Below are 102,404 nucleotides of genomic sequence, written 5' to 3' on the forward strand. Positions count from 1 at the left end.
GAAGGGTTGACGGCGAGGCCCGTGGCCGGTGTGGATTGCGTCGAGAAGCAGGAGCGTTGCGGTCTGGCTGCGAGGTGTGCGGGGGGGGTGGGGGAAGTCGGGGGTCGGTATCTTGATACCGCCTACCCCTTGTATTCCTTCAATGATAACAGCGCATGTGTTTCCTTTAGACAATTCCTGCTTCATCGCTTCAATATCGTTGAGCGGGAGATAGGTGACATGACCGTTATTGTTGATAGGGGCGATAATGGAAGGATTGTGAGTCGCTTCTACCGCAAGAGATGTCCGTCCGTGAAACGCCTTATTGAAAGATACGATTTTGGTACGTCCGTTATAGAAGGAAGCCAGCTTCAAAGCGTTTTCGTTCGCTTCGGCTCCACTGTTAATCAGGAACAGGCTGTAGTCTTCGTAACCGGAAATCTTGCCCAGTCGTTCGGCTACCTCTTGTTGGAGCTTGTTGATGACGGAGTTTGAGTAGAAACCAAGTTTAGCCACCTGGTTACTTATCATTGCTGTATAGTGAGGGTGTGCATGTCCGATAGAGATAACGGCATGACCTCCGTAGAGATCCAGATATTCCGTTCCGTTCTCATCCCATACCTTGCAACCGTCGCCCTTGACAATGTTGATGTTATATAAAGGATATACGTCGAATAATTTCATAATAATTAAATGAAGAATTAAGAATGAAGAATGAAGAATTAGGTTACTTCATGGTTCATTTGATTATTTTTGGCAGTTTTGATTGAAGAAACAAGCAGAGCTATGAGTTCTCCACAATCAATCTCCATACTATTAAAAGCATTAGAATCGATATAATCTGAATCTTTTAAAAGATTCAACCAATAGTCGGTTTCATTAGCTTCCTTTAATGATATACTTAGTTTATTAATGAAGTCAGCATTGCTTTGGGCAAATTCGGATTCTCGAATTGAAGCTCCAATAGAAGTGCCGGAACGAAGAATTTGTTTGCTGAGGATGAACTCTTGTTTCATTTCTCGAAGATATTTAGTCATTTGTACAATTCGAAGTGCAAATGAATAGCTTTTTGTATTCAATAATGAATTTGTTCTATTGTGGCAATTCTTCATTCTTCGTTCTTCATTCTTCATTAAAACGCTGAAGGCTTCAAACGTAGTCCTACGGTTTCTTCCAGATTGAACATCAGGTTCATGTTATGAACCGCTTGTCCGCTGGCGCCTTTCAGCAAATTGTCGATACAAGAGATAATCAATAGCTTGTCACCGTGTTTCTCCAGATGTATCAGGCACTTATTAGTATTAACGACTTGTTTCAAGTCAATATTCTTATCTACGATGTGTACAAAGGAGTCTTTTGCATAATATTCCTCATACATACGAACGATTTCTTCCAGCGCTACTTTGGTTTTGACTACCAGCGTTGCAAAGATACCACGGGCGAAATCTCCACGGTATGGAATGAAGTCGATCTCCGCATCGAAACTATTTTGCAGCTGTTTCAGTGATTGCTTGATTTCCGGAACATGCTGGTGCTCGAATGCTTTGTACACACTCATATTGTTGTTTCTCCAACTGAAATGACTGGTAGCACCCGGTTTCACTCCGGCTCCCGTACTTCCTGTAATGGCATTTACCATTACATCATCCGTCAGCATCAGATTCTTGGCAAGCGGAAGCAAACCGAGCTGGATGCAGGTTGCAAAACAGCCGGGATTGGCTACGTGCTTTGCCGTACAAGTGGCACGGCGGTTCAGTTCCGGCAGACCGTAGATAAAGTCGTGGTCGTCGCTCATAATACGGTAGTCCATCGAGAGGTCGATAATCTTCAGGTCTTCCGGTATGTTGTGACTTTCCATGAATTTCTTTGTATCGCCGTGGGCAGTGCAGAAAAAGAGAACGTCGATTTCGTCCAAAGGTAACTGGTCGGTGAATCTTAGATCTGTTTCTCCATACAAGCCTTCGTGTACGTCGGTAATTCTGTTTCCGGCATTACTGCTGCTGTTGATAAATACGATTTCAGTTTCCGGATGGTTGAGCAGCAGACGGATTAATTCGCCTGCTGTATATCCTGCGCCACCAATGATTCCTGCTTTAATCATATCTCTTCGTCTTTGTGGTTATTATAGTAAACACGTAGCGGAGTAGAAGTGACTTTGATAAAGCCTTTGGCGTCTTCGGCTGTCCAGCCTTTCTGCATTTCACCGTATTCTCCGAATTTAGTCTTCACCAGATCGTCTTCCGATTCTACACCTACGGTAGAGAAGGAGAGAGGGCGAAGCTCGAGGATAGCCGTACCGTTTACGTTACGCTGGCTTTCCTGCAACATCGCTTCGATGTCACGCATCACCGGTTCGAGGTATTGGCTTTCGTGGAGGAACATACCGTACCAGTTGGCTACCTGGTCTTTCCAGTATTGTTGCCATTTGCTCAATGTATATTTCTCAAGGAAGCGATGGGCGCCGATAATCAACATCGGGGCGGCTGCTTCGAATCCTACACGGCCTTTGATACCGATAATTGTATCACCCACGTGCATATCACGGCCGATACCGTATGCTGCACCAATCTCTTCCACTTTCTGGATGGCTTTGATCGGGTCGTCAAACTTCTCGTCGTTGACAGCTTTCAGTTCCCCTTTTTTGAAAGTCAGGCGGAGCTGTTCGCTGCCTTCTTTTTCAACATGTTTGAGGTAGGCTGTTTCCGGGAGTCCTTGCGCGGAGTCGAGGATTTCACCACCACAGATAGAAGTACCCCACAAACCTACATTGTAAGAATATTTCAGTTTGGTGAAGTCCGCGCTGAAACCATGTTTGTTCAGATAATCAATTTCTTCCTGACGGCTCAATGCCATGTCACGGGTCAATGTGATGATTTCCACATTGGGAGCCAGTACGAGGAAAGTCATATCGAAACGGATTTGGTCATTGCCTGCTCCGGTAGAACCGTGTGCGATGGCATCCGCACCGATTTCGTTGGCATAACGTGCGATGGCCAATGCCTGGAAAATACGTTCGGAACTAACAGAAATAGGATAAGTACCGTTACGCAGCACATTTCCGAAAACCATGTATTTCAGGCTCTTTTCGTAGTATTCCTGGGTTACGTCCAGCGTCACGTATTTCACTGCTCCCAGTTTATAAGCATTTTCTTCGTTTGTTTTCAGTTGTTCTTCGCTGAAACCACCCGTATTGGCACAAGCTGCATATACTTCGTAACCTTTTTCTTTGGCGAGGTACATGACGGTGAACGATGTGTCCAGTCCGCCGCTGAATGCCACCACTACTTTTTTCTTCTTTTCTTCCATAGTGCTGTATCTTTTAAATGTTATTTCTTTCTTGTTCTTTTTTGATGTTCCGCGGCTCTGTCGGATCGTACAGCATGGCTGTGCAGATGCAGAACTTGCGGTTTTTCGCTACCAGAATATCATGGTTGATACATCCTTCGCATCCTTTCCAGAAAGCTTCGTCGTCTGTCAGTTCGTTGAAGGTGACAGGCACATAACCCAGTTCGGTGTTCATTTTCATGACAGCGGCTCCGGAGGTCAGACTGAATATTTTTGCTTTCGGCCATCGGAGACGTGCCAGTTGGAAAGAAGCTTGTTTGATGCGTTTTGCCAGTCCTAATCCACGGAAATCGGGATGAACGATCAGACCGGAAGTAGCCACATACTGCTTGTTTCCCCATGATTCGATGTAGGTGAATCCGGCAAAAGTATCGCCACAAAGAGCAATAATCGCCTTGCCTTCTTTCATCTTTGTCGCTACGTATTCGTGTGTACGTTCCGCAATTCCTGTTCCTCGTACGGCGGCAGCATTTCTGATAGTTTCCAAAATAGTGTCAACGTAAACCTCATGTGAGGCGTCGGCTACCATAACATCTATTTGTTGAGTGTCCATTTCTTTATTATATAATAATAGGTATAATTATTCGATATTGGGAATGATGAGTGACAGAAGCTGACGTATTTTGCTGATGGCAACTCCTTCACGCAACACCAACATGATTGTATCGTCACCGGCAATGGTTCCCAGAATTTCACTGAATTCATTGTTGTCGATGTCATACGCCATGCTACTCGCATAACCGGGACGGGTGCGGATAACGGCAATGTTACCGGAAAACTGTAAAGAGATAAATCCGTTGTTACGTAACATTTCACCGGCACTCTGGTCGGTAGAACGTTTATACATAATGTTGTTCGGCAGTACATATACGTACTTTCCGTTCATACTGGCAGCCTTGGCTACTTTCAATTGTTTCAAGTCGCGGGAGAGGGTGGCCTGTGTCAGTTCGAAGCCTTCGCGGTTCAGCTCTTGCAGCAGTTCTTCCTGCGAACCGACCTCCTTGCTTGAGATTATCATTTTGATGGCGTCTAACCGATTTGCTTTCTTCTTCATTGTATAATTATTCTAAGAACGGTGCAAAAGTATGCATTATTTCGGAGAAAAGATGCATAAAACCAAAGTTTTTTTGCATAAAAGTGAAAAATATGCTAAACGGTGAGAGCCTGCTTTTTTGTTTTGTGTCAAAATGTATACCCTTTCAATCAAAATACATAAGGAAAGGGAGGAGGGAATCGCCTATCTTTGCCATGTAGGTAAATGGATACCTTAAATATATAGACAGAATACCATGAAACAAAACTTTTTTGCAGTCGACCTGGGCGCAACGAGCGGCCGTACAATCTTAGGAACTTTCATTGAAGGCGGATTAAATCTGGAAGAGATTAATCGTTTTCCTAACCACCTGATTGAAGTGGGTGGACATTTCTATTGGGATATTTATGCATTATATCGTCATATTATTGACGGATTGAAGTTGGTGGCTCATCGTGGCGAATCCATTGCTTCTATCGGTATTGATACCTGGGGAGTGGATTTTGTATGCGTCGGAAAAGACGGTAACTTGCTTCGTCAGCCATACGCGTACCGTGATCCTCATACGGTAGGAGCCCCGGAAGCTCTTTTCTCCCGTATTTCGCGTAGTGAAGTCTATGGCAAAACGGGTATTCAGATTATGAATTTTAATTCACTTTTTCAATTAGATACTTTACGTCGCAATCACGACAGCGCATTGGAGGCGGCAGATAAAATTCTGTTTATGCCGGATGCATTAAGTTATATGCTGACCGGAGAGATGGTGACGGAATATACAATTGCTTCGACAGCGCAGCTGGTAAATGCTCAAACACGTCGTCTGGAACCGGAGCTGTTGAAAGCGGTAGGATTGAGTGAAAAGAATTTCGGACGTTTTGTATTCCCCGGCGAAAAGGTGGGAGTATTGACGGAAGAAGTGCAAAAAATAACCGGACTGGGGGCAATTCCTGTAATTGCAGTAGCCGGCCATGATACCGGTTCTGCTGTTGCTGCCGTTCCGGCATTGGATCGCAACTTTGCTTATTTGAGTAGCGGAACCTGGTCACTGATGGGAGTTGAAACGGATGCTCCGGTGATTAATGCTGAAACGGAAGCGTTGAACTTTACCAATGAAGGCGGGGTGGAAGGAACCATCCGTCTGTTGAAGAATATCTGTGGAATGTGGTTGTTGGAACGTTGTCGTCTGAATTGGGGAGATACAAGCTATCCTGAATTAATCAGTGAGGCGGATGCTTGCGAGCCGTTCCGTAGTCTGATTAATCCGGATGATGATTGTTTCGCGAATCCTGCGGATATGGAAAAAGCCATTGCTGAATATTGCCGGGCTACCGGACAAGCAGTTCCCGAGAAACGTGGACAAGTGGTGCGTTGTATTTTTGAAAGTCTGGCTTTGCGTTATCGTCAGGTATTGGAGAATTTACGTTCGCTTTCTCCTCGTCCGATTGATACATTGCACGTAATTGGCGGCGGTAGCCGGAATGATTTGCTGAACCAGTTTACTGCCAATGCGATAGGAATCCCTGTGGTAGCCGGTCCGTCTGAAGCGACAGCTATCGGTAATGTGATGATTCAGGCAATGGCAGCAGGCGAAGCGACGGATGTTGCCGGTATGCGCCAGTTAATCAATCGCTCTATCCCGTTGAAAACTTATCAGCCGCAAGATACGGAAGCTTGGGATGCGGCTTATATTCATTTTAAGAATTGCGTTCGATAATATATTGAACAACCGACAGAATAATCATTTTTTAAACTAATAGAATATCATGAAAAAAGAAGAACTGATTCAGAAAGCGTATGAGATTGCTGTGGAACGTTATGCAGCAGTAGGTGTAGACACCGAAAAAGTATTGAAAACGATGCAGGATTTTCATCTGTCACTTCACTGCTGGCAGGCTGATGACGTTGCAGGATTTGAAGTACAGGCCGGTTCATTGACCGGAGGCATTCAGGCAACTGGTAATTATCCGGGCAAAGCTCGTAATATTGACGAACTGCGTGCTGACATCTTGAAAGCTGCTTCTTATATTCCGGGTACTCATCGTCTGAACTTACACGAGATCTATGGAGATTTTCAGGGGAAGGTGGTAGACCGTGATGAGGTAGAACCGGAACATTTCAAGAGCTGGATCGAATGGGGTAAAGAACACAACATGAAGCTTGACTTTAACTCTACCTCTTTCTCTCATCCAAAATCAGGTGATTTGTCACTTTCTAATCCCGATGAAGGCATCCGTCAGTTCTGGATTGAACATACAAAACGTTGCCGTGCAGTTGCAGAAGCAATGGGTGAAGCACAGGGTGATCCGTGTATCATGAATCTATGGGTACATGACGGAAGCAAGGATATTACGGTAAACCGTATGAAATATCGTGCATTGCTGAAAGATTCTTTGGATCAGATCTTCGCTACCGAATATAAGAATATGAAGGATTGTATCGAATCTAAAGTGTTCGGTATCGGTCTGGAAAGCTATACAGTAGGTTCTAATGACTTCTATATTGGTTATGGTGCTTCTCGTAACAAGATGATTACGTTGGATACCGGTCACTTCCATCCGACAGAAAGTGTAGCCGATAAAGTTTCTTCACTGTTGCTTTATGTGCCTGAATTGATGTTGCACGTAAGCCGTCCGGTTCGTTGGGATTCAGACCACGTTACTATTATGGATGACCCGACTATGGATCTGTTCAGCGAAATCGTCCGTTGCGGTGCTCTGGATCGTGTACATTATGGTCTTGACTATTTCGATGCATCTATCAACCGTATCGGTGCTTATGTAATTGGTAGCCGTGCTGCACAGAAATGTATGACTCGTGCTCTGCTCGAACCGATTGCCAAATTGCGCGAATACGAAGCAAACGGACAGGGATTCCAGCGTCTGGCTCTGCTCGAAGAAGAAAAAGCGCTGCCTTGGAATGCTGTTTGGGATATGTTCTGCTTGAAGAACAATGTTCCTGTAGGTGAAGATTTCATTGCAGAAATTGAAAAGTACGAAGCCGAAGTAACTTCTAAACGATAAGTTATGGAAATTTTAATCGGCTTATTGATTATAGCCATCGGTAGCTTTTGCCAGTCCAGTTCTTATGTGCCTATTAAGAAGGTAAAGGAATGGAGCTGGGAAAGCTTCTGGTTAATACAAGGTGTATTTGCCTGGTTAGTGTTCCCGTTTCTGGGTTCACTACTGGGTGTACCCCAAGAGAGCAGTTTGTTCGACTTGTGGGGAGCGGGAGGTGCTGGAATGAGCATCTTTTATGGTATATTGTGGGGAGTAGGAGGTTTGACTTTCGGACTTTCCATGCGCTATTTGGGGGTTGCACTGGGACAGAGTATCTCATTAGGGACTTGTGCCGGTTTCGGAACCCTTCTTCCGGCTCTTTTTGCAGGTACAAACTTGTTTGAAGGTAACGGGCTGATTCTTTTGTTGGGTGTTTGCATCACGTTGGCAGGTATTGCTATTATCGGGTATGCTGGTAGTTTGCGTGCGCAAAACATGAGCGAAGAAGAAAAACGTGCTGCTGTAAAAGACTTTGCATTGACAAAAGGGTTACTGGTTGCACTCCTGGCCGGTGTCATGAGTGCTTGCTTCGCTTTGGGACTGGATGCAGGAACACCTATCAAGGAAGCTGCCTTAGCCGGTGGAGTGGAAGGACTTTACGCCGGTCTCCCGGTGATTTTCCTGGTTACATTTGGCGGGTTCCTGACAAATGCAGTTTACTGCCTGCAACAGAATGTGGCTAATAAATCAATGGGTGACTATGCTAAAGGAAAAGTCTGGGGCAATAATTTAGTTTTTTGTGCGTTGGCTGGCGTATTATGGTACATGCAGTTCTTCGGACTGGAAATGGGTAAGAGTTTCCTTACGGAAAGTCCGGTATTGCTGGCTTTCTCCTGGTGTATTTTGATGGCATTGAATGTCACATTTAGTAATGTTTGGGGAATTATTCTGAAAGAATGGAAAGGTGTGTCAAACAAGACCATAACTGTGCTGATAGCTGGTCTGATCGTGCTTATCTTCTCATTAGTGTTCCCGAATTTGTTTTAAAAAATTTAGGTATGGATTACATGGATTACGCGGTTTTTTTATAACTTGCGGCAAAATCAGTGTAATCCATGCCTAATTAAAATTATATATAGAATGAAATCAATTTTAGAGAATCGTCCGGGACTTGCTAAAGAAGTAAATAAGGTAGCAGAAGTTGCCGGATACTTGTGGCAGAAAGGATGGGCTGAACGTAACGGTGGTAATATCACTGTTAATATCACAGAGTTTGTAGACGATGAAATTCGTCAGATGAAACCGATCAGTGAAGTTAAATCTATCGGTGTGACTCTTCCTTATCTGAAAGGATGCTATTTCTACTGCAAGGGAACTAATAAACGCATGCGTGATTTAGCTCGTTGGCCGATGGAGAATGGTTCGGTGATCCGCATTATGGATGACTGTGCCAGCTACGTAATTATTGCGGACGAGGCTGTGGCTCCGACATCGGAATTGCCTTCTCACTTGAGCGTACATAATGACCTGTTGAGTAAAAACTCTCCTTATAAAGCATCTGTACATACACACCCGATCGAACTGATTGCCATGACACATTGTCCGAAGTTCCTGGAAAAAGATGTGGCTACTAATTTGTTATGGAGTATGATTCCCGAAACAAAGGCATTCTGCCCGCGTGGTTTGGGTATCATTCCTTATAAATTGCCTAGTTCTGTAGAATTGGCGGAAGCTACCATCAAGGAATTGCAGGATTATGATGTTGTGATGTGGGAGAAACATGGTGTATTTGCAGTTGATTGCGATGCGATGCAGGCGTTCGATCAGATCGATGTACTTAATAAATCGGCTCTCATCTATATCGCAGCGAAAAATATGGGCTTCGAGCCGGATGGTATGAGTCAGGAACAGATGAAAGAAATGACTGTTGCTTTCAATCTGCCTAAATAAAACAACAAATAGCACAACCATGAATCGAATTATTTTAAACGAAACTTCTTACTTCGGTGCCGGATGCCGAAGTGTGATTGCTGTGGAAGCAGCTAGACGTGGCTTTAAGAAAGCCTTTTTTGTAACGGATAAAGACCTTATCAAGTTTGGTGTGGCTGCTGAAATTATTAAAGTATTTGATGAGAACCAGATTCCTTACGAACTTTATAGCGATGTAAAGGCTAACCCTACTATTGCAAATGTGCAAAACGGTGTGGCAGCTTACAAAGCTTCCGGAGCCGATTTTATCGTTGCTTTGGGTGGTGGCTCTTCTATCGATACTGCCAAAGGAATCGGTATTGTTGTGAATAACCCGGATTTTGCGGATGTGAAGTCTCTGGAGGGGGTAGCTGATACCAAACACAAAGCGGTGCCTACTTTCGCGCTGCCTACTACTGCCGGAACAGCTGCCGAGGTAACGATCAATTATGTGATTATTGATGAAGATGCCCGCAAGAAAATGGTTTGCGTAGACCCGAACGACATTCCTGCCGTGGCTATCGTAGACCCTGAACTGATGTACTCAATGCCCAAAGGATTGACTGCAGCTACCGGTATGGATGCTTTGACTCATGCCATCGAAAGTTATATCACTCCGGGTGCCTGGGTAATGAGCGATATGTTCGAATTGAAAGCCATTGAAATGATTGCTCAAAACTTGAAAGCAGCTGTGGATAATGGTAAAGATGTGGCAGCCCGCGAAGCTATGTCACAGGCACAATATATTGCCGGTATGGGATTCTCGAATGTCGGTTTAGGAATTGTTCATTCGATGGCGCATCCGTTAGGTGCGTTCTATGATACTCCTCATGGGGTAGCCAATGCCTTATTGTTGCCGTATGTGATGGAATACAATGCTGAATCTCCGGCAGCTCCGAAATATATCCATATTGCGAAAGCAATGGGAGTGGACACTACCGGGATGAGTGAAGCCGAGGGAGTAAAAGCGGCTGTTGAGGCGGTGAAAGCACTTTCTGCCAGTATCAATATACCGCAAAAATTACATGAAATCAATGTGAAGGAAGAAGATATTCCTGCACTGGCTGTAGCTGCTTTCAATGATGTTTGTACAGGCGGTAATCCTCGTCCTACTTCGGTAGCAGATATCGAAGCTCTATATCGCAAAGCTTTCTAAAGTTAGTTTTTGCGGAAGTTCTTTTCACCACAGATTACACAGATTTACACAGATTATTTTCTAATCGGAAGCCGATATTTAAGAATTAAATCTGTGTAAATCTGTGTAATCTGTGGTGTTTTTCTGAAAATAATTCCTATTTTTGTCCAACTCAATTACATGAAAACACATCGGTATGATCGAGGATAATAGTTTGGGATTGGAATTTAAATATCTGATTGTAAATGACATGGACCGTAAATTCGGTCTGTGGGTGAATACCGTCGGCTATCAGTCTATCCCTCCTGATTCACCTTATCCATTGAAAGAGCATCCCTCCGGTTACTTTTTTAATGCGGAAAAAGGAAGGGTGCTTCGCGAATATCAGTTGGTCTATATCACAAAAGGGCGTGGTTTGTTTTCATCCGATTCCACTTCTGAAAAGCAGGTTTGTAAAGGCCGGCTGATGGTATTGTTTCCCGGGCAATGGCATACTTACCGCCCGTTACGGCAGACTGGTTGGACGGAATATTACATCGGCTTTGAGGGGCCAATGATAGATGCCATCGTTAATGATGCTTTTTTGTCGCAGGAGCAGCAAATATTGGAAATCGGTATTAATGAAGAGTTGGTTTCCTTGTTCTCCCGTGCTCTTGCTGTAGCTGAAGCGGATAAGATTTCTGCGCAACAATATCTTTCCGGGATTGTGCTCCACATGATAGGTATGATTCTTTCTGTCTCCAAGAATAAAGTTTTCGAGATGAGTGATGTGGATCAGAAGATAGAACAGGCGAAAATCATCATGAATGAAAATGTTTCCGGTAATGTAGATCCGGAAGAGTTAGCAATGCGGCTTAACATCAGTTATTCATGGTTTCGACGTGTTTTCAAGGAGTATACTGGTTATGCTCCCGCCAAATATTTCCAGGAATTGAAACTCCGTAAAGCCAAACAAATGTTAGTAGGAACTTCCCAATCCGTGAAAGAGATTTCTTTTTTTCTGGGTTTCCAGTCTACCGAATATTTTTTCTCTTTTTTCAAGAAACGTACAGGGCTTACCCCGTTGGAATATCGTTCGTTCGGACGGGAAGAATAAAATAGGGTGAAGTCTATATCTATCAGTTATTTTGCTCTGATTTTGGGAATATCATAAAAACTGTTACTTTTGTGACGAGATTAATGTGTGCTATAAACCATCATTCTTGATATGCGCGAACAAAGACTATCTAAGATCCATTTTTTTATTCTGCTATCTCTTTTTGGATTTGTATTTCCACTCCGGTCACAGGAATACAAGTTCAGAACATTGGGTGTGGAAGATGGATTGTCGCAAATAACGGTGAGCGATATTTGCCAGGATGAGAAATCGCGTATATGGATTGCCACTCTGGACGGGCTGAATTGTTTCGATGGCAATCACATCAAAGTCTTCAACCACTTTCATAACGACTCTATCAGTTATGGTAATTTATATGTGACTCAAATGGTGGAAGACGGTCAGGGAAGTCTTTTCCTGTTGACCTCTACCGGACTTTTCCAGTTCGACCTTGAAACAGAAAAATATTATATTCTTCCGGTGACTTCTCCCTCCACTCTTGCCAAAGGAAAGACGGGAGTGTGGATTGCAGAAGGAGGGAAACTGTTCTTATACGATAAGAATACCCGCCTCTTGAAACCGATGTATGCCGATTTGCAGCTGCCGGATAGTGGCCCGACGATGGTGGAAGGTTCCGAAGGAAGTCTCTGGATTGCTTTGAAAGAGGGTGGGGTGATGCGTGTAGATACTTGCGGATCGATGTCACTTCACTTGCCCGGAATTAAAGTGATGAAACTGATAAAAAGTAACGACCAGAATATCTGGATTGGTTCGCAGGATCAGGGCGTTTTCTGTTTTTCACCTCAAGGTACGATCATACATCACTATGAATATAATGATAAGAGTGTTTACACGGTTCGGGACGATATGGCGAGAGCGTTATGTCAGGATTTGGAAGGGAATATATGGGTAGGCTACAGAAGTGGATTGAGTAAGATTGAAGTGGCTACCGGGAAAATATTCCATTATCAGGCTGATCCTAACCGGGTGGGTGCTATGTCCAATCGTTCGGTGACGTCTCTTTATACCGACAAACAAGGAACTGTTTGGGTGGGGACTTATTGGGGAGGGGTAAACTTCTTCTCTCCGGAATATCAGCATTTTGTGCATTATCATGCTTCGGACACCGGATTGTCTTTTCCGGTGGTCGGTGCTATGGCAGAAGATAAAGTCGGAAATATCTGGATTTGTACGGAAGGAGGGGGATTAGATTTATATCAACCGGAACAGGGAAAGTTCAAGCATTTTAATGCGCATACGGGATATCATTTCAGTACGGACTACCTGAAAGATGTTGTTTTTGATGAGGCTAATAATTGCTTATGGATTGCAGCCGACTTTACCAATAAGGTGAATTGTTTTCATCTTAATAACTATCGGAATGATATCTATAATCTCGAACCGCTTGGAGAAGAAAGTGTAGGAGAAGCCCTGTTTGCCTTGGCGGATACTCCTCGTAAATTGTATGTCGGGACAACATCCGCTATTGTGAGTTTGGATAAACAGACCTTGAAATCCGAGGTGTTGTTTCATCAGAAGGAACTGTTTACACATAATTATAACACCCTATTGCTTGATTCGAAAAACAGATTATGGTTTGCTGCCGACGACGGTTGTGTAGCCTATGTGATTGATGAAAAGCGGTTTGAAACCTATAGGATAAGTCTGAAGAAACGGGTCAGATCTCAAAAAGAGTTGGTCAATGTTATCTATGAAGATCGAAAGGGAAATATTTGGGTAGGGACACATGGCAACGGACTTTTCTTGCTGGATAAGAAAGAACGTTTGTTTCGTTTACATACTTCTGAAAGTGTGTTGTCGGGAGAAAATATCAGGGTACTGGGGGAAACCCCTTCCGGGAATTTATTGATTGGTACCGGGCATGGATTGTCAATGCTGGAACAGAAAGAGAGGAAAGTGGTAAACTTCAATTCTAAAACCGGATTCCCGCTGACTCTTGTGAACCGGAAATCCATGCATGTATCCCGCAACCATGATATTTATATGGGAGGAGCTACCGGATTGGTAACCATTCGTGAAAGTAGTCTGTATTATCCTCCGAAAATATACGATCTGGAGTTGGCTCATTTGTATGTCAACAACAAAGAGATAACAACAGGCGATCAAACCGGTATTTTAAATAAATCCTTTGCCTATACCGGACGGATCAAATTGAATTACTTGCAAAATGTGTTTTCTATCGGTTTCTCAACAGATAATTTTCTGCATATAGGCGGTGGTGAGGTAGAATATCGGTTGATGGGGTATAATGATGAATGGAGCGAGAACCGTCTGGGAAATGACATTACTTATACAAATATCTCTCCGGGTGATTATGTCTTTGAGATCAGGCTGAAGAACTTCCCGGAAGTAATCAGATCGCTGGATATAACGATTACGCCACCTTTCTATGCTACTTGGTGGGCCTATACTATTTATGTATGCGTGATTCTGACTATTCTATTCTTCATCGTGAGAGAATATAGAATCCGTCTGTTCCTGAAAACTTCATTGGATTTTGAACTTCGCGAGAAACAATACATTGAAGAGATGAATCAATCCAAACTTCGTTTCTTCACGAATATCTCGCATGAAATCAGAACTCCGATCACTCTTATCCTAGGGCAGGTTGATCTGTTGCTGAATTCCGGCAAATTGTCTACCTATGCTTATTCGAAACTGTTGAATATACATAAAAATGCAGGTAACCTGAAATCATTGATTACGGAGTTGCTTGATTTCCGGAAACAGGAGCAGGGACTTTTGAAACTGAAAGTTTCTCAATTTGACTTATATTCTTTGCTCAAAGAGCATTATGTATTGTTTAAGGAGTTGGCTGCTAACAGGAATATTTCGTTTGTTTTGCATGCCGACTGCGAGCAATGCCTCGTGTGGGGAGACCGGATGCAAATACAGAAGGTGGTTAATAACTTGCTGTCTAATGCTTTTAAATATACTTCAGACGGTGGAACTATCCGTATGGAATTGGCTGATGGAACGGAGGAATGTATGTTTTCCGTTTCCGATAATGGTGCGGGAATATCCGAGGAAGACTATGTTAAGATATTCGAGCGGTTCTATCAGGTTGAGAATATAGGACAGTATGGAGGAACTGGTATCGGGCTGGCTTTGAGTCAGGGTATTGTGAAAGCCCACCAGGGAGATATAACAGTAGAAAGTCAGCTGGGAAAAGGTTCTTGTTTTAAGGTCACTCTGAAAAAAGGGGATGCTCACTTTGATTCTTCTGTCGCCCGGGTTGAACCGGAGCAGGATAAGGAATATATTTATTATTCGGAAGACAAAGAACTGCTGGTTAAAGAGGTGCAGTCAGCCCAAAGTGAAAGCGGGACTACTGACTGTAAATTACTGGTGATTGATGATAATGAAGAAATCAGAAATATCCTTGTAGATATCTTCTCTCCGTTGTATACGGTTGAAACAGCAAGTGATGGCAAGGAAGGGTACGAGAAAGTAAAGGTAATGCAACCCGACCTGGTTATTTCGGATATCATGATGCCCGGAATGCCCGGAACAGAGTTATGTGCCAAGATCAAGAACAATATAGAAACCTGCCATATCCCTGTCGTTCTTCTGACTGCCCTTAGTGCGCCGGAACGTGAATTGGAAGGATTGAGAATTGGAGCGGATATTTATGTGGTGAAGCCGTTTAATATGCGGCGGCTGGTGATGCAATGCAATAATCTGATTAATACCCGCAGACTTTTACAGAATAAATATGCCCATCAGCTGGATAGCAAAGCGGAGAAGATTGCAACGAATGAACTCGATCAGAGGTTTATCGAACAAGCGACGCAGGTAGTGGAAGATAATATGGAAAATCCCGAATTCAGTGTAGATGTCTTCTCACGTGAGATGGGGGTGGGACGTACTGTCTTATTCCAGAAGATAAAAGGTATCACGGGAAGTACGCCAAATAATTTTATCATGAATCTGCGTCTGAAAAAAGCGGCATATTTTCTGCAGAATTCTCCGGAAATGAATATATCGGATATTGCTTACCGGTTAGGATTTGGAAATCCTCAATACTTCAATAAATGCTTTAAAGAACTTTTTGATATTGCTCCTACGCAATACCGAAAAGCTCATAATACCTCCTCCGAACCCTCTGTGAAGTGATTAAAATAAGTCATCTGAATTTTTAGACTAGATAAAACGAACAATTCGATAGGGTGCAATATATTCAAATGCGATACTTTTGTGGCGTTGGATAATGCCAGCTTGTACTTGAGTTTTCTTTGGTTAGGTGTGTCCGCACACACTTTCATTTGGTAGACCGGGTGCTGTGTAATCTTTATTCTAATATAATAATTATTGTGTAGTATTATGAAAGACAAATATCCATATAATAAATAAAAGACAACATCTTATTGGAGAGAATCAATATATTTTCCCCAATTAATTAAGTAGTGAGTAAAACCTTGATAATTAACCAATTTAATTTTATTCTAGTTATGAAAAATTTGCAGAGTAGGACAAAAGTGCGGTTGCTTCAGTCGTTCCTTTTGATTTCCTTGAGTCTCTTTTTCCTTGTCAATCCGGCTTATGCTCAAGGCGGGTTTGCAGTGAAGGGAGTTATTGTGGATAAAACAGGATTTCCTTTGCCTGGCGCCAATGTGATGGAAAAGGGAACATCTAATGGAACAATTACAGATTTAGATGGTAATTTCTCATTGAATGTTTCGAAGAAGGGAGTTACTTTGACTGTATCATTCATGGGATATACCCCTAAAGATGTGGTAGTGAAAGATAAAACAATGAATATTACGCTTGAAGAGAACTCTAAGCTATTGGACGAAGTAGTGGTAGTGGGTTACGGTACGATGAAAAAGCGTGATGTAACAGGAGCTATTACTTCCATCTCAAGCGAGGCCATTGAGCAAAAAATGGCTACTAATGTTTTTGAAGCATTGCAGGGTACTACTGCCGGTGTACAGGTGGTGTCCGGTTCCGGACAGCCCGGTGAATCTTCTTCTATCAAAATTCGTGGTACTTCCACTTTCTCTGCCGAAGGGGTTACTCCTCTTTATATCGTAGACGGTGTGCCTTTGGAAAGTATCGATGGTATCAATACCAATGATATTACTTCTATGGAGATTTTGAAGGATGCCGCTTCTGCAGCTATCTACGGTTCCCGTTCGGCGAACGGTGTGATTATTATCACTACTAAAAGTGGGCAGGAAGGTAAAGCCCGTATTGATATCAAGTATAATCACTCATGGGGTACATTGTCTCACAAGGTGCCACAGGCAAACCGTAAAGAACGTTTGTTGTACGACCAATATCGTAAAGAGTATTTTGAAACATACGGCGGAGGTAATCCGGATGAAAGTAGTGATATACTGAATGATCCGTTGAACTCTTTCTTTAATGTGGATAACGATTATCTGGACATGATTACAAGCACTGCACAAAAAGATCAGGTGGATATCAGTGTAGGTGGTGGTACAAAGAAACTGAAATATTTCATCAATACCGGTTATTATAATGAGAAAGGTATTATTTCCAATACAGGTTTCCAGAGATTAAATACTCGTATCAACTCCGATTATTCACCGACAGACTGGATGAATATGGGTAGCCGTATTTCTTTGACTTATTCTAAAAAGAAAGGTCTGAATGAAGGTACTTTATTGAGCGCAGTGTTGACTCGTCGTCCTTATTTCAATACTTATTATCCGGATGGCTCTTTGGTCGGAGTGTTTAACGGTCAGAAGAACCCTATTGCGCAGGTCAATTATACCACCGACTTTACTGATTCTTATAAGGCTAACTTCTTCCAGTTCTTTGAAATCAAATTCAACAAGTATTTGAAGTTTAGAGCCAATATTAATGCCAACTTCTATCTGGATAAACGCAAAAAACTCGAACCGAGTCTTATCACCGACGAATGGCAGAAACAGAATAAAGGTTATTCTTATAATTACCTGAACTGGAACTGGATGAATGAAGACATCCTTACTTATGCACGCAAAATAAAAGATCATAATTTTACGGCCATGGTAGGTGTTAGTGCACAGCAGTGGCGTTATGAAAACGAAACATTTGTGGGGATAAACTCGTCTACAGATTTTATCTATACAATGAATGCTTTTGCCGCAAACCTGGATTTGTCATCTACAGGCTCCACATTAAGCAATCACTCTATGGCTTCCATTTTTGCCCGTGTGACTTATGATTATAAAGGAAGATATTTGCTCAATGCCATTATGCGTCGTGACGGTTCTTCTCGTTTTGCCAAAGAGAACAAATGGGGTAATTTCCCTTCCGTATCTGTGGGATGGCGCTTCTCGGATGAGAAATTCATGAAATTCTCGAAAAAGTTTCTCGAAGATGGTAAGATCCGTGCAAGTTTCGGTATCACGGGTAACGAAGCAATCGGCAACTACGACTATATCTACTCTTATTCTCCGAATTCTATTTATGACGGAGTGGGTGGCGTTATTCCGACTCGTATCGGTAAAGACAATCTGAAATGGGAGGAAACTAAACAATTCAACCTTGGTCTGGACTTGAATTTCTGGAATAGCCGTTTGACAATCACTGCCGATTATTACGATAAATATACAGACGGTTTGCTGGCAAACTACCAATTGCCTAAAGAATCCGGTTTTGCATATATGAAAACCAATGTCGGTGAAATGAGTAACCGAGGCTTTGAAATAGCTGTTACCGGTGATATTATCCGCACGAAGGACTGGAAGTGGAATGCTTCTTTCAATATCTCCAGAAACGTCAACCGTATTGAGAAGCTGTCTGAAGGTAAGGCATATATGGAAGGTGATATCTGGTGGATGCAGGAAGGTGGCCGTGTGGGTGACTTCTACGGATTTAAAAGCGCCGGTGTCTTTGCATACGACGAATCGAATGCTTTTACTGATAAATGGGAACAACTGACTCCGGTGTTTGAGAATGGTGTATTCCAGTACAAATATTTGTTGGATGGAAAGGAATATGCAGGTAATATCCGTCAGAAAACGTTGCCGAACGGCAAACCGTTCCGTGGGGGAGATTACAACTGGGAGGAACCGGAAGGAACCCGTGACGGTGTGATTGATGATAATGACCGTATGGTGATCGGTAATGCCATGCCTGATGTAACCGGTGGTTTGAATACAACGGTGACTTGGAAGAATTTGAGTTTATACTTAGGATTCTATTATTCATTGGGAGGACAGATTTATAATGCAGCCGAACATAATCGTAATATGTTCAAATACACCGGAACTACTCCTTCACCGGAAGTCATCCATAATATGTGGTTGCATCCGGGTGACCAGGCAATCTATCCGCGTCCGTATAATGATGATTACAACAATGCCCGTATGGGTAACTCGTTCTATCTGGAAGATGCTTCATTTATTCGTTTGCAGAACATACGTGTAGCATACGATCTTCCTGAAAACTGGATAAAGAAGCTGATGTTGAAGAATATAAATATCTACGCTTTTGTAAACAACGCCTTGACATGGACCAACTATTCGGGATTCGATCCTGAATTCTCTACCAACAATCCTCTGCAGGTAGGTAAAGACTCTTACCGTTATCCGAGAAAGAGAGAATATGGTATTGGTTTTTCTGCAAACTTTTAATTGAAGATATCGTATGAAGAATATAAAATATTTTGTTGGAGCTGTATGCCTGGCTCTATCGTTGAATAGCTGTTCAGACTTTCTGAATGAGGAACCGGTAAGTGAAATTCCGGCAGGTGACATGTGGCAGACTGCCCGTGACGCTAAGGCAGGTATAAATGAAATCTATGGATTGTTACGTTCCACTTTACGGGAGAACTATTTCTATTGGGGGGAGTTCCGTTCGGATAATGTAGCTCCCGGAGCACCGGTAATGGCCGATCAGGCACGTGTTATCAACAACCTAATGTCTACGGATGAGAAATGTGCAAAGTGGACGACTCTGTATCAGATGATTAACCAGGCAAATCTGGCTATTAAATATGTTCCTAATATCAGTATGCCTGATGTGGCAGACCGAAATGACTATCTCGGACAAGCTTATGCATTGCGTGCTTTGGCCTACTTCTATGCTATCCGTGTTTGGGGAGACGTACCTTTGTTTACAGAACCTACTGAAAAGTATTCGGAAGCCATCTACAAAGAGCGTACGGATAAAAACTACATTTTGGAACATGTCATTCTTCCGGACCTGAAGAAAGCGGAAAGCCTGATTAACCGTAACAAGAATTACGAACGCAAACGCATTTCTATCTGTGGCGTATGGGCCATCATGGCGGATGCTTATATGTGGGCTAAAGAATATAATCTGGCCGACCAGACCATCGATAAGATGGCGACTATCGCTTCTAAAAAGGGCGGTCGTTTTGTAGACTTCGAACCTAACATTGCTACTTGGCATACCATGTTTACGGAAGAGCTGACTAATAAACCTTCTGATGATACACCGGAAAATGATGAATATAACTCCAGAGAGTTTATTTTCCTTGTTCATTTCAACATGGATGAAGTCGGCACGAATGGTTACAGTTACATGTATCAATGGTTTTCCGGTTCAGGGAATCGTGCGGCAGTCATGTCTGATAAGTTTATGAGTATCTTTGATGAAAAGGATATGAAAGGTGATTTACGCAAAGATTATACGGTGAAGAATTACCAAAATGGAAATGAATTGCGTAAATATATGGCAGGTGACATCAGTAACTCTTTGAATAAGACATGCGAAGTAGCCTATCCAATCTATCGTTACACAGATATGATGTTGTTGCAAGCTGAAGCTCGTGCTCATCAGGGAAAATGGGGGGAAGCTTTGGATTTAGTAAAAACTGTACGTGACCGTGCCGGATTGAATACACTGACTGAAAATGATTTTGCTTCAGAAGAAGAGGTAGTCAATTATATCTTGCGTGAACGTCAGGTGGAGTTAGCTGGCGAAGGACGCCGTTGGTTTGATTTACTGCGTACCGAAAAGTGGAAGGAAGTGATGAAACCTATTAACGGAATGGAGCAGGATGGCAATGAACTTTTCCCGATCCACTATTCACATATCTTGGAAAATCCGAAGATTGTGCAGAATACGTATTATGGTAATACTAACAACTAAAAAAGGTAGAAGCAATGAAAAAGACAATATTATATAAGACTCTTTTCTTTTGTTGGACAATTTTGGCATTGACCGGTTGTGATCTGGACTTGCAAAAGAACTATGATTATGAGCCTTCGGTGGATGATCCGTATGTAAAAGTGACAGCGTGGGAATATTTTCAGGATCACAAAGATATGTTCTCGGAGTTGATAGCAGCTATTGAATATACAGGCTTAAAGGACTATTATACCCAGACTGATAATAAATATACTTTTCTGGCTTTGAATAATGCCGGTATGCAGCTTTATCGGGAGAATGAATTTGCAGGCGTAGCTTCCATTACAGATTGTGATAAAGAAAAGGTGAAGAATATGTTGCTTTATCATATTGTAGATGGAGAATATAGTTCTTATGGGCAATTGCAGGTAGAACCGATGTTCGTCTTAACTATGCTGAAAGGTGAGACTGGATTGATGACAATGTCTGTTTGGAAAAATCCATGGCAGGCTGCAGTAGGTAAGATTCTGGTGAATCAGACCGGAAGCAACGGAAAATCTCCGCAACGACAAGCTAAGACTAGCAATATTCTGCCGACAAACGGTGTGATTCATATATTTGAGAACTATTGCAAATATTCCAAATAACCACAGTTAATTAAAAAGAGAACTAATTATGATTCGTAAAATATATACCTTATTAATATTAGGACTTTGCTTGGGCTTTGCTGCCTGTGGCGACGATAATGATGGATTGGATCCTAATGCAGCGGCTCCTGTGATTAATTTTCCTATGGAGCAGCTGGACGTTGATTTGAATAAAGTAGACAATCTGCCGGTAGTGGCTGTTATTAAATCACAGGCAGGGCTTCAGAGCGTGACAATGAAATTGCAGACGGTGGAGGGAGTGACAGAATATAAAACTGTAACCGACTTTTTCAATCCCAACTCGTATAGCTTGTCTGAAAACTTGGAGTACAATGCAAATTATGAAGCTTTTATCATTGAAGCTACAGATAAACTGAATCATGTTACGAGTGGGACTTTACCAATTGCTGTTACCGATGTAATGGCACGTCCTGTCATTACATTCGATCCGGAAGAGATTGTATATGATGAGATGGATGAAAATCCGGTAATTCCCCGTACTACTTTCGAAGTTGTTTCGGAAGCCGGCTTGAAGGTTGTGGAAGTGTATTTGGTATCTGCCACCGGACAGGAATCAAAAGGAAGTGTGGAACTGAATGGCAAAAAGGATTTCTCGTATGACGAGATGATTAATTACAAAGAAGGCGATAAAGGTTTCAAAGTAAAAGCAGTGGATATATATGATAATGTGACCATTTCAACTTTACCTGTGGAATATAGAACAGTGCCAATACCTGTATTGACTTTGCCTGAATTGCCTATTTTTGCTACAACAGATGCAAAACAGGGAGTGCCGGTGAAGGTCGAATCTGTACGAGGAGTTCACGAAGTAATTATTTACCGTATTGAAAACGGACAGGAAATCGAAGTCTTACGGGAACAGAAGAATGGTGAGAAACAATTGGATTACACTCCGGAAATTGATTTTACTGAAACTACGTCTCAAATTAAAGTGGTGGTTTCTGATGGGAGAGTGGGAAAAGAAGCTGTCGGAACTGTGAAAGCATATGTAAATATGGATGTTGCCACAGTGAATATATCTAGTAAGACTTTTGCTAATAGTGCGCACGAAAAATATCCGGATGCTTATGGTTTGTTATCTTTCAAAGATTTAAAAACGTATTCTGTTGATTATGCATTAGCTAGTGCGGATAATGCGAAGAATGTTGATTTGAAATTCTATTGTATGGGAAAAGGTAAGGACGTTCCTTCAGAGCCTCGTCTGTATTCTATAAATGCTACAAAAACAAATGAATATACAGGCTCCGGTGGGGTATCTTTGAACACCGCGGCTGTGAAGAATAAGACTATGATAGCTAAACTTTCCGGCTTTGATTATGATAATGCAACAGTTACTTCTATAGCTTCTGAAATATCAGCTAGTTTGATTGTGAAAGAAGAACTGATTCCTATAGCGGAGGGAGATATTATTGCCTTTAAAACAGCATCGACTTCTGCAGCAGGTGGAAACAGAATCGGAGTGATGAAAATCATTAGTATGACACCATCTATTGGTGAAGGTGTACTGAAGCCCGGAGATACAACAGCTCGTGTATTAACTGTTGAAATCAAATTCCCTAAGAAGAAGTAAGCAGGGTAGTATTACCTACCGCCTGAAGTCTTAATAGAAAACTTCTTTTCTATTAAGACTAAACTTCCCTTTCATTAGGAGTAAAGTTGCTCTCTGTCCGATACAAACTATAAATGAAGCTTCCGTTTTTATAAATGCAAGTTGCGTTTATAAAAACAAAACTTGCAATTATAAAAACAAAGCTTGCGTTTATAGTTTATAATAAGGATAAAAGAAGTTTGCAACAAGGGGGAAGGAAGTTCTCTCCTTGTAGAGAATAACTTTTCTATTAATAGCCAACGCGAGAGTTAGTAACAGCTATCCCGGTGAACCGTAGATAGAGTATACGAAAGATGCGACTGATAACAAATACGATGGTTAAGTAATAATGTGCAGTAGCTGAAAGTAATATGAGAAAACATATAATATATAGGTATTTCCTCTTTTTATCTTTGGTCGGACTGATGCAGTTGACGTTTAGCTGTTCCTCCTCTTCCAACGAAATAGAACCTTTGAAACCGGAAGGAGAAGATACTCCTTTGGAAAAAGATGAATATACTTTTATGAATGTAGAATACCGGAAGTGGCAGAACGGAACTTTCCAGGCATGGACAACGGCAGATTCAAGGGAAACACGTACCATTGATAATATGAATTGGTATACTCCCTCTTCGGGTTATAGCCGGACTGCATGGGGAGGACGAATCGGTTTGCAACCTTCATCTGTGGTTGGAAAAGAAGGCTTTTTCCGAGTGGCTTATTGTGGAGGCCGTTCTTATTTGCTCGATCCGGATAATGGAGCTGTTATCATTCATGGAATTCAGCATGTTCGTCCGGGAGAATCTACTGCTCATAAGAAGGCTTTCGGTACTCGATACGGTAGTGAGGCGCAATGGAGTGAAGAGACTGGCAAACTGTTAGCAGGCAATCATATAAACTATATTTCGTATGGCTCGAACCGTATTGAAGTATTTCCTGCTGCAGTACGTGGTAACTTGTTGACCCCTAAGACGCAAAAGATTGCTTATGCAGAGAATCTGTATCTGCTTCGTACCTTTATGTGGGATATGAGTAAGAATTTGGGCTACGCGTTTGATGATGACAAATATAATCGCTTAGTTCTTCTTTTTGAACCCACATTTGCTACGTACATAGATCGTCTTGTACAAGAGAAGTCAGCTTTATTTGCCGGTGACCGGCATTTTATAGGTTTCTATCTTGACAATGAGTTGCCATTTGCCAGTTATCAGAATGCTGACCCTTTGCGAGGAATTGATCTGAAACATTTCTTGTCTTTGCCCGAACGCTATAAAGCTGCTCGTGAGTATGCAGAAAAGTTTATGCGGGATAACGGTATAGCTTCTACCGGAGTGATAACCAAGAAAAATCAGGAAGACTTCCGGGGGATGGTTGCTGATTATTATTATCAGTTGACCACCGCTACCGTCAGGCGATATGATAAAGAGCATTTGATATTGGGAACACGTCTGCATGATTGGAGTAAATATAATCAGAAAGTGGTGGAAGCGTGTGCTCGTTATTGCGATCTTGTTTCCGTCAACTATTATGCACGTTGGCAACCGGAGGCAGATTTCTTGGCAAACCTGAAAATCTGGTGTGGAGCGAAACCTTTTTTAGTTTCAGAATTCTATATAAAAGCGGAAGATGCCAGTTATCAGGGAACTGGATATGCTAATACTGAAGGAGGTGGCTGGCTGGTGCATACACAAAAAAATAGAGGTGAGTTTTATCAGAACTTCTGTCTTCGTTTGCTTGAAACTCGTAACTGTGTGGGCTGGGTACATTTTGAGTATAATGATGGTTACGATTCTAACGGAAAAGCTTCTAATAAAGGAGTGGTTTCCATCGAATACGAACCTTATGAATCTTTTCTGTCGCAGATGCGGCAGTTGAATCTTTCAGTTCATTCATTGATCGATTATTACGATACAAAATCGGTTCAATAGATTGACGGAAACTTTAAATAGACAAATTGAATATTTAGAATTAAAATAGTTATGACCATGAAGAAGTTTAGTTTATTTGCAATCCTTTTAGGATTTAATATAGCTTTGGGAGCATGTTCCGATGATGATGCCGCTCCTGTAGTAAAAAATGAAATCTTTCAACTTCCGGAAAAGGCTTATGTACTGGCGGAACAATCCAGACGGGCTATTGTCATCAGAGATGCGGAGACGCACCGCAATATTTGGAGTTGGGATCCTTATACTGCCTGTGTTCCTGCTGCACAGCAGGGTTGGTTTGTTAATCCGAGTGAAGTAAAACCGGTTTTCAATAGACGCTATATCTTGATGACTGCCTCCGGCGGAGCTGTGGCTTTAATCCGTTTGTCCGATCATAAATTAATGTTCTACGCAAATTGCGGACAGAATCCCCACTCTGCGGAGGTATTGCCCGATGGAAATATCGTGACGGCAGAATCTAAATCCGGTGAAATCAATACCTTTGTGGTTGACACGGTTAAGGTATTGGGAGCAAAAGCTAATACGGTGAAGTTGGGTAATGCGCATAATGTTGTTTGGGATAAGAAAAGATCGTATCTTTATGCTACAGCTACCAAAAAAGAGGGAGTGACTGCATTATTCCGTTTTAAGTACGATGGCAACCGGAGTAATCCCAAGTTAATAAATCAGACTACCCTTTATACATTCAGCAATGAATCGGGTGGGCATGATTTGTTCCCGGTATATGGTGAAGAAGATAAATTATGGCTTACTGCTGCTTCGGCTGTCTATAAGTTTGATTTGACTGGAGTTACCGACGCTACGACTAATGACTCTACTGAACCTACTTGCGAGAAAGTTTACAGCATAGCCGATATAAAAAGCATCTGCAACGGACCGGACGGAATCCTGATGCTGAAACCGACTGAAGAATGGTGGGCAGAAGGACTTGTAAATGAGAAGGGAGAAGAACTTTTCAAGATGGATGGAGCTAAGATTTATAAAGGTCGTTGGATGATAGACAATACTTTCAGTTATCCGGAAAAGCATGATTTCGTATTGGGCGAAGATTAAATTAAGTATAGCCGAAGATTGATAAAATATATAAGTTGAATAATTAAGTTTGGAACAATGAGGAAACTTCTTCTTTTTTTATTGGTATCTATCGCATTACCGGCTTTGGCGCAAAACGGAAAGAAAGTGTATGCCGACTTCCACGGTGTACGTTACACCCGGCAGCATGACGGAAAGTTGGGCCGTTGGGAAATGTATGCCAATACGGAAAAATCAAGTACCGGAAGGAAGTCGCTGTGTTATAATGCCGATCTGATAGATAGTGAAGGGCGGCATGAGATAGCGGCAGTGGCTTATCCCCAAGTCGGAATGCAGTCCAATCTCGATCCCGATTATATCGAATATCAGATATTGTCGGCAAAAGCGGCTAAGATAGATGGATTCTTTATCGAATGGGGGTTCAAGCCTCACGAAAATGACATCTTGCTGCGTGAGATGCAGAAAGTGGCAGCAAAGTATGACTTTGAAATCGGCGTAAACTGGTGCGACGGTTGGTTATATTATGACTGGATTACGAAGATTTATCCGGAAGTTAACACCCGTGAGGCAAAGACCGAATACATGGCTAAATGTTATCAATATCTGGTAGATAGTGTCTTCACAGGTCCGACTGCTCCTATGGTGAAAGGAATGCCTGTTTTTTATCATTTCGGTCCCGGAGCGAAAGTCGATGAATACAAGAAAGTGTTATCACAAGTGAAGTTTCCGCAAGGAATGAGGCAGCCCGTTGCCTTACGCCGTTGGGCGGATTGGGGAAAACTGGAAAATGATAAATACATTCCCGTCACCCGCAGTGATGATATGGATGCTTGGGAAAAAGTGGGAGAAATACCGACTGCATGGCTTCCTGCCCGTGTTCGCACAAGAGATCAGGCACATGCTGAATGGGATAATTATGCCACACAGGATGATGTTATTGAGTTTATGAAACCTTTCCGTGATTCAATTTGGCATAGTAACAATCCTGCTTATACCATTAAGTCGGGATTTGCCATGCCGGGAATGGATAACCGGGGCTGTGCAGGCTGGGGACGTGGACACTTCTATTATATCCCACGTAACAATGGAGAAACTTATCAAAGTATGTGGAAGTTCTGTATGGCAGAGAAGGACAGTCTGGACATGATGTTTATCGCTTCGTGGAGTGACTATACCGAAGGACACGAAATAGAGCCGACCATTGAAAACGGTGACCGTGAACTACGTACGACTTTAAAGTATGCGGCGGAATTCAAAGACGAACAGGCGGACGAGCGTGGATTAACCTTACCTTTAATGCTTTTCCGGCTGCGAAAAGAAGCCCGTTTCCTGGAAAAGACGAAGATGGACGTATCCGCTTGTCAACGTTCGCTCGATAAGGCGGCATTGTTGATTAGCCAGGGACGTTATCCGGTGGCAATAGGCTTGTTGTCACAAATAGAAAATGATGTCAAGACGGCAAAATCCGCTTTGGCGGTTGAGATGATGCGTTTGCGTGAGTCGGACATGAAGATTCAGGGAAAGCGAAAATCCGGTGGTTACAGTGCCGAAGAAACTCTCTCTATCTCTTTGCCCAAAGAGCTGGTTTCCAAATTACAAATGAATAACTATGTAGGGTATCTCTATTTTGAATACCTGGACAAGGGAAATGAATCTCTTTTTATACGTTCATCTACACAGCGCGAACCGAAAGAGCCGTTTAAAATTGTATCCCGGATACGTACCGACAATACAGGTGAATGGAAAAGCGCAAAAGTAGAATTGTATAAGGATAATATCGTGAATGGATTCAATATGCCTACTTTCTATTTAAAAGGAAATGTCGTAGTTCGTAATTTGTCATTGGGTTATACGATCTACACAGTCAAATAAATGCATGGATGAAGAGTTTTAATTGGTTATTAGTTTTATCTGTACTATCCTGCATCGGATGTTCCTCTCCGGTTCATGAAGACGGTAGGGGATGTGCTTTCGTATCTGACAGTATTCAATATCGGGTTGAGTTTATGTCGGCGGGATGCGTGCGGATTCTGTCTTTTCCTGAAGGTGATACACTGGTAACAAGAAGATTGGTGGTCGATTCGGAAAAGCCGGCTTTTAAAGATTATAAATGGGAAGATACAGGACAGAAGCTGGTCTTTCGCACCCGTGAACTTTCCGTAGCTTTTGATAAGGCAGATGCGGCTTTCACTTTTCAGGAAACATCCACAGGTAAGTTATTACTAAAAGAGAAAGGCGATAGGAAGGCACGGAACTTCAAACGTTCGGTTGCCGGAGGTGAACAATGTCTCGAAGTCACTCAACGCTTTGTTCCTACCGAGGATGAGGCCATTTACGGACTGGGACAGTATCAGAATGGAATCATGAACTACCGGGGGAAATCCGCACTTCTGTTACAGGCCAATATGGATATTGTCAATCCGTTCCTTATTTCGACCAACGGATATGGTGTCTTATGGGATAATTATTCTTCTACGAAGTTTGAAGATACGAAGGAGGGCTACTCATTTACTTCCGAAGTAGGTGATGCCTCCGACTATTATTTTGTCTATGGCAAGAATATGGATGAAGTCGTTGCCGGTTATCGGGAATTGACGGGGGACGTGCCGATGTTTGGAAAATGGGTGTATGGCTTCTGGCAGTCCAAAGAACGTTATAAGTCGTTCGATGAATTGAAGGCAGTCGTTAAAGAATACCGTAAACGGGGAATTCCGTTGGATAACATTGTGCAGGACTGGGAATATTGGGGAGACAAACCTCATTGGAACAGCCTGACCTTCCATCCGGCAAACTTTAATCATCCCCGTCAAGTTATTGATGAACTGCATCAACAGGACCATGTTCATTTTATGCTTTCCGTATGGCCCGGATTCGGACCGGAAACGGCTGTCTATCAGTCTTTGGATTCTATCGGTGCATTGTTTAGTGAACCTACATGGGCAGGTTATAAGGTTTTTGATGCCTACAATCCTGCCGCGAGGGATATTTTCTGGCAATACCTCAAGAAAGGACTCTATGATATGGGTGTGGATGCTTGGTGGATGGATGCAACGGAACCATCTTTCCGGGATGGATTCACACAGTTGAAGCAGGAAGAAAAGACCAAATCAGCTGGTAATACTTATCTGGGTAGCTTCCACCGTTATCTGAACACTTATTCTTTAGAAATGCTAAAGGACTTCTATCAACGCCTGCGCGCCGAGAGCGATCAGAAGCGTATATTTATCCTAACTCGTTCCGCCTTTGCCTCGCAACAGCATTATGGTACAGCCGTATGGTCGGGTGACGTTTCGGCTTCATGGGAGAATATGCACAAACAACTGGTTGCCGGCTTAAACTTGTCTATGTCCGGTATTCCGTATTGGACTTCCGATACGGGAGGATTCTTTGTTACAGAACGGGATGCAAAATATCCCGACGGACTGAAAAGTAATGATTATAAAGAGTTATATTCCCGTTGGTTCCAGTTTAGCGCATTTACTCCTATCTTCCGTGCTCACGGTACGAATGTGCCGCGTGAAATTTGGCAATTCGGTGAAGAGGGGACATTATCTTATGATAATCAAGTGAAGTATATCCATCTGCGCTACCGTCTGTTGCCATACATTTACTCAATGTCCCATCAGGTAACCGCCAATAATTATACCATGTTGAGAGGTTTGGCAATGGATTTCACAACAGATACCCGGACATTTGATATTGATAATGCCTATATGTTCGGTACTTCCTTATTGGTGCGTCCGGTATTTCATCCGCAATCGGAAGAAAAGAACATCTGTATTTATCTGCCGGAACACAGCGGTAAATATTGGTATGACTTCTGGACCGGAGAAGCTTTTGAAGGAGGAAGAGAACAAATGCAGACAAATATCTTCGACATACTTCCGCTCTATGTGAAGGCTGGTTCTATCTTGCCTTTGGCAGAAGTGAAACAATATGCGATGGAATATCCCGATCGTGAACTGGAATTGCGTATCTATGGAGGAGCGGATGCTGCTTTTTTATGGTATGAGGATGAAGGTGATTCCTACCGCTATGAAGAGGGCGTATGTTCGAAAGTGCCGATGCAATGGAAAGATTCGGAACGGACATTGACTATTGGACTGCGTGAGGGAACTTATCCCGGTATGCCGGAACAAATAAAAATGCATGTGAAATTATATCTGCCTGAAGGTGCAGCTCTTGATAGCAAAGAGTGCGTCTACACAGGTAGAGAAGTAAAAATAAAGTTTTAATTATAAGTATATATCGATTATGAAGAAGTTTCTCTATATTTTTATTCTATTGTTTATTGTGGGATGGGCACAGGCGCAACAGCGTGTGGTATACACAATCAACGACGGATGGAAATTTACAAAAGGATCTCCGTTTGAAGCGCAGCTGGCCGGCTGTGACGACTCTTCTTGGGAGACGGTCAATATACCTCATACATGGAATAATAAAGATGCAGACGACGAAACTCCGGGATTTTATCGGGGACCGGCTTGGTACCGGAAACAATTGTTTGTAGATAAAAGCCAGGAGGGACGTCAGGCAGTGATCTATTTTGAAGGAGCCAATCAGGAAGTGCGATTTTATCTGAACGGTCAGTTCGTGGGAGAACACAAAGGAGGGTATACCCGTTTCTGTTTTGACATCACTTCCCATTTGCGTTATGGACAGGAAAACCTGTTTGCCATTTATGTGAACAATGTCTATAATCCGAATATTCCTCCCTTATCTGCCGATTTTACTTTCTTTGGCGGTATCTACCGGGATGTCTATCTGCAGTTTATGAATCCGGTACACATTGCAACGAATGATTATGCTTCGTCAGGAGTTTATATCCGTACACCCGAAGTGAACAACTCCGCAGCCTCGGTAGAAATTACTACATTACTGACGAATAATACACTCCAACCTGCAGAAATCAGGGTGGAAAATATAATCTGCGATGCGGATGGTAAGGAAGTGAAAAAGACTCATGCGGAAATAAAGCTGGCATCCGGTGAAACAAAGACAGACATCTCTAAAAAGATAAAAATAGATTCGCCCCGTTTGTGGGATATAGACGATCCTTATCGGTATATGGTATATACGCGTATTCTCGATAAGAAAAAGGGTACTTTGCTGGATGAAGTGGTGAATCCGTTAGGCTTGCGCTGGTTTAAATTTGATTCGGAAAAGGGCTTTTTCCTGAATGGCAAAGGACGTAAACTAATCGGAACTGCCCGGCATCAGGATTATTTTCAGAAAGGAAATGCCTTGCGCGATGAGTTGCATGTACAAGATGTACTGTTGTTGAAAGAGATGGGAGGGAACTTCCTGCGTGTGTCACATTATCCCCAAGATCCTGTAATCATGGAAATGTGTGATAAACTGGGTATTGTGACTTCGGTTGAAATCCCCGTTGTCAATGCTGTTACGGAAACTGAAGAGTTTTTGCAGAACTCCGTTGAGATGGCTAAAGAAATGGTACGTCAGGATTTCAACCGCCCTTCTGTTATGATTTGGGGGTATATGAATGAGATTTTTCTGCGTCGCCCTTATACCGAAGGCAAGCAATTGGAAGATTACTACCGCTTTACTGAAAAAGTAGCCCGTGCCTTGGAAGCGACCATTCGCGAGGAAGATCCTTCAAGATATACCATGATGGCTTATCATAATATGCCTCAATATTACGAAGACGCCCATTTGACCGAAATTCCGATGATTCAGGGGTGGAACCTGTATCAAGGCTGGTATGAGCCGGATATCAATGAGTTTCAACGTTTGCTCGACCGTGCCCATAAGGTATACAGGGGAAAAGTGTTGATGGTTACGGAATATGGACCGGGAGTAGATCCGGGACTTCATTCCTACCAGCCGGAACGTTTCGACTTCTCACAGGAATATGGTTTGGTGTATCATAAACATTATCTCCGTGAAATGATGAAACGTCCGTTTATTGCCGGTTCCAGTCTGTGGAATCTGAATGATTTTTATTCCGAATCCCGTGTCGATGCTGTTCCTCATGTAAACAATAAAGGAGTTGTCGGATTATACAGGGAGAAGAAAGATGTCTATTGGTTTTATAAGACAGCTTTGTCACGTCGTCCGATACTTGTTATAGGTAATCGGGAGTGGAAAAGCCGTGGGGGAGTGGTGAATACTGCACAGAAAGAATGTATTCAGTCTGTCCCTGTATTCTCTAATGCGGAAGAAGTAGAGCTGTTTGTGAACAATAAAAGTCTGGGAAAGAAAAAGGTAGAAGATAATTATGCCTTGTTCGACGTACCGTTCGTTGGTGGAGAGAATCTCTTGGAAGCAGTTGCCGTGGCTGGTGATAGCAAATTGCGGGATATGCTCCGGATTCAGTTCCAGTTGGTAGGCTCACAGTTGAAAGACGAAGCAATTCCATTTACGGAAATAAATGTAATGTTGGGTTCTCCGAGATATTTTGAAGACCGTACAGCAAATGTAGCATGGATTCCCGAGCAGGAGTATAAGCCCGGTAGCTGGGGATTTGTAGGCGGAACGTCTTATCGTCGTAAAACAGGATTCGGCAGTATGCTTGGTTCGGATATTGACATTCTGGGAACGGATATGAATCCAATCTTCCAGACTCAACGTGTTGGAATAAAATCTTTTAAAGCTGATGTACCGAATGGAGAATATTCCGTATATTTGTACTGGGCAGAATTGGAGTCGGACAAAGAGAGGGAAGCGTTGGTTTATAATCTGGGAGCTGACTCGGAACAGACGTTTGCCGGAAACCGTAGCTTCGGAATTTCAATGAATGGAACGACTGTTTTGGATGATTTCAACATAGCTCGTGATTACGGATATGCCCGTGCTGTTATCAAGAAATTTGTAGTAACGGTGAAGGATGGAAAAGGATTGAGTGTTGACTTCCATAAAAAAGAAGGAGAACCTATTCTGAACGCTATCCGTATTTATAGAAACTATTAATCATAAACACTGTCAATATGCTTAGGTCTATTTATTTACTGTCTTTTCTCCTCCTGCAATCTTTATTTGCTTTTGCCGGGAATGTAAAGGAGAATGTTCCGTCCTCTTTTGATTTGTATGTATGCATCGGACAATCCAACATGGCGGGGCGTGCAACATTAACTCCGGAAGTCATGGATACCCTCCAAAATGTGTATCTATTGAATGATAAGGGGAATTTTGAACCGGCAGTAAATCCTCTCAATCGTTATTCTACAGTTCGGAAAGATTTGTCAATGCAGCGTTTGGGACCGGCTTACGGCTTTGCTAAAGAGATGGCCCGACAAACGAAACGTCCTGTCGGACTGGTAGTAAATGCGCGTGGAGGCTCATCCATCAACTCCTGGCTAAAAGGGAGTAAAGACGGATATTATGAAGAAGCTCTTTCCCGGGTTCGGATTGCAATGAAGCAGGGAGGTGTTTTGAAAGCAATCCTTTGGCATCAGGGAGAAGCCGATTGTTCGAATCCGGAAGCGTATAAACAGAAACTGATTTCTTTGGTGAAAGACTTGCGGGAAGATCTGGGCATGCCGAATCTACCGGTTGTTGTAGGACAGATTTCTCAATGGAACTGGACAAAAAGAGAAGCAGGTACAGTCCCCTTTAATCAGATGATTAAAAAAGTTTCTTCATTTATTCCCCATTCTGATTGGGTATCATCGAAAGGATTGGGATGGTATAAAGATGAGAAGGACCCTCATTTTAATACGGAAGCACAACTGTTATTAGGAAAACGTTATGCGAAAAAGGTACTGAAGTTCTATAAACATCAATAGAATACCCTTTTTCGAGGAACATAAAAGCCGGCTGATTCATGAGGGATCAGCCGGCTTTTGTATGGTGAATAACTAAATACTGCCTTGTTGATAGAAAAGGAATCTATATAGTTAATTGTTTTATTATAAGTAAATTAACCTGTTGATAACTTTGTTGATATCCTTGTTGATAACTGAAATTAGGTTGTGAATAAAACCAGTAAAGAAGAGTCGTCATAAAAAAGAAGAACCGCATTTCTGCGATTCTTCTTATCTTTAGTTGCGGAGATCCGACTCGAACGAATGACCTTTGGGTTATGAGCCCAACGAGCTACCAACTGCTCCACTCCGCGATGTTTAACGGGTGCAAAGGTACGGCTTTTTTTGAAACAAACAAATAATTTGCTGAATATTTTTCGAGTAAATCATCATTTTTTTCTTATTTGGTTGAGAATGAATGAAATAATGATGAAACTTTTTCTTAGCACCTATTAATATACAAATGTTAATATTCTCTCTATTTTCTTGTATGGTCTAAAGAAAAGAATTACTTTTGCTCAAAATATTCAGCAATGTGCAATTTGTAACCTATGACCGTATCCAAGACAAAAGCCAAATTAGTAGATGTAGCCCGTCAGCTTTTTGCGAAGATGGGAGTAGAAAACACAACTATGAATGATATCGCTCTTGCTTCTAAAAAAGGTAGACGAACGCTCTATACTTATTTTAAAAGTAAGGATGAAATTTATTTGGCTGTTGTGGAATCGGAATTGGATATTCTGTCGGATATGATGAAGCGGGTGGCCGAGAAAAATATCTCACCGGACGAGAAATTGTTGGAGATGATATATACCCGGTTGGACGCGGTAAAAGAGGTGGTCTATCGAAACGGAACATTGCGTGCTTATTTCTTCCGTGATATATGGCGGGTGGAAAAAGTTCGCAAGAAGTTTGATGCAAAGGAAGTCCAGCTCTTTAAAGCCGTTCTTCTGGAAGGACAGGCAAAAGGAGTTTTCCATATTGACGATGTGGAGATGACTGCCGACTTGATACATTATTGTGTGAAAGGAATTGAAGTTCCTTATATTCGAGGCCATATAGGTGCACATCTGGATGAAGATACAAGAAATAGATATGTGTCCAACATTGTGTTTGGCGCACTGCATAGAACAGAAATTTAATTAAATAACTTTTAGTATGGGATTATTAGACGGAAAAACAGCCATTGTAACCGGTGCTGCTCGCGGTATTGGTAAGGCTATCGCTCTTAAGTTTGCTGCCGAAGGCGCAAACATCGCATTTACTGACCTTGTCATTGACGAAAATGCAGAAAATACAGCTAAAGAATTGGAAGCAATGGGCGTGAAAGCCAAAGGTTACGCTTCTAACGCGGCTAACTTTGAAGATACTGCAAAGGTCGTTGAAGAAATCCACAAGGACTTCGGACGGATCGATATATTGGTAAACAATGCCGGTATCACTCGTGACGGTTTGATGATGCGCATGAGCGAACAGCAATGGGATATGGTAATCAACGTGAACCTGAAGTCTGCATTTAACTTCATCCATGCTTGTACACCTATCATGATGCGTCAAAAAGCTGGTAGCATTATCAATATGGCCTCTGTTGTAGGTGTTCACGGAAATGCAGGACAGGCTAACTATGCTGCTTCCAAAGCAGGTATGATTGCATTGGCTAAGTCTATCGCACAAGAGTTGGGCTCTCGCGGCATCCGTGCCAACGCTATCGCTCCGGGATTCATCCTGACAGACATGACAGCTGCTCTTTCTGACGAAGTAAGAGCTGAATGGGCAAAGAAAATTCCTTTGCGTCGTGGTGGTACTCCTGAAGATGTGGCAAACATCGCTACCTTCCTGGCTTCTGATATGTCTTCTTATGTATCAGGTCAGGTGATTCAGGTAGATGGTGGTATGAATATGTAATCGAACAGAATGACTGTTGTATACGAAGACAACCATATCATTGTAGTCAACAAGACCGCTTCCGAGATTGTCCAGGCAGACAAGACGGGGGATACGCCGCTTTCGGAGACTGTAAAACAGTATCTGAAAGAGAAGTATCAGAAACCCGGAAATGTTTTCCTCGGTGTGACACACCGGCTGGACCGCCCCGTAAGCGGTCTTGTTATTTTTGCCAAAACGAGTAAGGCATTAACAAGGCTCAACGAAATGTTTCGCACCAGTGAGGTGAAAAAGACTTATTGGGCGGTTGTGAAAAATGCTCCGCAAGAACCGGAAGGTGAACTGGTACATTTTCTTGTACGTAATGAAAAGCAGAACAAAAGTTATGCATACGACAAAGAAGTGCCGAACAGCAAGAAAGCGATCTTGCATTACCGGTTGATCGGTCATTCGGAGAATTACTATTTGCTCGAAGTCGATTTAAAAACCGGACGTCATCATCAGATTCGTTGCCAGCTGGCAAAAATGGGATGCCCTATCAAGGGAGATTTGAAATATGGCTCTCCACGCTCCAATCCGGATGGGAGCATTTGTCTGCATGCCCGGAGAGTACGGTTCGTACATCCTGTCTCAAAAGAACTGATAGAGCTTGAAGCTCCTCTTCCCGAAGGGAATTTATGGAAAGGATTCGCCATAGATTAACACGGATTTCCACAGATTCATTTATTATGTTATTTAGTAGACGGTACGCAGTTTTTCTGTGGAAAACCGTGTAAATCTGTGGTTGGAACTTGCCAAAAGAGTAAACCTGCCTGCCATTTTTCTTGTAAACTCTAGCGACAGTTAGTTAATTCCTAAATAGGTAGTATATTTGCATCATTCGCTAACTATAATTTTCAATCATACCAAAGAAAAATACGAATGAAGGCATTTAAACTACTTGCACTTACTTCTTGTGTCTTGCTTGCAGCGGGAAATGGAGTAGCGCAACAGAACTATTCAAAAAGTGAAGGATTATTGCAGTACGTCGATCCGTATATCGGATCCGGTTATCATGGACACGTCTTTGTTGGGACGAGTGTTCCGTATGGAATGGTACAGCTGGGTCCTACCAATATCCATAAAGGTTGGGACTGGTGCTCGGGTTATCATTATTCCGATAGTATTTTAATTGGCTTTTCACATACCCATTTGAGCGGTACGGGCTGTACTGACTTATGTGATATTCTCATCATGCCATTGAATGAGATCCGTACTCCCAGAGGCAATCAGGATGATATACGTGATGGGTATGCTTCCAGATATTCTCATGCGAATGAAATCGCCCGTCCCGAATATTACTCTTTGCTTCTCGACCGTTACAATATCAAAGCCGAGCTGACAGCTACAGATCGTGTAGGCTTCCATCGTTATACTTATCCTGAAGGAAAACCGGCTTCCATATTAATCGACTTACGTGAAGGAAACGGATCGAATGCTTACGACAGCTATATCCGTAAGGTAGATGATTATACAGTAGAGGGTTATCGTTATGTGAGAGGCTGGAGTCCTTCCCGCAAAGTTTATTTTGTGTTGAAAAGTGATAAGAAGATAGAGCAGTTTACTACCTATGATGATAATACCCCGCAACCTTGGGACCAACTGAAAGTGGCATCGGTGAAGAGTGTCCTCACTTTTGGTAACGTGAAGGAAGTGAAGATAAAAGTCGCCCTTTCTTCTGTCAGCTGTGACAACGCAGCGATGAACCTGCAATCCGAACTTACTCACTGGGATTTTGATAAGGTGGTGGATATGAGTGCCGACCGATGGAATAAGCAACTGGAGAAGATGACAGTAGAGACTGATGATGAGGCTTCCAAACGTGTATTCTATACCGCCCATTATCATACTATGATTGCCCCTACGCTTTTTTGCGATGTGAATGGAGAGTATAGAGGGATGAATGACATGATTTACACAGACCCGAAGAAAGCCAACTATACGACTCTTTCTTTATGGGATACCTACCGTGCATTAAATCCTTTGATGACTATTACTCAACCTGAAATGGTTGACCATGTAGTCAATTCGATGATTTCCATCTATCGTCAGCAGGACAAACTCCCTATCTGGCCTTTGATGAGTGGAGAGACCGATCAGATGCCGGGGTATAGCTCCGTGCCGGTGATTGCCGATGCATATCTGAAAGGATTTACCGGGTTCGATGCGGAAGAAGCATTGCAAGCAATGATAGCTACAGCTACTTATGAAAAGCAGAAAGGAGTACCTTATGTAGTCAAAAAAGGCTATATCCCTGCCGACAAAGTTCATGAAGCTACTTCCATAGCCATGGAGTATGCAGTGGACGACTGGGGAATTGCCGCTATGGCACGTAAGATGGGAAAGACAGAAGATGCTGAAACATTCTCAAAACGTGCTCATTATTACAAGAACTATTTTGATTCTTCTATCCATTTCATTCGTCCGAAACTGGAAGACGGCTCTTGGCGTACTCCTTACGATCCGGCACGTTCCATCCATACTGTTGGAGATTTCTGTGAAGGAAACGGATGGCAATATACTTTCTTTGCTCCACAAGACCCCTATGGGCTGATTGCCTTGTTTGGAGGTGACAAACCTTTTACAACGAGGCTTGATGGTTTCTTTACCAATACCGACAGTATGGGGGAAGGAGCATCGAGCGACATAACCGGATTGATCGGACAATATGCACATGGAAATGAACCGAGCCATCATGTTGCTTATCTTTATGCGTATGCCGGTGAACAATGGAAAACGGCGGAAAAGGTTCGTTTTATCATGAGCGATTTTTACACAGACCAGCCGGACGGTATCATCGGTAATGAGGATTGTGGCCAAATGTCTGCCTGGTATCTTCTTTCATCTATGGGACTCTATCAGGTGAACCCGTCGGATGGTGTATTTGTTTTCGGTAGCCCTTGTTTTAAGAAAGTAGAAGTGAAGGTACGTGGTGGTAACACTTTTACTGTAGAAGCACCCAATAACAGCAAAGAAAATATCTATATCCAGAAAGTGTATTTGAATGGCAAGCCTTATGATAAGAGTTATATCACTTATCAGGATATAATAAATGGCAGCACATTGAAGTTTGTAATGGGGAAAAAGCCTAATAAGAATTTTGGTAAGGCTCCGGCAAACAGACCGGTTGTTTTGAATAAGATAAATGGATAAAGATGGCTTACTTATAAAAGACAGCTAATTGTTGAAAGGAGGAAGAAGCCTCCGACAATGAAAGAATAAAGCTGGTTCTCAATATTCAATTCAGTTTTCAATAGGTATTATAAGGCTTTCCGATTGTAGCATTTAATTCTGCTTCGGAAAGCTTTATTTTATACTAGAAACGGCTGAAAAGCAAATCCTTAACAAGAACTTACTGTTTTCAGCCGTTTTGGGGAATATAGTTTTAAGAAATAAGTACATCTTTCCTTTAAAAAAGAATGTAATCAAGACTATTTTTATAACTATGGAAGCGGATCAGCTTTTGCCGGTCGTTTCGGATCATAAACGGCTACTCCTACTTTGGAGTCAGCACAACCATAATACAAATACCATTTGTTTTTGAAGTAGACCATTCCTTCTATAAATACGGTTCCATCCACATATTGCCCACTCTTTTCAAAGCTATCCATCGGACGGAAGAACGGTTCATCGAGACGGGTGATAAAGCGGGTAGGATCATTGGCGTCGAAGAGTGCTTGTCCGGCAGCATAGACATTGGCGGTATAGCGTTTGTCACCTCTTCCTGAATGGTTCTTACCATTATAAAGAAGGACAATTCCTTTCGGAGTGTAGATAGCCGGAGGCCCACATTCGGTGAGATGGCTGTCGAAGTAGCCGTCACGGGGAGAAAACAGCTTTTTTAGGGAACCGTCAATGTTGACAATCGGTGTCCAGTGGATTAAGTCATCGGAAGTAGCTGCGAATACATGCTCCTCTCCCCAGTACATAAAGTATTTCCCGTTGACTTTCTTGATAACCTGTTTCCCTTTAACAACTTCGGTCAGGATAGAGCCGGACTTACAACCCAGGTTGAAGACCTTTCCATCAAATGCTTTGGCAAAAGCAGGACCGTGTTTTGTCCAGTCTTTTAGGTTGCGGGAGGTCGCTACTGCCAGGCGAGGTACATAGCGATTCCATTGGGTGTACATCATTACATATAATCCGTCATCGGTTACGGCAATTCGTGGGTCTTCGCAGCCGCCGGGCCATTCCAACTCTTTTTGTGAATCATTATCCGGATAGAATACAGGAGTCTTTTCCCGTTGGAAATGTGTGCCGTCGGTAGAAGTGGCATAACCGAGGCGAGAAGTCCGGTGTCCGATACCGACACCTGATTTATCCTCTGCACGGTATAACACGACAATCTCACCATTGTAGAGTGTAGCAGCCGGATTGAATGTATCGTTCGATTCCCACGCAATAGAATCTTTGGTCAATGGACAGTAAAACTTAGTGTTTTCTATAGGAGATATTACCGGATTGACATTCTTTGGACGTTCGAAACCACCGAAAGCCCAATCGGGTAATTTGTTCTCTTTATGATTGGAAGACTGTCCGTAGGCAGTACAGGTCATCATGGTTGTAGTAAGTAGGAATAAAAAAGTTGATTTCATATTGTTCATATTATATGGGTCATTTATTTTTTAGGAGTCATATACTCCCTACATATAAATTGGAAAATAAATAAAATGCTGTCATCTGTCACCTGATTGGGCATAAATGATTGATTATAAATATACTGCAGTGTGACAGCATGATGTGACGGCAAGGTGACGACAACTTTGCTGTCACTTTGTTGAAAGCAAGGATTTTATTGTTTCTCTGCTATGTGGGTACTTATTTCTCTATCCGGAGCGGTATTCAAGGATTATCAGACTATTACGGAAGAGAGAGTTTCAGTACTTGAAACTAAAAGTTCTATTGCTTGAAACTTTTGTTTCGTCAGCGAGAAACTCTAGTTTCTCTTACTTGAAACTGTGGTTTCAAAGGCGTGAAACTAAAGTTCTTCAACCTTGAAACTACTTTGGAAGCGTAAGCTTCAAGGTTAGAAACAGTTATCTCATAAGCAGGAATACAATAAAAACATAATAGAAGACTATTGAATACTATTTAGTAAGTCTACCTTGCCTTCATTCACGAGTTTTAGGATTAGTTCTCCAAACAGCGTATTTTGCCATGCAAACCAGGAACGAGTAAAGTTCTTCGGGTCGTTCTTGTGGAAAGATTCATGCATGAACCCTGTTCCGGCATCCGTATCCATCAGCATTTTGATGCAGGTCTTGATTTCTGCGTCGTTTTGACTGGTGAATGCTTTCATCATAATACTCATGGGCCAAATCATATCATATCCGATGTGCGGGCCGCCAATTCCTTCACCGGCAGTACCTTTGAAGAAGTAAGGATTATCTTCGCTCCATACAAACTTACGGGTATTCTGATAAATAGGATCGTTCACTTTCACATCCCCAAGATAAGGCAGGGCAATGAGACTCGGCACATTGGCATCATCCATTAACAGTTGATTGCCGAAACCGTCCACTTCGAAAGCATAGATTTTGCCATATTTCGGATGATTGTAAACCGCATACTGTTTCAGGGCTGCTTCCACTTCGTTAGACAGTGTAGTACATTCTTTAGCTAAATCAGGTTTCTTGTTGACCGTATTCAGAATTTCGGCAGCTTTGCGCAATGAAGTTACAGCAAAGAAGTTGGACGGAACGAGGAACTGGAAAGTTGTAGCATCATCCGAAGGACGGAAAGCAGAAGCAATCAGTCCGACCGGCTTTACAGGATTACCCCAGCCGTCGTTGGTCATCGTATCGAGTGCACGTTCCGTTTTACGTTGGAAACGATAAGGACCTTTCGGATCTTCTTTTCGTTGCTGTTCCTTAAACGTTTTCAGAACCTTCGCGATGGCTGTAAGCCATTCGTCGGAGAATATACTGGCATCTCCCGTCGTCTTCCAGTAATGATAAGCAAGACGGATAGGATAGCAGAGCGAGTCGATTTCCCATTTGCGTTCGTGCAGTTCGGGCTTCATGTCCGTAAGGTCGCTCATCCATTCGCCGCCTTCGGAATTCATGTTGAAAGCATTGGCATACGGGTCGATATTGATACACTTGAACTGACGTTTGATAACGCCGGCCAGCATCTTTTTCAGTTCCGCGTCTTTGTTGGCGAGTTGCACGTAAGGCCATACTTGTGCACCCGAATCGCGCAACCACATGGCGTGGATGTCGCCTGTATAAACAAACGTATCGTCTTTGCCGTCAAAATGAACAGTAGTATCCAGGGTGTTCGGGAAACAGTTTTCGAACATCCATGCCAAGCGGGCATTCGTCAGCAGTTGCTTGATATGCGCAATCTGTTGTTCCACAGCTTGCGAGACAAACAGACGTTTCGATGCTTCCGGACGGTTCGTCTGATAGTTGTTGATTTTGGTATTATCTTGTTGGATGACAAAATCACTGTTCGTTATAGCCTGCATATTGCTAGCACCAAAGAGTGCTATGGACAAACAAAAGGCTTTAGTTATATTCATGGTAATAGTCTTTTTTTGTTGATTAGTATTGATTATGAAAGTGTTGCGGAGAAGAAGTGTTAAATCTCTGCAAAGAATTCAATAAGACAGGCATTGTCGAGCAGCCATTTATACTGTTCCTTGTTGTGTCCCGACCAATCCCTGCCTAATAATCCGTTTTCATCCCGGTAGTTTTCCCAGGCGTGAAGCGCATTTTCCACCATCGCATTGACATACGCCGGATTCTTGTCAATCTTATACAGAGCTTTCAGTCCTCTGAATAAGATCACGTTAAACCAGGCCATGTCTTTATGCACTTTGACAGTCGGGTCTTTCTTGTCGGCTTTTGTGCGGAAAAAAGCATCAGTTCCTGCGGCTGTCTGCTGTGCATCGCGCAAATACTGTTCATCTCCCGTTTCTTCATAGAGCAATACGCCCGCCTGAATCATCTGTCCACTGTTGTAGGCGTACTTCTCTTTGGAAACTTTCCCTTTCAGGTTGATGTTATCCCAGTAAAGATGGTCGGTAGGGTCGCACAGATGCTTTTTCGTCCAGGCATACGTCTCTTTTGCTTTTTCGAGGTATTTGGCATCCTTCGTCAGCCGGTACAACTTGACACCGAGCACAGTAGACGGTGCATTGGAACAAGTATGCTTCGCTTCCTTCTGCTGTTCACACCAAAAGATGCCACCGCCTATCTCATCGCTCCATCCACTGTAGATATATTGATACAATGCAACGGCTTTTTCCAAAGATGCAGGCTTGTGAGTCAGTTGGTAATAATCGCAGTAATCCAGTGCAATCCAGATGTTATCGTCATAATAACGTCCGTGCTGCCCGTACTTGGTGGGGTATGACTGATAACAGGCCGGCAAGCGACTGTTATCCCAATACTGCTCCATTCCCGGTAGAATTCTTTTCTCGAGAATCTTTTTGTACTTCTTGTTTCCGGTCGCTTTGTATAAAGCCACACAACCCGACATCATCCCGGAATACGGCCATAGAAAAGAAGCCTTCAGCGTTCCGTTCTGCTGCGTTCCGCCCGCCAGATAAGTAATTTTTTGGTCGGGATTGACAGGATACGTTTCTGTTAGTAGTCCGTCATTCGTCTGATAGAGATTCAATACATTAGATAGAATTGAGTCGGCAATAGAAAGATAACGGGTATTTCCCGGTGTCTTTCCCACTGCGGAGGTAAGGCAAAATAACATACAGGCTACAAAACATATATTTCTCATAGGAATATCGGGTTGTGTGGTGAAACTTTCAGGTTATAACTAGATACAAAGATTATTTCTGCTGACGCTGGTCGAACTCCAGTTCCACCTTTACGGGGAAATGGTCTGAAGGAGTGCGCGCCTGATAAGTCTTGATGTCGATTTCTTCCGGGCAATCGTTCGCCTGCTTCTTTTCTCCCTTGCCTACGATGCTGCGGTAAGTATCAGTCAGCACACCATATCTTTTCACTTGGAAAGACGGAGAAACGAATATATGGTCGATACGGCTTTCCGTAAAGCTGTTCGGGTCGAAGTCGTTGAACGTGCCGTTGATAGCATAGCGGAAGCCGGCCTTTTCGTAAGAGTCACACAACACCCCTTTGCTCACAAAAGCATCATAAGATTGGTGGGTCTGGTCGACATTGAAGTCTCCCGTCAGGATGGCCGGAAGCTCTTTGCCTTTGCCAAGTTCTTTCATCTTGTCCTGTACGAGGAATGCACTTTCCACACGTGCCTTCTTGCCGATATGGTCCATGTGCAGGTTGAAGAAAAGGAATTCGAAGCCGGTATCTTTGCATTTGAAGTGTCCCCAACTGCAAATACGCGGCAACACGGCATCCCATCCTTTGCTCGGCACGTCGGGAGTTTCCGACAACCAAAAATCACCTTTCTCTATCACGTCAAACTTGTCTGTGCGATAGAAAATAGCAGAATGTTCACCTTTCTCTTTGCCGTCGTCGCGACCTACACCGATATAATCATAACCGGGTAATGCCTCTTTTATATCTTTCAGTTGATGAATAAAGCACTCCTGCGTGCCGAAAATATCGAAATCGTGGTATTGCACTATTTGGGCAATGACCGGGTAACGTTGTCCCCAACCGTTTCCGTTGATTGAATCGCCACCGTTGGCGTTTCTCAAATTGTAGGAGGCAACGGTGATAGAAGTAGGCTGATAGTTACTTTGACAACCGCAAAAGACGATCGCAACAAGGGCAATTAGTAAAAGGTTTTTCAGTTTCATGTTTTTATAGTTTGTTTGGTAGATAATTCATTGATCTCCAAAAGTACAATATTTTATTCAAACGAAAGAGAGTAAGGTACATCTTTTTCTGTGGTTCCCCGTTGTTTATTGGGTACGGGGCTCATTTGAAATTGAATATTAGCACCTTTAATCAGCTGGTCATGTGTAAGGAAATTACGGGTTTGTGATTTCCCGTTTACTTTCATTTCCTTGATGTAGCGGTTGTCAAGCTGGTTGTTATCTGCCTTGATTGTGATGGTCTTTCCGTTCTCCAAATGTAACTTCGCTGATTTGAAGAGCGGGGTTCCTATGATATATTCATCCGTTCCCGGGCAAACCGGATAGAAACCGAGTGCGGAGAATACATACCAGGCGGAAGTCTGTCCGTTGTCTTCGTCACCGCAATAACCGTCGGGACCGGCGGTATATAGCTTGTTCATAATCTCACGTATCCAGTATTGGGCTTTCCAGGGCTCGCTCGAATAGTTGTAGAGATATACCATGTGCTGAATAGGCTGGTTGCCGTGCGCATATTGCCCCATGTTCATTACTTGCATTTCACGCATTTCGTGAATCATGCCGCGGCTTTCCATTCCCAGTTTACCTGGGATGACAAAGACGGAATCCATCATCGCGTTGAATTCTTTCTTGCCTCCCATCAGGTTGATAAGTCCTTGCGGGTCGTGGAATACGCAGAAGCTCCAGTGCCAGCTATTCCCTTCGCAAAATTCACCGCTCCAGTCCACTGCATCGAAATTCGGATTGAATACGCCTTTGTTGTCTTTGCCAACCATCAGTTTGCGTTCCGGATGATAGACATTTTGGTAGTTCAGCGCGTGTTTCTTATAAATGTCGATTTCGCTCTCCGGTTTACCGAGTTTCTTGCCTAATGTATAAATTGCCCAGTCGTTATATGCATACTCCAGTGTACGTGCAACGTTTTGTCCTATGCCGATATTGTTGGCAACATATCCCAGTTGGTTGTAAGACTCGTAACCGAGACGCCCCGAAGCAGTCCCGCGAAGATGTGCATTTGCTCCATGTTTCAATGCTTCCCAAAGAGTTTCGATATCATACCCGCGCAACCCTTTGATGTAAGCGTCGGCCACTACGGAAGCCGAGTTGTTGCCTACCATACAATCCCGATGTCCCGGGCTGGCCCATTCCGGCAGGAAACCGCTCTCTTTGTAAGCGTTTACCAAACCTTCCTGCATCTTTTGATTCATTGACGGATACATCAGGTTGAGGAAAGGAAACAGACAACGGAACGTGTCCCAAAAACCGGTGTCGGTAAACATATAGCCGGGACGCACTTCACCGTTATAGGGGCTGTAATGCATGATTTCTCCCTTAGCGTCTATCTCGTAGAAACTGCGTGGAAAAAGCATGGAACGGTATAGACAAGAATAGAAGGTGCGCAGGTTATCAATGTTATCGTCTTCCACCTCTATCTTACTCATTTCACGGTTCCAGATCTCTCTTCCGTTCGCTACCAGTTGGTCGAAACTGTTTTTGCCAAGCTCTTTGAGATTCAACTCCGCCTGTTCGGGGCTGATAAAGGAGGAAGCAACACGTGCGTGTACGATTTCTCCCTTTTTCGTGGCGAATCCGATTACCGCACCTGTGTGGTTTCCTTTCGCTTCTGTTTCATTCGGAAGAATGTTGTTTTCGGAAACTGTGGAAACGAATGTGAACGGTTTGTCGAATTGAACTACAAAGTAGTTTTTGAAGTTTTCCGGCACACCGCCGCTATTCTTGGTTGAATAGCCGATAATCTTGTTTTCTTTCGGAATCACTTTCACATAAGAACCTTTGTCAAAAGCGTCTACAATCACGTAGGCATTCTTTGTCTCCGGATACGTGAAACGGAACATGACGGCGCGCTCCGTAGGAGCAAGCTCGGTTGTTACGTCATGGTCGGCAAGGTACACCTTATAATAATAAGGTTTGGCAACTTCCGCTTTGTGAGAGAACCAACTGGCACGTCGGTCTTGATCGAATACCAGTCCGCCGGTGATAGGCATGATGGCAAACTGCCCGTAGTCGTTCATCCAGGGACTGGGCTGATGTGTTTGTTTGAATCCCCGGATTTTGTCGGCATCATACGTGTACGCCCAACCGTCTCCCATTTTACCGGTCTGCGGTGTCCAGAAATTCATTCCCCACGGCAATGCCGTAGCCGGATACGTGTTTCCGGTAGACAGTTCAAACTTGGATTGAGTGCCTACCAGTGTGCTGACATAGTCTACCGGATTCTTAACGGCAGAAGATTGCAGGCTGTACAACACGGCACCTCCAAGAAATAGCAAGTGTTTAAATGAAAAATGTGTTTTCATGAACAAATGAATTTATAGATTTGAAAATAATTTCTACGACGAAAATAGGGAGAAAAGGAATGTGCTTCTAGTAATAGAGAGGTTAAATCGCCTCTTGTCGCTAAAATTAACTACTCTGGCACGGAAATTTACTTATATTCCGGTCAAAAAAAAGCTCGGAATGTTTTTTTGTTTACCTTTGTCATATAGCAAATCTAAGAATAATACACTATGGGAAAACAGTCGGTTTATATTCTATTATTTTTTCTTAATCTGTTGATACATAACGCTTATGCTTATAATTTGAAGCAAGTTGCAGATAAAGAGTATATGTCTAATAGTTCGATTACATCTCTGTGCCAGGATGAGCGTGGATTGATGTGGATCGGGACCTGCGACGGACTGAATATTTATGATGGACAGGAGATTGAGGAATTTAAGACTCGTGACAAAGAGGATTACTTATCTGGTAATCTGATTGACAATATTGTGTATACGGGCGAAGATGTTTACTGGATTCAAACCTACTATGGGCTGAACCGTTTGAACCGGAAAACCAATACAATCACTCACTATAATGAATTTCAGAAACTCTTCTTTATGAATAAAGATAGTCATGGTAATCTGTTCATTATCCAGGATAGTAACTGCATTTATTATTATCATAAAAAAGAAGGAGTCTTCAAGAAAATCAATATCACGGGAATCCCGATTTCCGATATCGTAAACTTCTTTATCGACGGTAACAACCGGATGTGGGTAGTCATGAAAGGATACAACCGCTGTTATGACATACAGCAGGAAGCCGCATCGGGAGATATCACCCTGTTACCCCAGAAAACAAACCTGATTTATCAGACTTCCTTGATTTATTGTTTCAATGACGAGCAATCTCTTTATTACATAGACAAGGAATTTAATTTCTATGCTTTCCATATTCCGACCCAGAAGAATGAATTTATTGCCAATCTGGGTAAGGAAATACAGGAACGTGGCAAAATTTCATCCATTGTTCATTATCATAACAGCTATTTTGTGGGCTTTTTGATGGATGGCATTCTCCTGTTGGAAAAACAGAAGGAGACGGATCATTATCAAATTCAGTCGTTACCTATCAACAGCGGTGTATTCTGTCTCAAGAAAGACCGTTTTCAGGATGTTGTTTGGATTGGTACCGACGGGCAGGGTGTTTATCTTTATTCGAACCCGCTTTATTCTATCAAATCAATGGTGCTTAGCAATTATACCGAGAAAATAGAACGCCCCGTGCGTGCCATCTATCTTGATGATGAACGTACTTTCTGGGTGGGAACCAAAGGAAACGGAATTCTTAAAATCTATGATTACGAATTCGATAAAAACATCTCCGACTGTCGGGCGGAGGTGTTGACTACCTCTAATAGTGCTTTGAGTAGTAATGCCGTTTATTGTTTTGCCAAGAGCCACCGGAATTTGCTTTGGATAGGAGACGAAGAAGGATTAACTTATTATTCATATCGGGAAAAACGTATCAAGAGTATACCAATACGGATCGGTAACGAAGATTTCAAATACATCCATGACATTTACGAAACAGCAGATTCCGAACTGTGGCTGGCGAGTGTCGGCATGGGAGTGGTGAAAGCTCGTATTGCCGGAACACCGGACAATCCGGTGATTGTGGATGCGCAACGTTACATCATCAATGACGGCGAACTGGGATCGAACTATTTCTTTACTATTTATGCGGAGAATGAAGCCAACCTGTTGTTTGGCAATAAAGGATATGGGGTATTCCGCTATAACGAAACGACGAATGGCCTGGAACCGGTGTCTACTCACAAATACGAAAACATGACCCTGAATAATATTCTTGCTATCAGTAAAGACAGCAGCAATAACTATCTTTTCGGAACGAGCTACGGATTGATAAAGTACACATCGGAAACCTCTTATCAGCTCTTCAATGCCAAGAATGGTTTCCTGAATAATACCATTCATGCAATTCTTAGAAACTCGTCCGACGACTTCTGGTTGAGCACCAATCTTGGATTAATCAATTTCGATACGAAAAGGAATGTCTTTCGTTCATACGGTTTTGGAGATGGTTTAAAGGTGGTAGAGTTTAGTGACGGAGCCGCTTTTCGGGATTCCCAGACTGGTACTCTGTTCTTTGGCGGAATCAATGGAGTCGTAGCTATCCGGGCGGATGGCCGTCCGGAGCAGCTTTATATGCCTCCTGTTTATTTTGATAAGCTGTCTATCTTCGGTGAACAATACAATCTGGGCGAATTTCTCACCCGGAAAAAAGAAACTGAAGTCTTGAATTTGCAGTATGACCAGAATTTCTTTTCTGTTTCATTTGCCTCTGTGGATTATCTGAATGGTAATAACTGTACCTATTTCTATAAACTAAAAGGATTGAGTGACCAATGGGTAAACAATGGTTCGGAAAGCGGAGTCTCTTTTACGAATATGGCTCCCGGCGAATATACCTTACTGGTGAAATATTACAATAGTGTTTTTGATAAAGAGAGTGATGTCTATTCTCTGGTGATTCGTATAGGTGATCCGTGGTATGCTTCCTGGTGGGCTTATTTGATTTATGCCCTGTGTCTGCTTTTACTGGCAGCCTTGCTGATACGTTCCTTTATCCTGCGCTCCAAACGTAAAAAGCAGGAATTGCTGAACGAGATAGAGAAACGCCATCAAAAGAATGTCTTTGAGTCCAAACTTCGTTTCTTTACTAATATCGCACATGAATTTTGTACTCCGCTGACTTTGATTTATGGTCCTTGCGGACGAATCCTTTCATCGAAGGGACTTAGTAAATTTGTCGTGGACTACGTACAGATGATTCAGACGAATGCGGAGCGTCTCAACAACCTGATTCATGAGTTGATCGAATTCCGTCGGATTGAAACGGGAAACAGGGAAGTGCGGGTTGAGTCATTGAATGTGTCTTCCATTGTGAAAGGAATAGCCAAAACGTTTGTTGAAATGGCTAAATCCAGAAACATCACTTTCTTGAGCAAGATACCCGAGCAGGTGATGTGGAACTCGGACAAAGGATTCCTGAATACAATTATTATTAATCTGATTTCTAATGCCTTTAAATATACTCCCGACGGACAGAGTATCAAGATTGAAGTGGATACGAGCCGGGAAAATATGCTGGCTCTTCGTGTAGCAAATGAAGGAAGTACCATCAAGGAAAAGGATTTTCAGTATATTTTTAATCGGTATGCCATTTTGGATAATTTCGAGAATCAGGATGAAAAGAACTTTTCACGGAACGGACTGGGGCTAGCCATCTCTTATAATATGGCAAAGTTGCTGAATGGTACGTTGAAAGTGGAAAATACTCCTGACGGATGGGTAATGTTTACACTAACCTTGCCGGTCGTGGAACTGACTACCGGAGTGGTGGAAACCAAGCGGCTCACAGCGGAATACATCCCTAAGATAGATACTCAATCGATACTGAAACTTCCCCAGTATGAGTTTGATAAGATGCGTCCTACGCTTTTGGTTGTCGATGATGAAATCGAAATGCTATGGTTTATTGGAGAAATCTTCTCGGCTGACTTCAATGTGGTAACCTTGCAAGATCCTGAACGGCTGGATCAGGTGATGAATGAGGTTTATCCGAATGTGATTATCTGTGATGTCATGATGCCGGGAATGGGTGGCATTGAACTGACCAGGCGGATTAAATCGGTGAAAGAGACGGCGCATATTCCTATTATTGTGGTTTCCGGACGACACGAGATGGAACAACAGATGGAAGCCCTTTCTGCCGGTGCGGAAATGTATATCACAAAACCGTTTAGTGCGGAGTATCTTCGTATCTCTGTCTGTCAGGTGATAGAACGGAAAGAGGTGTTGAAAAATTATTTCAGTTCGCCGATCAGTTCTTTTGAAAAGTCGGACGGGAAGTTGACGCATAAAGAGTCGAAGAAGTTCCTACAGTCGGTTTTGAAGATTATCAATGATAATATAACGAACAAAGATTTGACTCCACGTTATATCGCCGATCGGCTGGCAATCAGTCCCCGGAGTCTTTATCGGAAGATGGAAGAGATAGGAGAGGATAGCCCGACCGATCTGATTAAGGAATGTCGTTTGCACATAGCGAAAGATTTATTGCTGACCACTAAAAAGACGATTGATGAAATTGTATTCGATTCGGGATTCTCGAACAAAGTTACTTTCTTTAAGGTGTTCCGTGAAAAGTATGAGTGCACGCCAAAAGAGTTTCGGATGAAACATTTGGAAGAGGTTCAGCAGTAGCCTGTGGCGGGAATTTTTAAAGAAAAAGAAGAAGTAAATATCCGTGTTAATATAGTAAATATCCGTGCCAAAAGGTAAAAAAGGATAGTTAATTTTCTTTTGGTAGAGTTTAGTGATTTTATCTTTGTCTCATCGAAGTTTTTAAGTAGATAAACTTGAAAAGTATTAATTTATTAATCTTTAATCTAATGAAAAGGAAACTTAGTTTTTTATTTCTTTCAGCATTGACCGTTCCATTTTTTATGGGTTCGTGCAGTGATGATAAAGAAGAACAGGAAGTGAAACCGGCAACAGATCTGGTTGTCGATAATAATTCGGTGACACTACTACAAGGAGACGAAATTACGGTGAGTATCACCTCCGGTAATGGCGATTATTATGTGAAGCCATTTGATGAAAACGTGGCGACGGCTACAATCAATGGTAATAAGGTGACTATTAAAGCTACCGAAAATAGCCAGTTGGAAGAAAATAACCGTACGGAAACCACTATATTAATAGTAGATGGACGTAAGAAAGTGGCTAGAGTGCTGGTTCGGGTAGCAAAACTCTGGGATTTGACGGTAGATGCACCGGAAGAAGGTTTTGACCTTTTTATCGGTGAAAAGAGACTGGTGAAGATTTTGACCGGTAACGGAGATTATCAGATTTCCATACCGGAAGGTGCTGATAAGTTTTTGGAAGTGGGTGAACTATCCGGACAAGTTATTCCGTTGACTGCCAAGTTCGAGACTGGAGCCGATCCGGTAAATATTACGATAACAGATAAGAAAGGTAAGACAATCACTATTCCTGTGGTAGTGAACATCGTGGATCTGACACTGAAAAGTAATGAAGCCACTTTTGCTGAACCGGATGCCGAATCTCAATATATCTCTATTGAGAGAGGTAATGGCGGATATAGTTTCACTTATCAGGTGGGAGACGGCGAGCCTACTACGGATGCAACGATTGTGGAAGCTACTGAAAAAGAGAACCTGATTACCTTGAAACCCAAAGCTAGAGGTGATGTGAAAGTGATTGTGACAGACCAGAAAGGTTCTGTGGAGGAGATTTCGGTGAAAGTGAATCCATATAACCTTAAACTGGAAAATGAAGCAACTTCTTTAATCATCGGTGGTTATGAGGCATCTACAGAAATAGCTATTACCAGAGGAAATGGTGATTATAAGTTGGCACAACTCACAGATGATAATAAAACCTATTTGAAAACCGCAGAATTGATTACGGAAGACGGGGCTACCAAGTTAAAACTAACAGGAAAGAAGCTCGGGAGTACCACACTGGAACTGTCTGATGCGGCAGGTCAGAAATTGACGTTACCAGTTTATGTGAATCCGGTATGTTATCGTATGGAATATGACGTATGCTTTAAAATTGATATTAAAAAGTATGCCGAATCACATTCAGAGGTGAAAAGTATGAATCAGCTTACTTTTGAGGTTGTGTTCTACCCGACTTATACTCGTTCTATGCAATCGTTTATAGGTTTGGAAAGTGTATTCCTGCTTCGTGCAGAAGCTAAGGATGTGAATCCGCGTTTTGAAATAGCCACTAAAATTAATGGTAAGAGTGATCCCTGTTTCCGTAGTCAGCAAACTATTTATTGCGATGATTCGGAAGGTGGACGTAAGACTCCGGGTAAATGGTATCATATAGCCATTGTATATGATGGAACGAAATCAAGTACTAAAGAGGCTTATAAAATGTATATAAACGGGGTGAGAGAAACGTTGACTCCTGCAGATAACTCTTATGAGGATTGTGCCCCTAATTCATCTCTCAATCTGACAGATGTAGGTGGAAATGATAAAGCACTGTTGATTGGACGTTCCGGAGATTCATATCGGGTAGGATATTGCAAAGTTTATCAGGCACGGATGTGGAAGAGAGCGTTGGACGAAAGTGAAATTAAAGCGAATATGTGCAAAATCCTTAATGCAGAAGAACACTCTGACTTGATGGGATATTGGGTATTCTCGAAAGGTGTCGGAGGTACTACAGTTTTTGAAAATTGGGGAAATGGCGGCAGCGGATTGGATGCGCAAGTTTGTTTGCAGAATATAAGCGAAAATAAACCTGCCTGGGGAGCGGAACTTCCTGCAACTTATAATGGAGATAAGAGCCGCTTTGAACCAATTGAATGTCCTCATTCATACTAAAACTAGGAATATAATAATATGAGAAACAATATGATAACAAAAAAACTAATCAAATTTGCCCTGCTGTTTTTTCTTATCGGACTGACGGCTTGTGACAATAAACTGAATCCGGGATTTGATCCGGATGATTATGAACCGATTGTTCCGCCTGAACCTGTTAGAACAATGGATGCAATGGCTAGTGGCGAGCGAGTAGTACTTTCGGGTGCTTCGTTGACGGATATTGTTCTGAAATGGACGCCTACCGAGAAACACGGAAATACAGTATATCGTTATGAAGTATTGATTGATACGATCGGGGGAGACTTTACCAAACCGGTAGAAACGATCTTTTCTGACAATAACGGTTTGGAATCGCAGTTGACTTTAACCCATTATCAGGCAAACACAATAGGTAAACTGGCTAAATTCCGTTGCAATACCAACGGCACACTGCGTTGGAAGGTGCGTGCTTATTGCGGATTGGATCAGGCTCTTAGTAGTCTGGAAGGTTATTTCGTAATTTTTATGATGGACGGCATTGATGATATGCCTTCTGAAAACGAGCCGGTTTATATCACTGGCGTGGGCACGGAAGATGATGGTGATGAAGCGGAAGCACAACAAATGCTCCGTCAGAATGAAGGAATCTATCAGACTTTCACTCAATTGAAAGCCGACCAGCCATTTATATTTATGTCTACTGTAGAAGGTCGCAAATGCTATTATTATGTAGACGACAACGGAGTGTTGCGTGAGCGTAATGATGGTGAAGACTATACAGTTACGGTTCCTCAATCAGGCATCTACCGGATTACCATCAATATGGGTGAACAAACGATCAGTTACGATGAAATAGGAGCTGTATATCTTTATAACCATTCGGGTGGGTATAGACAGGATTTCAACTATCTGGGATATGGCAAATGGGGTGTGAAGAATTATACTGCCCGGAAACAAACGGAAAGTTGGGCAGGAAGCGGTGAAACCCGTCATAGCTTTAAGATGGAAATCAACGGAACAACCTACCGTTGGGGACATAAGGAGAAAGATAAAGGGCAACCGAATCTGACTACCGACAACAGCTATTATAATTTATATCAACTGGCATTGGGCACAGATCCATGGGATTACAGTTTCCGTTTCTGCGACGAATTACTGCAATGGGGCGAAAAGCAGGGAAATGTCTATTATGCTACGGTGAAAACCGATGTAACCCTCTATTTCAATGCAGAGTTTGGAACGTACACCCACCGTTGGGTAGCTTCGGAAACGAATGAAGATTAAAACTGAATAATAATATGAAGAACTATATAGTATCATTATCAAAAAGAGCTTTGTTGTTAAGCGGTGCACTGGCAATATTTACAGCTTGTGACGACGGCGATCTGGGAGACATCTACAAAGGTAATTCATCCGGTGAATATGTGTCGGATGTGAACTGGACAGATGCAGCCGACAAAAGTACGGGAACTTATATCAAATATTTCTATGAGAATGCCAGCGGACGGGATACCTTTTGCGGAAGCATTTACTGGGAAAAACCGAATACACCGGAAACCGGAGAACCGGCAAGCACGGGCGGTAGCGGCGGATGGTCGCAGGGACATGCATTGGACATCGTGATCGATGCTTATATCCGTCACGCAAACAATCCCGAATATCAAGCTCATTTGTATGAAAACATCATGAAACCTTTCCTGCCGGCTTTTGATGACTGGAATGAACATTGCGGTTATGGTGGCAAAGACTTCTGGAATAACTTCTATGATGATATGGAATGGATGGCACTGTCTTGTCTGCGGGTTTATGAATTGACTGGCGATCAGGATTACTACAGTGCGTTGATGAAGATGTGGAACCATATCAAGGGAGCGAAGAATGACTATAAAGGGGTAGGAGGAATGGCATGGAAAACGGATGCGCCGGCTTCACGTATGTCTTGTTCCAATGGTCCCGGTTGCCTTCTGGCTATGAAATTGTATCAACTTACCGTTAAGGAGGCTAAAGATGGCTGGGAAGAGCAGGCTGCTTATTACCTGAACTTCGCCAAAGAGGTATACAACTGGATGACGGCTTATCTGTGTGATATTTCCACCGGACAGGTATATGATAATCTTAGTATTAAAGATGACGGAACACCGGGAGATCCTGATAAAGTAGCCTTGTCTTATAATCAGGGAACATTTATGGCGGCTGCCCTGGAGCTGTACAACGCTACCGGTGAGGATGAATATCTTCGTAATGCGGTTGCTTTCGGCTCTTACCAGGTGAATAAGAAGATGGATTCCAACTATCCGGTATTCAGTGGTGAAGGAAATTCGGGAGATAATCTTTTATTCCGTGGAATATTTGTCCGTTACTTCCTGGATATGGTGAAACAGCCGACTAACAGCCTTTATCCGGAAAAGACCAAGAATAAGTTTATCGCTGCATTGCGCAGCTGTTCTGATGTGCTTTGGACGTTGGCTCATCCCGAAGGCTATTATGTGTGGGAGTACGATTGGGCAAAAGCACCGACCTTCGGTAATCGTGACAACAGGGAAGATCGCCTGACAATTTCCTTGAATGCGGAAGTCCCGGGAGCAACAATGATTGAAATCCGTGCCCGTTATGAAGACTGGGTGCAAGGTAAAGCAACGGAAAAGGCCAACTGGGTCGGACCGGATTTCGGTAAGAAAGCAGAGGAATAAGATTGATTTATTACACATAGAAAATCGAAAAGAAAGATGATACATATAAAAAGAAATATTTGTCTGGTGGCTGTTTCTTGCACTCTTCTTGCAGGTATACCTTTGCAGGGTGTGGCGCAAACGGGAAGAACGGCAAAGGTGCAGGCCACACAAAGTAATAAAATAACAGTGTCGGGTACGGTATTGGACAAGACGACAAATGACCCGTTGATCGGTGTGTCTGTTGTCGTGAAAGGGGTGGCCAATGCAGGTACGATTACAGATATGGATGGTAAGTTTACATTGAAACTGCCTTATGCGGAAGCTCCGTTGGTGTTTTCTTACCTGGGTTACCAGCCGCAGGAAATTGTTCCCGGTGCAAAGAAGGAACTGACTGTCTTACTACAGGAAGATACGAAAGCCTTGCAGGAAGTGGTTGTGGTAGGTTATACCAAACAACGTAAAGAAACGATGATCGGTTCTGTTGCTACCATCACGACAAAAGATCTGACGCAAAGTCCTACTGCCAATATCAACAATGCGCTTGCCGGACGTCTGCCGGGGTTGATTGTAAACCAGTATGCGGGTGGTGAACCGGGTGTGGATCAAAGTGAATTGTTTATCCGTGGTAAGGCAACTTACGGTAACCAGAGTGCCATTGTCATTGTCGATGGAATCGAACGTGACATGAGTTACCTCGCACCGGATGAAATTGAAACATTCACTATCCTGAAAGATGCTTCGGCCACTGCCGCTTATGGTATCCGTGGTGCAAATGGTGTAATCGTTATTACTACCAAACGTGGTAAGGCAGCGGAAAAGGCAACCGTGAACCTGAAAGCCTCTATCGGTATTAACCAGCCGATCGGTTTCCCCGAATATTTAGGCTCTGCCGATTATGCAACTTTATATAATGAAGCCAGATTGAACGATGCCAAGATGACGGGCGCAGACATCAGCAGTTTGAACCTTTTCTCTCAACAGGCGATTGACAATTTCCGCCGTGCGAAAGGAGACAACTCCGATGGTTTGGGATATGACTGGGATTATTATGATTTTGCCTTCAAACCCGGTTTGCAGGAAGATGTCAGCCTCTCCATCCGTGGAGGTACGGACAAGGTACGTTATTATGTATTGGCCAATTACTTTTCACAAGGCGGTAACTACAAATATTCGAATGCCGGTGAATATGACTCGCAAACCAAGTTCACCCGTTACAACTTCCGTTCGAACATCGATATCAACATTAATCGTTATTTGAGTACCCGTTTGGATTTGGGGGCCCGTATTACCGACCGTAATGCACCGGGTACAACAGCCGGTCGCCTGATGACCATCTGTGCTACCCAGCCTCCATATCTGCCCATCCTGGTGGAAGAAAATGCGCATCCGCAGAATGAGGAATACATTCAGCAAAATCCTCGTGGAATGCTTTATGGTGACAATATCTACCGTTACAATCTTCTGGGTGAATTGAGCCGTACCGGTTATCTGAATGAAAAGAACACGTATCTGAATGGTAGTTTTGCCATGAATCTGGATATGGAATTTCTGACGAAAGGATTAAAAGCGGAAGTGATGTTCTCTTATGATGCTTCTGAAGGACGCTGGATTAATCGCAAACTGGATACTTACAAAGACGGTTATCGTGAATATCCGAAATATGCGACGTTTATGCCGATCGAAGGTTCGGATGCTTATATGGCAGGCGGACACTATACGGGTGCTTACAAAACGGGTAACAAATATGATATTGACCAGACTATTGGCAACGGATTCAGTCATAACGCTTCTGACGGACGTACTTATATACAGGCACGTTTGGATTACAACCGTTTGTTTAGCAACCGCCACGAAGTGACCGCCATGTTATTGGCAAACCGTGGTAACCGTACTGTTAACAATGAACTGGCTTATCATAGCCAGGGTATCACCGGACGCTTTGCTTATTATTATAATCAGAAGTATCTGATGGAATTTAACTTCGGTTACAATGGTTCCGAAAACTTCGCTCCGGGCAAACGTTACGGGTTCTTCCCAGCTGGTTCAATCGGTTGGGTAGTCTCTGAAGAGGAATTTATGAAAAAGGCTTCCTGGATTGACTTCCTGAAAGTAAGAGCCTCCTATGGTTTGGTAGGTAGTGACAATGTCAGCAGCCGTTTCCCATATCTGGCTTTCTACGGTGGTGGCAGTGGTTATGATTTCGGTAATAACTTTGGTACGAATGTAGGCGGTACTTCCGAAGGTAATCTGGCTAATGCGAATCTGACTTGGGAGAAAGCCCGTAAACTGAATGTCGGTATTGACTTTACTACCCTGAACCAACGTTTGGCATTGACGATAGATGCATTTTATGAATATCGTTTTGACATTATTACAGATATGAATAGTGACGGTATCATGGGATATCCGGATATTGTAGGTAAAGATGCAGCTTTACAGAATCTGGGTGAAGTAAGCAACCGCGGTGTGGATATCGAATTGAGCTGGAATGATAAGATTGGAAAGGATTTCCGTTACTATATTCGTCCGAACCTGACTTTCTCCCGCAACCGTTTGGAATATAAAGCGGAAGTTGCCCGCAAGAACTCCTGGCGTAAAGAAACCGGTAAACGTTTATACGAAAACTTCGTTTATGTGTTCGATCATTTTGTAGCCGATCAGGAAGAGGCTGACCGTTTGAACAAGATCGGTTATCAGCCGTGGGGACAATTAATTCCGGGAGATGTTGTTTATAAGGATTTGGATCGTAACGGAGTGATTGATGATGAAGACCGTACAGCAATGGGAAATCCGCGTAGTCCGGAACTGATGTTCGGTATTCCTTTCGGTTTCCAGTATAAGAACTTTGATTTTAGTGTATTATTGCAAGGTGCGACAAAATCATCTATTCTGTTGAATGGGGCTGCTGTATTTGACTTCCCGCAATTTGAACAAGATAAGATCGGACGTGTGAAGAAAATGCATCTGGACCGTTGGACACCGGAAACGGCTGCTACTGCCAAATATCCGGCATTGCATTATGGAACACATGATAACAACAAGAATGGAAACAGTAGTTTGTTTTTGTATGATGCTTCCTACCTGCGTCTTAAGAATGTGGAAATTGGTTACAATGTATCACCCAAATTATTACGTAAATTCCATGTGCAACAGGCACGTATCTATGTACAAGGTCTGAATCTGTTGACTTTTGATAAACTGGGTGATGTGGATATAGATCCGGAAACGAAATCCGGAGACGGAGCTTCCTGGTATCCTATTCAAAAGGTATTCAATTTTGGTATTGATATAACATTCTAAATAAGATAGAAATATGAAAAAGTTATATAGATTTTCAGCAATTGCTTTATTGGTCCTGCCGTTGGTCTTTACTTCATGTAGCGATTACCTGGATCGGGACGATGATGATAATATTACGGAAGCGGACGTTTTTGCCCGTTACGAAAAAGTGAACGGACTGGTTTCCGACGTATACGCGGCTGCAAAGAAAGCAGACCGTCCGCTGGTGTTCTTCGAGCACTTCAGCAACAGTGCCATTACGGACGAATGTGAAGGAACCAACGTAGAGGGAAACATTACGAATAACTTCAATAACGGTGCCTGGAACCCGAATTCTTTGCCCGGTAGTGTAGGGCAATATTGGGAAGCTCTTTATGAAGGAATCCGTAAAGCGAACCTGATTATAGAAAATGTACAGAAGTATAACACGCCCGACAACCCACAGCAGGATGGTGATCTTCGCAACCGTATCGGTGAGATGTATTTCATGCGTGGTTATTTCCACATGCTGTTATTGCGTATGTATGGCGAAGCTCCTTATATTGACCGTGTGATTAATGCCGGAGATAATATGGACTTCAAGAAAGAATCTGTTCATTCGATGGTTGAAAAGATTGTGACGGATGCGCAAACTGCTTATGGCATGGTTCCTAATAAATATGTGAAAACTTCCGAGAATTTTGGGCGTGTGGATAAGGGAGCCTGTCTGGGATTGATTTCTTTTGTTCGCTGGGTAGCGGCTACTCCGTTGTGGAACGGTGCTTCTCAATATGGATACAACTTGCGTCGTGTGTTTGAAAATGAGTATGCTTATGATGCTACTCGTTGGAGAAAAGCCAAAGAAGCGGCTAAAGCCGTTCTGGATTTCGAAGTCGGCGGAACCAAGCGTTATTCTCTCTATACGAAACATGATGCAAATGATTTCAAGGATCCGGCTGACGGTAATCTGAATGACAGCCGTGTATATGCTCGTTTGTGGGATATGTTTTATGATATGGATGCCTTTGCCAATGAGTATGTGTTCTTTATGACGAAGAGCAAGGATCAGGCATGGCAGGGTGATATTTATCCGCCCAGCCGTGAGGGAAGTTCGCGCCAGCAACCGGTGCAGGAACAAGTGGATGAATACGAATATATCGTAGGTGATTATGGCTATCCGGTATATTCGGCAGAAGCCCGCAAAGGTGGCTATGATGATACTAATCCGTATGTGAAAGGTACTCGTGACCCGCGTTTCTATCGTGATGTAATTTATCACGGAGCTCCTTACCGTAATAATAAGAACGAGTCGAAAACGATCAATACGGCGAGTGGTTCCGATAAGATTGGTGCTACCAATGCAACTACTACCGGTTATTATTTACGTAAATTCCAACAGGAGTCATGGAACAAATCCGGTAACTTCAGTATCAATGCGCCCGCCATCTGGCGTCTTCCGGAGTTTATTTATATTTATGCAGAGGCTTGTAATGAATTGGGCGAGGATATCGATGAAGCTTATAAATTGGTGAATACGGTTCGTGAACGTTCTTTTATGAAACCGATGCCGCCGGAAGTAAAGACTAATCAACAGTTGATGCGTGAATACATTCAGCGCGAACGTCGCGTGGAACTTTTTTATGAAGGAAAACGTCCGTGGACTTGCCGCTTGTATCTGGAACCCACCAGTAAGGAAGAGCTAGCAAAGGAAAGCCTTTGGAAATCGAGCGGGAGTGACAATTCAAAACGTACACAGAAATACTGGGCTGCCAATAACGGTGCATTGCCCCGTTGCCAGCGAATGATTAACGGAATGCGTCCGGTGCAGGATGAGAATGGGGCCATTACGGTTGACGGTGTGAAATATAGAATGGAGCGTTTCTGCGTGGAAGAACGTACGTTCTCTATTCAGCATTATCTGTTCCCGATTCGCCAGAGTGAGTTGCAGAAGACACCGACCATTGAACAAAATCCCGGATGGTAAACCGGTAGGAATGTATAACTTTAAAAAGAAAATCAGATGAAACGAATCTATACATATATGTGTCTGTTGCTTTTGTCGGTATTATCGTTTGCCGTTACAGGTTGTGATGACGATGACGACGACGATGTGGCTAAAGACTTGATAGAGTTGATTGTGAACAAACCGGTAATACGTATCGGGCAGAATGAGGAAGCCAAAGTGAATGTAGTGGTTGGAAACGGAAACTATACCGTGAGAAGTTTCAACACTGCCATTGCAACGGCTACCGTTTCCGGCGAATTGATAACTGTAAAAAGTGGCTCACAGAATGGGGCCACTACCGTCGAAGTAATGGATGGAGAAGGAGTAGTTGCCAATATTTCTGTGAATGTAGGTGTATTTGAATTGGAAGTGAATGAACCGGAGGTGATCTTGGAAGTTGCCGGTGAAAAGCAACTGATTGTCAGCATGGGAAACTTTTCCAGCAATGATGAATTGTCTTATGAGGTGGAGGATGAAACGGTTGTCAGCATGGTTAATACAGATCAGTTCCGTCCTTTCTATACTTTGACAGGTTTGAAGAACGGACATACAACAGTGACTTTTACAGACCATAAAGGAAAACAGGCAGTGGTTCAGGTGACGGTAAATCCGATTTCTATCGATGTCTCCAATCTGACACCGAGAGTGGGAGTCAACAATAAGATCATGATTACGGTAGAAAAAGGAAACGGAGGTTATAGTCTGACAGCAGAGAATGAAGAGATTGTAGCTATTCAGCAGGTGGATGACACTCGTTTCAATTTAATAGGTAAGAAAGCGGGTATCACTACCGTGTTTGTCAGAGACGAAGCGGAACAGGAATTAAGTCTGACCGTAACGGTGGTACAGGCAGATAAAGTGGCAAACCTGGGTAGCGGTAATTACTTTAAAGTACCGTTTGAATATAATGGTACGGCAGATGAATCGCTAAAGAATTTGAGTACGCTCACATTTGAGGCTCGTTTCAACATTGAGTCGTTGAATGGCAATGACAATGGAAATGCCCGGATTAATACGGTGATGGGTATAGAGAAGAAATTCTTGCTGCGTGTCGATGTGCATAAGGGAGGAAGCAATGATGAGGAACGTTTCCTTCAGCTTGCTGCAGATGATAAAGGTAGTATTCGCTATGAGGGCTCTACTAAGATAGAAACCAATAAGTGGTATGATGTGGCTGTGGTATTGGATAATAGTAAGAGCGGAAGCGAACGGATTGCATTGTATGTAAATGGTGTCAGAGAAACGCTTCAATTATCAAACGGTACGCCGGATGATTTGAAAGAGATCAATCTTACTTCTGATTTCTACATCGGCCAGTCTGATGGTAAACGCCGGTTGAACGGAGCTATCAGTTATGCCCGTATTTGGACAAAAGCCTTGTCGGATCAACAGATCTCCGAGCAGAGCGGCAAGTTGTTGAGTGAGGATAAGGATGGAATGGTAGCTAATTGGTTATTCAATAATGGAAATGGTAATACCAAGACATTTGTGTCCTTGGCAGGAAAGAGCTTCGAAGCAGAGGCGGCAAATATTGTTTCAAGTTGGAAAACAGATCCGATATTGGAAACAAGTACTCCTACAGAATGATTGTAAGAAGATAGGATAATAAAAAAGCCATCCCCGGAATAGACGAAAGTAGGGATGGCTTTTTTTGTAGTGTGCTTACTATTCTTCGGCAGACTATGTCCTGCATGTTGTTGGCAAGGTTATTCCTTGACAGGCTCAGCCGGTTTGTCTTTTGATGTAGTGTCTGTGACAACTGTATCATTGACATTGGCGGCGAGTGCAACCAGTGATGCCTTTGCAGGCGCGTCTTCTTTAGTTACAGTATCTTTTACTACTGTATCATTGACAACTGTTGCGTTGATTTCTGTCGGGGCTGTCACAGCTTCTGCAGAACTCTGAGCCTTTACAAGGAATGAACCACCACAAACAAACATAAACATTGCTACTACTAATACTAATTTTTTCATAATCGTTTGCTTTAATGATTATTAGACATATGTTTTCAATTCTCTACCTTTGTGTTAAGGAATCGGTTATTGCTTTTCGCTAACGTCTAATTAAAGATCAAAGCGCGTGCCAAAATTAGATAATGTATGATAAGTGATTGATAAATAAGGGAATGAGGAAGATGATGCCAATTAGGATAGTGGGGAAGTATGTGTGGAGTGTGTGGAAACTGTGGCGGGGAGTGTGGAATTATTCCACACTCCCCGCCACAGTTCTTTTATTTAGGTAATCTATTTACTTAATTTCATCCGGCCAGGGACAAGGTTTACCTGTCGCTTTGAAAGTCGGTCGTTGTGCATCTACTTTTCTTAGAAAGTTGCCCAGCTCTTTAGAAAGTTTCTTCACGATGTCCGGATGCTGTGCACTAAGGTCGTTGCTTTCTCCTATATCATCAGGTATGTTGAATAACTCTTTCTTTCCTGTTCCATAGTAATAAATCAATTTCCAGTCACCGTTTCGAACGGCACAATTAAAGTTGATTCCGGGACCGTCATTTCCCCAGTTGTTAGGCATATTCCAGAAAAGACTCCGACCCTTAGCTGGGTTGCCTGTCTGTTTCAGCAGAGGGATGAAACTGATACCGTCTATCGGTTGAACTGTCTGGTAGTTCTTGACACCTGCCATTTCAAGAATAGTAGGGTAGAAGTCTTCTATCAACAAGTAGTTGTTGCATTTGCTTCCCGGAGCTACTACTCCCGGCCAGCTGATAATCATCGGTTCGCGGATACCGCCTTCATAAGTAGAACCTTTACCACTGTTCAATGGATAATTCTGTGTATGCAGCTTGCCGTCACGCCATCCGGATTCGGATGCAAGTCCTCCGTTATCACTCATAAAAATGATAATAGTGTTGTTGGCTTCTCCATTCTTTTCCAGCCAGTTCATTAAATCACCTAAACTTTTATCCATTCCTTCAATCAGTGTGGCATAAGCAGCTTCATGGTCTGTCATTCCTTTTTTCTTGTACTTCTCATAGAAGCGCATATCTTTGTTCAAAGGAATGTGGATGGCATATTGCGACATATACAAATAGAAAGGCTGATTATACTTTTTCGCTTTATCCAGTGCTTTAATGGCTTCCAACGTCAATGCTTCAGTTACAAAGGTTTCCGTTCCCCAATATTTCTCTAATCCGGGAACAGACATCAGTGATACCGCTTTCCCATCTTTGGTATGTCCGTAGTTCTCTTCTCCCAGGTAACTGGCAAGTCCACCGGCCGCATGTCCGGCAATATTTACCTCGAATCCCCAATGATGCGGATCTTCCCCTGGAGTATCTATCGCTCCGAAATGGGCTTTTCCACAATGTATAGTATGATAACCGCTGTTCTTTAGCAGTTGCACGAAGGAGGTTCCTACGAAAGTATGATTAGTGCCGGACACTTGACTTACTCCATTGTAATTCCAGTCAGGGACTGCCAGAATGCTATCTTTACGGTCTGTCATTGTATTCTTTTGCAGCGTCCAGTTAGTTACTCGGTGACGTGCGGCGTTGGTTCCGGTGATGAGGCTGCACCGGGTAGGAGAACTGATACTGTTGGCATACGCTTGAGTAAACATCATTCCCTGTTTGGCTAACCGCTCCATATTTGGAGTCTCGTACAATTCGTTATAGTGTGTCTTCTGTGTCCAGAATGGGAGTGAAGTATCCTGCCATCCCATATCGTCTACCATAAAGAGAATGATATTCGGACGTTTGTCCGCGTGTTCTATTTGCATATTGCTTTGTGCTTGCAGATTGGTTGCTGCGAGTGGCACAAATGCAAGGGGTAATAATGTTTTTTTATTCATGGGGGGCATTTTATTCTATGGAATATGCATTAAAATTAATAATATCTGGTAATGCGATAGATTCGGTTAAAGATAAGTTCGAGCACTACAAAAAGGAATCATTTCTCACCGTGATGAGAATAAATACTCATAATAGTGAGAATTTTTTCTCATTGCATTGAGAAAATTTTCTCATAGGCATGAGAACACTTGAGAAAATGCAAGAATGTAACTTGTTACAAATCAATATTGTATAATTTCAATTTATTATATAAAGTCTTTCGATCAATATTCAGTAATTGCGCTGCTTTACTCTTATTGTTTCCTGTTTGGCGTAGCGCCTCCAAAATATGCTCTTTTTCAGTCTCTTCATTGCGTAATGCAATGCTCGTATTGCTGGATGCAGGAGTTTCTAAAAGCTCGGTCCCCAATTCCAATAAAGTAATGAAACTGCTTTGTGCCAATAAAGTTGCTCTTTTGACGATGTTCTTCATTTGGCGCAAATTTCCCGGCCAATGATAATTCATTAAAGCTTGCGATGCTTTTGCATCGAAACCAATCAGGTGTTTATCCAGTTCCTTGTTTGCCTGATCGAGGAAGAAATTGGCAAAGAGCAGAATATCTTCTTTCCGTTCTTTCAGATCGGGCATACGGAGGGTAAATTCATTGATACGATGATAAAGGTCTTCACGGAAAGTACCTTTTTCAATGGCTTGTTCCAGATTCTCATTGGTGGCAGATACCAGACGAATATCTACCGATATCTCCTGTGTAGAACCTACCGGACGTATTTTTCTCTCTTGCAAGGCACGAAGCAGTTGTATCTGCACTTCATAACTAAGGTTTCCGATCTCATCCAGAAAGATAGTACCACCGTTGGCTGCAACGAAAGCACCCGTTTTATCTGTCAGAGCACCTGTAAACGAACCTTTCACATGACCGAAAAATTCGGAAGCAGCCAGTTCTTTGGGGATAGAACCACAATCTACGGCAATAAACGGTTTATCGTTTCGTTTGCTAAGTTGATGAATACGGTGCGCCACATACTCTTTTCCTGTTCCGCTGGAACCGTTGATAAGTACGGACATATTGGTCGGAGCTACCAGACCTACATAATTGTAGAGTTGTTTGGCTGCATCACTTTCTCCTTCCAGATAAGCACGATGATTTTCTGTTGAATCTTTAGATGAAGTAGAAGCACCTTTTTTAGAAGAAGATTTAGCAACGTTATGAGTAGCAGGACTCTTTTCAGACTGTAGACATTCAGAAATTTTCTTCAGTAATTCTTCCGGATTTACCGGTTTGGCTATATAATCACGTGCTCCCAGTTTCATTGCCTGTACGGCGGATTGTATATCCGCATAGCCAGTCATGATGATTAAAGGAATGTCCATGCCTTGTTCATTCATCCATTTCAGCAGATCGATACCTTCGTGGTCGGGTAGTCGCAGGTCTGATAAAATCAGATCGACGTTTTGGCTTTCGATATGTTTTCGGGCGCGGGCAATATTACTCACTGATGATACTTCAAAGCCCTTTTTGCCTAGCCAGGTTTTTAGCATCATTCCAAAAGTGATATCATCTTCAACGATCAATATGGAGCTCATCATGTCAGGTTTTGATTCTTTTAAGTCACAAAGGTAAGAGGATTTAGGCGAAAGTGGTATATTTGCAAACTTAAATTAAATAAAAGTGTTATGAAAAAGATTCTATTGATAATATTAACCATATCGTTTTGCGGACTTACTGCCTGCAAAACCGGAACAAAAAAAGGAGGAGACATGGATAAAGAAACGTTGGTAAAGATTGAGACAACTGTAGGAGATATCGAGGTGAAACTATATAATGAGACACCGAAACATCGTGATAATTTTATCAAACTGGTGAAGGACGGTGTTTATGAAGGCACACTGTTTCATCGTGTTATCAAAGATTTTATGATTCAGGCTGGTGACCCGGACTCAAAGAATGCACCGAAAGGAAAAATGCTGGGTACGGGAGATGTAGGTTATACTGTTCCCGCTGAATTTGTATATCCTAAATATTTCCATAAGAAAGGTGCCTTGTCCGCTGCCCGTCAGGGAGATAATGTGAACCCGAAGAAAGAATCTTCCGGTTGTCAGTTCTATATCGTGACAGGTAAGGTGTTCAATGACTCTACCTTGCTGGGTATGGAAAGCCAGATGAATGAGAATAAGATTAATGTTATTTTCAATACGCTGGCACAGAAACACATGAAGGAAATTTATAAGATGCGAAAAGCAAATGACGAAAACGGTCTTTATGATTTGCAGGAAAAGTTGTTTGCAGAGGCACAGGAAATGGCAGCTAAACAACCGGAATTTCATTTCACTCCGGAACAGATTGAAGCCTATACAACGGTGGGAGGAACTCCGCATCTGGATGGCGAATATACTGTGTTCGGTGAAGTAGTGAAAGGTCTGGATATTGTGGATAAAATCCAGCAGGTGAAAACCGACCGTAGCGATCGTCCCGAAGAAGATGTAAAAATAACAAAGGTGACAATACTTGACTGAAATATATGAAAATCAACAGGCATATTCTTGATAATGGGTTACGTCTGGTACATTCGCAGGACGAAAGTACGCAGATGGTTGCCCTTAATATATTATATAATGTGGGAGCTCGCGACGAAGATCCCGAACATACCGGTTTTGCCCATTTGTTCGAACACCTGATGTTCGGAGGGTCGGTGAATATTCCCGATTATGATATGCCGCTTCAATTGGCGGGTGGAGAGAATAATGCCTGGACGAATAATGATATAACCAATTACTACCTCACTGTACCTCGTCAGAATGTAGAAACCGGCTTTTGGTTGGAATCCGACCGGATGTTGAGTCTTGATTTTAGCGAACGGAGTCTGGAGGTACAGCGGGGAGTAGTAATGGAAGAATTCAAACAGCGATGTTTGAATCAGCCTTATGGGGATATCGGACATCTTTTGCGTCCTCTGGCTTATCAGACGCATCCTTATCAATGGCCTACTATCGGAAAAGAGTTGTCGCATATTGCCAATGCTACGCTGGAAGAAGTGAAGGCATTCTTTTTCCGTTTTTATGCTCCTAATAATGCCATATTAGCTGTGACCGGTAATATCTCTTTCGAAGAGGCGGTTGCTTTGACAGAAAAATGGTTCGGCTCTATTCCTCGTCGGGAAGTTCCTCAACGGAACCTGCCACAAGAACAGGAACAGACGGAAGAACGGCGGCTGACGGTAGAGAGAAATGTTCCTCTCGATTCTTTATTTATGGCATACCACATGCCTGCCCATTGCCATCCGGATTATTATGCATTTGATATTTTGTCGGATGTGTTGAGCAACGGACGTTCCAGCCGGTTGAACCAGCGTTTGGTACAACAGAAACAATTATTTTCGAGTATAGATGCTTATATTTCCGGCAGTGTAGATGCGGGGTTATTCCATATTAGTGGTAAACCTTCGGCAGGTGTCACCCTGGAACAGGCGGAAGCGGCAGTGCGGGAAGAACTGGAACTGTTGCAGCAAGAATTGGTTGACGAACAGGAACTGGAAAAAGTGAAGAACAAATTTGAGTCCACCCAGATATTCGGCAACATCAATTATTTGAATGTGGCAACCAACCTGGCTTGGTACGAATTGCTTGGCCGGGCGGAGGACATGGAAAAAGAGGTCGATCGTTATCGGTCTGTCACGGCTGAACAATTGCGGGCGGTAGCTCAATCTGCTTTCCGTAAGGAGAACGGAGTAATACTATATTATAAGAAACAACAAAATTAAATTCTCCCTTTTTTATAATTTATCAGTGAAAGGGGAAAGTCCCTTTGCCTGAAAATGGAGATACGTTTAGGTAACGGAAAAGTAAATGAGACATATTTATAGTACATATAAAGAGCATTATAAAGCACTAATTTTTCTCGGACTACCGATTGTGATCGGGCAAATAGGAGTGATCGTTCTCGGATTTGCGGATACGTTAATGATCGGACATCATAGTACGATTGAGCTGGGAGCAGCTTCCTTCGTAAATAATGTGTTTAATCTGGCGATTATTTTCAGTACAGGGTTTTCGTATGGACTGACTCCCATTGTAGGAGGGCTGTATGGGACTCATCAGTATGCTCCTGCCGGACAGGCATTGCGCAACAGCTTGTTGGCAAATCTGATGGTTGCATTGCTGCTGACTATATGTATGACTGTTCTTTATCTGAATATCGAGCATCTCGGACAGCCGGAAGAATTGATTCCTCTGATTAAACCGTATTACCTTGTTTTGCTTGCTTCATTAGTGTTTGTCATGCTTTTCAATGGATTCAAGCAATTCACAGACGGAATAACGGATACCCAAACCGCCATGTGGATATTGCTTGGAGGAAATGTCTTGAATATCATAGGAAACTATATCCTGATTTACGGTAAACTCGGATTGCCCGAATTAGGTTTGTTGGGAGCAGGTATTAGTACGTTGTTTTCGCGTATTGTGATGGTGATTGTATTTATAATCATCTTTATGCGTAGTCCGCGTTTCGTCCGTTATAAGATTGGCTTTTTCCGTTTGGGATGGTCACGTGCAGTATTTGGACGCTTGAATGGACTAGGATGGCCGATTGCTTTCCAGATGGGAATGGAGACAGCCTCCTTTAGTTTGAGTGCTATCATGATCGGTTGGCTAGGTACGATCGCTTTGGCTTCTCATCAGGTGATGTTGGCTATTTCGCAGTTTACCTTTATGATGTATTACGGTATGGGGGCTGCTGTTGCTGTTCGTGTCAGCAATTTCAAAGGCCAGAATGACATCGTCAATGTACGCCGTTCAGCCTATGCCGGTTTTCATCTGATGATGACATTGGGTGTCGTGCTTTCCTTGATTGTCTTCCTTTGCCGGAATTACTTGGGAAGCTGGTTTACCGACAGCCAGGAAGTGGTTGCTATGGTGACATCTTTAATTTTTCCTTTCCTTGTCTATCAGTTTGGCGACGGGCTTCAAATCACTTTCGCCAATGCTTTGCGTGGAATTTCAGATGTAAAACTAATGATGGTTATCGCCTTTATCGCCTATTTCGTTATTTCGCTTCCCGTAGGATATTTCTGCGGCTTTGTAATGGGATGGGGGATAGTAGGTGTCTGGATGGCATTTCCTTTTGGTCTGACGAGTGCGGGACTAATGCTCTGGTGGCGTTTCCACTACATGACAAAACTCCCCGAACCCCACCCCAAAACCTAATACTTAATACTTAATACTTAAAACTTTTATCCCAATGGCTTCCTTCCGTTTTACAAAGTTGAAAATAACCGCCGGTTACACTTTGTTACTGGCGATCCTCCTTTTCTCGCTGGTGTTTGTACATCGTGAGATGGAAGCATTGTCGGCAGCCGACGATCAGCAGAACTTAAGAACTGATAGTCTATTGACCCTTCTCCACGAGAAAGATCAAAACACGATTCAGATGTTGCGGGTGTTAAGTGAAGCAAACGACAGCCTTCTCTCTGCTTCGGAGATTGAAGAAATCATTTCCGAACAAGATTCTGTCATTACCCAGCAACGGGTACAACATCGGGTCATTACCAAGCGTGACTCGTTAATAACTACTCCTAAAAAGAAGGGATTCTTCAAACGGCTCGCCGAAGTGTTTTCCCCTTCTAAACAAGACAGTGCCGTATTAGTTAATACATCGCTGGAAGTAGCCACTGATACCATTCTTCAACCGACTACTTCTAAAGATTCTCTTCAGCAGAAAATCCGCATGGCTACCGAAGAAAAACGGTTGCAACGGAAGAAAACCATCCGGCGTACCAGTACGAAGTACCAGCGGATGAATACACAGTTGACGGCACGAATGGATAGTCTGATTAAACAATATGAGGAAGAAATGACCCTGCGTGCCCGTCAGGATGCCGAGCTTCAGCAGGAGGTAAGAATGCGGTCGGCGCGTATCATCGGCGGTATCGCGGTTGGTGCCGTACTATTATCTGCTTTTTTCCTGATATTGATTATGCGGGATATCTCTCGCAGCAACCGTTATCGTCAGCAATTGGAGGTGGCGAATAAACGCGCGGAAGATTTGCTTGTTGCCCGTGAGAAATTAATGCTGGCCATTACCCATGACTTTAAGGCGCCGCTGGGGTCAATCATGGGATATACCGAACTTCTGTCCCGGCTGACAGAAGATGAACGGCAACGTTTCTACCTCGACAATATGAAAAGCTCTTCGGAACATTTGTTGAAACTAGTCAGTGACTTGCTCGATTTCCATCGGCTCGATCTCAATAAAGCGGAAGTGAACCGTGTAACCTTTAACCCTTCCCAGCTGTTCGACGAAATTTATGTCAGTTTCGAACCTTTGACCGCTGCCAAAGGTTTAGCCTTGCAATGTCACGTCGCCCCGGAACTGAACGGAAGATATATCAGTGATCCTTTGCGACTCCGGCAAATAGTGAACAACCTTTTGTCTAATGCCGTAAAGTTTACTCAAAAAGGAGAGATTAGCCTGACAGCCGGTTATGATTCTTCTAAGTTAACCATTGCTATCGCCGATACAGGAAAAGGAATGGCATCAGAAGATCGTGAACGTATCTTTCAGGAGTTTACACGTCTTTCCGGTGCGCAGGGAGAGGAAGGTTTCGGACTCGGACTCTCTATTGTGAAGAAACTGGTAACCTTGCTTGAAGGAACCATTGACGTGCAAAGCACATTAGGAAAAGGAAGCTGTTTTACTGTAACTCTGCCTCTTTATCCGGTAGGTAAATCCATTGCGGAAAGTGAATCTCCCGAAAGCGAAAATGTGGATATAACAGAGGAGTCGGCCGCGATTCCTCCGATGAAAGTCATCCGTGTTCTTTTGATCGATGACGATAAGATTCAGTTGAATCTGACTGCTGCCATGTTGAAACAACATGGTATCGATGCGGTATGTTGTGAACAGCTGGAGCAGTTGATCGAACAGCTTCGCTCTTCCGTCTTCGATGTATTGCTGACAGATATACAAATGCCTGCTATTAACGGTTTTGATTTGGTAAAATTATTGCGGGCTTCTAATATACCACAAGCAAAAACAATCCCCGTCATTGCTGTGACCGCCCGTAGCGAAATGGATAAGGCAGCTTTACATGAACATGGCTTTGCCGGTTGTCTGCATAAACCGTTTACAGTAAAAGAATTATTGATGACGGTAAATGAAGGGCAACTCTCCGCTGATGAAGCGCATATCACAGAAGATATGGCAACAGCCGGAATAAATTTCTCTGCACTTACTGCTTATTCTGAAGACGATCCGGAAGCAGCATCCTCCATTATTCAGACTTTTATTGAAGAAACAGGTAAGAATATCGAACGGATGCAACAAGCGCTGAACGATAAAGAGGTGGACGGGATAGCTGCTATGGCGCATAAGCTCCTCCCTCTCTTTACAATGATTGGAGCGGATGAAACCATAACTCCATTAAAATGGCTGGAAGCTTGTCGTGGAGAAAAATTCTCGGAAAAAATAGAAGAAACAACACTTAATATATTAGAGGCTGTCCATAAAATAATAAGTGAGGCAGAGCGCTATTTGATAGTGATGAAAAATACCCGATAAGCTATTTTCTTCTACTCCTTGGCTAGTATCTGTATCTTTCTTACTATTAGCCAAACCTTTTTTCAAAATAATTTGTTTACTTTGTGTCACCTTATTTACACTGACACATTTTACATGAAACGAAAATGGATACGCTGGGTAAGCTGGATACTGCTTACTCCTATAATACTCTTTGTAATACTAATGGTATTGCTTTATGTTCCTCCCGTTCAGAATCTTTTGCGTCGGGAGGTTACTGCATACGCCTCTAAGGCAACCGGTATGCAGATTCAGGTGGAACGGATAGACCTTCGTTTCCCGCTTAATCTGTTGGTTCGTGGCGTAGAGGTTATTCAACAGCCGGATACTCTTTTGTCTTTGGAAAGCCTGAATGTCCGTGTGCAGGCATGGCCGTTAATAAAAGGAAAAGTCGAAGTGGATGAAGTCACTTTGAGCCGGGTAGCCGTTAATTCAGCCAATTTGATGGAAGGAATGAAGATTAAAGGCGTTTTAGGACGTTTCTTCCTGCAAAGCCATGGTGTTGACTTGTCCAATGAAATAGCGATTATCAATCAGGCCGAACTGTCTGATACCCATGTGCAGTTGCTGATGAATGATACTACCACCACTCCTAAAGATACCACAGCCTCTGCTCCTGTAAACTGGAAAGTGGATCTTCATCAGTTGAAATTAAAGAATGTATCATTCAGTATGCAACTTCCTGTTGATTCCATGCGGATGGCAGCTCATATCGGGGAGGCTGCTATTGATGATGCACAGGCTGATTTGAAAAATCAGTTTTATGGTTTGAAGAAGTTTCTGTTGTCGGGAACTTCCGCCAGTTATGATACAGGAACTGCGCAACCAATAGAAGGTTTTGATGCTTCCCATATTGCCGTTCGTGATGTTCGCATCGCTTTGGATTCCCTGTTGTATAAAGGCAGGGACATGAATGCGGTCATTCGTGAGTTTACAATGAATGAACGTTCCGGATTAAGTGTTGTTTCACTGACAGGTAGAGCATACTCTAACGATTCAATCATTAGTGTTCCCGGTTTAAAACTAAAAACCCCTCATTCTGAAATCGATTTATCTGCCCATACTTATTGGGAACTTGTCAACATCCCGACTACAGGACGTTTGTCCGCCAATCTCAATGCCTATATCGGCAAAGAAGATGTTATGTTATTTGCAGGAGGATTGCCTGATAGCTTTAAAGAAGCCTATCCATTTCGTCCGCTTGTCATTCGTGCCGGTACGGACGGTAACTTGAAACAAATGCAGATTTCCCGTTTTACGGTAGACTTGCCGGGTGCTTTTGCTTTAGAAGGCGGCGGTATGATAGAAAACCTGGCTGACAGCCTGACTCGTACCGGAACCATTGGGCTGAAAATGACAACTCAAAATTTGAACTTCCTGACCGCTCTGTCAGGAGAGGCTCCCAATGGTACGATTGTAGTCCCTGACAGCATGAATCTGGTGGCGAAAGTTGATATCAAAGGTCCTGAATACAAAGCAGGCCTCCGTCTGAAAGAGGGGAAAGGAGCTATGGACGTGAATGCAGCATTAAATACATCTACCGAAGTTTACAAAGCTGATCTGAAGATAGACAATCTGCAACTCCATAACTTCCTTCCGAAAGATTCTATCTACGAACTGTCTCTTTCGGCTGCGGCTAATGGTCGTGGACTGGATGTCATGTCTTATCATTCTTTTGCCAAACTGAATCTTTCATTAGATCAGCTTCATTATGCAAAATATCATCTCTCCAATCTTAATTTGACAGGAGACCTTAAAGGCGCACTGGTCACCGCACATCTGACAAGTGACAATGCTTTATTGAAAATGACAACCGATGCGGAATATAATTTGGCGCACAGTTATCCTGATGGTAAGATAACGGTTGATGTCACTCAACTGGATTTACATGAATTAGGAATCATGCCGCAGCCAATGAAGCGTCCGCTTACTTTTAATTTAGCTGCCGAAGCTCGTCGGGATTTAGTCTCGGCACATTTCGTTTCTGGAGATATGAAACTCGACTTGAGCGCACGTTCCGGCGTTAATCCTTTAATTCGCCAATCTACTCACTTTGTGGATGTATTGATGAAGCAGATTGATGAGAAAGCATTGAATCACGCTGAACTGCGTAAGGCGCTACCGACGGCAGTTTTCTCTTTCTCTGCAGGACAAGAAAACCCTTTGGCATATTTTCTGGCTACTAAAAAGATAGCTTACCATGATGCTTCTGTGAAATTCGGAGCAGCTCCTAATTGGGGAATTAATGGAAAAGCCGCTATTCATGCTTTGAAAGTAGACACCTTGCAACTGGACACGATTTTCTTTACAGTCAAACAAGATACCACACTCATGAAATTGCGTGCCGGTGTTATTAACGGACCGAAGAATCCGCAATTCTCCTTCTCTACTACACTGACAGGAGAGATTCGTGACCGGGATGCGGAACTGCTGGTAGATTTTAAGAATGGAAAAGGAGAAACGGGCGTACTGCTCGGTGTCAATGCGCGTCCTTTGTTTGAAGGGCAAGGAAAAGGCGATGGATTAGCTTTCACATTAATCCCGGAAGAACCGATTATCGCCTTCCAGAAATTCCATTTTAATGAGAATCACAACTGGATTTATGTGCATAAGAATATGCGTGTATACGCTAATGTAGATATGTGGGACGATGAAGGAATGGGATTCCGTGTACATTCGGTGCGGGGGGACACTGTTTCTTTACAGAATATTGATGTCGAAATCCGAAGAATCAGTTTAGCCGAATTGAGCAAAGTACTGCCTTACTTCCCGGAAATAACCGGTTTATTCTCTGCGGAAGCACACTACGTGCAGACTGAAAAAGATCTTCAACTCTCGGTTGAATCATCTATTGACGAGCTGACTTATGAACGTCAACGAATTGGTGATGTAACATTAGGAGCTACCTGGTTGCCGGGCGAACAAGGGAAACAATATCTTAACGCTTATCTGAATCATGACAAAGTGGAAGTGATGGTGGCGGATGGCAAGCTGGTTCCAACCCAGACAGGGAAGGATAGTCTGGAAGTAAATGCCACTCTGGAGCACTTCCCGCTCCGTGTAGCGAACGTATTCATTCCCGATCAGATGGTTACATTAGCCGGTGATATGGATGGTAATCTGAACATTACCGGTAGCACCGAACAACCTTTGATTAATGGCGAACTGATATTGGATAGTGTTACTGTCCTTTCCCGGCAGTATGGTGCTAACTTCCGGTTCGATAACCGCCCGGTGCAGATAAAGAATAATCGTTTGGAATTTGATAAATTCGCTATTTATACAACAGGAAAGAATCCATTTACGATTGACGGATCTGTCGATTTCAGAGATATGTCCCGGCCGATGGCAAATCTGAATCTGCTGGCACAGAACTATACGCTTCTGGATGCCAAACGTACCCGTGAAAGTCTGGTTTACGGAAAAGTATATGCTGATTTCCGGGCAACGGTGAAAGGGCCGTTAGACGGATTGAATATGCGTGGAAACATGAGTTTGCTGGGCAATACAGATGTTTCTTATATATTGACCGATTCACCGTTGACTGTGCAGGACCGTTTGGGAAGTTTGGTAACCTTTACTTCATTTAGTGACACCACTACGGTTGTTCAGCAAGAAGTGCCGACTGTTTCTTTAGGCGGGCTGGATATGGTGATGATGGTACACATCGACCCGTCCGTTCGTTTGAAAGTCGATTTGGACGCAAGCAATGACAATCGTGTTGAACTGGAGGGAGGAGGTGACCTCTCTATGAAATATACTCCGCAGGGTGACCTGACATTGACCGGACGCTATACGTTGAGCGGCGGTTTGATGAAATATGCTTTGCCTGTCATCGCTGCCAAAGAATTTGCTATCGACAACGGCAGCTATGTGGAATGGACGGGAAATCCTATGGACCCGATGCTGAACTTCAAAGCAACCGACCGTATCCGCGCTTCTGTCTCCGAAGGAGAGAATGGTGGAACACGTATGGTTAATTTCGATGTGTCTATCGTCGTCAAGAACCGACTGGATAATCTTTCTTTCGCCTTTGACGTATCTGCCCCCGAAGACGCAACCATACAAAATGAATTGACGGCTATGGGCGCGGAAGAGAGAGGTAAACAGGCTCTATATATCATGGTTATGAAAACCTACCTTGGCACCGGACCGATTGGTGGCGGAGGTGGTGGACTGGGTAAACTGAATATGGGTTCTGCATTGAACTCCGTATTAAGTAGCCAAATCAACTCATTGATGGGAAACCTGAAAAATGCCAGTGTTTCTGTCGGTATCGAAGACCACGATCTGTCGGATACGGGTGGTAAGCGTACGGATTACAGTTTCCGTTATTCACAACGTCTCTTCAATAACCGTTTCCAGATTGTAATCGGAGGTAAAGTTTCTACGGGTGAGAATGCGACGAATGACGCGGAATCTTTCATCGATAACATCTCTCTGGAATATCGTTTGGATAGAACCGGAACCCGTTATGTCCGTCTGTTCTACGATAAAAATTACGAAAGTGTACTCGAAGGCGAGATTACGGAAACCGGAGTCGGTCTGGTACTTCGCAAGAAGCTGGATAAACTTAGCGAACTGTTCATCTTTAAGAAAAAGAAGTAAACATGAAAGGTATATATAGTAACATATTAATAAGTTGCCTGATGGGTATCATCTTATTCTCGGGTTGTTCGGTGACAAAGCATCTGCCCGAAGGGGAGGTACTTTATACAGGAGGAAAAACTGTCATACAGAATAAATCGACAACATCGGTAGGAGGGACAGCTCTGACAGAGATTGAGGCGGCCCTTGATAAAACTCCCAGTACGAAGATGTTGGGAGGGCTTCTGCCTATTCCTTTTAAGATGTGGATGTACAATGACTTTGTGAAATATAAAAAAGGATTTGGAAAGTGGATGTTCAACCGTCTGGCTGCTAACCCTCCGGTATTTATTTCCACTGTCAATCCGGAGGTCCGCATCAAGGTGGCTACAAACTTGCTCCGTGATTATGGTTACTTCAATGGGAAAGTGACTTATGAAACATTGGTCGATAAGAAAGACAGCCTGAAAGCAAGTATTCTTTATACGGTAGACATGAAGAATCCTTATTTTATAGATACGGTTTATTATCAGCGTTTCACTCCCCAAACGTTGCGCATTATGGAACGGGGACGTCGAATGTCTTATATAAGTCCCGGCGAGCAGTTTAACGTGGTCGATCTGGATGAAGAGCGTACCCGTATCAGTACGCTGTTGCGTAACCGGGGATATTTTTACTTCCGTCCCGATTATATGACTTATCAGGCAGATACAACATTGGTTCCCGGTGGACATATCAGCCTTCGTCTGATTCCCGTTCCGGGATTACCCGCTGCGGCACAACGTCCTTACTATGTAGGAGATGCTTCTGTTTACCTGTTTGGCAAGAATGGTGAGGCGCCCAATGACAGCATGATGTATAAGAATCTGAATATACATTATTATAAGAAATTGCAGGTACGTCCGAATATGCTTTATCGTTGGTTGAACTATCAACAGTTTGTGCGGAATGCACAGATGCGGGCTTCCAATCGCACTCGTCTTTACAGTCAGTATCGACAGGAGCAGGTGCAGGAGAAACTTAGCCAGTTGGGAATCTTCAGTTATCTGGATTTACAATATGCTCCGAAAGATACGACAGCCGTTTGTGATACGCTGAACGTAACCATGCAGGCCACGTTTGCTAAGCCGCTGGACGCCGAACTGGAATTGAATGTCGTAACCAAAAGTAACGACCAAACCGGTCCCGGGGCATCATTCGGCGTCACCCGGAACAATGTATTCGGAGGTGGCGAGAGCTGGAACGTGAAGCTGAAAGGCTCTTATGAATGGCAAACCGGCGGAGGAGAAAAAAGCTCTTTAATGAACAGCTGGGAGATGGGAGTTTCTACTTCTCTGACTTTCCCGCGCGTGGTTTTCCCGCATTGGGGGAAAAGGGAGTTTGACTTCCCAGCTACCACTACATTCCGTTTATACATCGACCAGTTGAACCGTGCCAGGTATTATAAACTATTGTCATTCGGCGGAAATGCTACCTACGATTTCCAACCGACACGTACAAGCCGGCATAGTATCACCCCTTTCAAACTGACATTCAACGTCCTGCAACACCAATCGGAAGAGTTCAGGGAAATTGCCGATGCTAATCCTGCATTATATATCAGTTTGAAAGACCAGTTTATTCCTGCTATGGAATATACCTATACCTATGATAATGCTTCCGCACGCGGTATTAAAAATCCGATTTGGTGGCAATCGACTGTAACCTCTGCCGGTAACCTGACCTCGGTGATTTACCGTGCTTTCGGTCAGTCTTTCAGCAAAGAGGACAAACGTTTGCTGAACGTCCCTTTCGCGCAGTTTGTGAAACTGAATACGGAATTTCGCCATTTGTGGAATATGGACAAGAATAATAAGATTGCTTCCCGTGTAGCTTTGGGTGCTCTCTTCGCCTACGGTAATGCAACGATAGCCCCTTACAGCGAACAATTCTATGTGGGTGGTGCCAACAGCATCCGCGCTTTTACGGTACGTAGCATCGGCCCGGGCGGATACCATCCGGCAGAAAGCCGCTACTCTTACCTCGACCAGACGGGTACTTTCCGTTTTGAGGCAAATGTAGAATATCGTTTCCGTATCTTTAAGAGCATTTGGGGAGCCACTTTCCTGGATGCAGGAAACGTCTGGTTGATGCGCAAGGATGAGGCCCGTCCCAATTCACAACTCGAACTGAAAACATTCCCGAAACAGATCGCTTTGGGCACCGGTGTCGGTATTCGTTATGATATGGATATTCTTGTGTTCCGTCTTGATTTCGGTATTCCTTTGCATCTGCCTTACGATACAGAACGAAGCGGATATTACAATGTCACAGGATCCTTTATGAAAAATCTGGGAATACATTTTGCTATCGGTTATCCCTTCTAACGTTCTTTCTTTGTCTTGAAACAAAGAAAGAACCAAAGAAAATTCAAGGCTGCGTTTTTCCGGCTACTCCGGTGTTCTCTCCGGCTAAAGGGCAGAAACTCGCTTCGCTCAAACAGTCTGCCCTTTTTAACGCTGGAGAAAACGCCTGCGCTTAACGCCGGAAAAACGAGGCCGATCCCCTTTCGGCGTGTTTGCTGCATAGGTTAATGAATTACCGGATTTCTTGATTTGTCATTGATGTACTTTTGATTCTGCATGGGTTTACATGCCGAAAGGTTTTCCGACCTACTTTTTTCTCCGTTAAGCGAACACCCGTAACGAAGCGTTAAAAAGGGCAGATTGTTTGAGCGAAGCGAGTTTCTGCCCTTTAGCGTAGTGAAGGGTGTGAGTAGGAGAAAAAAGTCAGTCTTGAATTTTTCTTTGTTTCTTTCTTTTGTTTCAAGACAAAAGAAAGAAAGTTTTTGTAAATTTGCAACGAAATCTGATGCCGTTGACATCACTAACCTTTTAATATTACACAATTTATGAAACCAACTTTATTCTTATTGGCAGCCGGTATGGGTAGCCGTTATGGAGGCTTGAAGCAATTAGACGGACTGGGTCCTAATGGCGAAACTATTATGGATTACTCAATCTATGATGCTATCAATGCCGGATTTGGCAAACTTGTATTTGTAATCCGCAAAGATTTTGAACAAGATTTCCGTGATAAAATTATTTCCAAATACGAAGGTCACATTCCTTGCGAACTGGTATTTCAGTCAATTGACGATCTTCCGGAAGGCTTTACTTGCCCGGCAGACCGTACCAAACCTTGGGGTACTAACCATGCAGTAATGATGGGTGCTGATGTGATTAAAGAACCGTTTGCAGTGATCAACTGCGATGACTTCTATGGTCGTGATTCTTTCCAGGTAATGGGCAAATTCCTTTCTGCTCTTCCTGAAAATTCAAAGAACGTTTATTCAATGGTAGGTTTTCGTGTAGGAAATACATTGAGCGAAAGCGGTACGGTATCTCGTGGTATCTGTAGTACAGATGCTAAAGGATTGTTGACATCTGTAGTAGAACGTACGAAGATTCAACGTCTGGACGGTGAAGTGAAATATATCGGTGATGATGGCGAATGGACGGCTACTCCCGACACGACTCCGGTAAGTATGAACTTCTGGGGATTCACTCCTGATTACTTCGCTTACAGCCAGGAATTCTTCAAGACTTTCCTTAGCGATCCGAAGAATATGGAAAACCTGAAGAGCGAGTTCTTCATCCCATTGATGGTAGATAAATTGATTAATGACGGAACTGCCACTGTTGAAGTACTGGATACTACCAGCAAGTGGTTCGGCGTCACTTATCCGGAAGACCGTCNAGCGTAGTAGACAAGATTCAGGCATTGGTAGATGCCGGTGAATATCCTGCTAAGTTGTTCTAAAGAAGAGCCATTGATTAAGATAAAGAGCAGTCATTCATAAGAATGACTGCTTTTTTTGTTTTTCATAACGTATCATACTAAGTAGTATCTAATAAATATTCAGTATCTTTGCAGTCCAAAATGTTATAAATCAGAAGCAGAAGTGATTTCAGTAGAAGGATTATCAGTAGAATTTAATGCGACGCCGCTTTTTGAGGACGTCAGCTATGTAATTAATAAGAAAGACCGCATTGCGCTGGTCGGCAAAAATGGTGCCGGCAAATCAACCATGCTGAAGATATTGGCAGGTTTGCAGTCACCGACACGCGGAGTGGTAGCTACTCCGAAAGATGTAACCATCGGATATTTGCCACAGGTCATGATTCTTTCCGACAACCGGACGGTGATGGGAGAGGCAGAACTGGCATTCGAACATATATTTGAGCTTCAGGCGAAGTTGGAACGGATGAATCAGGAACTGGCGGAACGGACAGACTATGATTCGGAAGAATATCATCAGTTGATAGACCGTTTCACGCATGAAAACGACCGCTTCCTGATGATGGGCGGTACGAACTTTCAGGCGGAAATCGAACGGACACTTCTTGGATTGGGATTCAGCCGGGAAGATTTTGAACGCCCTACTTCGGAGTTTTCCGGTGGATGGCGTATGCGTATCGAATTGGCAAAACTGCTTTTACGACGCCCGGACGTGCTTTTGCTCGATGAGCCGACCAATCACCTTGATATTGAAAGTATCCAATGGTTGGAAAACTTTTTGTCTACACGTGCCAATGCAGTCGTATTAGTCAGCCATGACCGTGCTTTCCTGAATAACGTAACTACCCGCACCATCGAAATTACTTGCGGTCAGATTTACGACTACAAAGTGAAGTACGATGAATTTGTAGTCTTGCGTAAAGAACGCCGTGAGCAACAGCTCCGTGCTTACGAAAATCAGCAGAAACAAATACAAGATACGGAAGATTTTATTGAACGCTTCCGTTATAAAGCAACGAAGGCCGTACAGGTACAAAGCCGTATCAAGCAACTGGAAAAGATAGACCGCATCGAAGTGGACGAGGAAGATAATTCCGCCTTGCGTTTAAAATTCCCTCCAGCCAGTCGTAGCGGAAACTATCCTGTGATTTGCGAAGATGTGCGCAAAGCGTATGGCAGCCATGTCGTTTTCCATGATGTCAACCTGACTATCAACAGGGGAGAGAAAGTGGCTTTCGTCGGAAAGAACGGAGAGGGTAAGTCTACCTTGGTGAAATGTATCATGGACGAAATTGATTTCGAAGGCAAACTAACGATCGGACATAATGTACAAATCGGTTATTTTGCGCAGAACCAGGCACAAATGTTGGATGAGAACCTGACTGTATTCGATACGATTGACCGAGTAGCGACAGGAGATATCCGTCTGAAGATACGTGATATACTGGGAGCTTTCATGTTTGGAGGCGAAGCTTCGGATAAAAAGGTGAAAGTCCTTTCCGGAGGAGAACGTACGCGATTGGCGATGATTAAACTTCTGCTGGAACCCGTAAATCTACTGATTCTGGACGAACCGACCAATCATTTGGATATGCGTTCGAAAGATGTTTTGAAGGAAGCTATCCGCGAATTTGACGGAACAGTGATTCTTGTCAGCCACGACCGTGATTTTCTGGATGGACTTGCGACTAAAGTATATGAGTTTGGCGGTGGACTTGTAAAAGAACACCTTGGAGGTATCTATGAATTCTTGCAAAAGAAAAAGATAGATAGCTTGAACGAGCTTCAGAAAGGAGCGGGATTGTCGGCTTCTCCCACGGCTTCAGCTAAAGGTAATGAACCTGAAACCGTTCAGCCTTCGGAGAATAAGCTCTCTTACGAAGCCCAGAAAGAACTTAATAAGAAGATTAAGAAACTCGAACGCCAAGTGGCGGACTGCGAAGCCTCAATAGAGGAAACCGAATCCGCGATTGCTATCGTAGAAGCGAAGATGGCAACTCCCGAAGGAGCTTCGGATATGCAGCTCTATGAACGGCATCAAAAACTGAAGCAACAGTTGGATGGCATTGTTGAAGAGTGGGAACGGGTTTCGATGGAACTGGAAGAAACGAAAAATTAGAACAAAATGCATATTTCCGGGCACTATGTGAGAGAAACGTTATACCTCGGTAGAAGGTATTCCTGGCGGGTATCTGTTTCTCGGTGTCGAAACAGGTGTTTCTCGTTGAGGAACGAGGCGTTCCTCGGTGTCGGTCACCTTCTTCCTCGGTGCCGGACTGCGGGTAGGATGATTGTTGATTAGAGAGACTATTTAATTATTTATACAATATGAAAGTAACCAAGTATTTACCAATTCTTGCCGTATGCCTTATGACAACAGGATGTAACAGTAAGAAAGAGGCCGTGCTGACGTCCGGTATCGACCTTGCTAATCTGGATACCACGGCTATGCCGGGTACAAGTTTTTATCAATATGCCTGTGGAGGTTGGGTGAAAGATCATCCGCTGACAGACGAGTATTCACGTTTCGGTACATTCGACATGTTGCGCGAAAACAGTCGTGAACAACTGAAAGCATTGATTGCCGAATTGGCAGCGAAGAAAGATAACGCACCGGGCAGTGCTGCGCAGAAAGTAGGCGATCTTTATAATATCGCAATGGATAGCGTGAAGCTGAACCAGGAAGGTGTAGCTCCGATCAAAGCAGAACTGGCAGCCATTGACGCTCTCAAGGATAAAGGAGAAATCTATGCATATATCGCCGAGAGCCAGAAGAAAGGCATCCGTCCTTACTTCACCATGTTCGTAAGTGCAGATGATATGAACAGTTCCATGAATATCGTACAGACCTATCAAGGTGGTATCGGAATGGGACAGCGTGACTATTATCTGGAGAATGACGAGCAGACTAAAAATATCCGTAATAAATATCAGGAACATATCGCCAAAATGTTCCAGTTGGCAGGTTATGATGAGGCTACTGCACAGAAAGCTGTGAAAGCAGTGATGAACATCGAAACTCGCCTGGCGAAAGCGGCTCGTTCACAAGTGGAATTGCGTGATCCTCATGCTAATTATAACAAGATGGATAGGGCGACGCTGAAAAAGAACTTCCCGACTTTTGACTGGGATACTTATTTCACCGTTTCCGGTTTGAAAGATTTGGAAGAAGTGAACGTAGGTCAGCCTGCTGCCATGAAGGAAGTAGCCGATGTGATAAACACCGTATCACTGGACGATCAGAAACTGTATCTTCAATGGGGATTGATAGATGCTGCCGCTTCTTATCTAAGCGATGATTTTGAAGCACAGAACTTCGATTTCTACAGCAGAACAATGTCTGGAAAGAAAGAAATGCAACCTCGCTGGAAACGTTCCGTGAGCACCGTAGATGGCGTTCTTGGCGAAGTGGTAGGACAGATGTATGTAGAGAAGTACTTCCCGGCTGCTGCCAAAGAACGTATGGTTACACTGGTGAAGAACCTGCAAACTTCTTTGGGAGAACGTATCAAAGGTTTGGAATGGATGAGTGAACCGACCAAGGAAAAAGCGTTGGAGAAACTGGCAACCTTCCATGTAAAAATAGGTTATCCTGATAAATGGAAAGATTACTCCGCACTGGAGATCAAAGATGATTCTTACTGGGCAAATATCGAGCGTGCCAACGAATGGGATTACAACGAAATGATTGCCAAAGCCGGCAAACCGGTAGACAAGGATGAATGGTTGATGACTCCTCAAACAGTGAACGCTTATTATAACCCGACTACCAATGAAATCTGCTTCCCGGCAGCTATCCTGCAACCTCCGTTCTTCGATATGAATGCGGACGATGCTATGAACTACGGTGCAATCGGCGTGGTAATCGGCCATGAGATGACTCATGGATTTGACGATCAGGGACGTCAATATGACAAAGACGGAAACCTGAAAGACTGGTGGACAGAAGAAGATGCTAAAAAGTTCGAAGAACGGGCACGGGTGATGGTTAACTTCTTTGACAGCATCGAAGTAGCTCCGGGCGTACACGCAAACGGTAGCCTGACACTTGGAGAGAACATTGCCGACCACGGAGGTTTGCAAGTTTCTTTCCAGGCATTCAAGAATGCAACAGAAGCCGCACCGCTGGAAATTGTTGACGGATTTACTCCGGAACAACGTTTCTTCCTGGCTTACGCTAATGTGTGGGCAGGAAATATCCGTCCGGAAGAAATTCTCCGATTAACCAAACTTGATCCTCACTCATTAGGCAAATGGCGTGTGGACGGTGCTCTTCCTCATATCCAGAATTGGTATGAAGCATTCAAAATCACCGAACAGGATTCGATGTTCGTACCTAAAGAAAAACGAGTATCTATTTGGTAATAGTTTTTGAATAGAGAACATATATGCGAAGAGGCGTTGATTTTCCGTTGAGGAGAGTCAACGCTTTTTTTTATTAATTCACACCTTATTTATTACGTACGATAAACAATATTTCGTAACTTTGCACACCAAATACTTAATAAGCAATTCAATGTCAGAGTCTAAAAGAATAAAAACTGCATTGGTATCTGTATACCATAAAGAAGGTTTGGATGAAATTATTACCAAACTTCATGAAGAGGGAGTAGAGTTTTTGTCGACAGGCGGAACTCGTCAGTTTATTGAATCATTGGGATATCCTTGTAAGGCAGTGGAAGATTTGACCACTTATCCTTCTATTCTCGGTGGTAGAGTAAAGACATTACATCCGAAAATTTTCGGAGGTATTCTTTGTCGTCGCGGTCTGGAACAGGATATGCAACAGATTGAGAAATATGAAATTCCCGAGATAGATCTGGTTATTGTTGATTTGTATCCGTTCGAAGCTACTGTAGCTTCCGGTGCATCTGAAGCAGACATTATTGAAAAAATCGATATAGGCGGAATCTCACTGATTCGTGCCGCAGCCAAGAACTATAACGATGTAATCATCGTAGCTTCTCAAGCTCAATACAAACCATTATTGGATATGTTGATGGAGCACGGCGCTACTTCTTCACTCGAAGAACGTCGCTGGATGGCTAAAGAAGCATTTGCCGTTTCTTCTCACTACGATTCGGCTATTTTCAACTATTTCGATGCCGGCGAAGGTTCTGCTTTCCGTTGCTCTGTTAATAGCCAGAAGCAACTTCGTTACGGTGAGAACCCACATCAGAAAGGTTATTTCTACGGAAATCTGGAAGCAATGTTCGACCAGATTCACGGAAAAGAAATCTCTTATAACAATCTTCTCGACATCAACGCAGCCGTTGACCTGATCGACGAATTCGATGACCTCACTTTCGCTATCCTGAAACACAACAACGCTTGCGGATTAGCTTCCCGTGCTACAGTTTTGGAAGCTTGGAAAGACGCATTGGCCGGTGATCCGGTTTCTGCTTTCGGAGGTGTATTGATTACGAATGGTGTCATCGACAAAGAAGCTGCAGAAGAAATCAACAAGATTTTCTTCGAAGTGATTATCGCGCCGGATTATGATGTGGATGCACTCGAAATCCTGGGACAGAAAAAGAACCGCATCATCCTCGTTCGTAAGGAAGCTAAATTGCCTAAGAAACAATTCCGCGCTTTGCTGAATGGCGTATTGGTGCAGGATAAAGATACTAATATTGAAACGGTAGCCGACCTGAAAACTGTGACAGACAAAGCTCCTACTCCGGAAGAAGTGGAAGATATGTTGTTTGCCAACAAAATTGTAAAGAACAGCAAATCCAACGCCATCGTATTGGCAAAGGATAAACAACTTCTTGCAAGCGGTGTAGGACAGACTTCACGTGTAGACGCATTGAAACAAGCAATTGAAAAAGCCAAATCATTCGGCTTCGACCTGAATGGTGCAGTAATGGCTTCCGATGCCTTCTTCCCGTTCCCCGACTGTGTGGAAATTGCAGATAAAGAAGGTATTACGGCTGTTATCCAACCGGGAGGTTCGGTAAAAGACGATTTATCATTTGCTTATTGCAATGAGCACGGTATGGCGATGGTGACTACCGGTATCCGTCATTTTAAACACTAATATTAATGAAGAATGAAGAACTAATAATGAAGAATGACTGCACGTGACAGCATCCTCATTCTTAATTCTTCATTCTTAATTCTTCATTTAAAAATATGGGATTATTTTCTTTTACACAAGAGATAGCAATGGACTTGGGCACAGCCAATACTATCATCATCACGAACGGAAAAATCGTGGTGGATGAGCCTTCGGTTGTAGCTCTGGATCGCCGTACAGAAAAGATGATTGCCGTGGGGGAAAAGGCGAAGTTGATGCATGAAAAAACCCACGAAAACATACGTACCATCCGTCCGTTGAGAGACGGAGTGATTGCCGACTTCTATGCTTGCGAGCAGATGATGCGCGGTTTGATAAAGCAGGTGAATACTCGCAACCATTTGTTTTCACCTTCTCTTCGCATGGTGATTGGCGTTCCTTCGGGAAGTACGGAAGTTGAACTCCGTGCTGTCCGTGACTCTGCGGAACATGCCGGCGGTCGTGATGTTTATTTGATTTTCGAACCGATGGCTGCGGCAATCGGTATCGGCATCGACGTGGAAGCTCCGGAAGGAAACATGATTGTCGATATAGGTGGTGGATCTACGGAAATTGCTGTTATCTCTTTGGGAGGTATCGTTTCCAACAACTCCATCCGCACAGCCGGTGATGACCTGACAGAGGATATTCGCGAATATATGAGCCGTCAGCACAATGTGAAAGTCAGCGAGCGTATGGCAGAACGTATCAAAATCAATGTAGGTGCTGCTTTAACCGAACTGGGTGATGATGCTCCGGAAGATTATATCGTTCACGGGCCGAACCGTATCACAGCTCTTCCGATGGAGGTGCCTGTATGCTACCAGGAAGTAGCCCACTGTCTGGAGAAATCAATTTCAAAGATCGAAACTGCTATCTTGAGTGCATTGGAAAATACACCTCCTGAACTGTATGCTGATATTGTGCACAATGGTATCTATCTCTCCGGAGGTGGTGCATTGCTTCGTGGACTGGATAAGAGATTGACCGATAAGATCAACATACCTTTCCATATTGCGGAAGATCCTTTGCATGCAGTTGCCAAAGGTACAGGAGTGGCATTGAAGAACGTAGACCGTTTCTCTTTCTTAATGAGATAAACCGGGGATGAGGAATTTATTAAACTTCCTTCTGAAATACAATTACTGGTTCCTCTTCATCTTATTGGAGGTAGCCAGTTTTGTTTTGTTATTTCGGTTCAACCGTTATCAACAGAGTGCATTCTTCACTTCTGCCAATACGGTTGTGGGGGCGGTTTATGAAGTTTCGGGAGGGATTTCCTCTTATTTTCATCTGAAATCGGTCAATGAAGATCTGCTGGACCGGAACATGGTGCTCGAACAACAGATTACTAATCTGGAGAAAGCATTAAAAGAGCGTCAGCTCGATTCTATGACCATCAACAGCATCCGGCAGGTGCCGCAAGCGGATTATCAGTTGTTTAAAGCGCATGTGATAAAGAACAGTTTGAATCTGGTTGATAATTATATCACGCTCGATAAAGGTTCCTCTTCCGGTATTCGCTCCGAAATGGGAGTGGTGGATGGTAATGGGATTGTAGGGATTGTTTATGAAACCTCTCCTTCCTACTCGGTGGTGATTTCGGTACTGAACAGCAAGTCGAATATCAGTTGCAAGATTATCGGCAGTGATTATTTCGGCTACCTGAAATGGGAACATGGAGATTCGCGCTATGCTTATCTGAAAGACTTGCCTCGTCATGCAGAGTTTAATTTGGGAGATACAGTCGTTACCAGTGGTTTCTCCACCGTCTTTCCCGAAGGTATAATGGTGGGGACGGTAGATGATATGTCCGACTCTAATGACGGACTTTCCTATCTGTTGAAAATCAAGCTGGCTACTGATTTCGGTAAGTTGAGTGACGTTCGGGTGGTAGCCCGGACAGGTCAGGAAGAACAGAAGAAACTTGAAAATAAGGTGATGAAAGAATGATTATTACTTATATACATAGAATCGGATGGTTTATCGGCTTGGTACTTCTTCAGGTGCTAATCCTTAATAGTGTACATATTGCCGGCTATGCTACTCCTTTTCTCTATATCTATTTTATTCTGAAATTCAGCTCCGGCACTTCCCGGAATGAACTGATGTTGTGGGCTTTTTTCTTCGGGCTGACCATTGATATATTCTCCGATACTCCGGGAATGAATGCGGCGGCTACTGTGCTGCTAGCCTTTCTTCGTCCCTCTTTACTTCGTCTGTTCACGCCCCGTGATAATCCGGATAGCTTTATTCCCTCTTTTAAGACGATGGGAATCAGTCCTTTCTTAAAATATACCACTGCAAGTGTTTTTGTGCACAGTCTGGCATTACTCTCCATTGAGTTCTTCTCATTTACCAGCATTTGGCTGTTACTGTTGCGAGTGCTTCTTTGCACTATTCTGACTGTAACCTGTATCATAGCTATAGAAGGGATTAAGAAGTAACGATGGCAAAAGATTATATCTTAGAGAAGCGTAAATTTGTAATCGGAGGCATTGCTATCTCCATTGTTTTGATTTATCTGATACGTCTTTTTGTATTGCAGATCACGACCGATGACTACAAGAAGAATGCTGACAGTAACGCTTTTCTGAATAAGATCCAATACCCCTCGCGTGGCGCTATTTATGACCGGACCGGTAAACTGTTGGTATTCAACCAGCCGGCATACGACATAACGATCGTGCCAAAGGAAATAGAGAATCTGGACACACTCGATTTATGCCAATCGCTGAATATCACCCGTGCGCAGTTTCTCAAAATAATGAGCGACATGAAAGACCGTCGCCGCAATCCGGGGTATTCCCGCTATACCAACCAGTTGTTTATGTCGCAACTTTCGGCGGAAGAATGTGGTGTCTTTCAGGAAAAGCTGTTTAAGTTTCGTGGCTTTTATATTCAACGGCGTACCATCCGTCAATATTCGTACAATGCTGCCGCCCATGCTTTGGGAGATATCGGAGAAGTCTCCGCAAAAGAAATGGAAGCGGATGAAGAAGGATACTACATCCGTGGGGATTATGTCGGCAAGTTAGGAGTCGAGAAATCGTATGAAAAGTATCTGCGTGGCGAGAAAGGAATTGAGATTCTGCTTCGCGATGCGCACGGTCGTATCCAGGGACATTATATGGATGGTGAATATGACCGTCCTTCCGTTCCCGGCAAGAACCTGACATTGAGTTTGGATATTGACTTACAGATGCTGGGCGAACGTTTATTAAAGAATAAGATTGGAAGCATTGTGGCTATTGAACCGGAGACCGGAGAAATCCTTTGTCTGGTATCCTCTCCCAATTATGACCCGCATTTGATGATTGGGCGCCAGCGTGGCAAGAACCATCTGGCCTTGCAACGTGATATGACCAAACCGCTTTTGAATCGTGCCCTGATGGGAGTGTATCCTCCGGGATCTACGTTCAAAACAGCGCAAGGACTGACGTTTCTGCAAGAAGGAATCATCACCGAACAAAGTCCGGCATTCCCTTGCTCACATGGATTCCATTACGGAAGATTGACAGTAGGCTGTCATGCTCACGGATCTCCCTTGCCATTGATTCCGGCTATTGCTACATCGTGCAACTCCTATTTCTGTTGGGGATTGTTCCGTATGTTTGGCGATCGTAAATACGGTTCGCCACAAAACGCCATTACGGTCTGGAAAGACCACATGGTTTCGCAAGGATTTGGCTACAAACTGGGAGTTGATTTGCCGGGAGAGAAACGGGGCTTGATTCCGAATGCGCAGTTCTACGATAAAGCCTATCGCGGACATTGGAACGGACTGACAGTAATCAGTATCTCTATCGGACAGGGGGAAATTCTATCCACTCCCCTTCAGATTGCTAACTTGGGAGCAACGATTGCTAACAGAGGATACTTTGTGACACCGCATATTGTAAAGGAAATCCAAGATAATCAGTTGGACAGCATCTATCGCGTACCACGTTATACCACTATTGAGAAAAGACATTATGAATCAGTCGTAGAAGGGATGCGTGGCGCAGCCACCGGAGGAACTTGCCGTATGCTGTCAGTGATGGTTCCGGATTTGGAAGCCTGTGGAAAAACGGGTACTGCGCAGAACCGCGGACACGACCACTCGGTATTTATGGGCTTTGCGCCGATGAACAAACCGAAGATAGCTATTGCCGTCTATGTAGAGAACGGCGGATGGGGTGCTACTTACGGAGTTCCTTTCGGCGCACTGATGATGGAACAGTATTTGAAAGGCAAGCTCTCGCCGGAGAACGAGTTGAGGGCGGAAGAATTTAGTAACAGAGTGATATTATATGGTAACGAGGAGCGATAGTTTGTGGAAAACGCTGGACTGGGTAACGATTTTTATTTACCTGCTCCTGATTGTTGGCGGATGGTTTAGCGTCTGCGGAGCCAGCTATGACTATGGCGAACGCGACTTCCTCGACTTCTCGACCCGTGCCGGCAAGCAGTTTGTATGGATTATCTGTTCCTTCGGACTCGGATTCGTGCTGTTGATGCTGGAAGACCGTATGTATGATATGTTCGCGTACATTATATATGTGGGGATGATTCTCTTGCTCATTGTTACCATCTTCATAGCGCCGGACACCAAAGGATCACGCTCCTGGCTTGTCATGGGGCCTGTGAGCCTGCAACCCGCCGAGTTTGCCAAGTTCGCTACGGCTTTGGCGTTGGCCAAATACATGAATTCTTATTCATTCAGTATCAAGAAAGAAAAGTGTGCCTTTATCCTGGGATTCATCATTCTTCTCCCGATGTTATTGATTATCGGGCAGCGGGAGACAGGGTCTGCATTGGTTTATCTTGCTTTTTTTCTGGTGCTTTATCGTGAAGGAATGCCGGGAGTAGTGCTTTTTGCGGGCGTATGTGCGGTAATCTACTTTGTGGTCGGCATTCGTTTTGATGAAGTCTTTATCGCCGATACTCCTACACCACTGGGAGAATTTATCGTATTACTATTGATCTTATTATTTGCCGGTGGTATGGTGTGGGTATATCGTAAGAAATGGTCTGCTACCCGCAATATCATTGGTGGAAGTTTGGCTATATTACTGATTGCTTATTTAATATCCGAATATTGGGTGCATTTTAGCCTCGTTTGGGTGCAATGGACGCTTTGTATTGTGGTGATAGGCTATCTGATTTATTTGGCATTAAGTGAGCGGCAGCGTACTTATTTCCTGATTGCCCTGTTTACAATCGGTTCTGTCGGCTTCCTGTATTCCAGCAATTATGTATTTGATAATGTGCTCGAACCTCACCAGCAAGTCCGTATCAAAGTAGTGCTCGGTTTGGAAGAAGATTTGACCGGTGCCGGATACAACGTGAATCAGTCCAAGATTGCCATCGGTTCCGGTGGGTTGACAGGAAAAGGGTTCCTGAATGGTACGCAAACAAAATTAAAGTACGTGCCCGAACAGGATACCGACTTTATATTCTGTATAGTGGGTGAGGAACAAGGATTTGTCGGTTCGGCTGCTGTCTTGTTGGCTTTCCTGATTTTGATCTTACGATTAATCTTCCTGTCCGAGCGGCAGACTTCCAACTTTGGGCGGGTTTATGGATATTCGGTCGTCAGTATTTTCCTTTTCCACTTATTTATTAATATCGGTATGGTACTGGGGTTAACTCCGGTTATCGGTATTCCATTGCCTTTCTTCAGCTATGGAGGTTCTTCTTTATGGGGATTTACGATATTGCTGTTTATCTTCCTGCGTATTGATGCAGGACGTGGCAGAAGACTTTAATCTTACTGCTTCTCAATACGGATACCTACATCGCTCAATCCTTGTAACTTTTCATCTTTCATTCCGCTCATAATTTTAATAGTATAATTTGCAGGATGTAAAGGGCGAACAGATGTAATAAAAGTTTCCGATTGGTAAATGCTTCCCCATCCGTGTCCCGTCCATCTTCCGGTAGAGTCAGCCAGGCAGAAAGCAATGGTATCAGTGCGCCATACCGTAGAATCCTGTAGATTCTGACTGATAAATAAATGGAGGTCATGATAAGGATATTCGATACTGTTGCGGACTTCCGCAAAAAACCGGAGAGTAGTGGGAACGCTGTCAGTTATGGGAATCTGAAAAGAGAGTGTATCACTCTTTCCCCATCCCTTGTTGGGAAGGGATTGATAAGAGTGATACACCGTATGTTCATTGCAGGCTGTCAGTAAGCAAGCGCTGAATAGACTCAATATACTATTCTTGAGTAGGCTTTTCATTAGTTGACTGTTTCTCCTGATTCTGATTTCTTTCCGGTCTGGAAGGACGCTCGTGGTTGGGACGACGTTCTTGACGTTCCTGTCCTTGCTGTTCGCGTTGACGGTCTTGTTGTTGCGGACGTTCCTGATTCGACCGTTCCTGTCCTTGTGGACGTTCCTGATTTGATCCTCTTTCCGGACGTCTGTTTTCGTTGTTCCGTCCCTGGTTCTGTCCTCTGTTCCGGTTGTTGTTATTGTTATTTCTCGGGCGGTTTTCATTTTCCCGTTGAGGTTGTTGCGGACGATTGCCGCCTTCTGCTTGCTGTTGCGGGCGGTTTCCGTTATTATTGTTTCCTTTCTTCTTCTTTTTATTATTCCGGTTAGCATTATTGCCGCCCTCTTTATTATTCCGGCTGCGGTCGAAACGGGTAACACTTTCCTGTTCCAGCAAGTCAACAGGTTTTCTCGGTTCCGGTTTCTTTTCTTCTTCGAGCAAGCTGTCCGGTTTCATCCCTTTCTTATTCATGGAGATTACTTCAAACGCACGTTTGCCGCTGATGGTGACCAGGTTGGCAGGGAAGTTTTTATCCGTAGAATAAGAAACCTGATTGCTTAGAATATCTGCTTTGAAGAAATAGAAAGTACCATCCTTCGTTTCCAGTTCTATCTCTCTCGAAGGGAGACGTTTTTGAGCTTCCACGTAACAGTCCACCTCATAATTCAGGCAGCATTTTAGCTTGGCACATTGTCCGGCAAGTTTCTGCGGATTTAATGAGATGTCCTGAAAACGGGCTGCACTGGTAGAAACAGAGACGAAGCTCGTCATCCACGTAGCGCAGCAAAGTTCGCGTCCGCAAGGGCCGATACCGCCGATGCGTCCTGCTTCCTGACGGGCACCGATTTGTTTCATTTCGATACGTACGCGGAATGCTTCGGCCAATACTTTAATCAGTTGCCGGAAGTCTACCCGCTCATCGGCGATATAGTAGAAAATAGCTTTGTTACCATCCCCCTGATACTCCACATCTCCAATTTTCATATCCAGATTGAGATTCAACGCAATCTGACGCGCACGAATCATCGTAGCGTGTTCTTTGGCTTTGGCTTCGTTGAACTTTTCCATATCTACCGGCTTGGCTTTCCGATAGACACGCTTGATTTCCGCATCTGCTTTGAAGTTTGCTTTCTTCATTTGCAGGGGAACGAGTCGGCCGGTCAATGTAACCACGCCGATGTCATGGCCGGGAGCCGCTTCAACGGCAACTACATCTCCTTTTTCCAGTTTAATCTTGTTGCTGTTTCGAAAATATCCCTTCCGGGTATTTTTGAATTGCACTTCCACCATGTCACTCTCTTCCGCATTGCCCGGAATGTCCGCCAGCCAATCGTAGGTGTTCAGCTTTTTATCTTGTCGGGAGCATCCTTTGCAGCAAAGGCCACCGCTTCCATTATGAAGTTTATATTCCATAAGTTTATATATTTATTATTGCTTCAACAGTACAATCATCTTCAGCGAGAAGTCGAAGAATACCATTTTAGCATTTACATTCTGTTCTATATGTAGTTGCGCTTCGCTTAATTCGTCCATGATACCCATCACATTCCGTTCGTTGACAAAAGGCGCAAAGCGGGTTGCAAAATTCTGTTCATTAATCGTCATATACGTCAAATTGCGCTGGTGCAAGTTGAAGATAAAATTCTCCCGAATCATGCGCTGGCAATATTCCAGGAAGTTCTTCTGACGTTCACGTCCCATGCCCGCCACTTGCTCGCTCCACATTTTCATCTCCCTGATTTTCCGTTGGTAAGACAACCGCATCAGGCTGACAAACAAGTCAAAAAACAACTGGTTCTCTTCATTCAGATGAATTGTTTCGAGTGCCTTGATAAAATTCCCGTTTGCCAGATGGGCAATGGAAATACTGTCGGCAGGCAAAATGTTATATTTCGTCTGTAATACCCGGTCGATGCTGGCTTCATCAATCTTCCGTACATTCATGCGCTGGGTACGGCTTAGGATAGTAGGCAGAATCATATCCGGCGCTTCCGATACCAATAAGAAAACCGTTTTTTCGGGCGGTTCCTCAAGCAACTTCAGCAGTTTGTTGGCACATACCGGATGCATTTTTTCCGGCAGCCATACAATCGTAATCTTAAATCCCCCTTCACTGGATTTCAAACTAAGTTTTTTCAGAATCTCGTCACTCTCTTTGGCATAGATCAATGCTTGTGAGTTCTCCGCATCCATCTCTCCTAACCAGTGATTGAGATTAAAGTAAGGATGATTGATAACAAACGGTCGCCAGTCGGCTATATAATCATCGCAGACTTCCTTTTTCCCCTTTGCGCTTTTCACGATAGGGAATACGAAATGTACGTCGGGATGCACCAATTTATTGAATTTCACGCAGGACGGACATGTTCCGCAGGCATCAGTCTCCCCCCGATTAGTGCAACTGATGTAACGTGCGTATGCAATAGCCAACGGCATTTTCCCGACCCCTTCCGGTCCGCAAATAAGCTGGGCATGTGGAATACGCCCCTCATTCACTTCCTGAATGAGCCGTTGCTTGATTTCTTCTTGTCCGATTACGTCTCTGAAAAACATATCAATAAATGATTTTGGCTACTTCTTTGATACTGTCTACTGCTCCGATAGAGTAGAAATGAATACTTGGTACTCCATGAGCCATCAACTCCTTGCACTGGGCTACACACCATTCGATACCTACTTGCTCGGCTTCCACGTCATTCTTGCATTTCAAAGCCTCTTTCACTAAGTCTTCCGGCAAGTCCACTTTGAAAGTCTTTGGAATCATGCTCAATTGAGACAGTTTCTTGAACGGTTTGATTCCCGGAATGATAGGTATATTGATACCTGCCGCCTTCGCCTGCTCCACAAATTCAAAATATTTCCTGTTATCGTAGAACAACTGTGTCACGGCATATTCCGCCCCGTTCTCCACTTTTTTCTTCAGCCAGTAAAGGTCAGTCTCGATATTAGGCGCTTCTTCGTGCTTCTCCGGATAACAAGCCACCCCGTAAGAAAATGGCGTACTGCTGACTTTCATCTCCGAACCATCCACAAAAATACCTTTATTGAAATTATTGATTTGCTCCTGCAACTCGATAGCATGATGATAACCGTCACCTTCCGGTGTAAATACCGACTCATGTTTCGCTTTGTCACCACGCAACACCAGTAATTCCGTGATATTCAGAAATTGCAGGTCGAGCAACACATACTCGGTTTCTTCACGTGTGAATCCGCTGCACAAAATATGCGGGACTACCGTAATATTGTATTTGTTCTGGATGGCGGCAGCCACGGCAACCGTTCCCGGACGTCTTCTCAAGCGGTTTCTCTGAAACAATCCGTTACCGAGGTCTTTATACACATATTCGCTGCGGTGAGTAGTGATATTGATATATTTCGGGTCAAATTCCCGAAGCGTATCGATTGTTTGATATAACTTTTCTATTCCCGTTCCTTTCAGCGGTGGAAGTATCTCGAAAGAAAAAGCAGTTTTCTTGTTGCTATGTATTAAATCAATTACTTTCATTCTTTTTTTGCTAATGTTCGTTATCTACTTGGATTAAACGTGCATATTGGGACAAAAATACGAAAAAAGAAAGATTTCTTCTTGATTTACTCTAAAATAGTTTTGTTTTTATTGTACTATAATAGATAAAAGAGGGAATATCCCCTGCAGGATACACCCTCTTTTGCCTAATTATTATATTAGAATTTACTTGTCGAGGAATGATTTCTTCATTCTGGCGATGTCCGTCAGATAATCTTGTAAATCCTGTTCATGTTCTTCCTCTTCGGCAAGAATATGTTTGGCGATGTCGCAGGTAGTGAAATCTTTCCCATTGGTAAAATCTGCAATTTCCTGATAACGAAGGATTGCGCAGCGTTCGGAAGCTACATTGTCTTTCAGCAAACTGACAGAGTCGAACCCCTGCGGAGCATCATATTTGCATCTTGCCAACTCAAACCATTGCTTAGGGTCGAGCACCGGAACTCCTTCCAACTCAATGATACGGTCAGCGAGCAGTTGCGCATGTCTGCGCTCTTCTTCGGCATGTTCCTCAAATTCACCCTGTACATCGGCACGCATGGCACCTTCCACTACTAATGCACCTACCCAATATTGATAGTATGCCAACCATTCTTCAGCTAATGCTGCGTTCAACTGTGCGATTAAACTTTCTACATCTAGTTTCCCTTGTAGAATTTTTACACTTTCTCTAGCCATAATTTTTATGTTTAGGTTACTATGTTTAAGTTGTCTATGTAACAGGCAGGGGAGATTTTTGTTTATGGCTCATTGAGAATTTAACAGAAAGATAGCTTTACCTACACATAAGTTTGTAAAGTGCTGTTTTATCTGCCACCTGCAACGAAATTGAATTATCTTATTGAGAATAACTGTATTACAGCGTTGCAGATACCTGTTGCAGATACGTTGCAGATGTAGTATCTGCAACGTATCTGTTGGTCTTATAAAACTCGTACAACATGGTAGACAGTACCTCTGTGTACACGTTTCGATGGGATTTCGTGTTTACGGAGAACTCGCCCGAACACACTTACCCGCTTGTTTGATAACGGTATGGCACTGTTTTTCTTTATATCTTCCAAAATCTCCGCCGGTGAGAGCCATTCGCCATCCTCTTTCTCTTTGGCCGGACGGAAATAACGGTAAAATAACTGTTCTTCGAGTGAAACTTGCTCAAATTCACGGTTGCTTTTGGTCATAATCTGTTCTTCGGACTGGTCGAACCAGTAACGTTCGCCATGATCGAGCTCATACATGGCCTGCGTGTAAAGCTGTTCATAATCTATCGCCTTGTTTGTATCTATCGTTCCGGTTACTTCGATACAGATAAAGCGGCGGCTGCCCGTAGGGTCGGTCAGCAAGTCTTTTTGGTTGCTCGTCGCGATGAATGAAGCATAACGGCGCATTTCAAGCACGGCGTTTCCATAAGGTTTGCGCATATTTACAATCGGTTTTTGCAGGATATGTTTCAGGTATCCTTGTTGGGTGGCGCTGATCTGGTCGAACTCGTCAATGTTGATGAGCGCAAAACGATTGAGATACAATTCGGCATCCGCCTTTCGTGAGAAATCGATGCTGTCCGTATAGTATGCACGCATGGCGGGCGGGATGAGGCTGCGGCAGAATGTCGATTTACGGCAACCTTGCGGGCCTACCAGCAGGGGCGAAACATTATTCGCATATTTCTTATCTGTCCCACGCCAGTGCATGACCATGTTGAGAAACCAGCGGTGAAACAAGTCTACCCAATGCTTGTTTTCGCAGGGAACGGTTTGCGCCAGTCTGCGGATACGGTCTTTGCCGTCCCAGATGGGAAGATGGTAGAGGAAATCTTCCAACGGATTGAATACGGGGATGCGGTTGGAGTAGATGTATCGGCTTATGTCCCTGTCCCATAGCGGAATCCCTTCGGCCTGCGCATCTAGTGCGATACTGTTCAGCACCCGTTTGTTGATAGGATTGAAGTAGAAATGGAATGAGTTCCGTTCGCGGTATTCCACTTCTCCCACTTGGGTGTTGTAACGGAATTCGTAGCGCCTGTTCATAAACTCCTCTGTCTGGAGTGACAGGTACTGTTCTTTCCCTAAGCTGCTCTTCTTTCCGAACCCTTTTTGTTCTTCATATACATTCTTAATCAGCTGGCGGATGAGCACCTCTTGCCGGCGCAGGTAATAGTGGAAAATAGTACGTTTCACCGTTTCCTCTTCGGGAATGCCCGAATGGAAGCAGTTGACAGCCAGTTGTGTCACCATAGCCTGAAAGTCTTCCCCTCTTTCGGGTGCACCTTCATCTTCCGCTTCGTAGATTTCTTCATGGGTCTTTCTCAAAGCTGCTTCGAAAAGCATAAATACAGCGCGCTCCGTGTCATATCCCGGTACGGCCCGTGTCAACGGTGACTTTTCCGAGCGTACTGCTTCCCGATAGGTCAGTTCTTCGGGCATCCCTGACGGTTGCGACAGATAAAACGGAACGGAATCCGGTCTGTACATAAGTTCCGGGTCGTATGACAGCCGTGAGTACTGTTCCAGACTAGGCTCTTTGGGTAAAATGCTGAACGGGATTTGCGGCTGATAGCATTTAACGGCCAAACGATAGGCATGTGCGTGAAATATCTCCGCTTCTTCTCTTTTCTGTGGAAGCGAATTGTCTGGGCGGGTAAATTTCGCCCATATTTTTACTGTCCGTCCGCTCGAACCGGTAAAAACACAGTGAGTCTGCGGCTGTTCCCATGCTAATTGTTTTACCAATGTAATCTCCGGGCCGCCTGACAACGGTCCGACGGTCAGTTCTACTATTCCGTTATAACTTTTCATTTGTTTTCCACCTTCGGCCCTGCGGAATTCCGCAGCCGGAAGAATCTTCGGTAGCTTGTCTGCTTCGTAGCAGCGTGAGTCGGGCAGGGAATATCGCAACACTTCTCTGAAGGCGGACACAGGCCGTGTCTTTGTTTCTGTCCGTGTTTTTCCTATCCACGTTTCCATATCCATTGTAGTCAGCGCAGTAGTTTTGTCCTTGTCTCTTAATTGAGTAATTTTCATCTTTTGTTTTGTTAATAATATTCTGCTAAGTTAGTCATATTTGTCCGCTCTTGCAAATAAACATGGATATTTTATCTGTTTATCCTTTTTATCCGTACATTTGTAGAATTTAATAACAATAAAACCGATAAACAGCAATGAAAGAACCATTCGATTATTCCATCGTTCCTTATACTTTCGGCTACGGTTTCGCTGTCGTTTCTCTATATGGAAACTCCAGTGTCTCTAGCGGGAAACGCTAGTATCTCTGGCTGGAAACGCTCGTTTCCATGCGCGGAAACTGTAGTTTCCCGCCTGGGAACCGGAGTTCTGACGCTGGAAACGAGCGCTTCAATGATAGGAAAATAAACTTTGATGCTTGGTGTGCAATATTTCTTCTTACCGCTGTGTTGCAGATACTTTATCTGCAACGTATCTGCAACGGTATCTGCAACGCTATAATTGTTTATCAGTCAGTTTATTATTTCGATTTTGTTGCAGGTGGCAGATGTTTTTTTATTTTTCAAACTTTATTGTAGGGAAAATTAGAGGTAATAGTGGCTTGAGGAAAAGAATCTTTTAACCTTGCGTGAGAAGGAGTTCTATTAAAAATATATATCTTTGCAAGACAGGTGACTGGCGTTAATTTATAAAAGCAGAGATTATGAGCAATAAAATTTATCCTATCGGCATTCAGAATTTTGAAAAGATTCGTAATGACGGTTATTTCTATATTGATAAAACGGCATTAATGTATCAAATGGTCAAGACCGGAAGTTATTACTTCTTGAGTCGTCCGCGCCGTTTTGGAAAGAGTCTGCTCATTTCTACCTTGGAGGCTTATTTCCAAGGGAAAAAGGAACTGTTTGAAGGATTGGCTGTGGAAAAGTTGGAAAAGGATTGGATAAAGCATCCTATACTGCATCTCGACCTTAATATTGAGAAGTATGACACGCCGGAAAGTCTGGATAAAATATTGAATGATAATCTTGAATATTGGGAAAGCCAATACGGCACCCGTCCGTCTGAAACATCCTTTTCCCTGCGCTTTGCCGGTATCATTCAGCGTGCTTGCGAAAAGACGGGGCAACGTGTAGTTATTCTGGTAGATGAGTATGACAAACCTATGCTGCAAGCCATCGGCAATGAAGAACTTCAAAAGCAATTCCGAAATACCCTGAAGCCATTTTATGGCGCTTTGAAAACGAAGGACGGGTATATAAAGTTCGCTCTACTCACCGGCGTGACAAAGTTTGGCAAAGTCAGTGTATTCAGTGACTTGAATAATCTGGATGATATTTCAATGTGGAATGAGTATGTCGAAATTTGTGGTGTCAGCGAGCGTGAAATCCATGAAAATCTGGAAGCGGAACTACATGAATTTGCAGCAGCACGTGGAATAACGTATGATAAACTCTGTGAAGATTTGAGAGAGTGTTATGATGGCTATCATTTTACGCACAATTCAATCGGCATGTACAACCCGTTCAGTTTGCTGAACGCTTTCAAGCGTAAAGAGTTTGGTAGTTATTGGTTTGAAACGGGTACGCCTACCTATTTGGTGAAATTGCTAAAAAAACATCATTATGACCTGGAGCGGATGGCACATGAAGAGACCGATGTCCAAGTGTTGAACAGTATAGATTCTGAATCCACCAATCCCATCCCGGTAATTTATCAGAGTGGATATCTCACCATCAAGGGGTATGATGAAGAATTTGGAATGTATCGCTTGGGTTTCCCCAATCGCGAAGTGGAAGAAGGTTTTATCCGCTTCCTGCTTCCTTTTTATGCGAACGTAAACAAGGTCGAGTCGCCTTTTGAGATTCAGAAGTTTGTCCGTGAAGTGCGTTCCGGTGATTATAACTCTTTCTTCCGCCGCCTGCAAAGTTTCTTTGCAGACACTACTTACGAAGTGATTCGGGATCAGGAACTACATTACGAAAATGTTCTTTTTATCGTTTTTAAACTGCTAGGCTTCTACACCAAGGTAGAGTATCATACGAGTGAAGGGCGCATTGATCTTGTCTTGCAGACTGATAAATTTATTTATATAATGGAATTTAAACTGAATGGCACAGCAGAAGAGGCTTTGCAACAGATTAACGATAAGCATTATGCTTTACCTTTCGAGACGGATGGGCGAAAACTTTTTAAAATAGGAGTAAATTTTAGCGCAGAAACTCGTAATATCGAAAAGTGGATCGTGGAATCTTGAATGTATATAGAATTTCTGTTAGGTATAGGAAAATAGAACTTACATTTGGGTATACTATATAATAATGTATAGGTGTTCCATATAAGGATGTGTCTATCTGAAAAAATATACTCTATGACATCGTTATCAATCAATGAGTTACAAAAAAGTTTCAAGAAAGAACCGAAAAATAGTCAGATATATTTGGATGTTATTGATAAGTTATCTACTTTTGCACCCGCTTTGCTAGAGAGACAGAGCCTAATGATTGACATTCTGTTACAAGATTAAGGCATCAGAAAATAAAAACAAAAAAACTTCGAAAAAAGTTTGGAGGTTATCTGAAAAAGTCCTTATCTTTGCATCCGCTTTCGCAAAGAAAGCAGGCGCGGCGGAAGCCACGTTAGTTCTTTGAAATATTGATAAACAATACAAGTAGTACAAGTAAAAAATAGAACCGTCAATACTTGTCTTATTCAGTAGTGATACAATTAAGACTAATAGGTATTTGAATAAGGTCAATAAATTTACGGCGTCCTGAACAGAGCAAAAAGATCATCCTAATGGATGATAAAAAATACTTTTACAATGAAGAGTTTGATCCTGGCTCAGGATGAACGCTAGCTACAGGCTTAACACATGCAAGTCGAGGGGCAGCATTT

63 protein-coding genes, 1 tRNA gene and 1 pseudogene are annotated in these 102,404 nt (G+C 43.2%); 44 read left to right on the forward strand and 21 right to left on the reverse strand.

Annotated features, from left to right (window positions below; all coding sequences use genetic code 11):
• The 6 genes from KQP79_RS15650 to KQP79_RS15675 form a co-directional block, all read right to left on the reverse strand.
• On the reverse strand, positions 1–663 hold a 663-nt coding region (locus tag KQP79_RS15650; protein WP_264386538.1), incomplete at its 3' end, for an aspartate aminotransferase family protein.
• A 38-nt stretch (positions 664–701) separates the two neighbouring features.
• Positions 702–1,112 (reverse strand): four helix bundle protein, encoded by a 411-nt coding sequence (locus KQP79_RS15655; protein WP_004310471.1) that lies wholly within the window; start codon positions 1,110–1,112, stop codon positions 702–704.
• Positions 1,112–2,080 carry an N-acetyl-gamma-glutamyl-phosphate reductase gene (gene argC, locus KQP79_RS15660; RefSeq protein WP_004310469.1) on the reverse strand — a complete coding sequence of 323 codons (969 nt, stop codon included), beginning with the start codon at positions 2,078–2,080 and terminating at the stop codon, positions 1,112–1,114. Before argC ends, KQP79_RS15655 begins: the two co-directional genes overlap by 1 nt.
• Positions 2,077–3,285, reverse strand: coding sequence for an argininosuccinate synthase (locus tag KQP79_RS15665; RefSeq protein WP_008645222.1), 1,209 nt, complete (start codon positions 3,283–3,285; stop codon positions 2,077–2,079). The genes argC and KQP79_RS15665 overlap by 4 nt, the downstream gene beginning before the upstream one ends.
• Before the next feature lie 13 nt (positions 3,286–3,298).
• Positions 3,299–3,877 (reverse strand): GNAT family N-acetyltransferase, encoded by a 579-nt coding sequence (locus KQP79_RS15670; protein ID WP_004299851.1) that lies wholly within the window; start codon positions 3,875–3,877, stop codon positions 3,299–3,301.
• A 27-nt stretch (positions 3,878–3,904) separates the two neighbouring features.
• The gene (locus KQP79_RS15675) at positions 3,905–4,378 is read right to left on the reverse strand and encodes an arginine repressor (RefSeq protein WP_004310466.1); all 474 of its coding nucleotides are present in this window, start codon (positions 4,376–4,378) and stop codon (positions 3,905–3,907) included.
• Between the two features lie 235 nt (positions 4,379–4,613).
• Here KQP79_RS15675 and rhaB point away from each other — a divergent pair, with 235 nt between their 5' ends.
• From rhaB to KQP79_RS15760, 17 genes are all read left to right on the forward strand, one after another.
• Positions 4,614–6,071 (forward strand): rhamnulokinase, encoded by a 1,458-nt coding sequence (gene rhaB, locus KQP79_RS15680; RefSeq protein ID WP_061448001.1) that lies wholly within the window; start codon positions 4,614–4,616, stop codon positions 6,069–6,071.
• Positions 6,072–6,120: 49 nt separating this feature from the next.
• Positions 6,121–7,377, forward strand: a complete 1,257-nt coding sequence (locus KQP79_RS15685) for an L-rhamnose isomerase (RefSeq protein ID WP_061448002.1) — start codon at positions 6,121–6,123, stop codon at positions 7,375–7,377.
• 3 nt (positions 7,378–7,380) lie between these two features.
• Positions 7,381–8,400: an L-rhamnose/proton symporter RhaT gene (gene rhaT, locus KQP79_RS15690; RefSeq protein ID WP_008776397.1), complete on the forward strand. Its 1,020-nt coding sequence runs from the start codon at positions 7,381–7,383 to the stop codon at positions 8,398–8,400.
• A 93-nt stretch (positions 8,401–8,493) separates the two neighbouring features.
• A complete protein-coding gene (gene rhaD, locus KQP79_RS15695) occupies positions 8,494–9,303 on the forward strand; it encodes a rhamnulose-1-phosphate aldolase (RefSeq protein ID WP_061448003.1) in 810 nt (269 codons plus the stop codon).
• A gap of 19 nt (positions 9,304–9,322) precedes the next feature.
• Entirely contained in the window at positions 9,323–10,477 is a 1,155-nt protein-coding gene (gene fucO, locus KQP79_RS15700) for a lactaldehyde reductase (protein ID WP_004299884.1), read from the forward strand.
• 175 nt (positions 10,478–10,652) lie between these two features.
• A complete protein-coding gene (locus tag KQP79_RS15705; protein ID WP_004304986.1) occupies positions 10,653–11,552 on the forward strand; it encodes an AraC family transcriptional regulator in 900 nt (299 codons plus the stop codon).
• Positions 11,553–11,663: 111 nt separating this feature from the next.
• Positions 11,664–15,689 (forward strand): two-component regulator propeller domain-containing protein, encoded by a 4,026-nt coding sequence (locus tag KQP79_RS15710; protein ID WP_138343208.1) that lies wholly within the window; start codon positions 11,664–11,666, stop codon positions 15,687–15,689.
• Between the two features lie 335 nt (positions 15,690–16,024).
• The gene (locus KQP79_RS15715; protein ID WP_008018357.1) at positions 16,025–19,162 is read left to right on the forward strand and encodes a SusC/RagA family TonB-linked outer membrane protein; all 3,138 of its coding nucleotides are present in this window, start codon (positions 16,025–16,027) and stop codon (positions 19,160–19,162) included.
• 13 nt (positions 19,163–19,175) lie between these two features.
• Positions 19,176–20,645, forward strand: a complete 1,470-nt coding sequence (locus tag KQP79_RS15720) for a RagB/SusD family nutrient uptake outer membrane protein (protein ID WP_004310457.1) — start codon at positions 19,176–19,178, stop codon at positions 20,643–20,645.
• Positions 20,646–20,659: 14 nt separating this feature from the next.
• The gene (locus KQP79_RS15725) at positions 20,660–21,271 is read left to right on the forward strand and encodes a fasciclin domain-containing protein (RefSeq protein WP_004310456.1); all 612 of its coding nucleotides are present in this window, start codon (positions 20,660–20,662) and stop codon (positions 21,269–21,271) included.
• A gap of 28 nt (positions 21,272–21,299) precedes the next feature.
• Complete coding sequence (locus KQP79_RS15730) at positions 21,300–22,862, forward strand: hypothetical protein (RefSeq protein ID WP_004310455.1); 1,563 nt, start codon at positions 21,300–21,302, stop codon at positions 22,860–22,862.
• Between the two features lie 389 nt (positions 22,863–23,251).
• On the forward strand, positions 23,252–24,808 hold the full coding sequence (locus KQP79_RS15735) for a hypothetical protein (protein ID WP_128857335.1): 1,557 nt from the start codon (positions 23,252–23,254) through the stop codon (positions 24,806–24,808).
• A gap of 57 nt (positions 24,809–24,865) precedes the next feature.
• Positions 24,866–25,879, forward strand: coding sequence for a DUF6528 family protein (locus KQP79_RS15740; RefSeq protein ID WP_004304969.1), 1,014 nt, complete (start codon positions 24,866–24,868; stop codon positions 25,877–25,879).
• A 57-nt stretch (positions 25,880–25,936) separates the two neighbouring features.
• Positions 25,937–27,730 carry a glycoside hydrolase family 71/99-like protein gene (locus tag KQP79_RS15745; protein ID WP_099145960.1) on the forward strand — a complete coding sequence of 598 codons (1,794 nt, stop codon included), beginning with the start codon at positions 25,937–25,939 and terminating at the stop codon, positions 27,728–27,730.
• Between the two features lie 8 nt (positions 27,731–27,738).
• The gene (locus tag KQP79_RS15750) at positions 27,739–30,093 is read left to right on the forward strand and encodes a TIM-barrel domain-containing protein (RefSeq protein WP_138343207.1); all 2,355 of its coding nucleotides are present in this window, start codon (positions 27,739–27,741) and stop codon (positions 30,091–30,093) included.
• 19 nt (positions 30,094–30,112) lie between these two features.
• Complete coding sequence (locus tag KQP79_RS15755) at positions 30,113–32,788, forward strand: glycoside hydrolase family 2 TIM barrel-domain containing protein (RefSeq protein WP_138343206.1); 2,676 nt, start codon at positions 30,113–30,115, stop codon at positions 32,786–32,788.
• A 17-nt stretch (positions 32,789–32,805) separates the two neighbouring features.
• Entirely contained in the window at positions 32,806–33,603 is a 798-nt protein-coding gene (locus tag KQP79_RS15760) for a sialate O-acetylesterase (protein ID WP_032844609.1), read from the forward strand.
• Positions 33,604–33,862: 259 nt separating this feature from the next.
• Here KQP79_RS15760 and KQP79_RS15765 read toward each other — a convergent pair.
• Positions 33,863–33,935, reverse strand: a tRNA-Met gene (locus KQP79_RS15765).
• A 237-nt stretch (positions 33,936–34,172) separates the two neighbouring features.
• Between KQP79_RS15765 and KQP79_RS15770 the strand changes: the two genes are divergently transcribed.
• The 4 genes from KQP79_RS15770 (at position 34,173) to KQP79_RS15785 (ending at position 38,697) form a co-directional block, all read left to right on the forward strand.
• Complete coding sequence (locus KQP79_RS15770) at positions 34,173–34,763, forward strand: TetR/AcrR family transcriptional regulator (RefSeq protein WP_004299903.1); 591 nt, start codon at positions 34,173–34,175, stop codon at positions 34,761–34,763.
• Positions 34,764–34,779: 16 nt separating this feature from the next.
• On the forward strand, positions 34,780–35,526 hold the full coding sequence (gene fabG / locus KQP79_RS15775) for a 3-oxoacyl-[acyl-carrier-protein] reductase (protein WP_004299904.1): 747 nt from the start codon (positions 34,780–34,782) through the stop codon (positions 35,524–35,526).
• 9 nt (positions 35,527–35,535) lie between these two features.
• On the forward strand, positions 35,536–36,207 hold the full coding sequence (locus tag KQP79_RS15780) for an RluA family pseudouridine synthase (RefSeq protein WP_004304960.1): 672 nt from the start codon (positions 35,536–35,538) through the stop codon (positions 36,205–36,207).
• Positions 36,208–36,426: 219 nt separating this feature from the next.
• Positions 36,427–38,697: a GH92 family glycosyl hydrolase gene (locus tag KQP79_RS15785; RefSeq protein ID WP_138343756.1), complete on the forward strand. Its 2,271-nt coding sequence runs from the start codon at positions 36,427–36,429 to the stop codon at positions 38,695–38,697.
• Positions 38,698–38,987: 290 nt separating this feature from the next.
• Here the strand turns inward: KQP79_RS15785 and KQP79_RS15790 are convergent, their stop codons facing one another.
• The 5 genes from KQP79_RS15790 to KQP79_RS15810 all read right to left on the reverse strand — a co-directional run bounded on the left by KQP79_RS15790 (position 38,988) and on the right by KQP79_RS15810 (position 46,623).
• Positions 38,988–40,148 (reverse strand): glycoside hydrolase family 130 protein, encoded by a 1,161-nt coding sequence (locus tag KQP79_RS15790; protein ID WP_171036025.1) that lies wholly within the window; start codon positions 40,146–40,148, stop codon positions 38,988–38,990.
• Between the two features lie 473 nt (positions 40,149–40,621).
• A complete protein-coding gene (locus KQP79_RS15795; protein ID WP_004304956.1) occupies positions 40,622–42,067 on the reverse strand; it encodes a glycoside hydrolase family 125 protein in 1,446 nt (481 codons plus the stop codon).
• Positions 42,068–42,126: 59 nt separating this feature from the next.
• Positions 42,127–43,284, reverse strand: coding sequence for a glycoside hydrolase family 76 protein (locus tag KQP79_RS15800; RefSeq protein WP_011108409.1), 1,158 nt, complete (start codon positions 43,282–43,284; stop codon positions 42,127–42,129).
• A 52-nt stretch (positions 43,285–43,336) separates the two neighbouring features.
• A complete protein-coding gene (locus KQP79_RS15805; protein WP_004321023.1) occupies positions 43,337–44,287 on the reverse strand; it encodes an endonuclease/exonuclease/phosphatase family protein in 951 nt (316 codons plus the stop codon).
• 53 nt (positions 44,288–44,340) lie between these two features.
• Entirely contained in the window at positions 44,341–46,623 is a 2,283-nt protein-coding gene (locus tag KQP79_RS15810) for a GH92 family glycosyl hydrolase (protein WP_118407159.1), read from the reverse strand.
• Positions 46,624–46,833: 210 nt separating this feature from the next.
• Between KQP79_RS15810 and KQP79_RS15815 the strand changes: the two genes are divergently transcribed.
• From KQP79_RS15815 to KQP79_RS15845, 7 genes are all read left to right on the forward strand, one after another.
• Positions 46,834–50,874: a response regulator gene (locus KQP79_RS15815; RefSeq protein WP_138343752.1), complete on the forward strand. Its 4,041-nt coding sequence runs from the start codon at positions 46,834–46,836 to the stop codon at positions 50,872–50,874.
• 188 nt (positions 50,875–51,062) lie between these two features.
• A complete protein-coding gene (locus tag KQP79_RS15820) occupies positions 51,063–53,036 on the forward strand; it encodes a LamG-like jellyroll fold domain-containing protein (RefSeq protein WP_264386539.1) in 1,974 nt (657 codons plus the stop codon).
• A gap of 18 nt (positions 53,037–53,054) precedes the next feature.
• Entirely contained in the window at positions 53,055–54,302 is a 1,248-nt protein-coding gene (locus KQP79_RS15825; protein WP_004299915.1) for a SusE domain-containing protein, read from the forward strand.
• Positions 54,303–54,316: 14 nt separating this feature from the next.
• Complete coding sequence (locus KQP79_RS15830) at positions 54,317–55,708, forward strand: glycoside hydrolase family 76 protein (RefSeq protein WP_004299916.1); 1,392 nt, start codon at positions 54,317–54,319, stop codon at positions 55,706–55,708.
• Between the two features lie 36 nt (positions 55,709–55,744).
• Entirely contained in the window at positions 55,745–58,990 is a 3,246-nt protein-coding gene (locus tag KQP79_RS15835) for a SusC/RagA family TonB-linked outer membrane protein (RefSeq protein ID WP_004299917.1), read from the forward strand.
• A gap of 13 nt (positions 58,991–59,003) precedes the next feature.
• Positions 59,004–60,932, forward strand: coding sequence for a RagB/SusD family nutrient uptake outer membrane protein (locus tag KQP79_RS15840; RefSeq protein WP_004299918.1), 1,929 nt, complete (start codon positions 59,004–59,006; stop codon positions 60,930–60,932).
• 36 nt (positions 60,933–60,968) lie between these two features.
• On the forward strand, positions 60,969–62,540 hold the full coding sequence (locus tag KQP79_RS15845) for a LamG domain-containing protein (protein WP_004310443.1): 1,572 nt from the start codon (positions 60,969–60,971) through the stop codon (positions 62,538–62,540).
• Between the two features lie 119 nt (positions 62,541–62,659).
• Here the strand turns inward: KQP79_RS15845 and KQP79_RS15850 are convergent, their stop codons facing one another.
• The 3 genes from KQP79_RS15850 to KQP79_RS15860 all read right to left on the reverse strand — a co-directional run bounded on the left by KQP79_RS15850 (position 62,660) and on the right by KQP79_RS15860 (position 66,346).
• Entirely contained in the window at positions 62,660–62,926 is a 267-nt protein-coding gene (locus tag KQP79_RS15850; protein ID WP_004299920.1) for a hypothetical protein, read from the reverse strand.
• A 274-nt stretch (positions 62,927–63,200) separates the two neighbouring features.
• Positions 63,201–64,757, reverse strand: a complete 1,557-nt coding sequence (locus KQP79_RS15855; protein WP_118419219.1) for a sulfatase — start codon at positions 64,755–64,757, stop codon at positions 63,201–63,203.
• A 215-nt stretch (positions 64,758–64,972) separates the two neighbouring features.
• Positions 64,973–66,346: a sigma-54-dependent transcriptional regulator gene (locus tag KQP79_RS15860; protein ID WP_004304936.1), complete on the reverse strand. Its 1,374-nt coding sequence runs from the start codon at positions 66,344–66,346 to the stop codon at positions 64,973–64,975.
• 87 nt (positions 66,347–66,433) lie between these two features.
• On the opposite strand from KQP79_RS15860, the gene KQP79_RS15865 reads away from it, so the two are divergent.
• From KQP79_RS15865 to rodA, 15 genes and pseudogenes are all read left to right on the forward strand, one after another.
• Positions 66,434–67,273 (forward strand): peptidylprolyl isomerase, encoded by an 840-nt coding sequence (locus tag KQP79_RS15865; RefSeq protein WP_004304934.1) that lies wholly within the window; start codon positions 66,434–66,436, stop codon positions 67,271–67,273.
• 5 nt (positions 67,274–67,278) lie between these two features.
• A complete protein-coding gene (locus KQP79_RS15870) occupies positions 67,279–68,517 on the forward strand; it encodes a M16 family metallopeptidase (protein ID WP_004299932.1) in 1,239 nt (412 codons plus the stop codon).
• Between the two features lie 85 nt (positions 68,518–68,602).
• On the forward strand, positions 68,603–69,961 hold the full coding sequence (locus KQP79_RS15875) for an MATE family efflux transporter (RefSeq protein ID WP_004313043.1): 1,359 nt from the start codon (positions 68,603–68,605) through the stop codon (positions 69,959–69,961).
• 34 nt (positions 69,962–69,995) lie between these two features.
• Positions 69,996–72,314, forward strand: coding sequence for a hybrid sensor histidine kinase/response regulator (locus KQP79_RS15880; protein WP_117809425.1), 2,319 nt, complete (start codon positions 69,996–69,998; stop codon positions 72,312–72,314).
• 114 nt (positions 72,315–72,428) lie between these two features.
• The gene (locus KQP79_RS15885) at positions 72,429–76,940 is read left to right on the forward strand and encodes a translocation/assembly module TamB domain-containing protein (RefSeq protein WP_032812039.1); all 4,512 of its coding nucleotides are present in this window, start codon (positions 72,429–72,431) and stop codon (positions 76,938–76,940) included.
• Between the two features lie 2 nt (positions 76,941–76,942).
• Positions 76,943–79,285, forward strand: coding sequence for a BamA/TamA family outer membrane protein (locus KQP79_RS15890; protein WP_061448207.1), 2,343 nt, complete (start codon positions 76,943–76,945; stop codon positions 79,283–79,285).
• 524 nt (positions 79,286–79,809) lie between these two features.
• Positions 79,810–80,720, forward strand: a pseudogene (locus tag KQP79_RS15895) (nucleotidyltransferase family protein).
• A 142-nt stretch (positions 80,721–80,862) separates the two neighbouring features.
• Positions 80,863–82,818 carry an ABC-F family ATP-binding cassette domain-containing protein gene (locus KQP79_RS15900; RefSeq protein WP_004314402.1) on the forward strand — a complete coding sequence of 652 codons (1,956 nt, stop codon included), beginning with the start codon at positions 80,863–80,865 and terminating at the stop codon, positions 82,816–82,818.
• A gap of 209 nt (positions 82,819–83,027) precedes the next feature.
• A complete protein-coding gene (locus KQP79_RS15905) occupies positions 83,028–85,064 on the forward strand; it encodes a M13 family metallopeptidase (RefSeq protein WP_061448208.1) in 2,037 nt (678 codons plus the stop codon).
• A 151-nt stretch (positions 85,065–85,215) separates the two neighbouring features.
• The gene (purH, locus tag KQP79_RS15910) at positions 85,216–86,739 is read left to right on the forward strand and encodes a bifunctional phosphoribosylaminoimidazolecarboxamide formyltransferase/IMP cyclohydrolase (RefSeq protein WP_004310431.1); all 1,524 of its coding nucleotides are present in this window, start codon (positions 85,216–85,218) and stop codon (positions 86,737–86,739) included.
• Positions 86,740–86,834: 95 nt separating this feature from the next.
• Complete coding sequence (locus tag KQP79_RS15915; RefSeq protein WP_004299941.1) at positions 86,835–87,857, forward strand: rod shape-determining protein; 1,023 nt, start codon at positions 86,835–86,837, stop codon at positions 87,855–87,857.
• 7 nt (positions 87,858–87,864) lie between these two features.
• The gene (gene mreC, locus KQP79_RS15920; protein WP_061448209.1) at positions 87,865–88,710 is read left to right on the forward strand and encodes a rod shape-determining protein MreC; all 846 of its coding nucleotides are present in this window, start codon (positions 87,865–87,867) and stop codon (positions 88,708–88,710) included.
• The gene (gene mreD / locus KQP79_RS15925; RefSeq protein ID WP_004314401.1) at positions 88,707–89,204 is read left to right on the forward strand and encodes a rod shape-determining protein MreD; all 498 of its coding nucleotides are present in this window, start codon (positions 88,707–88,709) and stop codon (positions 89,202–89,204) included. Before mreC ends, mreD begins: the two co-directional genes overlap by 4 nt.
• A gap of 2 nt (positions 89,205–89,206) precedes the next feature.
• Positions 89,207–91,069: a penicillin-binding protein 2 gene (mrdA, locus tag KQP79_RS15930; RefSeq protein ID WP_004324644.1), complete on the forward strand. Its 1,863-nt coding sequence runs from the start codon at positions 89,207–89,209 to the stop codon at positions 91,067–91,069.
• Positions 91,050–92,507 carry a rod shape-determining protein RodA gene (gene rodA / locus KQP79_RS15935; RefSeq protein ID WP_264386540.1) on the forward strand — a complete coding sequence of 486 codons (1,458 nt, stop codon included), beginning with the start codon at positions 91,050–91,052 and terminating at the stop codon, positions 92,505–92,507. The genes mrdA and rodA overlap by 20 nt, the downstream gene beginning before the upstream one ends.
• A gap of 2 nt (positions 92,508–92,509) precedes the next feature.
• Here the strand turns inward: rodA and gldH are convergent, their stop codons facing one another.
• The 6 genes from gldH to KQP79_RS15965 form a co-directional block, all read right to left on the reverse strand.
• Positions 92,510–92,983 (reverse strand): gliding motility lipoprotein GldH, encoded by a 474-nt coding sequence (gene gldH, locus KQP79_RS15940; RefSeq protein WP_061448211.1) that lies wholly within the window; start codon positions 92,981–92,983, stop codon positions 92,510–92,512.
• Positions 92,961–94,430: a stage 0 sporulation family protein gene (locus tag KQP79_RS15945; protein ID WP_061448212.1), complete on the reverse strand. Its 1,470-nt coding sequence runs from the start codon at positions 94,428–94,430 to the stop codon at positions 92,961–92,963. Before KQP79_RS15945 ends, gldH begins: the two co-directional genes overlap by 23 nt.
• A 15-nt stretch (positions 94,431–94,445) precedes the next feature.
• Entirely contained in the window at positions 94,446–95,570 is a 1,125-nt protein-coding gene (locus KQP79_RS15950) for an ATP-binding protein (RefSeq protein WP_004304908.1), read from the reverse strand.
• Between the two features lies 1 nt (position 95,571).
• On the reverse strand, positions 95,572–96,525 hold the full coding sequence (metF, locus tag KQP79_RS15955) for a methylenetetrahydrofolate reductase [NAD(P)H] (RefSeq protein WP_061448213.1): 954 nt from the start codon (positions 96,523–96,525) through the stop codon (positions 95,572–95,574).
• A 186-nt stretch (positions 96,526–96,711) separates the two neighbouring features.
• On the reverse strand, positions 96,712–97,224 hold the full coding sequence (locus KQP79_RS15960) for a ferritin-like domain-containing protein (protein WP_004304906.1): 513 nt from the start codon (positions 97,222–97,224) through the stop codon (positions 96,712–96,714).
• Between the two features lie 245 nt (positions 97,225–97,469).
• A complete protein-coding gene (locus tag KQP79_RS15965) occupies positions 97,470–99,566 on the reverse strand; it encodes a BT4734/BF3469 family protein (RefSeq protein ID WP_008776372.1) in 2,097 nt (698 codons plus the stop codon).
• Positions 99,567–100,209: 643 nt separating this feature from the next.
• Here KQP79_RS15965 and KQP79_RS15970 point away from each other — a divergent pair.
• Positions 100,210–101,763, forward strand: a complete 1,554-nt coding sequence (locus KQP79_RS15970) for an ATP-binding protein (protein ID WP_004304903.1) — start codon at positions 100,210–100,212, stop codon at positions 101,761–101,763.
• The last annotated feature ends 641 nt before the right edge of the window (positions 101,764–102,404 follow it).

Origin of the sequence: Bacteroides sp. DH3716P (assembly GCF_025914115.1) — a bacterium.
GTDB lineage: Bacteria > Bacteroidota > Bacteroidia > Bacteroidales > Bacteroidaceae > Bacteroides > Bacteroides ovatus.

Excerpts from the sequence above, each read along its gene's own strand:
- KQP79_RS15655 (WP_004310471.1), bottom strand. The coding sequence starts at position 1,112 with ATGAAGAATGAAGAACGAAGAATGAAGAATTGCCACAATAGAACAAAT.
- argC (WP_004310469.1), bottom strand. The coding sequence starts at position 2,080 with ATGATTAAAGCAGGAATCATTGGTGGCGCAGGATATACAGCAGGCGAA.
- KQP79_RS15665 (WP_008645222.1), bottom strand. The coding sequence starts at position 3,285 with ATGGAAGAAAAGAAGAAAAAAGTAGTGGTGGCATTCAGCGGCGGACTG.
- KQP79_RS15670 (WP_004299851.1), bottom strand. The coding sequence starts at position 3,877 with ATGGACACTCAACAAATAGATGTTATGGTAGCCGACGCCTCACATGAG.
- KQP79_RS15675 (WP_004310466.1), bottom strand. The coding sequence starts at position 4,378 with ATGAAGAAGAAAGCAAATCGGTTAGACGCCATCAAAATGATAATCTCA.
- rhaB (WP_061448001.1), top strand. The coding sequence starts at position 4,614 with ATGAAACAAAACTTTTTTGCAGTCGACCTGGGCGCAACGAGCGGCCGT.
- KQP79_RS15685 (WP_061448002.1), top strand. The coding sequence starts at position 6,121 with ATGAAAAAAGAAGAACTGATTCAGAAAGCGTATGAGATTGCTGTGGAA.
- rhaT (WP_008776397.1), top strand. The coding sequence starts at position 7,381 with ATGGAAATTTTAATCGGCTTATTGATTATAGCCATCGGTAGCTTTTGC.
- rhaD (WP_061448003.1), top strand. The coding sequence starts at position 8,494 with ATGAAATCAATTTTAGAGAATCGTCCGGGACTTGCTAAAGAAGTAAAT.
- fucO (WP_004299884.1), top strand. The coding sequence starts at position 9,323 with ATGAATCGAATTATTTTAAACGAAACTTCTTACTTCGGTGCCGGATGC.
- KQP79_RS15705 (WP_004304986.1), top strand. The coding sequence starts at position 10,653 with ATGATCGAGGATAATAGTTTGGGATTGGAATTTAAATATCTGATTGTA.
- KQP79_RS15710 (WP_138343208.1), top strand. The coding sequence starts at position 11,664 with ATGCGCGAACAAAGACTATCTAAGATCCATTTTTTTATTCTGCTATCT.
- KQP79_RS15715 (WP_008018357.1), top strand. The coding sequence starts at position 16,025 with ATGAAAAATTTGCAGAGTAGGACAAAAGTGCGGTTGCTTCAGTCGTTC.
- KQP79_RS15720 (WP_004310457.1), top strand. The coding sequence starts at position 19,176 with ATGAAGAATATAAAATATTTTGTTGGAGCTGTATGCCTGGCTCTATCG.
- KQP79_RS15725 (WP_004310456.1), top strand. The coding sequence starts at position 20,660 with ATGAAAAAGACAATATTATATAAGACTCTTTTCTTTTGTTGGACAATT.
- KQP79_RS15730 (WP_004310455.1), top strand. The coding sequence starts at position 21,300 with ATGATTCGTAAAATATATACCTTATTAATATTAGGACTTTGCTTGGGC.
- KQP79_RS15735 (WP_128857335.1), top strand. The coding sequence starts at position 23,252 with ATGAGAAAACATATAATATATAGGTATTTCCTCTTTTTATCTTTGGTC.
- KQP79_RS15740 (WP_004304969.1), top strand. The coding sequence starts at position 24,866 with ATGAAGAAGTTTAGTTTATTTGCAATCCTTTTAGGATTTAATATAGCT.
- KQP79_RS15745 (WP_099145960.1), top strand. The coding sequence starts at position 25,937 with ATGAGGAAACTTCTTCTTTTTTTATTGGTATCTATCGCATTACCGGCT.
- KQP79_RS15750 (WP_138343207.1), top strand. The coding sequence starts at position 27,739 with ATGAAGAGTTTTAATTGGTTATTAGTTTTATCTGTACTATCCTGCATC.
- KQP79_RS15755 (WP_138343206.1), top strand. The coding sequence starts at position 30,113 with ATGAAGAAGTTTCTCTATATTTTTATTCTATTGTTTATTGTGGGATGG.
- KQP79_RS15760 (WP_032844609.1), top strand. The coding sequence starts at position 32,806 with ATGCTTAGGTCTATTTATTTACTGTCTTTTCTCCTCCTGCAATCTTTA.
- KQP79_RS15770 (WP_004299903.1), top strand. The coding sequence starts at position 34,173 with ATGACCGTATCCAAGACAAAAGCCAAATTAGTAGATGTAGCCCGTCAG.
- fabG (WP_004299904.1), top strand. The coding sequence starts at position 34,780 with ATGGGATTATTAGACGGAAAAACAGCCATTGTAACCGGTGCTGCTCGC.
- KQP79_RS15780 (WP_004304960.1), top strand. The coding sequence starts at position 35,536 with ATGACTGTTGTATACGAAGACAACCATATCATTGTAGTCAACAAGACC.
- KQP79_RS15785 (WP_138343756.1), top strand. The coding sequence starts at position 36,427 with ATGAAGGCATTTAAACTACTTGCACTTACTTCTTGTGTCTTGCTTGCA.
- KQP79_RS15790 (WP_171036025.1), bottom strand. The coding sequence starts at position 40,148 with ATGAACAATATGAAATCAACTTTTTTATTCCTACTTACTACAACCATG.
- KQP79_RS15795 (WP_004304956.1), bottom strand. The coding sequence starts at position 42,067 with ATGAATATAACTAAAGCCTTTTGTTTGTCCATAGCACTCTTTGGTGCT.
- KQP79_RS15800 (WP_011108409.1), bottom strand. The coding sequence starts at position 43,284 with ATGAGAAATATATGTTTTGTAGCCTGTATGTTATTTTGCCTTACCTCC.
- KQP79_RS15805 (WP_004321023.1), bottom strand. The coding sequence starts at position 44,287 with ATGAAACTGAAAAACCTTTTACTAATTGCCCTTGTTGCGATCGTCTTT.
- KQP79_RS15810 (WP_118407159.1), bottom strand. The coding sequence starts at position 46,623 with ATGAAAACACATTTTTCATTTAAACACTTGCTATTTCTTGGAGGTGCC.
- KQP79_RS15815 (WP_138343752.1), top strand. The coding sequence starts at position 46,834 with ATGGGAAAACAGTCGGTTTATATTCTATTATTTTTTCTTAATCTGTTG.
- KQP79_RS15820 (WP_264386539.1), top strand. The coding sequence starts at position 51,063 with ATGAAAAGGAAACTTAGTTTTTTATTTCTTTCAGCATTGACCGTTCCA.
- KQP79_RS15825 (WP_004299915.1), top strand. The coding sequence starts at position 53,055 with ATGAGAAACAATATGATAACAAAAAAACTAATCAAATTTGCCCTGCTG.
- KQP79_RS15830 (WP_004299916.1), top strand. The coding sequence starts at position 54,317 with ATGAAGAACTATATAGTATCATTATCAAAAAGAGCTTTGTTGTTAAGC.
- KQP79_RS15835 (WP_004299917.1), top strand. The coding sequence starts at position 55,745 with ATGATACATATAAAAAGAAATATTTGTCTGGTGGCTGTTTCTTGCACT.
- KQP79_RS15840 (WP_004299918.1), top strand. The coding sequence starts at position 59,004 with ATGAAAAAGTTATATAGATTTTCAGCAATTGCTTTATTGGTCCTGCCG.
- KQP79_RS15845 (WP_004310443.1), top strand. The coding sequence starts at position 60,969 with ATGAAACGAATCTATACATATATGTGTCTGTTGCTTTTGTCGGTATTA.
- KQP79_RS15850 (WP_004299920.1), bottom strand. The coding sequence starts at position 62,926 with ATGAAAAAATTAGTATTAGTAGTAGCAATGTTTATGTTTGTTTGTGGT.
- KQP79_RS15855 (WP_118419219.1), bottom strand. The coding sequence starts at position 64,757 with ATGAATAAAAAAACATTATTACCCCTTGCATTTGTGCCACTCGCAGCA.
- KQP79_RS15860 (WP_004304936.1), bottom strand. The coding sequence starts at position 66,346 with ATGATGAGCTCCATATTGATCGTTGAAGATGATATCACTTTTGGAATG.
- KQP79_RS15865 (WP_004304934.1), top strand. The coding sequence starts at position 66,434 with ATGAAAAAGATTCTATTGATAATATTAACCATATCGTTTTGCGGACTT.
- KQP79_RS15870 (WP_004299932.1), top strand. The coding sequence starts at position 67,279 with ATGAAAATCAACAGGCATATTCTTGATAATGGGTTACGTCTGGTACAT.
- KQP79_RS15875 (WP_004313043.1), top strand. The coding sequence starts at position 68,603 with ATGAGACATATTTATAGTACATATAAAGAGCATTATAAAGCACTAATT.
- KQP79_RS15880 (WP_117809425.1), top strand. The coding sequence starts at position 69,996 with ATGGCTTCCTTCCGTTTTACAAAGTTGAAAATAACCGCCGGTTACACT.
- KQP79_RS15885 (WP_032812039.1), top strand. The coding sequence starts at position 72,429 with ATGAAACGAAAATGGATACGCTGGGTAAGCTGGATACTGCTTACTCCT.
- KQP79_RS15890 (WP_061448207.1), top strand. The coding sequence starts at position 76,943 with ATGAAAGGTATATATAGTAACATATTAATAAGTTGCCTGATGGGTATC.
- KQP79_RS15905 (WP_061448208.1), top strand. The coding sequence starts at position 83,028 with ATGAAAGTAACCAAGTATTTACCAATTCTTGCCGTATGCCTTATGACA.
- purH (WP_004310431.1), top strand. The coding sequence starts at position 85,216 with ATGTCAGAGTCTAAAAGAATAAAAACTGCATTGGTATCTGTATACCAT.
- KQP79_RS15915 (WP_004299941.1), top strand. The coding sequence starts at position 86,835 with ATGGGATTATTTTCTTTTACACAAGAGATAGCAATGGACTTGGGCACA.
- mreC (WP_061448209.1), top strand. The coding sequence starts at position 87,865 with ATGAGGAATTTATTAAACTTCCTTCTGAAATACAATTACTGGTTCCTC.
- mreD (WP_004314401.1), top strand. The coding sequence starts at position 88,707 with ATGATTATTACTTATATACATAGAATCGGATGGTTTATCGGCTTGGTA.
- mrdA (WP_004324644.1), top strand. The coding sequence starts at position 89,207 with ATGGCAAAAGATTATATCTTAGAGAAGCGTAAATTTGTAATCGGAGGC.
- rodA (WP_264386540.1), top strand. The coding sequence starts at position 91,050 with ATGGTAACGAGGAGCGATAGTTTGTGGAAAACGCTGGACTGGGTAACG.
- gldH (WP_061448211.1), bottom strand. The coding sequence starts at position 92,983 with ATGAAAAGCCTACTCAAGAATAGTATATTGAGTCTATTCAGCGCTTGC.
- KQP79_RS15945 (WP_061448212.1), bottom strand. The coding sequence starts at position 94,430 with ATGGAATATAAACTTCATAATGGAAGCGGTGGCCTTTGCTGCAAAGGA.
- KQP79_RS15950 (WP_004304908.1), bottom strand. The coding sequence starts at position 95,570 with ATGTTTTTCAGAGACGTAATCGGACAAGAAGAAATCAAGCAACGGCTC.
- metF (WP_061448213.1), bottom strand. The coding sequence starts at position 96,525 with ATGAAAGTAATTGATTTAATACATAGCAACAAGAAAACTGCTTTTTCT.
- KQP79_RS15960 (WP_004304906.1), bottom strand. The coding sequence starts at position 97,224 with ATGGCTAGAGAAAGTGTAAAAATTCTACAAGGGAAACTAGATGTAGAA.
- KQP79_RS15965 (WP_008776372.1), bottom strand. The coding sequence starts at position 99,566 with ATGAAAATTACTCAATTAAGAGACAAGGACAAAACTACTGCGCTGACT.
- KQP79_RS15970 (WP_004304903.1), top strand. The coding sequence starts at position 100,210 with ATGAGCAATAAAATTTATCCTATCGGCATTCAGAATTTTGAAAAGATT.